General features: G+C 72.5%; 92 protein-coding genes and 5 pseudogenes (2 of these 97 running past the window's edge). 37 read left to right on the forward strand and 60 right to left on the reverse strand.

Annotation, left to right across the window (positions count from 1 at the left end):
* A protein-coding gene (locus tag HZZ00_RS22900; protein ID WP_180328207.1) for an NADP-dependent oxidoreductase crosses the window boundary here: on the forward strand, positions 1–2 show a 2-nt sliver of it. It extends 922 nt beyond the left edge of the window; only 2 of the gene's 924 nt are visible here; its start codon lies beyond the left edge, outside the window; only part of the stop codon is in view: it crosses the left edge, with 2 bases visible at positions 1–2.
* A gap of 66 nt (positions 3–68) precedes the next feature.
* Here the strand turns inward: HZZ00_RS22900 and HZZ00_RS22905 are convergent, their stop codons facing one another.
* Positions 69–2171, reverse strand: coding sequence for a cellulose binding domain-containing protein (locus HZZ00_RS22905; protein WP_180328208.1), 2103 nt, complete (start codon positions 2169–2171; stop codon positions 69–71).
* A 244-nt stretch (positions 2172–2415) separates the two neighbouring features.
* Between HZZ00_RS22905 and HZZ00_RS22910 the strand changes: the two genes are divergently transcribed.
* On the forward strand, positions 2416–2868 hold the full coding sequence (locus HZZ00_RS22910; protein WP_180328209.1) for a type II toxin-antitoxin system PemK/MazF family toxin: 453 nt from the start codon (positions 2416–2418) through the stop codon (positions 2866–2868).
* Positions 2869–3037: 169 nt separating this feature from the next.
* Here the strand turns inward: HZZ00_RS22910 and HZZ00_RS22915 are convergent, their stop codons facing one another.
* Positions 3038–3859, reverse strand: coding sequence for a TIGR02452 family protein (locus tag HZZ00_RS22915; RefSeq protein WP_180328210.1), 822 nt, complete (start codon positions 3857–3859; stop codon positions 3038–3040).
* Between the two features lie 275 nt (positions 3860–4134).
* Between HZZ00_RS22915 and egtA the strand changes: the two genes are divergently transcribed.
* From egtA to egtD, 4 genes are read left to right on the forward strand one after another with little or no spacing between them, the layout of a single operon-like run.
* Positions 4135–5469 carry an ergothioneine biosynthesis glutamate--cysteine ligase EgtA gene (gene egtA / locus HZZ00_RS22920; protein ID WP_180328211.1) on the forward strand — a complete coding sequence of 445 codons (1335 nt, stop codon included), beginning with the start codon at positions 4135–4137 and terminating at the stop codon, positions 5467–5469.
* A complete protein-coding gene (egtB, locus tag HZZ00_RS22925; RefSeq protein ID WP_180328212.1) occupies positions 5466–6803 on the forward strand; it encodes an ergothioneine biosynthesis protein EgtB in 1338 nt (445 codons plus the stop codon). Before egtA ends, egtB begins: the two co-directional genes overlap by 4 nt.
* A complete protein-coding gene (gene egtC / locus HZZ00_RS22930) occupies positions 6803–7582 on the forward strand; it encodes an ergothioneine biosynthesis protein EgtC (protein ID WP_180328213.1) in 780 nt (259 codons plus the stop codon). Before egtB ends, egtC begins: the two co-directional genes overlap by 1 nt.
* Positions 7579–8541 (forward strand): L-histidine N(alpha)-methyltransferase, encoded by a 963-nt coding sequence (gene egtD, locus HZZ00_RS22935; RefSeq protein WP_180328214.1) that lies wholly within the window; start codon positions 7579–7581, stop codon positions 8539–8541. Before egtC ends, egtD begins: the two co-directional genes overlap by 4 nt.
* A gap of 4 nt (positions 8542–8545) precedes the next feature.
* Here the strand turns inward: egtD and HZZ00_RS22940 are convergent, their stop codons facing one another.
* On the reverse strand, positions 8546–9802 hold the full coding sequence (locus tag HZZ00_RS22940; RefSeq protein ID WP_180328215.1) for an extracellular solute-binding protein: 1257 nt from the start codon (positions 9800–9802) through the stop codon (positions 8546–8548).
* A 215-nt stretch (positions 9803–10017) separates the two neighbouring features.
* On the opposite strand from HZZ00_RS22940, the gene HZZ00_RS22945 reads away from it, so the two are divergent.
* Positions 10018–10233, forward strand: a complete 216-nt coding sequence (locus HZZ00_RS22945; protein ID WP_070022582.1) for a dodecin — start codon at positions 10018–10020, stop codon at positions 10231–10233.
* Between the two features lie 10 nt (positions 10234–10243).
* Here the strand turns inward: HZZ00_RS22945 and HZZ00_RS22950 are convergent, their stop codons facing one another.
* Positions 10244–10735, reverse strand: a complete 492-nt coding sequence (locus HZZ00_RS22950) for a hypothetical protein (RefSeq protein WP_180328216.1) — start codon at positions 10733–10735, stop codon at positions 10244–10246.
* An 86-nt stretch (positions 10736–10821) separates the two neighbouring features.
* Between HZZ00_RS22950 and HZZ00_RS22955 the strand changes: the two genes are divergently transcribed.
* The 3 genes from HZZ00_RS22955 to HZZ00_RS22965 all read left to right on the forward strand — a co-directional run bounded on the left by HZZ00_RS22955 (position 10822) and on the right by HZZ00_RS22965 (position 14609).
* A complete protein-coding gene (locus HZZ00_RS22955; RefSeq protein WP_180328217.1) occupies positions 10822–11847 on the forward strand; it encodes an MsnO8 family LLM class oxidoreductase in 1026 nt (341 codons plus the stop codon).
* Between the two features lie 39 nt (positions 11848–11886).
* Entirely contained in the window at positions 11887–12084 is a 198-nt protein-coding gene (locus tag HZZ00_RS22960; RefSeq protein ID WP_180328218.1) for an antitoxin, read from the forward strand.
* A gap of 191 nt (positions 12085–12275) precedes the next feature.
* Positions 12276–14609: an excinuclease ABC subunit UvrA gene (locus HZZ00_RS22965; RefSeq protein WP_180328219.1), complete on the forward strand. Its 2334-nt coding sequence runs from the start codon at positions 12276–12278 to the stop codon at positions 14607–14609.
* 138 nt (positions 14610–14747) lie between these two features.
* Here HZZ00_RS22965 and HZZ00_RS22970 read toward each other — a convergent pair whose 3' ends face one another.
* From HZZ00_RS22970 to HZZ00_RS22990, 5 genes are all read right to left on the reverse strand, one after another.
* The gene (locus tag HZZ00_RS22970; protein WP_180328220.1) at positions 14748–15647 is read right to left on the reverse strand and encodes a 1-acyl-sn-glycerol-3-phosphate acyltransferase; all 900 of its coding nucleotides are present in this window, start codon (positions 15645–15647) and stop codon (positions 14748–14750) included.
* Positions 15647–16417 (reverse strand): GNAT family N-acetyltransferase, encoded by a 771-nt coding sequence (locus HZZ00_RS22975; protein ID WP_180328221.1) that lies wholly within the window; start codon positions 16415–16417, stop codon positions 15647–15649. Before HZZ00_RS22975 ends, HZZ00_RS22970 begins: the two co-directional genes overlap by 1 nt.
* A 167-nt stretch (positions 16418–16584) precedes the next feature.
* Positions 16585–17430, reverse strand: a complete 846-nt coding sequence (locus tag HZZ00_RS22980) for an alpha/beta fold hydrolase (protein ID WP_180328222.1) — start codon at positions 17428–17430, stop codon at positions 16585–16587.
* Positions 17430–18362 (reverse strand): VOC family protein, encoded by a 933-nt coding sequence (locus HZZ00_RS22985; protein WP_180328223.1) that lies wholly within the window; start codon positions 18360–18362, stop codon positions 17430–17432. The genes HZZ00_RS22980 and HZZ00_RS22985 overlap by 1 nt, the downstream gene beginning before the upstream one ends.
* 41 nt (positions 18363–18403) lie before the next feature.
* Positions 18404–19951 carry a bifunctional 3-(3-hydroxy-phenyl)propionate/3-hydroxycinnamic acid hydroxylase gene (locus HZZ00_RS22990; protein ID WP_180328224.1) on the reverse strand — a complete coding sequence of 516 codons (1548 nt, stop codon included), beginning with the start codon at positions 19949–19951 and terminating at the stop codon, positions 18404–18406.
* A gap of 193 nt (positions 19952–20144) precedes the next feature.
* Between HZZ00_RS22990 and HZZ00_RS22995 the strand changes: the two genes are divergently transcribed.
* On the forward strand, positions 20145–20795 hold the full coding sequence (locus HZZ00_RS22995) for a TetR/AcrR family transcriptional regulator (protein ID WP_257585124.1): 651 nt from the start codon (positions 20145–20147) through the stop codon (positions 20793–20795).
* A 16-nt stretch (positions 20796–20811) separates the two neighbouring features.
* On the opposite strand, the gene dmpG is transcribed toward HZZ00_RS22995, so the two are convergent.
* From dmpG to HZZ00_RS23010, 3 genes are read right to left on the reverse strand one after another with little or no spacing between them, the layout of a single operon-like run.
* Positions 20812–21837: a 4-hydroxy-2-oxovalerate aldolase gene (gene dmpG / locus HZZ00_RS23000; RefSeq protein WP_180328226.1), complete on the reverse strand. Its 1026-nt coding sequence runs from the start codon at positions 21835–21837 to the stop codon at positions 20812–20814.
* The gene (locus tag HZZ00_RS23005) at positions 21837–22781 is read right to left on the reverse strand and encodes an acetaldehyde dehydrogenase (acetylating) (protein ID WP_180328227.1); all 945 of its coding nucleotides are present in this window, start codon (positions 22779–22781) and stop codon (positions 21837–21839) included. Before HZZ00_RS23005 ends, dmpG begins: the two co-directional genes overlap by 1 nt.
* Positions 22778–23599 carry a 2-keto-4-pentenoate hydratase gene (locus HZZ00_RS23010; protein WP_257585127.1) on the reverse strand — a complete coding sequence of 274 codons (822 nt, stop codon included), beginning with the start codon at positions 23597–23599 and terminating at the stop codon, positions 22778–22780. The genes HZZ00_RS23005 and HZZ00_RS23010 overlap by 4 nt, the downstream gene beginning before the upstream one ends.
* Positions 23600–23669: 70 nt before the next feature.
* Here HZZ00_RS23010 and HZZ00_RS23015 point away from each other — a divergent pair, with 70 nt between their 5' ends.
* A complete protein-coding gene (locus tag HZZ00_RS23015) occupies positions 23670–24431 on the forward strand; it encodes an IclR family transcriptional regulator (RefSeq protein ID WP_180328229.1) in 762 nt (253 codons plus the stop codon).
* 131 nt (positions 24432–24562) lie between these two features.
* On the opposite strand, the gene HZZ00_RS23020 is transcribed toward HZZ00_RS23015, so the two are convergent.
* From HZZ00_RS23020 to HZZ00_RS23030, 3 genes are read right to left on the reverse strand one after another with little or no spacing between them, the layout of a single operon-like run.
* Positions 24563–25312 carry a succinate dehydrogenase/fumarate reductase iron-sulfur subunit gene (locus HZZ00_RS23020; protein ID WP_180328230.1) on the reverse strand — a complete coding sequence of 250 codons (750 nt, stop codon included), beginning with the start codon at positions 25310–25312 and terminating at the stop codon, positions 24563–24565.
* Entirely contained in the window at positions 25309–27258 is a 1950-nt protein-coding gene (locus HZZ00_RS23025) for a fumarate reductase/succinate dehydrogenase flavoprotein subunit (protein WP_180328231.1), read from the reverse strand. The genes HZZ00_RS23020 and HZZ00_RS23025 overlap by 4 nt, the downstream gene beginning before the upstream one ends.
* Before the next feature lies 1 nt (position 27259).
* Positions 27260–27931 carry a succinate dehydrogenase gene (locus HZZ00_RS23030; RefSeq protein WP_070022598.1) on the reverse strand — a complete coding sequence of 224 codons (672 nt, stop codon included), beginning with the start codon at positions 27929–27931 and terminating at the stop codon, positions 27260–27262.
* Between the two features lie 120 nt (positions 27932–28051).
* Between HZZ00_RS23030 and HZZ00_RS23035 the strand changes: the two genes are divergently transcribed.
* On the forward strand, positions 28052–28936 hold the full coding sequence (locus tag HZZ00_RS23035; RefSeq protein WP_180328232.1) for a LysR family transcriptional regulator: 885 nt from the start codon (positions 28052–28054) through the stop codon (positions 28934–28936).
* Positions 28937–29029: 93 nt separating this feature from the next.
* On the opposite strand, the gene HZZ00_RS23040 is transcribed toward HZZ00_RS23035, so the two are convergent.
* From HZZ00_RS23040 to HZZ00_RS23050, 3 genes are all read right to left on the reverse strand, one after another.
* Positions 29030–31171, reverse strand: a complete 2142-nt coding sequence (locus HZZ00_RS23040) for a bifunctional diguanylate cyclase/phosphodiesterase (protein WP_180328233.1) — start codon at positions 31169–31171, stop codon at positions 29030–29032.
* The gene (locus tag HZZ00_RS23045) at positions 31168–31980 is read right to left on the reverse strand and encodes an SAM-dependent methyltransferase (protein WP_180328234.1); all 813 of its coding nucleotides are present in this window, start codon (positions 31978–31980) and stop codon (positions 31168–31170) included. Before HZZ00_RS23045 ends, HZZ00_RS23040 begins: the two co-directional genes overlap by 4 nt.
* A 326-nt stretch (positions 31981–32306) precedes the next feature.
* The gene (locus HZZ00_RS23050; RefSeq protein ID WP_180328235.1) at positions 32307–32933 is read right to left on the reverse strand and encodes a hypothetical protein; all 627 of its coding nucleotides are present in this window, start codon (positions 32931–32933) and stop codon (positions 32307–32309) included.
* A gap of 91 nt (positions 32934–33024) precedes the next feature.
* Between HZZ00_RS23050 and HZZ00_RS38730 the strand changes: the two genes are divergently transcribed.
* The gene (locus tag HZZ00_RS38730) at positions 33025–33153 is read left to right on the forward strand and encodes a hypothetical protein (protein WP_257585990.1); all 129 of its coding nucleotides are present in this window, start codon (positions 33025–33027) and stop codon (positions 33151–33153) included.
* 32 nt (positions 33154–33185) lie between these two features.
* Positions 33186–33950 (forward strand): DUF4239 domain-containing protein, encoded by a 765-nt coding sequence (locus tag HZZ00_RS23055; protein ID WP_180328236.1) that lies wholly within the window; start codon positions 33186–33188, stop codon positions 33948–33950.
* Positions 33951–34025: 75 nt separating this feature from the next.
* Here the strand turns inward: HZZ00_RS23055 and HZZ00_RS23060 are convergent, their stop codons facing one another.
* Positions 34026–35072 (reverse strand): hypothetical protein, encoded by a 1047-nt coding sequence (locus HZZ00_RS23060; RefSeq protein WP_180333669.1) that lies wholly within the window; start codon positions 35070–35072, stop codon positions 34026–34028.
* Positions 35073–35360: 288 nt separating this feature from the next.
* On the opposite strand from HZZ00_RS23060, the gene HZZ00_RS23070 reads away from it, so the two are divergent.
* Complete coding sequence (locus tag HZZ00_RS23070) at positions 35361–36095, forward strand: class F sortase (RefSeq protein WP_180328237.1); 735 nt, start codon at positions 35361–35363, stop codon at positions 36093–36095.
* A 62-nt stretch (positions 36096–36157) separates the two neighbouring features.
* Here HZZ00_RS23070 and HZZ00_RS23075 read toward each other — a convergent pair whose 3' ends face one another.
* On the reverse strand, positions 36158–36997 hold the full coding sequence (locus HZZ00_RS23075) for a polysaccharide deacetylase family protein (RefSeq protein WP_180328238.1): 840 nt from the start codon (positions 36995–36997) through the stop codon (positions 36158–36160).
* 410 nt (positions 36998–37407) lie between these two features.
* Positions 37408–40701: a bifunctional lysylphosphatidylglycerol synthetase/lysine--tRNA ligase LysX gene (gene lysX, locus HZZ00_RS23080; RefSeq protein ID WP_180328239.1), complete on the reverse strand. Its 3294-nt coding sequence runs from the start codon at positions 40699–40701 to the stop codon at positions 37408–37410.
* Positions 40702–40852: 151 nt separating this feature from the next.
* Here lysX and HZZ00_RS23085 point away from each other — a divergent pair, with 151 nt between their 5' ends.
* Positions 40853–41323, forward strand: coding sequence for a universal stress protein (locus HZZ00_RS23085; protein WP_180328240.1), 471 nt, complete (start codon positions 40853–40855; stop codon positions 41321–41323).
* Here HZZ00_RS23085 and HZZ00_RS23090 read toward each other — a convergent pair.
* Positions 41259–42527 (reverse strand): MFS transporter, encoded by a 1269-nt coding sequence (locus HZZ00_RS23090; RefSeq protein WP_180328241.1) that lies wholly within the window; start codon positions 42525–42527, stop codon positions 41259–41261. The two genes, HZZ00_RS23085 and HZZ00_RS23090, sit on opposite strands and share 65 nt — an antisense overlap.
* Before the next feature lie 121 nt (positions 42528–42648).
* Between HZZ00_RS23090 and HZZ00_RS23095 the strand changes: the two genes are divergently transcribed.
* Both HZZ00_RS23095 and HZZ00_RS23100 read left to right on the forward strand, forming a co-directional pair.
* Complete coding sequence (locus HZZ00_RS23095; RefSeq protein ID WP_180328242.1) at positions 42649–43596, forward strand: LysR family transcriptional regulator; 948 nt, start codon at positions 42649–42651, stop codon at positions 43594–43596.
* Positions 43597–43647: 51 nt separating this feature from the next.
* On the forward strand, positions 43648–45069 hold the full coding sequence (locus tag HZZ00_RS23100) for an amino acid permease (RefSeq protein WP_180328243.1): 1422 nt from the start codon (positions 43648–43650) through the stop codon (positions 45067–45069).
* Here the strand turns inward: HZZ00_RS23100 and HZZ00_RS23105 are convergent, their stop codons facing one another.
* The gene (locus tag HZZ00_RS23105) at positions 45070–46221 is read right to left on the reverse strand and encodes a CapA family protein (protein ID WP_180328244.1); all 1152 of its coding nucleotides are present in this window, start codon (positions 46219–46221) and stop codon (positions 45070–45072) included. It abuts the gene before it with no gap.
* Positions 46222–46655: 434 nt separating this feature from the next.
* On the opposite strand from HZZ00_RS23105, the gene HZZ00_RS23110 reads away from it, so the two are divergent.
* Positions 46656–47174: a hypothetical protein gene (locus HZZ00_RS23110; RefSeq protein ID WP_180328245.1), complete on the forward strand. Its 519-nt coding sequence runs from the start codon at positions 46656–46658 to the stop codon at positions 47172–47174.
* A 15-nt stretch (positions 47175–47189) separates the two neighbouring features.
* Here the strand turns inward: HZZ00_RS23110 and HZZ00_RS23115 are convergent, their stop codons facing one another.
* The 3 genes from HZZ00_RS23115 to HZZ00_RS23125 all read right to left on the reverse strand — a co-directional run bounded on the left by HZZ00_RS23115 (position 47190) and on the right by HZZ00_RS23125 (position 52161).
* Positions 47190–48053: an Fpg/Nei family DNA glycosylase gene (locus tag HZZ00_RS23115; RefSeq protein WP_180328246.1), complete on the reverse strand. Its 864-nt coding sequence runs from the start codon at positions 48051–48053 to the stop codon at positions 47190–47192.
* 40 nt (positions 48054–48093) lie between these two features.
* Positions 48094–50181 (reverse strand): SpoIIE family protein phosphatase, encoded by a 2088-nt coding sequence (locus HZZ00_RS23120; protein WP_180328247.1) that lies wholly within the window; start codon positions 50179–50181, stop codon positions 48094–48096.
* 66 nt (positions 50182–50247) lie between these two features.
* Positions 50248–52161 (reverse strand): DUF6777 domain-containing protein, encoded by a 1914-nt coding sequence (locus HZZ00_RS23125; RefSeq protein ID WP_180328248.1) that lies wholly within the window; start codon positions 52159–52161, stop codon positions 50248–50250.
* A gap of 101 nt (positions 52162–52262) precedes the next feature.
* Here HZZ00_RS23125 and HZZ00_RS23130 point away from each other — a divergent pair, with 101 nt between their 5' ends.
* A complete protein-coding gene (locus tag HZZ00_RS23130) occupies positions 52263–53684 on the forward strand; it encodes a lipase maturation factor family protein (protein WP_180328249.1) in 1422 nt (473 codons plus the stop codon).
* Here the strand turns inward: HZZ00_RS23130 and HZZ00_RS23135 are convergent, their stop codons facing one another.
* Positions 53685–56708, reverse strand: coding sequence for a glycoside hydrolase family 38 C-terminal domain-containing protein (locus tag HZZ00_RS23135; protein ID WP_180328250.1), 3024 nt, complete (start codon positions 56706–56708; stop codon positions 53685–53687). It lies immediately after the preceding gene.
* Between the two features lie 167 nt (positions 56709–56875).
* On the opposite strand from HZZ00_RS23135, the gene HZZ00_RS23140 reads away from it, so the two are divergent.
* Entirely contained in the window at positions 56876–58222 is a 1347-nt protein-coding gene (locus tag HZZ00_RS23140; RefSeq protein ID WP_180328251.1) for an amidase, read from the forward strand.
* A gap of 48 nt (positions 58223–58270) precedes the next feature.
* Here HZZ00_RS23140 and HZZ00_RS23145 read toward each other — a convergent pair whose 3' ends face one another.
* Complete coding sequence (locus HZZ00_RS23145; RefSeq protein ID WP_180328252.1) at positions 58271–58756, reverse strand: GNAT family N-acetyltransferase; 486 nt, start codon at positions 58754–58756, stop codon at positions 58271–58273.
* Positions 58757–58806: 50 nt separating this feature from the next.
* Positions 58807–58977 carry a hypothetical protein gene (locus HZZ00_RS23150; protein ID WP_107409229.1) on the reverse strand — a complete coding sequence of 57 codons (171 nt, stop codon included), beginning with the start codon at positions 58975–58977 and terminating at the stop codon, positions 58807–58809.
* A gap of 447 nt (positions 58978–59424) precedes the next feature.
* Here HZZ00_RS23150 and HZZ00_RS23155 point away from each other — a divergent pair, with 447 nt between their 5' ends.
* Positions 59425–59844, forward strand: a complete 420-nt coding sequence (locus tag HZZ00_RS23155; protein WP_180328253.1) for a hypothetical protein — start codon at positions 59425–59427, stop codon at positions 59842–59844.
* 4 nt (positions 59845–59848) lie between these two features.
* On the opposite strand, the gene HZZ00_RS23160 is transcribed toward HZZ00_RS23155, so the two are convergent.
* Positions 59849–61357, reverse strand: coding sequence for an SDR family NAD(P)-dependent oxidoreductase (locus HZZ00_RS23160; protein ID WP_180328254.1), 1509 nt, complete (start codon positions 61355–61357; stop codon positions 59849–59851).
* A 128-nt stretch (positions 61358–61485) separates the two neighbouring features.
* Positions 61486–62370 carry a helix-turn-helix transcriptional regulator gene (locus HZZ00_RS23165; RefSeq protein WP_180328255.1) on the reverse strand — a complete coding sequence of 295 codons (885 nt, stop codon included), beginning with the start codon at positions 62368–62370 and terminating at the stop codon, positions 61486–61488.
* A 177-nt stretch (positions 62371–62547) separates the two neighbouring features.
* On the opposite strand from HZZ00_RS23165, the gene HZZ00_RS23170 reads away from it, so the two are divergent.
* Positions 62548–63564, forward strand: coding sequence for a zinc-dependent alcohol dehydrogenase family protein (locus HZZ00_RS23170; protein ID WP_180328256.1), 1017 nt, complete (start codon positions 62548–62550; stop codon positions 63562–63564).
* Positions 63565–63679: 115 nt separating this feature from the next.
* Positions 63680–64090: a cupin domain-containing protein gene (locus HZZ00_RS23175; RefSeq protein WP_070026132.1), complete on the forward strand. Its 411-nt coding sequence runs from the start codon at positions 63680–63682 to the stop codon at positions 64088–64090.
* Positions 64091–64142: 52 nt separating this feature from the next.
* Here HZZ00_RS23175 and HZZ00_RS23180 read toward each other — a convergent pair whose 3' ends face one another.
* From HZZ00_RS23180 to HZZ00_RS23190, 3 genes are all read right to left on the reverse strand, one after another.
* Positions 64143–65477 carry a wax ester/triacylglycerol synthase family O-acyltransferase gene (locus HZZ00_RS23180; protein ID WP_180328257.1) on the reverse strand — a complete coding sequence of 445 codons (1335 nt, stop codon included), beginning with the start codon at positions 65475–65477 and terminating at the stop codon, positions 64143–64145.
* Between the two features lie 145 nt (positions 65478–65622).
* The gene (locus HZZ00_RS23185; protein WP_180328258.1) at positions 65623–67944 is read right to left on the reverse strand and encodes a GH92 family glycosyl hydrolase; all 2322 of its coding nucleotides are present in this window, start codon (positions 67942–67944) and stop codon (positions 65623–65625) included.
* A 203-nt stretch (positions 67945–68147) separates the two neighbouring features.
* On the reverse strand, positions 68148–68879 hold the full coding sequence (locus HZZ00_RS23190; RefSeq protein ID WP_180328259.1) for a (2Fe-2S)-binding protein: 732 nt from the start codon (positions 68877–68879) through the stop codon (positions 68148–68150).
* A 239-nt stretch (positions 68880–69118) separates the two neighbouring features.
* Between HZZ00_RS23190 and HZZ00_RS23195 the strand changes: the two genes are divergently transcribed.
* A complete protein-coding gene (locus tag HZZ00_RS23195) occupies positions 69119–70243 on the forward strand; it encodes a DMT family transporter (protein ID WP_180328260.1) in 1125 nt (374 codons plus the stop codon).
* Here HZZ00_RS23195 and HZZ00_RS23200 read toward each other — a convergent pair.
* Positions 70233–71306, reverse strand: a complete 1074-nt coding sequence (locus HZZ00_RS23200; RefSeq protein ID WP_180328261.1) for a M23 family metallopeptidase — start codon at positions 71304–71306, stop codon at positions 70233–70235. The genes HZZ00_RS23195 and HZZ00_RS23200 overlap by 11 nt on opposite strands.
* A gap of 271 nt (positions 71307–71577) precedes the next feature.
* Between HZZ00_RS23200 and gndA the strand changes: the two genes are divergently transcribed.
* Entirely contained in the window at positions 71578–73017 is a 1440-nt protein-coding gene (gene gndA / locus HZZ00_RS23205) for an NADP-dependent phosphogluconate dehydrogenase (protein WP_180328262.1), read from the forward strand.
* Positions 73018–73723: 706 nt separating this feature from the next.
* On the opposite strand, the gene panD is transcribed toward gndA, so the two are convergent.
* The 6 genes and pseudogenes from panD to HZZ00_RS23230 all read right to left on the reverse strand — a co-directional run bounded on the left by panD (position 73724) and on the right by HZZ00_RS23230 (position 79164).
* Positions 73724–74164: an aspartate 1-decarboxylase gene (gene panD, locus HZZ00_RS23210; protein WP_180328263.1), complete on the reverse strand. Its 441-nt coding sequence runs from the start codon at positions 74162–74164 to the stop codon at positions 73724–73726.
* Between the two features lie 122 nt (positions 74165–74286).
* Positions 74287–74460, reverse strand: a pseudogene (locus HZZ00_RS38735) (amidohydrolase); the annotation flags it as partial.
* Positions 74461–74573: 113 nt separating this feature from the next.
* Positions 74574–75935 (reverse strand): GH1 family beta-glucosidase, encoded by a 1362-nt coding sequence (locus HZZ00_RS23215; protein ID WP_180328264.1) that lies wholly within the window; start codon positions 75933–75935, stop codon positions 74574–74576.
* A gap of 31 nt (positions 75936–75966) precedes the next feature.
* Positions 75967–76848, reverse strand: coding sequence for a carbohydrate ABC transporter permease (locus tag HZZ00_RS23220; RefSeq protein ID WP_180328265.1), 882 nt, complete (start codon positions 76846–76848; stop codon positions 75967–75969).
* A complete protein-coding gene (locus HZZ00_RS23225; protein ID WP_180328266.1) occupies positions 76841–77833 on the reverse strand; it encodes a carbohydrate ABC transporter permease in 993 nt (330 codons plus the stop codon). The genes HZZ00_RS23220 and HZZ00_RS23225 overlap by 8 nt, the downstream gene beginning before the upstream one ends.
* A gap of 14 nt (positions 77834–77847) precedes the next feature.
* On the reverse strand, positions 77848–79164 hold the full coding sequence (locus tag HZZ00_RS23230) for a sugar ABC transporter substrate-binding protein (protein ID WP_180328267.1): 1317 nt from the start codon (positions 79162–79164) through the stop codon (positions 77848–77850).
* 187 nt (positions 79165–79351) lie between these two features.
* Here HZZ00_RS23230 and HZZ00_RS23235 point away from each other — a divergent pair, with 187 nt between their 5' ends.
* Positions 79352–80725: an ROK family transcriptional regulator gene (locus tag HZZ00_RS23235; protein ID WP_180328268.1), complete on the forward strand. Its 1374-nt coding sequence runs from the start codon at positions 79352–79354 to the stop codon at positions 80723–80725.
* Between the two features lie 8 nt (positions 80726–80733).
* Here the strand turns inward: HZZ00_RS23235 and HZZ00_RS23240 are convergent, their stop codons facing one another.
* The 5 genes and pseudogenes from HZZ00_RS23240 to HZZ00_RS23260 form a co-directional block, all read right to left on the reverse strand.
* Positions 80734–81774: a LacI family DNA-binding transcriptional regulator gene (locus HZZ00_RS23240; protein WP_180328269.1), complete on the reverse strand. Its 1041-nt coding sequence runs from the start codon at positions 81772–81774 to the stop codon at positions 80734–80736.
* 97 nt (positions 81775–81871) lie between these two features.
* Positions 81872–84331, reverse strand: coding sequence for a glycoside hydrolase family 3 C-terminal domain-containing protein (locus tag HZZ00_RS23245; protein ID WP_257585139.1), 2460 nt, complete (start codon positions 84329–84331; stop codon positions 81872–81874).
* A 26-nt stretch (positions 84332–84357) separates the two neighbouring features.
* Positions 84358–86109: a discoidin domain-containing protein gene (locus HZZ00_RS23250; RefSeq protein ID WP_180328270.1), complete on the reverse strand. Its 1752-nt coding sequence runs from the start codon at positions 86107–86109 to the stop codon at positions 84358–84360.
* 103 nt (positions 86110–86212) lie between these two features.
* Complete coding sequence (locus HZZ00_RS23255) at positions 86213–87307, reverse strand: DUF1996 domain-containing protein (protein WP_180328271.1); 1095 nt, start codon at positions 87305–87307, stop codon at positions 86213–86215.
* Positions 87308–88028: 721 nt separating this feature from the next.
* Positions 88029–88169: pseudogene (locus HZZ00_RS23260) on the reverse strand (transposase family protein); the annotation flags it as partial.
* An 88-nt stretch (positions 88170–88257) separates the two neighbouring features.
* Between HZZ00_RS23260 and HZZ00_RS23265 the strand changes: the two are divergent.
* The gene (locus tag HZZ00_RS23265; RefSeq protein ID WP_180327578.1) at positions 88258–88395 is read left to right on the forward strand and encodes a hypothetical protein; all 138 of its coding nucleotides are present in this window, start codon (positions 88258–88260) and stop codon (positions 88393–88395) included.
* Positions 88396–88405: 10 nt separating this feature from the next.
* On the opposite strand, the pseudogene HZZ00_RS38740 reads toward HZZ00_RS23265, so the two are convergent.
* From HZZ00_RS38740 to HZZ00_RS39255, 4 genes and pseudogenes are all read right to left on the reverse strand, one after another.
* Positions 88406–88841 (reverse strand): annotated as a pseudogene (locus HZZ00_RS38740) (4Fe-4S dicluster domain-containing protein); the annotation flags it as partial.
* Positions 88842–89044: 203 nt separating this feature from the next.
* Entirely contained in the window at positions 89045–90199 is a 1155-nt protein-coding gene (locus tag HZZ00_RS23275; protein WP_180328272.1) for an enolase C-terminal domain-like protein, read from the reverse strand.
* A complete protein-coding gene (locus HZZ00_RS23280) occupies positions 90196–91995 on the reverse strand; it encodes a thiamine pyrophosphate-requiring protein (protein WP_180328273.1) in 1800 nt (599 codons plus the stop codon). The genes HZZ00_RS23275 and HZZ00_RS23280 overlap by 4 nt, the downstream gene beginning before the upstream one ends.
* Positions 91996–92413: 418 nt before the next feature.
* A pseudogene (locus HZZ00_RS39255) lies at positions 92414–93193 on the reverse strand (sigma-70 family RNA polymerase sigma factor); the annotation flags it as partial.
* A 130-nt stretch (positions 93194–93323) separates the two neighbouring features.
* On the opposite strand from HZZ00_RS39255, the gene HZZ00_RS23290 reads away from it, so the two are divergent.
* Positions 93324–93725, forward strand: a complete 402-nt coding sequence (locus tag HZZ00_RS23290; protein WP_180328274.1) for a hypothetical protein — start codon at positions 93324–93326, stop codon at positions 93723–93725.
* A gap of 59 nt (positions 93726–93784) precedes the next feature.
* Positions 93785–95566: a glycoside hydrolase family 15 protein gene (locus HZZ00_RS23295; RefSeq protein ID WP_180328275.1), complete on the forward strand. Its 1782-nt coding sequence runs from the start codon at positions 93785–93787 to the stop codon at positions 95564–95566.
* Between the two features lie 45 nt (positions 95567–95611).
* Here HZZ00_RS23295 and HZZ00_RS23300 read toward each other — a convergent pair whose 3' ends face one another.
* From HZZ00_RS23300 to HZZ00_RS23310, 3 genes are all read right to left on the reverse strand, one after another.
* On the reverse strand, positions 95612–97414 hold the full coding sequence (locus HZZ00_RS23300) for a thiamine pyrophosphate-requiring protein (protein WP_180328276.1): 1803 nt from the start codon (positions 97412–97414) through the stop codon (positions 95612–95614).
* Positions 97415–97519: 105 nt separating this feature from the next.
* Entirely contained in the window at positions 97520–98800 is a 1281-nt protein-coding gene (locus tag HZZ00_RS23305) for a type II toxin-antitoxin system HipA family toxin (protein WP_257585142.1), read from the reverse strand.
* A 34-nt stretch (positions 98801–98834) separates the two neighbouring features.
* Positions 98835–100583, reverse strand: a complete 1749-nt coding sequence (locus tag HZZ00_RS23310) for a DUF262 domain-containing protein (protein ID WP_180328278.1) — start codon at positions 100581–100583, stop codon at positions 98835–98837.
* Positions 100584–100942: 359 nt separating this feature from the next.
* Here HZZ00_RS23310 and HZZ00_RS23315 point away from each other — a divergent pair, with 359 nt between their 5' ends.
* On the forward strand, positions 100943–101206 hold the full coding sequence (locus HZZ00_RS23315; RefSeq protein WP_180328279.1) for a GlsB/YeaQ/YmgE family stress response membrane protein: 264 nt from the start codon (positions 100943–100945) through the stop codon (positions 101204–101206).
* Positions 101207–101369: 163 nt separating this feature from the next.
* Positions 101370–101465: pseudogene (locus tag HZZ00_RS23320) on the forward strand.
* A gap of 60 nt (positions 101466–101525) precedes the next feature.
* Here HZZ00_RS23320 and HZZ00_RS23325 read toward each other — a convergent pair.
* Entirely contained in the window at positions 101526–102380 is an 855-nt protein-coding gene (locus tag HZZ00_RS23325; RefSeq protein ID WP_257585143.1) for a LysR family transcriptional regulator, read from the reverse strand.
* A gap of 227 nt (positions 102381–102607) precedes the next feature.
* The gene (locus HZZ00_RS23330) at positions 102608–103069 is read right to left on the reverse strand and encodes an SsgA family sporulation/cell division regulator (protein WP_180328280.1); all 462 of its coding nucleotides are present in this window, start codon (positions 103067–103069) and stop codon (positions 102608–102610) included.
* A gap of 455 nt (positions 103070–103524) precedes the next feature.
* On the opposite strand from HZZ00_RS23330, the gene HZZ00_RS23335 reads away from it, so the two are divergent.
* The 3 genes from HZZ00_RS23335 to HZZ00_RS23345 all read left to right on the forward strand — a co-directional run bounded on the left by HZZ00_RS23335 (position 103525) and on the right by HZZ00_RS23345 (position 106629).
* Complete coding sequence (locus HZZ00_RS23335) at positions 103525–104691, forward strand: MFS transporter (protein WP_374028562.1); 1167 nt, start codon at positions 103525–103527, stop codon at positions 104689–104691.
* 113 nt (positions 104692–104804) lie between these two features.
* Positions 104805–105728: an LLM class F420-dependent oxidoreductase gene (locus HZZ00_RS23340; RefSeq protein ID WP_180328282.1), complete on the forward strand. Its 924-nt coding sequence runs from the start codon at positions 104805–104807 to the stop codon at positions 105726–105728.
* Positions 105729–105807: 79 nt separating this feature from the next.
* Positions 105808–106629, forward strand: a complete 822-nt coding sequence (locus HZZ00_RS23345; protein ID WP_180328283.1) for a DUF1684 domain-containing protein — start codon at positions 105808–105810, stop codon at positions 106627–106629.
* Positions 106630–106711: 82 nt separating this feature from the next.
* Here HZZ00_RS23345 and HZZ00_RS23350 read toward each other — a convergent pair whose 3' ends face one another.
* The 5 genes from HZZ00_RS23350 to HZZ00_RS23370 form a co-directional block, all read right to left on the reverse strand.
* Positions 106712–108394, reverse strand: a complete 1683-nt coding sequence (locus HZZ00_RS23350) for an ABC transporter family substrate-binding protein (RefSeq protein ID WP_180328284.1) — start codon at positions 108392–108394, stop codon at positions 106712–106714.
* Positions 108395–108482: 88 nt separating this feature from the next.
* Complete coding sequence (locus tag HZZ00_RS23355; protein WP_180328285.1) at positions 108483–110567, reverse strand: ABC transporter ATP-binding protein; 2085 nt, start codon at positions 110565–110567, stop codon at positions 108483–108485.
* On the reverse strand, positions 110564–111514 hold the full coding sequence (locus tag HZZ00_RS23360) for an ABC transporter permease (RefSeq protein ID WP_257585146.1): 951 nt from the start codon (positions 111512–111514) through the stop codon (positions 110564–110566). Before HZZ00_RS23360 ends, HZZ00_RS23355 begins: the two co-directional genes overlap by 4 nt.
* Position 111515: 1 nt before the next feature.
* Positions 111516–112499, reverse strand: a complete 984-nt coding sequence (locus tag HZZ00_RS23365) for an ABC transporter permease (RefSeq protein ID WP_180328286.1) — start codon at positions 112497–112499, stop codon at positions 111516–111518.
* A gap of 308 nt (positions 112500–112807) precedes the next feature.
* Positions 112808–114274, reverse strand: coding sequence for a PHB depolymerase family esterase (locus HZZ00_RS23370; protein WP_180328287.1), 1467 nt, complete (start codon positions 114272–114274; stop codon positions 112808–112810).
* Positions 114275–114706: 432 nt separating this feature from the next.
* Here HZZ00_RS23370 and HZZ00_RS23375 point away from each other — a divergent pair, with 432 nt between their 5' ends.
* A protein-coding gene (locus tag HZZ00_RS23375; protein WP_180328288.1) for a 3-hydroxybutyrate dehydrogenase crosses the window boundary here: on the forward strand, positions 114707–115343 show its 5' portion. The gene runs 191 nt beyond the window's last position; only the first 637 of its 828 coding nucleotides appear in the window; its start codon is at positions 114707–114709; its stop codon lies beyond the right edge, outside the window.

A 115343-nucleotide genomic window follows, 5' to 3' on the forward strand; every position in this document is an offset into this window, starting at 1 on the left:
GAGCCCGGAGGGCTCCGCGACCGCGAGTCCCGCCCTGGGTGGGGTCGCCCCCACCCAGGGCTCCGTGCTCAGGAGATCGTCCGGCAGACCGTTCCGTTGAGGGTGAAGGCCGTCGGAGCGGGGTTGGCGCCGTCGTTGGCGCCCACGAAGCCGAACTCCGCGGAGTTGCCGCCGTTCGGCGCGAGCCGGGCGTTGTTCTCGGTGCTGGTCACGTGGACGTGCTGCCCGTCGCTCGTGACGTCGGCGTTCCACCACGAGGAGACGGACTGGCCGGCCGATGGCCAGTCGAAGGTCAGCGTCCAGCCGTCGATGTCGGCCGGGCCGACGTTGCTCACCACCACGTCGGAGACGAAGCCGTTGCCCCAGCCGGAGGTCACCTGGTACGAGACGGTGCAGGTGCTGTCGTCCGGCGTACCGGTGGTGAAGGTCAGCGGTACGGAGGGCCGGGAGAGGTGTCCCGCCTTGTCCCGGGCCAGCACGTTGACCGTGTGCCGGGAGCCGGCCGGCAGATTGCGGATCGTGGCGGAGGTGCCGGTGGACGAACCGAGCAGCTGGAGGCCGGTGCCGAGCTGCTCGTAGACCTCGTAGCGGTCCACCGCTCCGTCGGCGGCCGGCCAGCTCAGGGTGACGCTGCTCGCGCCGACCGAGGTGGTCTGCGGTGTGCCGGGAGCGCCGACGGTGGCGGCGGAGGAGCCGGTGCCGCTCTTCGGATGCGTCGTCAGCACCGTGACGGAGGAGGGCGCCAGGGTGACCGAGTCGGCGGTGGCGGTGCCGGTCACGTCGACCAGGTCGTCGTCACCGGGCGCCCAGCGCTGCACCCGCGGGGCGGCGGAGCCGGCGGTGAAGCCCAGGTAGCGCAGGTCCACGGTGTGCTCGGTGGTGGTGCTCTGGTTCAGCAGCAGCACGCTCAGGTCGCCGTCGGCCCGGAGCACCGCGTGCGAGGAGACCTCGGGACCGGACGTGCCGGAGGCCACCATGGTGTCGCCGGGGTCGCTGAGGGCGCCGAGCGTCTTGATGCCGTAGTACGGCGCGAACGGGGTGTTGACCGCCGGCTCGCAGACGCCGCCGGTGCAACTGCCGTTGGACAGCATGCCCATGTCGCCGTAGTCGGTCTCACCGCCCACGGTGGTGATGCCGCCCGCGCCGTTGTGGGTGTCCCACCAGTCCACGGTGAAGACGCCGTTCTCCATCGCCGTGATCATGGCCTCCGCGGCGAAGAGGCCGTTGGGCCTGCTGGTGAAGGCGCCGCCGCCGGAGTTGGAGTTCACCTCGGTCATCGCGATACCGATCCGCGCGGAGTCGGCGCCCGCGTAGTGGTTCACCAGGTTGCGCACCTCGCGCAGTTCGCCGGGCAACTGCCGCACGGCGGCCAGCGACTGCGTGCCGGTGCTGGTGTTGGGGTACCAGTGCACGCTCACGAAGTCGATGTCGTGGGCGACCGCGGCGAGCACGGTGTGGTTCCAGTCGCCGGTGTCCCCGGTGGCCACCGAACCGTCGGGCCAGTTGCCGGGCATGGTGAGCACCGCGCCGATCTTGACGGTCGGGTCGACCGCCTTCATGGCCTTGGCGTAGGCCTCGACCTCCCGGGCGTACTGGTCAGGGGTCTTGTCGGCGTGGGTGTCGTTCTCCCAGCCGCTGCCGTAGACGCCGTTGCCGTAGATCTCGTTGCCGATCTCCCAGTACTTGGCGCCGTAGCCCTTGGTGACGTTGGCGTACCGGACCCAGTCCGCGGCCTCCTTGGCCGTCCCGGAACCGTAGTTGGCGATCAGGATCGGCTGGGCGCCGGTGGCCTTGACGGTGCCCATGAAGGCGTCGAAGTCGGTGCCCGGGGCGACGTAACCGCCGGGCGCGGTGTTGTCGACCCAGTGGTAGATGTCGGCGTAGGAGCCGCCCGGGTAGCGCAGCGCGCCGATCCCCGCGGCCCGGTAGAGGGAGGCCACCTCCGGGTCGTTCATGTTCGCGTCCCAGATGGCGGTGTTGGCGCCGAGCGCGGTCGGGCTGACGGTGCCCAGGCCCGCGCTCGCGTTGACCGTGACCGTGGTGTCGGCCGGGTCGGCCGCGGCGGCGGGCGTGGCGAGCGGCAGCACCGCGGCCGCCACGGCCAGGGCCGCCGAGGCCGCGACGGCGAGCGGGCGACGCGGCCCGTCCGGTCGTCTCCTGCGGAACAGCATGGGGGTGTTCCTCCCGGGTGAGCGCCGGCCCGGGGCCACGCCGCGGAGCCGGACGGTGAACGGGGAACGTGCGGCGTGCAGCGACCGCGCCGACCGTCGGCGAGGCGACGGCGGGCGGGGCTTGGGAGCGCTCCCATGATGGGAGCGTGTCCCAGCCATGTCAATCGCCCGGACCACCCCGACCGTCGAAGCGAGCCAACCAGGGGCCGCGACAGGGAATTTGACGGCGGGCTAGGGTGCCCCCGTGAGCACGTACACCCACACCGATGAGAACGTCCCCGGCCGTCACGGCCCGCACGCCACCGCCGAGGCCGACCCGCGCGAGGTCGGCCGGGTGCGGACCGAGTACTCCCCTGCCTGCGACGGCGATCCGGACCCCGGCGAGATCGTCTGGACCTGGGTGCCGTTCGAGGAGAACGACGGGCGCGGCAAGGACCGCCCGGTGCTGGTCGTCGCCCGGGAGGCGGCGGGCACCCTGCTGGCCGTCCAGCTCTCCAGCAAGCGGCACGACCGCGACCGGGAGTGGGTGGCGATCGGCAGCGGGCCGTGGGACCGCTCGGGGCGCGACTCCTGGGTGGACGTGGACCGGGTGCTGCGGCTGCACGAGGACGGGATGCGCAGGGAGGCGTGCGCCCTGGACCGGATGCGGTTCAACCTCGTCCGGCAACGGCTGCACGAGCGGTACGGCTGGACCTGAACACGGCGCCGGCCCTCGGCGCTCAGCCGCCCGCGCGCGAGGCACCAGGCCGAGGCGGCGCCCGGCCGCCCTCCTGCGGAACGCGGGTTCGACGCCCGGGCCCGGCACCCGGCGCTCAGCCGCCCGCGCGCAGACATCCGCACGAAGGCCGAGGCCCGGTACCCCGGGCTCAGCCGCCGGCGCGCGGGAAGGCCCGTGCGAAGGCCTCCCGCACCGTTGCCCCCGGTGTCCGGTCGAGCACGCCGAAGACCACGTGCTCGAAGGTCCCCGCGAACCGGCCCCCGGGACCGAGCAGCGCACGGAAGGCTTCCGCGACCTGGGCCGGATCGTTCTGGAAGACGCCGCAGCCCCAGGCGCCGAGGACCAGGCGCCGGTAGCCGTGGGCGGCGGCGGTCTCCAGGACCCGTTCGGCCCGCGTGGCGAGGGCGGCCGGGATCTCGGCGGCGCGCTCGGGGCTCCGGCGCCGCAGCACACCCGCGTTGGGAGCGGCGGCGGTCAGGAAGCCCACGAGGTGGGGCTCGGCCAGCAGCCGCCCCCGGTCGTCGCGGAAGACGGGCACCGCCGGGGTGTGGATCACCCGGTCGGAGTAGAGCGGGTCACGGTCCGCGCGGTGGTGCTCGTAGAACTCCCGGGCCTCCAGCAGGCAGGTGTACAGCGCGGAGGCGCGGCACAGGGCCTCCTCCTGGGCCTGGGCGCCGTTGAGGTAGCCGCCGCCGGGGTTCCGCGCGGAGGCGAAGTTCAGTACGGCCACCGGGGCACCGGCCAGTCTGCGGGCCGCCTCCGTGCTGCTCTCGCCGGTGACCTCGACGAACAGTGCGGTGCCGGGCGCGGGCGGCACCGGGACCGGCCCGGGGCCGTACATCCGGGTGCCGGCCCTGGCGGCCTCGACGGCCGCCGCGAGCGGCACCTCCCGGCCGTCCGGGGCCCGGTAGCGACCCGCCGCCACGATCTCCTGCGTCTGCGCGGCGATCCCGCGCAGGCGCGCGCTCATGGCGCCACCCCCGTGGGCGCCATGACCGCGGCCCGCGCGGTCTCCCCCGTCGTGCTCATGCGGTCATCCTGGGTGATGCTGGTATGCGGTGCAACGGAGTTTCCCGCTCACGAAGCCCGCCGTGACCACGGGCGGTCACGGAGGCGAACGGTCGAAGAACGCCCGGAACGGCGGTCTTGTGCGAACCGGCACAAGGGTCTTGGGTGGGACGAGTGCCGGCCCGGCTCATCGAACACCGGACCGGCGGCATGGTGGAATCTCAGGAGGATCCCGACATGTCCGATGCGATCACCGACGGTGGTGACTGTACGGAGGACCGTACCGCCGTCACCGAGGCCGAGGTGGACGCCCTGGTCCAGGGCATCTGCTTCAAGACCGGACCGCCCCGCACCCTCGGTGTGGAGCTGGAATGGCTCGTCCACGAGCGGGGTGCGCCACAGCGCCCCGTGACACCCGAACGGCTTGCCGCGGCCTACGCCGCGCTGCGGGCCGTGCCCCTCGGTTCGGCGCTCACCGTGGAGCCCGGCGGTCAGCTGGAGCTGAGCTCGCCGCCCGCCGCCTCCCTGATGGAGTGCGTCCGGACCGTCCGCGCCGACCTGGCCGCCGTGCGCACCGTCCTCGCCGGGGACGGGCTCGACCTCGTCGGCATCGGCCACGACCCCTTCCGTCTGCCGCGCCGGTTCCTGCGCGAGCCGCGCTACGACGCGATGGAGGCGTGCCTGGACCGCACCGGCCCGGCCGGCCGCCACATGATGCGCGCCTCCGCCTCCGTCCAGGTCTGCGTCGACGCGGGCCACGAGGAGCCGGGCCCGCTGGGGCACGGGCGGCGCTGGTGGCTGGCGCACCAGCTGGGCGCGGTCCTGGTGGCCGCGTTCGCCAACTCCCCGCTGGTCGGCGGGCTGCCGACGGGCTGGCTGTCCACCCGGCAGCTGATGTGGATGGAGATCGGCGCGGGCCGCGCGGGAGCGCCCCCGCTGCACGAGGAGCCGCGGGCCGCGTGGGCCCGGCACGTGCTGGACTCCCCGGTGATGTGCGTGCGCCGGGACAGCGGACCGTGGGAGGTGCCCGAGCGGCTGACCTTCCGCGAGTGGACGCGCTCGCGACGGCCCCGGCCGCCCACCCGGGCGGATCTGGACTACCACCTCACCACCCTCTTCCCGCCGGTCAGGCCGCGCGGTCATCTGGAGCTGCGGATGATCGACGCACAGCCCGGCGAGGACGGCTGGATCGTGCCGCTCGCGGTGACGGCGGCGCTCTTCGACGACCCGATGGCCGCCGAGACCGCCTACCGGAGCGTGAAGACGCTGGCGGAGCGGGCCCGTAACCTGCCCGCACCGCACAACCCGCTGTGGACCGACGCTGCCCGGCGGGGGCTCGCCGACCCGGAGCTGCGCGAGGTGGCCGCCGTGTGTTTCGCGGCGGCGCTGGACGCCCTGCCCCGGCTCGGCGCCACCGCCGAGGTGACGGACGCCGTCGCCGGGTACCTGGAGCGCCATGTGGCCCGGGGCCGCTGCCCGGCCGACGACCTGCTGGACGCGCTGCCCGGCACGCGCATCTCCCCGGCCGGGGGCGGCCGAACCGCCCGCGGCAGGAAGGACATCCCGACATGACCGCCCCCGAGACCGACACCACGACAGCTCAGTGGGACACCGAGGCCCTGCGCGAGCGCGCGCTGGCCTCGCTGACCACGGCCCGGGACCGCACCACCTTGCTCACCACGTGCGTCGACGAACCCGAACTGACCGCGCAGCACTCGCCGTTGATGTCCCCGCTGGTGTGGGACCTCGCGCACATCGGCAACCAGGAGGAGCTGTGGCTGCTGCGGAACGTCGGCGGCCGGGAGGCGATGCGCCCGGAGATCGACAGCCTCTACGACGCCTTCGAGCATCCGCGTGCCAAGCGGCCCTCGCTGCCGCTGCTGCCGCCCGCGGAGGCCCGGCGCTACGCGGCCGAGGTCCGCGGCCGGGCGCTGGACCTGCTGGCGGGCGCCGACTTCCACGGCAACCGGCTGACCGAGGCCGGGTTCGCCTTCGGAATGATCGCGCAGCACGAACAGCAGCACGACGAGACGATGCTGATCACCCATCAGCTGCGCACCGGTCCGGCGGTGCTCACCGCGCCGGACCCGGAACCGGGCCCGCCGTTCACCGGTCCGGCCGAGGTCCTGATACCCGGCGGCCCGTTCACCATGGGCACTTCAGGCGAGCCGTGGGCACTGGACAACGAACGCCCGGCGCACGTCCGGGAGGTGGCGCCCTTCCGGATCGACACCACGCCGGTGACGAACCGCGCGTACCAGGCGTTCATCGAGGACGGCGGCTACGACACCGAGCGCTGGTGGGCCCCGGAGGGCTGGGCGCACATCCGGCGGCACGGCATCACCGCCCCGCTGTTCTGGCGGCGCGACGGCGACCGCTGGCTGCGCCGCCGCTTCGGCACCACCGAGGCGGTACCGCCGGACGAACCGGTGCTGCACGTGTGCTGGTACGAGGCCGACGCCTACGCCCGCTGGGCCGGGCGCCGGCTGCCCACCGAGGCGGAGTGGGAGAAGGCCGCCCGGCACGACCCGGCCACCGGCCGCTCCCGGCGCTACCCCTGGGGCGACGCCGACCCGGCACCGCACCACGCCAACCTGGGTCAGCGGCACCTGGGGCCCGCCCCGGCCGGCAGCTACCCGGCGGGTGAGTCGCCGCACGGCGTACGGCAGTTGATCGGTGACGTGTGGGAGTGGACGGCGAGCGACTTCCTGCCGTACCCGGGGTTCCGGGCGTTCCCGTACAAGGAGTACTCGGAGGTGTTCTTCGGTCCCGAGTACAAGGTGCTGCGCGGAGGTTCGTTCGCCGTGGACCCGGTGGCCTGCCGGGGGACGTTCCGCAACTGGGACTACCCGATCCGGCGGCAGATCTTCTCCGGCTTCCGCACCGCCCGCTCGGAGGCCGTCTGATGTGCCGTCACCTCGCTTACGTGGGCCCCGAGTCGTCCCTGGAAGACCTGCTGGTGACGCCCGCGCACAGCCTGCTGCGGCAGTCGTGGGCGCCGCGCCGGCAGCGGTACGGCACCGTCAACGCCGACGGGTTCGGGGTCGGCTGGTACGCCCCCGGGGACCCCGCGCCCGCCCGCTACCGGCGGGCCGGGCCGATCTGGGCCGACCTGTCCTTCGCCGACCTGGCCCGGGTGGTGCGCTCGACCGCGGTGCTCGCCGCCGTCCGGGACGCCACCCTGGCGGGCGCGGACGCGGAGGCCGCGGCGGCGCCGTTCGCCTCCGGGCGCTGGCTGTTCAGCCACAACGGGGCGGTACCGGGCTGGCCCGACGCGGCGGCGCCACTGGTGCCCACGCTGCCGCCGGTCGACCTGCTGTCGCTGCCGGCGCGCACCGACTCGGCGTTCGTGTGGGCCCTGGTGCGGCACCGGCTGCGCGCCGGGGACGACCCGGAACGGGCCCTGTGCGGGGCGGTCCGCGAGGTCGCTCGGGCCGCCCCGGCCTCCCGGCTGAACCTGCTGCTGACGGACGGCACCACCATCGCCGCCACCGCCTGGGGCGACAGCCTCTGGTACCGCACGGAGCCCGGCCGGGGCACGGTCGTCGCTTCCGAGCCGTACGACGACGACCCGCTGTGGCGGGAGGTCCCCGACCGCACCGTGCTCACCGCGGACAGCACCGGCGTGCTGCTCGCCCCGGCGGACGATCCGGCCGCCGTACCATCGAAGGAGCCCTGCACGTGAGCCCCCTGCATGTCACCCGCACCCTCCCCGAGGACGCCACGGACGCGGCGCTGCGCGCCGATGTACGCCGTGGTCTGACCGCCGAACCGAAGTGGCTGCCGCCGAAGTGGTTCTACGACGCCCGGGGCAGCGAACTCTTCGACGAGATCACGGGGTTGCCCGAGTACTACCCCACCCGGGCCGAGCGGGAGATCCTGGCCGCCCGGTCAGGGGAGATCGCCGCCGCCAGCGGCGCCCGGACCCTGGTCGAGCTGGGCTCGGGCTCCTCGGAGAAGACGCGCCATCTGCTCGGCGCGCTCACCTCGCTCGCGGCGTACGTCCCGGTCGACGTCAGCGAGAGCGCCCTCGTCCAGGCCGGCGAGGCGATCATCGCCGAGCACCCGGGCCTCGACGTGCACGCGCTGATCGCCGACTTCACCGCCCCGCTCGACCTGCCCCGCACGCCGGGGCCCCGGCTGGTGGCGTTCCTCGGCGGCACGATCGGCAATCTGCTGCCCGCCGAACGCGCCGCCTTCCTCGCCTCGGTGCGGGCCCTGCTCGCCCCCGGCGACGGGCTGCTGCTCGGCACCGACCTGGTCAAGGACGAGCGGGTCCTCGTCCGGGCGTACGACGACTCGGCCGGCGTGACGGCCGCGTTCGACAAGAACGTGCTGAACGTCGTCAACCGCGAACTCGGCGCCGACTTCGACCCGGACGCCTTCGACCACGTGGCGCTGTGGGACGCTCGCAGCGAGTGGATCGAGATGCGGCTGCGCTCGCGTACCGCGCAGACCGTGAAGGTGCCCGCGCTGGACCTCGCCGTGGAGTTCGCCGCGGGCGAGGAGCTGCGCACCGAGGTGTCGGCCAAGTTCCGCAAGGAAGGCGTGGTCCGGGAACTCGCGGATGCCGGGATGGAGTTGACGCACTGGTGGACCGACGGCCAGGAGCGGTTCGCGCTGTCGCTGAGCGTGGTCCGGTGAGGGCTCACAGATCCGGGGTGAGTTCCTCGGTGATCTTCCGTGAGGCACGGCGGGCCTCCGTCGCCGGATCGGCCCCGTTCAGCACCCGGCTCATGTACTGCTTGATCGGGTTGTCGGCCTCGACGTCCGCCCACTGAGGGGTGTTGGGGGTCGCCCGGCCGTGCGCCGCGCCGACGGCCATGGCGGCGACCCCCTCCTCGCCCGAGACGGCCCCGGCCAGTGTGGTCTTGTTGGGCACGTAGTTCATGGTGCGGGCGAGTTCGGTGTCCCACTTGGCGCCGGTCAGCGCCCCGACCACGGCGGTCGCGGCGAACTGGTCCTTGGTGTGCTGCGGGACGACGAGGTCGGAGCCGCCGGTGAACACGGCGCCGGGCCGGGCGGCGGTCGGGCCGGGCACCGGGAAGAATCCCAGCTTGCCCTTCAGACCGGGGTTCTGCTCCAGGATCGCCTGGGCGAGCCCGGGTACGGCGATGATCTGCGCGACCTTGCCACCGGCGAACGCGCCGGCCTGGGGCGGGTGTTCCTCGTCGGCGTCCTTCGGTCCGTCGCCGAGCGACTGGAGCCGGCGGTAGAAGTCCATGCCGCGCAGCGCCTCCGGAGTGTCCAGGGCACCCTTCCACTGGTAGTCGTCGACCTTCCGGGCGAGGTCGCCGCCCTCGTCCCAGATGAAGCCGGAGAGCGTGTACCAGTCCTGACCGGCCAGGTAGATGCCCTGGGTGTCGCCGGAGTTCAGCTTCTCGGTGTCGGCGAGCCATTCCTCCCGGGTGCGCGGCGGGCGGGCGATGCCGGCCTGCTCGAACAGGTCCTTGCGGTAGATGACCACCCGGTTGGCCGCGTACCAGGGGATGCCGTACTGCTGGTTGCCCTCCTTGCCGGGCTCGGCCAGGCCCGGCAGCCACTTGTCCTTGCCCCAGTCGCGCATCGACTCCAGGGTCAGGTCGGCGAGCCGGCCCCCGTCGGCGTACAGCGGCACCTGGGTGTTGCCGACCTCGATGACGTCGGGGGCGTCGCCGGAGGTGTCCGCGAGCGCCTTGCGGACCTTCGCCACGATGCCGGTCCAGTCCTGGGTGCGGACGTCCAGGCGCAGGTCCTTGTGGGTGCTTTCGAAGTCCGCGGTGAAGCGCTTGATGAAGTCCGCCGAGGCGCTGCCCTTCATCAGCCACACGGTCACGGTCTCGCGCGGTTGCGTGCCGGGAAGCGTCCCGCAGGCGCTCACGAGCGTACCGGTGACACAGACGAGGGGGAGCAGACGACGTCTCACGAGGGGTCCTGTTCTGTCTGGCATGGCGCGTTGCACAGGGGTGGGGGCCCGACGTGGGGGGACGAGCGGGAACGCTCGTGCGGGTGTGGGTGGATTTTGGTATGGACCAATGCGGAGGTCAAGGGCTACCGATGGTTACGAAGGCGACGCCGTGCGGAGCGGGCCGGGATGCGGCACGGTGGAGTACGGCGTGTCCACCGGCCCAAGGAGCCCCCATGACGAACCACACCTACCGGGTCACCGAGATCGTCGGCACCTCGCACGAGGGCGTCGACCAGGCCATCCGCAACGGCATCGACCGCGCCGGACAGACCCTGCGCAACCTCGACTGGTTCGAGGTGACACAGGTCCGCGGCCAGCTGGAGAACGGGCGGATCGAGCACTACCAGGTGGGCCTGAAGGTGGGCTTCCGCATCGAGGACGGCGACTGAACCCCGCCCGTCAGGTACGCCCCTCCTGCTCCTGGGCCTCCCGCAGCGCCTGGGACTGTTCGGCCCAACGGGCCCGCACCACGGGGAATCCGGCGCGCTCGGCGTCGTCGCACACCAGCTCGTCGTCGTCCACGAGGAAGCGCACCGCACGGCCCCGGCCGAGCCGGCGCAGCGTGGCCAGCTTGGTGAACCGGGCGGGCCTGCGGTCGGCGTCGCCCCGCATGTGCAGGTCCCCCTCGGGCAGTCCGTGCGCGGCGAGCCAGTCCAGGGTGTCCTGGCGGTACCGCTCCGGGCGGCCGGTGAGATAGACGATCTCGCAGTCCCGGGCGCTGCGCACGGCCAGGGCGACGCCCTCGGCGAGCGGCGGGTCCGCGGGCGCGGCCGCGAAGAACCCGTCCCAGTCCTTGGGCCGGGTTCGCAGGAAGTGCTGCCGGTGGGCGGTGTCCGCCAGGGTGTTGTCGAGGTCGAACACGGCGATCGGCCGGGCGCTGCTTTCGGTCACGGCACGACCCTAGCCAGCGACGGCGGCGCGCGGGCCGGGAACCGGCCGACCGGGAATCCGCGGACCGTCAGGACGTTGAACCGTTCGTGAGCAGTTCAGTGATCGCCCGTACCCGGTTCTCCGTCCTCGACCGTTCCCGCACCCGCCGGGGCCGGCCGCCCGCCGAGGCGCTGCGGGACACCGTGGCGCTGGCGCGGGAGGCGGAGGCACTCGGCTACCACCGGTTCTGGGTCTCCGAGCACCACGGGGTGCCCGGTGTCGCCGGCTCCGCGCCCACCGTGCTGGCCGCCGCCGTGGCCGCAGCCACCGCGACCATCCGGGTCGGCACCGGCGGGGTGATGCTGCCCAACCACCGGCCGCTGGTGGTCGCCGAGCAGTTCGGGGTGCTGGAGTCGCTGTTCCCCGGCCGGATCGACATGGGCCTGGGGCGCTCGGTGGGCTTCACGGACGGTGTGCGCCGGGCGCTCGGCCGGGACAAGGGCGACGCGGAGGACTTCGCGGGCCAGCTCGCCGAGCTGCTCGACTGGTTCACCGGGTCCTCGCCGACCGGGGTGCACGCCCGTCCCGCGGAGGGCCTGACGGTGCCGCCCTTCGTGCTGGCCGTCGGCGAGGGCGCGGCGATCGCGGCCGCCGCGGGGCTGCCCCTGGTCATCGGGGACCTGCGCGACCGGACGAAGCTGCTGCGCGGCGTCGAGCGGTACCGCGCCGCGTTCCGCCCCTCGCGCTGGGCGGCCGAGCCGTACGTGGTGATCTCCGGGACGGTCGCGGTCGCCGGCACCCGGGAGGCGGCACGGCGGCTGCTGCTCCCGGAGGCCTGGTCGATGGCGTACGCCCGCACCCACGGCACCTTCCCGCCGCTCGCCCCGGCCGCGGAGATCGAGTCCCGGGTGATGACCGCGCGGGAGCGGGAGGTGTACGAGTCCCAGCTGGCCGGGCAGCTCGCGGGCACCGCGGACGAGGTGGCCCACGAGCTGGAGACGGTGGTGAAGGAGACCGGCGCCGCGGAGGTCCTGGTCACCACCAGCGGCCACGATCGTGCGGCGCTGCTGGACTCCTACCGGCGGCTGGCCGCGCTGTTCGCCCCGAGATGCGAGGCGGGCCCGGTCCGGTGACCCTGAGAGGGCAAGTCCCAAGCGACGAGGAGGACTGCCATGTCCTTCATGGACAAGATCAAGAGCATGCTCAAGGGCCATGAGGGCATGGCCGACAAGGGCATCGACAAGGGCGGCGACTACGTCGACCAGCGCACCGGGAACAAGTACCAGAAGCAGGTCGACACCGCCCAGGACAGGGCGCGGGACGAGTTCGGCACCCGGCCGCAGGATCCGGGCAACCCTCCGCAGACCTAGGGCCTCCCGTCTGGATCATGCCGGGCTCGCGGGGTCTGGCACGCACATCTGCGGCGTTGTCGTCGGTCGCCAACGCTCCGCGTTGACTCCCTCCTCCGCCTTGCATCTGCACGCACCAGACCCCGCTCCCTGATCCGGCCTGATCCAAACGCAAGACCCTAGCGGACGGGGGCGGATAGGGTGTGTTTTCCATGCACCAAAGCCCCCATGATCCCTACGTCCGCGTCCGCGGCGCCCGCGAGCACAACCTCAAGGGCGTCGACGTGGACGTCCCGCGCGACGTACTGGCCGTGTTCACCGGTGTGTCCGGCTCGGGGAAGTCGTCCCTGGCGTTCGGCACGATCTACGCCGAGGCCCAGCGCCGCTACTTCGAGTCGGTCGCACCCTACGCGCGCCGGCTGATCCACCAGGTCGGAGCGCCCAAGGTCGGTGAGATCACCGGGCTGCCGCCCGCGGTCTCGCTCCAGCAGCGGCGCGCGGCGCCCACCTCGCGTTCCTCGGTGGGCACGGTCACCAATCTCTCCAACTCCCTGCGCATGCTGTTCTCGCGCGCGGGGGAGTACCCGCCGGGCGCCGAGCGGCTGGACTCCGACGCGTTCTCGCCGAACACGGCGGCCGGCGCCTGTCCGCGCTGCCACGGTCTGGGCCAGGTGCACGACACCAGCGAGGAGCTGCTGGTGCCCGATCCGTCGCTGTCGGTGCGCGAGGGCGCCATCGCGGCCTGGCCGGGCGCCTGGCAGGGCAAGAACCTGCGGGACATCCTGGACGCGCTCGGCCACGACGTGGACCGCCCCTGGCGCGAGCTGCCCGCCGAGCAGCGGCGGTGGATCCTGTTCACCGACGAGCAGCCGGTCGTCACGGTGCATCCGGTGCGGGACGCGGACCGCATCCAACGTCCGTACCAGGGCACGTACATGAGCGCCCGCCGGTATGTGCTCAAGACGTTCTCCGACACCAAGTCGCCGACCCTGCGCAAGAAGGCGGAGCGCTTCCTGGTGAGCGCGCCCTGCCCGGACTGCGGGGGCAGCCGGCTGCGGCCCGAGGCGCTCGCGGTGACCTTCGGCGGGCGCACCATCGCCGAGCTGGCGTCGCTGCCGCTGACCGACCTGGCCGGACTGCTCGACGGCGGTTCGGAGACGGCCCGGGTGCTCACCGGCGATCTGAAGTCCCGGATCGCCCCGGTGGTGGAACTCGGCCTCGGCTACCTCAGCCTGGATCGTGCCACCCCGACCCTCTCGGCGGGCGAGCTGCAACGGCTGCGGCTGGCCACGCAGTTGCGTTCCGGGCTGTTCGGCGTGGTCTACGTGCTGGACGAGCCGTCCGCGGGGCTGCACCCGGCGGACACCGAGGCGCTGCTGACCGTGCTGGAGCGGCTGAAGGCGGCGGGCAACTCGGTGTTCGTGGTGGAGCACCATCTGGAGGTGGTGCGCGGCGCCGACTGGCTGGTGGACGTCGGCCCGGGCGCGGGCGAGCACGGCGGGCGCGTGCTGTACAGCGGACCGCCGGCCGAGCTGGCGTCGGTCGAGGAGTCGGCGACGGCCGCGTTCCTCTTCGACGAGGCGCCCGGCCCGGCGCGTGAAGTCCGCGAGCCGCGCGGCTGGTGGAAGGTCGGCCCGGTCAGCCGGCACAACCTGCGCGAGGTGACGGCCGAGTTCCCGCTGGGCGCGTTCACCGCCGTCACCGGGGTCTCCGGCTCCGGGAAGTCCACGCTGATCGGCGAGCTGACGGGGGAACCGGAGGGCGTGGACCGGCTGGTGCGGGTCGACCAGAAGCCGATCGGCCGCACCCCGCGCTCCAATCTCGCCACGTACACCGGTCTGTTCGACGTCGTGCGGAAGGTGTTCGCGGCGACCGACTCGGCGCGCGAACACGGGTACGGCGTCGGGCGGTTCTCCTTCAATGTCGCCGGGGGACGGTGCGAGACCTGTCAGGGCGAGGGGTTCGTCAGCGTGGAGCTGCTGTTCCTGCCGAGCACGTACGCGCCCTGCCCGGACTGCGGCGGCGCCCGCTACAACCCCGAGACGCTGCGGGTGGCGTACCGGGGGCGGAACATCGCCGAGGTGCTGGACCTCACGGTGGAGGCGGCGGCGGAGTTCTTCGCGGACGTCCCGGCCGCCGCGCGCAGCCTGGGCACGCTGCTCGACGTGGGCCTCGGCTACCTCCGGCTCGGCCAGCCCGCGACCGAGCTGTCCGGTGGCGAGGCCCAACGGATCAAGCTGGCCGGCGAGTTGCAGCGCGGACGGCGCGGGCACACCCTCTATCTGCTGGACGAGCCGACCACCGGACTGCACCCGGCCGACGTCGAGGTGCTGATGGACCGGCTGCACGGACTGGTGGACGCCGGGCACACGGTCGTCGTGGTCGAGCACGACATGACGGTGGTCGCGGGCGCCGACTGGGTGATCGACCTGGGGCCGGGCGGCGGCGACCAGGGCGGCCGGATCGTCGCCGCGGGCCCGCCGCAGCGGGTGGCCCGTGCGCGGGACAGCGCGACGGCGCCGTACCTGGCGCGGGTCCTGCCGTAGTCCGCGACCGCCGCCCGGCCGCGCCGCCGCGACGACGGCGCCGCGCCCGGATCGTCGCGTCCCGCGCGGGCAAGGCGACGGCACCGCATCCGGCCCGGCCCGCGCCCAAAAGCGGTACCGGACGCGACCGGGCGTCGGTCATCCCGCCCGGGTCATCCCCCGCCGGTCGCCCGCCCGGCCGGCCGTGAGGGGGTGTGCGAGGGTGCGGTGGCCGGCGACCAGGGCGGCGTGGGTCCACAGCGGGGCCGGGGCGATCGGCTGGGCCGCCGTGGCCAGGGCGCGGCGGTCGGCGTGGGTGCCGGGCGCGATCGCGGGGTGCACCTCGACCTCGGCCACCAGTCCCCTGGTCCGGGCCACCCGCCACAGGGAGGCGAGCAGGGTGTCCTCGCCGACGAAGGCGGCCGGGGTGCCGGTGCCGCCGTCCGCGAGCCGGTAGCGCAGGCCGACCGGCTGCACGGGGACGCCCGCGTCCAACGCGGCCTGGAACACGGCCCGGTGGAAGCGGCCGTGGGCGCGTCCGCACCAGGTGCTCCCCTCCGGGAAGGCGGCCACGGCCGAGCCCGTGCGCAGGGCGTCGGCGATCACGGAGACCGTGGCGGGCAGGGCGCGCAGCCGGTCCCGTTCGATGAACAGGGTGCCGGCCCGCGCGGCCAGCGGGCCCGCCACCGGCCACCGTCGGATCTCGGTCTTGCCGAGCATCCTGGCCGGTCGTACGGCGGTGAGCAGCGGGATGTCCAGCCAGGAGACGTGGTTGGCGACGAGCAGCAGCCCGCCGCCCGGCGCGGCGGCGCCGGTGATCCGCGTCCGCACCCCGATGGCCCGTACGACGGCCCGGCACCACCGTCTGACCCACTCGTCGGGGATCCGCGCCCGCGAGCGGGACGCCCCCCGGCCGAGCGGGGCCAGGACGATCGCGGTGAGCACCAGGGCCGCGACGGCGGCCAGCCGCAGCACGGCGCGGGGTACGGCCACGGCGGCGGGCGCCGGTTCCACGCAGGCGGCGGGGGTGCAGGGCGCGCTGGGCAGCCAGCCGCTCATCAGGACGGCACGAGGGAGAGGAAGTGCCGCAGATAGCGCGGGTTGACCCGGCGCATCGGCAGCAGCACGTACAGGTCGGCGACCCCGAAGTCCGGGTCGTGGGCGGGTTCCCCGCACACCCAGGCGCCGAGGCGCAGATAGCCGCGCAGCAGGGCGGGGAGTTCGCCGCGCGCGGCGGGCGCCCCGGCCTTCGGCGTCCAGGGCAGCAGCGGCCGTACCCGGTACTCCTCGGGCGCGAGGTGTCCCGCGCGCACCCGGTCCCAGGCGGCGCCGGCGAGGGTGCCGCCGTCGGTGAGCGGGATCGAGCAGCAGCCGGCCAGCCACTCGTGGCCCCGGTCGGTCATGTAGCGGGCGATGCCGGCCCAGATCAGGCCGATGACCGCGCCGTCGCGGTGGTCGGGGTGCACGCAGGAGCGGCCGACCTCGACCAGTCCGGGCCGTATCGCGTCGAGCGCGCCGAGCTCGAACTCGCCCTCGGAGTACAGCCGTCCGGCGATCGCGGCGCGCTCGGGCGGCAGCAGCCGGTAGGTGCCGACGACCTGTCCGGTGCCGGTGTCGCGGACCAGCAGGTGGTCGCAGTGGGCGTCGAAGGCGTCGATGTCGAGGCCCGGCTCGGGGCTGGTGAGGAGGGCGCCCAGCTCCCCGGCGAAGACGTCGTGCCGCAGCCGTTGCGCGGCCCGCACGTCGTCCTCGTCGCGGGCGAGGGCGACGGTGTAGCGGGCGGGGACCGCGGGCTGCGGCGGACGGTCGAGGGTGGAAACGCCGGTCATGGCACTCTCCTGGTCACGGGGCCTATTCGGCGACGGCGACGGGCCGTGGCGTACGGCCCGCCGCTCCTGTTCTTCCGACGCCGGCTGGCCGGCGCGTGACAGGTGACCGGAGAGAGGATGTGCGGTTGCTGAACGGTGGGGGTGTCACAACCCCCGTTGACCGCGGGTCAGTTGTTCGCGACGAAGTCTACGACCAACCGGTTGAACTCGTCGGCGTGCTCGATCATGGCCCAGTGGCCGCAGTGGTTGAGCACGACCAGCCGGCTGTTCGGGATGTTCGCCAGCAGGAACAGCGAGTTCTCGTAGGAGACGACGCGGTCGTCCCGGCCGTGGATGAGCAGGGTCGGCACCTGGATGGCCGGCAGCAGCTCGGGCTTGACCCACTTCGGCAGCGGCGCGCCCTTCGGCAGGCCGTCCACGTAGTTGCGCAGGTGCTCGGGCCGGGCGAGCGCGGCGTCGGAGCGGGCCTTGCACAGCTCGGGGGTGGCGAAGCGGGCCTTGTCGTAGACCATGATCTCGACGAGGCGGCGCATGTTCTCGGGGCTCGCGTCCCGGTAGGCCTCGATCAGCACCTTGAGTCCCTCGGAGGGGCCGTCGCCGGCGCCGAAGAGGGTGGGCATCCGGCCTACCGGCGGGCCCATGGTCACCAGGTGCGAGATGCGGTCGGGGTGCTCGGTGGCGAGCCGCAGCGAGGTCTGGCCGCCCATCGAGTTGCCGACGAACGCGGCCTTGTCGATGCCGAGCGCGTCCAGGAACTGGATCGCCGCCGTGACGTGGTCGAGCTGGTCGACGGTGGCCGCCGACGACTCGCCCCACCCGGGCATGTCGACGGCGTACACGTGGAAGTGCTCGGCCAGCGCCTCGATGTTGCCGGCGAAGTTGCTCCAGCCGGTCGCGCCCGGCCCGCTGCCGTGCAGCAGCACGAGGGGGTGGCCGGAGCCGGCCTCGTAGTAGCGCAGCGTCCAGTCGGGGGTCTCGACGGTGCGGGCGATGGCGTTCGGGTCCAGGGTCATCAGTGGGCCTCTCCGTGCGGTGCGGGTGCGGCGGCGAGCAGGTCGGCGACGACACCCGGCGGGCGGTGGCCCCAGCTGTGCAGCTTGTCGAGCGTCCTCACCTCCCAGGTCTCGTCATCGATGATCAGCCCGCCCCAGCCGTACTCGACGCTGAAGCCCGAGGGGGTGAAGACGTAGAAGCTGAACATCTGGTCGTTGGGGTGCATGCCGAGGGTCATCTCGAACGGCTGCTTGGCGTCCATGCACCGGTCGTAGGCGAGGCCGACGTCGCGGATGTCGTCGACCTCGACCATGAAGTGGTGGGTCTTCTTCGGCGAGGGCATGTCGCCGAAGGCCACGGTGTGGTGGCGGCCGTTGCAGTGCAGGAAGATCAGGTCGGCGACGACGCCCGGGGCCAGTTCCTCGACGATGATGTCGCTGATCTTGAAGCCGAGCAGGTCGATGTAGAAGCCGAGGTAGGTCTCTCGGGAGACGCCATGGGCGAGCAGGACCTGGTGTCCGGCGCCGCCGGCGCCGGTGACGAAGCCGCCGAGCAGCTTCGCGGACTCGAACGGGGTGGCGGCGTCGGCGAGACCGGTGACCAGTTCGACGCGGTTGCCCATCGGATCGGTGGTGACGAAGATCCGCTCGACCTTGCGGGCGGCGGCCAGGGCCTCGCCGCCCTCGGCGACCTCGGTCCCGGCGGCGCGCAGCCGGGCGACGAGCGCGTCGAGCGCGGCCGCGTCCGAGACCTCGTAGCCGGTGGCCACGAGGTCGTCGGCGGGCCCCTCGGTGACGACCCAGCGGTGGGCCTTCTCGTCGGTGCGCAGCGTGAATCCGTCGTCGGTCTTCTCGCCGTACTGCATGCCGAGCAGTTCGACGCCGAAGTGCTCCCAGTCGGTGAGGCTGCCGACCTCGTAGACGACGTATCCGAGTTCCTTGACTCCGGACATGTCCGTTCTCCTTCTTTCGGGCTCTCGGGCTCTCGGGCCCGTCAGAGCGTGGGGACGGCGAGGCCGCTGACGTCGGCCGCGGCCACGAACCGGTCGGGGCGCACGGCCACGGCGCGGGCGCCGTAGCGGCGCAGCCACGGCAGCAGCGCCTCGTCGAGGTCGACCAGTTCCGCAGATCCCTGCGTGTACGTCGTCTTGGGCCGGACGGCGAGGTAGCGGGCGCCGAGCGCGTCCCAGCCGGCCTTCTCCTCGGGCGTCAGCAGGGTCGCGGGGTCGATGTCGTCGCCGAGCAGGACGAAGCCGTCGCCGAGCAGGTCGTCGAGCCGGGCCATCCGGCCGGCGGTGTCGCCCATGATGGGCTGCGGCATCATCCGGCCGACGACGGAGGCGTCGCCCAGCGGGCCCCGCAGCCAGCCGCCCTCCAGCACCGGCGGGGCGATCAGCGGCGGCTCGTAGGGGGTGACCGTGTTCTCGGGCACCGCGTTCATCGCCGCCTGCTCCTCCTCGGAGGCCTCCCGCTTGATGACCCGTCCGAGGCCGACCGCGAGCGCGGTGTAGAAGGCGGCGTTCGGGCGCCGCTCGGCCTCGTAGGTGTCCAGCCAGGTCTCCGGCAGCTCGCCCTTGACGACGCGGGCGAGTTTCCAGCCCAGGTTGTGGGCGTCGCGCATCCCGGTCTGCATCCCGGCCCCGGCCCACGGCGGCATCAGGTGGGCCGCGTCGCCGGCCAGGAACACCCGGCCCTTGCGCCAGGTGTCGGCCATGCGCACGTGGTGCCGGTAGAAGGCGTGCTGGTGGATCTCGACGTCGTCCTCGGTCACCCCGAGCGCCTTGAGCAGCGGCCACACCTCGGCGCTGGTCGGGTAGTCCTCGGGGGTCTCGTCGGGCTTGAGGGGGATCTCCCAGCGGTGGTTGCCCGCGGACAGGGCGATGTCGACGACCGGGCGCTCGGCGTCGGACCAGAAGGTCAAAAAGTCGCGGTCGGGCCACCAGCGCTTGACCCGGCAGTCGATGACCACCCAGGTGACGTGGCTGGTGTCGCCGTCGAGCCGGCAGCCGATGCGGCCGCGGGTGGCGCTGGAACCGCCGTCGGCGCCGATCGCGTACCGGGTGCGCACGGTGCGCGTCTCACCGGTCCCGGTGTCCGTGGTGGTGAGGGTGACCCCGTCGGCGTCCTGGTCGATGCCGGTGACCTCGGCGCCGTAGCGGACGGTGACGAGGTCGCCCGCCTCCTCGGCCGCCGCGCGCAGCTCGGCCTCCATGGTGGGCTGGTAGATGTTGTAGAAGCGCGGCGTGCGCCCGAGCGTGGACGGCGGGTGCTCGATCCGCATGATCTCGTCGCCGCCGTAGGTCATCCAGCGCAGGGCCCGCTGCGGATCGATCTTCTTCTCGATGCGCTCGTCGACGCCGAGGTCCTGGAAGATCCGCATCGTCCAGTCGTTGACGGTGACGGCACGGGCACGGGGATAGAGGTCCTTGTCCCGTTCCAGGGCGATGGCACTGACGCCGTGGCGGGCGAGGGTGAGGGCGGCGATCACACCGGTCGGGCCGTACCCGACGATCGCGACATCCGCGTCGTGGCTCTGGGGCATGCGCAGACTCCGTTGTCCTGTCCGCACGTCCCGCGTGCGGAAGTTTTGGACCGATCGGTCGGTCCATTTGTCGGGAGATTAACAACCTGTGACGGCGATATGTCAAGGGTTGTCAGGTGATCAACTCATAGATGCAGAAGGCCTGATCACGGCGCGGATCATGGTCCGCGCGGCGCGGCCTACACTTCGGCGGGTGGAAACGCCCGCGCCGAAAGCGCACACCAGCAACCGCCGGGGCCGGCGATCACGGCAGGAGATCCTGGACGCGGCCGCACGGGTCATGTCCGTGCGCGGGTACGCCGGCACGTCGATGTCGACGCTCGTCAAGGAGACGGGCCTGCCGAAGAGCGCCTTCTACCACCACTTCGAGTCCAAGGCAGGACTGCTGTCGGCGGTGATGGCACAGGGCGCGCAGGGCTTCTTCGACGCCATGCGCGACGCGCACCGCGATCCGCCGCGGGGCGGCACACCGCGCGAGCGGATGCGCTGGTACCTGCTGCGGACCGGCGAGGTCATCGAGAACCGCGAGGAGTTCCTGCGGCTCCTGCTGGTCCTGGTGATGAGCCACGAGGCCGCCGAGGCGCCGGAGGCGCTGCGGACCGTGCGGACCGTCCGCGACGAGGGCCGCACCTACATGCGGCACATGATCCGTTCCGCCTTCGCGGGCGAGGGCGAGGCGGCCGCCGACGCGGTCGGTGACGCCCTGGCCCCCTTCGGCATGGCGGGCTTCGACGGCGCCTTCGTCTCCTTCCAGTCGGCGGACGGCATTCCGATCGCGCGGTTCATGACGGAACTCGCCGACGGCCTGGTCTCGCTCGGCGAGGCCCTCCTGCCCCCGCGCTGAGCCGCCGCGGCTCCACTCAGGCCGCCTGCGCCGCGCGTTCGGCGACCAGCGTGAGCGCCACGTCGACGATCATGTCCTCCTGGCCGCCCACGAGACGGCGCCGGCCGCACTCCACGAGGATGTCGCGCACATCGAGGCCGTAGCGCCCGGCGGCGGCCTCCGCGTGCCGCAGGAACGACGAGTAGACACCCGCGTAGCCCAGGGTGAGCGTCTCGCGGTCGACGCGCACCGGGCGGTCCTGGAGCGGCCGGACGATGTCGTCGGCGGCGTCCTGGAGCCGGAACAGATCGCAACCGTGCTCGAAGTCCGAGATGTTCGCGACCGCGATGAACGCCTCCAGCGGGCAGTTGCCCGCGCCCGCGCCGTGCCCGGCGAGCGACGCGTCGACGCGGCGCACCCCGTTCTCCACGGCGACGACCGAGTTGGCGACCGCCAGCGAGAGGTTCTCGTGGGCGTGGATCCCGATCTCGGTGCCGGCGTCCAGCACGTCGCGGTAGGCCCGGACCCGGGCGGTCACGTCGTTCATGGTGAGCCGGCCGCCGGAGTCGGTGACGTAGACGCAATGCGCACCGTAGGACTCCATCAGCTTGGCCTGCCGGGCCAGTTCCTCCGGCGGGGCCATGTGGGACAGCATCAGGAAGCCGGACACGTCCATGCCCAGTTCCCGCGCGGCGGCGATGTGCTGGGCCGAGATGTCGGCCTCGGTGCAGTGCGTGGCGACGCGGACCGAGCGGACGCCCAGTTCGTGGGCGCGCCGCAGCTCGTGGATGGTGCCGACGCCGGGCAGCAGCAGGGTGGTGAGGCGGGCGCGCTCCAGCACGGAGGCCGCCGCCTCGATCCACTCCCAGTCCGTGTGGGAGCCGGGGCCGTAGTTGACCGAGCCGCCCGCGAGGCCGTCGCCGTGCGCGACCTCGATGGCGTCGACGCCGGCCCGGTCGAGCGCGGCGACGATGCGTTTGACGTCCTCGGGGGTGATCCGGTGCCGTACGGCGTGCATGCCGTCGCGCAGGGTCACGTCCTGGACGAAGACCGGGGTGCCCATCAGCGGCCCGCCTTCCGTGCTGCGATGCGCTCCGCGACCCGGAGGCCGGCGGAGGTCATGATGTCGAGGTTGCCGGCGTAGGCCGGGAGGTAGTGCGCGGCGCCCTCGACCTCGAGGAAGACCGACACCTGGTGGGTGGGCAGGGTGCCGCCGTCGGCCAGGAGCGTGCCCACCGGCTGGTCGGCGGGCAGCTCGGCGATCTGCACCTGCTGCTTCAGCCGGTAGCCCGGGACGTACGCGGCGACGTCCGCGACCATCTTCTCCACCGACCGGCGGATCTCGTCCTGGGTCGCCGCATCCGGCGCCGTCACCAGGCAGAAGACCGTGTCCCGCATCATCAGCGGCGGCTCGGCGGGGTTCAGGACGATGATCGCCTTGCCGCGGCGGGCACCGCCGACCCGCTCGATGGCGGCCGAGGTGGTCTCGGTGAACTCGTCGATGTTGGCCCGGGTGCCCGGACCGGCGGACCTCGACGCGATGGAGGCGACGATCTCGGCGTACGCCACCGGCACCACACGGCCGACCGCGGCGACGACCGGGATGGTGGCCTGGCCGCCGCAGGTGACCATGTTGACGTCGGGCGCGTCCAGGTGCTCTTCGAGGTTAACGGCGGGGACGACGTAGGGGCCGATGGCGGCCGGCGTCAGGTCGATCAGCCGCTTGCCGAGGGGCAGCAGCTTGGCGGCGTTCGCCTCGTGGGCCTTGGCGGAGGTGGCGTCGAAGACGATCTCGATCTCGTCGAAGCCCGGCAGCGCGATCAGCCCGTCGACGCCCTCGTGGGTGACCGGCACGCCGAGCCGGGCGGCACGGGCCAGTCCGTCCGAGGCCGGGTCGATGCCCGCCAGCGCCCCCATCTCAAGGTGCCGCGCCCCGCGCAGCACCTTGATCATCAGGTCGGTGCCGATGTTGCCCGAGCCGATGACCGCGACCTTCGTCCTGCTCATGCTGCTCCCTCGCCGAAGCGGACCGTCACGGCGCCGAGGCCGGACAGGGTGGCGGTGACGGTGTCACCGGCGGCGACCGGGCGCATCGGGCCGAGGGCGCCGGAGAGGACGACCTGGCCGGCCCGCAGCGGCTCGCCGAGTTCGCGGGCGGTGCGGGCGAGCCAGACGACCGCCTCGACCGGGTCGCCGAGGCAGTCCGCGCCGGACCCGGTGGAGACCTCCTCGCCGTTGACGGTCATCGTCATGGCGACGGCCACCGGGTCGAACTGGTCGAGTCCGAGGCGCTGTTCGCCGAGCACGTACGCCCCCGCGGAGGCGTTGTCGGCGACGGTGTCGCCGAAGCCGATGTCCCACCCGGCGATCCGGCTGCCGCAGATCTCCAGCGCGGGCACGCCGTACGCGATGGCCGTGGCGACCTGCTCGCGGGTGAGCGGGCCGTCGGCCAGGTCGGCGCCCAGCACGAAAGCGATCTCCGCCTCGGCCCTCGGCTGGAGGACCTCGTCGAACGGGATGGTGTCGCCGTCGGCGTACGCCATGTCGTCGAACAGGAACCCGAAGTCGGGCCGGTCGACGCCGAGCTGCCGCTGCACGGCCTCGGAGGTGAGACCGATCTTGCGGCCGACGACCGTCGCCCCGGCGGCGAGCCGCCGCTCGGTGAGCCGGTCCTGCACGGCGTACGCGGCGGCCAGGTCGTCCCGGCCGATCAGGTCGCGCACCGGCGCGCACGGCACGCCGGAGGCGAGGGCCTCGGCGATGCGCTCGGCCGCGGCCGCGATGTCGGAGGGGCTCGCGGGGGCGAGCCGATTGCTTTCGTTCACGTCTTCACTGTGCGGTCGGGCGAAGCCCCCGAACCAGCACTTCGTCTCGCTCAGCGATACGCTGGCGGACATGACCGAGACGGCCGACCTGAACACCGTGCTGGGCAAGGCGGTGACGATCCTGCGCGCCTTCCGGGCCGACGACCAGGCCGTTGGCCTCGCGGAACTGGTGCAGCGCACCGGCCTGCACAAGGCGACGGTGCACCGGCTCTCCGGTGAGCTGGTCGCCAACCGGCTGCTGGAGCGGACCGACGGCGGGTACCGGCTCAGCGGCGGCCTCTTCGAACTCGGCATGCTCGCGTCGCTTGAGCGCAGCCTCCTGGAGGTGGCGATGCCCTTCCTCCAGGACCTCTACGAGCGCACCCACGAGACCGTGCACCTCGGACTGCGCGAGGGCCATGACGTCGTGTACGTCGCCAAGATCGGCGGACACCGCCAGGCCAGGGTGCCCTCGCGCACCGGCGGGCGGATGCCGCTGCACTGCACCGCGATCGGCAAGGCGCTGCTCGCGCACGCGGACGCGGACCTGCGGCGCGCGGTGCTCACCGGGCCGCTGGAGCGCCGTACCCCGCACACCGTGGTGGCGCCGGGCATCCTGCGCCGTCAGTTGCAGCGGGTGACGGAGACGGGGGTGGCGTTCGAGCGGGAGGAGTCCGCCGTGGGGCTGGTGTGCGTGGCCGCGCCCGTCCTCGGCCGCCGGGACGAGCCGCTGGCCGCGATCAGCGTGGCCGGGCCGGGCAGCCGGTTCCGCCCCGAGGCCCAGGCGACGGCGGTGCGCGCGGCGGCCGCGGCGCTGGGCAGCACCCTGATCCGGCGCGACTTCCTGCGCTGAAGCCCCGCCGGGCATGCCGTGCGGGGCGCCGCGGCCATGCGAGACGGGGCCGGGGAGCACCGTCCCGGCCCCGCCCGTCCGCACGAAGCGCGAACGTCTGTGAGGTACTGCCGACCGCTTCCGCGGCGTGGCTAGCGCTTCCCGGCCTTGCGGGTCGCCCGCAGCCACTCCTTGTTCATGCTGGTGATGGACATCAGCGGGATGCCCTTGGGGCAGGCGGTCGCGCACTCCCCCGTCAGCGTGCAGCCGCCGAAGCCCTCCGCGTCCATCTGCGCCACCATGTCGAGCACCCGCGTCTCCCGCTCGGGCGCACCCTGCGGCAGCACGTTGAGGTGGTTGATCTTCGCGGAGGTGAACAGCATCGCCGCGCCATTGGGGCAGGCGGCCACACACGCCCCGCAGCCGATGCACTCGGCGTGCTCGAAGGCGAAGTCGGCGTCCGCCTTGGGCACCGGTGTGGCGTGGGCCTCCGGCGCGGAACCGGTGGGCGCGGTGATGTAGCCGCCGGCCTGGATGATCCGGTCGAAGGCGGAGCGGTCCACCACGAGGTCCTTGATCACCGGGAACGCGGCGGCCCGCCACGGCTCGATGTCGATGGTGTCGCCGTCCTTGAAGGACCGCATGTGCAGCTGGCAGGTGGTGGTCCGCTCGGGGCCGTGGGCGTCGCCGTTGATCACGAGGGAGCAGGCGCCGCAGATGCCCTCGCGGCAGTCGTGGTCGAAGGCGACCGGGTCCTCGCCGGAGAGGATGAGCTGTTCGTTGAGGACGTCCAGCATCTCCAGGAAGGACATGTCGGGCGAGATGCCGTCCACCTCGTAGGTGGACATGGTGCCGTCGGCGTCGGCGTTCTTCTGCCGCCAGACGCGCAGGGTGAGCTTCATGCGTAGCTCCGCTGAGTGGGGTGGACGTACTCGAAGACCAGGTCTTCCTTGTGCAGGACGGGAGCGGAGCCCGTACCGGCGAACTCCCAGGCGGCCGCGTACGCGAACTCCTCGTCCTTGCGGGCGGCTTCGCCGTCCGGGGTCTGGGACTCCTCGCGGAAGTGGCCGCCGCAGGACTCGGCGCGGTGCAGCGCGTCGAGGCACATCAGCTCGGCGAGTTCGAGGTAGTCGACGATGCGGTTGGCCTTCTCCAGCGACTGGTTGAACTCCTCACCGGTGCCGGGGACCTTGATCCGCCGCCAGAACTCCTCGCGGATCTGCGGGATCCGCTCCAGGGCCTTGCGCAGCCCCTCCTCGGTGCGGGCCATGCCGCAGAACTCCCACATGAGTTCGCCGAGTTCGCGGTGGAAGGAGTCGGGGGTGCGGTCGCCGTCGACGGCGAGCAGCAGGTTCAGCCGGTCCTCGGTCTCCGCCAGCACCTCCTGCACCGCCGGGTGTTCGGTGGTGACCGGGTCCTGATGGGGATTGCGCGCCAGGTAGTCGTTGATGGTGGCCGGCAGCACGAAGTAGCCGTCGGCCAGGCCCTGCATCAGCGCGGAGGCACCGAGCCGGTTGGCGCCGTGGTCGGAGAAGTTGGCCTCGCCGACCGCGAACAGGCCCGGGATGGTGGTCTGGAGGTCGTAGTCGACCCAGAGTCCCCCCATCGTGTAGTGCACGGCCGGGTAGATCCGCATCGGCACCTCGTACGGATCCTCGTCGGTGATCCGCTGGTACATGTCGAAGAGATTGCCGTACTTGGCCTCCACGGCCTTGCGGCCCATGCGCTGGATCGCGTCGGCGAAGTCCAGGTAGACGCCCTGGCCGCCGGGGCCCACGCCCCTGCCCTCGTCGCAGACGTTCTTCGCGGCGCGGGAGGCGATGTCACGCGGTACCAGGTTGCCGAAGGAGGGGTAGATGCGCTCCAGGTAGTAGTCGCGCTCCTCCTCGGGGATCTGGTTCGGCGGGCGGTTGTCGCCCTTGGCCTTGGGCACCCAGATCCGGCCGTCGTTGCGCAGCGACTCGCTCATCAGGGTGAGCTTGGACTGGTGGTCGCCGGTGCGCGGGATGCACGTCGGGTGGATCTGCGTGAAGCAGGGGTTGGCGAAGTAGGCACCGCGCCGGTGCGCCCGCCAGATCGCGGTCGCGTTGGAGTTCATGGCGTTGGTCGACAGGTAGAAGACGTTGCCGTAGCCGCCGGAGGCGAGGACGACCGCGTCCGCGAAGTAGGTGTCGATCCGGCCCGTGATCAGGTCCCGGGCCACGATGCCGCGGGCCCGTCCGTCCACGACGATCAGGTCCAGCATCTCGGTGCGCGGGTGCAGCTCCACGTTTCCCGCGGCGATCTGCCTGGACAGCGCCTGGTAGGCGCCGAGCAGCAGTTGCTGGCCCGTCTGGCCGCGGGCGTAGAAGGTGCGGGAGACCTGGACGCCGCCGAAGGAGCGGGTGTCGAGCAGGCCGCCGTACTCGCGGGCGAAGGGCACGCCCTGCGCCACGCACTGGTCGATGATCTCGACGGAGATCTGCGCGAGGCGGGCGACGTTGGACTCGCGGGCGCGGAAGTCGCCGCCCTTGACGGTGTCGTAGAACAGCCGGTGGATCGAGTCGCCGTCGTTGCGGTAGTTCTTCGCCGCGTTGATGCCGCCCTGCGCCGCGATGGAGTGGGCGCGGCGCGGAGAGTCCTGGTAGCAGAACTGGACGACGTGGTAGCCCTGTTCGGCCAGGGTGGCGCCGGCGGACCCGCCGGCGAGGCCGGTGCCGACCACGATGACGGTGTGCTTGCGCCGGTTGGCGGGGTTGACCAGCTTGGCCTGGAAGCGGCGGGTGTCCCAGCGCTCGTGGATCGGGCCGTCCGGGGCCTTGGTGTCGGCGATCGGTTCGCCGGTCCGGTAGTTCACGTAGTCGGTCATGTCAGCTCACCACTCCGGTCATCACGCCCACGGGCACGGCGATGAAGCCGACCGTGAGCAGCAGCGCGAGAACGTTGGCGACGGTCTTCAGGGCGCGGTCGCGGGCGCGGCTGCCGACGCCGAGGGTCTGCGCGGCGCTCCAGAAGCCGTGCCGGACGTGCAGGCCGAGCGCGAGCATCGCGACGATGTAGATCACGTTGCCGTACCAGGTGGAGAAGGTGTCCACGACGTTCTGGTACGGGTGGCCCGGCTGGAAGCCGCCGGAGTGCACGGTGCCGGTGGTCAGGTCGAGGATGTGCCACACGATGAACAGGCCGAGGATGATCCCGCCCCAGCGCATGGTGCGGGTGGCGTAGCTCGCCCGGGGCCTCGGGTGCACGTACTTGCTGGGCCGCGCCTTGATGTCGCGGCGGCTGAGCTGGTACGCGGAGGTGGCGTGGGCGACCACGGCGACGACGAGGACGACCCGGATGATCCAGAGCGTCCACTCGTAGTGCATGAAGGGTTCGCCGATGGTGCGCAGCCAGTGGGCGTAGTGGTTGAACTCGCCCGCCCCGAAGTAGATCTTCAGGTTTCCGATCATGTGCACCACCAGGTAGAGCAGCATGATCAGACCGCTGACGGCCATCACCGTCTTCTTGCCGACGGAGGAGTCCCACATCGTGCGCGCCATGGACGGCCGTCGGTCCGTCCGCGTTGCCAGAGCCATGGGACAGCACGCTAGGGCCGAAGGTCCCGATCGGTCCAAGACATGGTGCAGCTTGTTTCCATAGGACGGGGCTATCGTTGCAGTATGCAGCTCCAGCAGCTCCAGTATTTCGTGGCCGTCGCCGAGGCCCGGCACTTCACCCGGGCCGCCGAGCTGGTGCACGTGGCCCAGCCGTCGCTCTCCCAGCAGATCAAGGCCCTGGAGCGGGAACTGGGGGCGGATCTGTTCCTGCGCGCACGGGGCAACATCACGCTCACCGACGCGGGTGAGGCGCTGCTGCCGCTGGCCCGGCGGATCCTCGCGGACGCGGACACCGCCCGGCAGGAGGTGCAGGAACTGGTGCAGCTGCGGCGCGGGCGGGTGCGGCTCGGGGCGACACCGAGCCTGTGCACGGGCCTGCTCCCGGATGTGCTGCGCGCCTTCCACGACCGCTACCCGGGCATCCGGCTGCTGATCGAGGAGGGCGGCTCGCACGACCTGGTGCGCGAGCTGGCCCGGGGCGCGCTCGACCTGGCGCTGATCGTGCTGCCGCTGCCGCCGTCCTCGCCCGCGCTGACCACCCTGGAGTTGCTGCGCGAGGACCTGGTGGTGGTCTCCTCGCCGGAGGCGCCGGCGCCCGGACACGGCGGGCGGGTGGTGCGCATCGCCGATCTGGCGAGCGAGCGCCTGGTGATGTTCCGGCACGGCTACGACCTGCGGGAGCTGACCGTGGCGGCCTGCCGCGCCGAGGGCTTCGAGCCGGACTTCGCGGTGGAGGGCGGCGAGATGGACGCGGTGCTGGGGTTCGTCCGGGCGGGGCTCGGAGTGGCGGTCGTACCGCGGATGGTCGCGACCCGGGCCGGCCTGAGCCTGCGGGTCACCCCGCTGGCCCGCCCCGGCCTGCACCGGACCATCGCCCTGGCCCACCGCACGGACGTCGCCCCGCCGCGGGCGGCGAGGGAGCTTCAGCGGATGCTCAGGCAACGGTGAGGGCGCTCGGGCCCCGCGCCGGTGGGACCAGCCCGGTGCGAGCCACCGCCGCGCGAGCCGGCCCGGAACTCCTTGCCCGGCGCCCGCGCTCCCTCACCCCGTGGCGTCCGCCAGGGCCAGGTCGTGCAGCCGTTCCGGCGGGCCCGGGCGGGCGTAGTACCAGCCCTGGGCGGTGTCGCAGCCCAGCACCCGCAGCTGTTCGGCCTGGGCCCCGGTCTCCACTCCCTCCACGGTGACCGCGAGGTCCAGGCTGTGGGCGAGGGTGACGATCCCCTCGACGATCTTCAGGTCCACGGGGTCGGCGGGGAACTGCTGCATGCCCTGGGTGAAGGAGCGGTCCAGTTTGAGGACGCTCACCGGGAGACGGCGCAGGTTGGCCAGGTTCGAGTAGCCGGTGCCGAAGTCGTCCAGGGCGATGTCCACGCCCATCTCGGCGAGCCTGCGCAGGGGCTTGAGCAGGTCGTCGTCGGCGCCGATGAGCGCGGACTCGGTGACCTCCAGGCACAGGGCGTCGGGGGTGACGCCGGCGCGTTCGAGGATGTCCACCGTGTCCTGGACCAGCCCCGGGTGGCTGAGCTGGCACGGGGAGAGGTTGACGTTGATCCGCAGCGGCCCGGCGTCCTGGCCGCCGTGCCGCTCCCGCCAGGCGCGGGCCTGCCGGATCGACTCCTCCAGGACCCAGCGGCCGAGCGGCACGATCAGCCCGGTGTGCTCGGCGAGCGGAATGAACCGGTCCGGACCGAGCACCCCGTGCTGCGGGTGCAGCCAGCGCACCAGCGCCTCGGCCCCGCGCACGCTGCCGTCACCGAGGTGCACCAGCGGCTGGTACTCGATGAAGAACTCGCCGCGCTCCAGGGCGGCGGGCAGGGCCGTGGTCAGACCGTGCCGGGTGATGGCGCGGGCGTCGGCCTCCGGGTCGGCCAGCTCCGAGCGGTTGCCGCCCGCCGACTTGGCCCGGTACATGGTGATGTCCGCGCTGCGCAGCACCTCGGCGGCCGTGCGCTCGCCCGCCGGGCCCTCCACGATGCCCAGGCTGCCGCGCACCAGCAGGTCCCGGCCGTCGATGCTGATCGGGGTGACCAGCGCGTTCATGATGCGCTCGGCCAGTTCGTCCACCGTGCGTTCGGTGCCGGGGCCGGTGGTCAGCGCCACGAACTCGTCGCCGCCGAGCCGCGCGACCATCTCCCCGGGCGCGGTCGCGCAGGACTGCAACCGGTCGGCGACCTCCACCAGCAGCCGGTCGCCGGCCGCGTGCCCGAGGCTGTCGTTGATGGTCTTGAAGCCGTCCAGGTCGAGGTAGCACAGACCGAAACGCTGGTCCGGGCCGGCCGCGAGGGCCTTCTCCAGCCGCTCGAAGAAGAGCGTGCGGTTGGGCAGGCCGGTGAGTGCGTCGTGCGTGGCCTCGTAGCGCAGCCGCAGGTTGAGCAGCCGGCGCTCGGTGGTGTCCTCCATGAGCGCGAGCTGGTACTGGGGCCTGCCGTCGGCGTCGCGCAGCAGGGAGACCGTCAGATTGGTCCACAGCACCGTGCCGTCGGGCCGGTTGAAGGCCTTCTCCAGGTGGTAGTGCTCGCGTTCGCCGCGGACCAGTTCCTCGTAGAGCCGCCAGGTCTGCGGGGCGTCGTCGGGGTGCGTCCAGTCCTGCACCCGGCGGCCGCGCAGCGACTGCTGGGTGAGTCCGAACATGCGCAGCAGCGCCTCGTTGACCTGGAGGATGTGGCCGTCGAGGTCGGCGATGCCGATCCCTATGGCGGCGCCCTCGAAGACCGCGCGGAACCGGGCCTCGCTGGCGTGCAGCGCCTGTGCCACCACGCCCTGGGCGCGCAACGCGGCCTGGGCGATGGACTCTTGCTCGGCGAGGGTGCGTCGGCGCAGCGCGTGCGCGTAACCGGCGGCCATCGCGTGCTGCAACCGCGAGGAACGCATGCGCAGTTCGTCCTGGGGGCCGTCGCCGCCGCAGTAGAGGACCAGATAGGCGTCCACGCAGTCGAGGGTGCGCGAAAGTGCCTCGGGGTCGGTGCAGTGCGCCTCGACCAGGGCGGCGCCGACCGTCCTGGCGGCCTCCGCGTCGAAGCTGCGGGCGCGCAGCAGCTCGCTCAACCGGTGTGCGAGCGGCAGGAGTTGTCCCTCGAACTCGGCGCGGGTGAGCGAGGTGGAGGTGACGGGGTACAGCGCCCGGCTCCAGATCGTCGTCAGCCGGCGCAGTCTGTCCTCCGGCCCGTCCGGCTCCGCGCTCACGCCGTACGCCCCACGCCGGCGTATCCGGAGAAGGCGAACGGGTCCTCGTCCTCCGGCGCCGATTCCGGGCGCCACAGCGGCAGCGTCACCAGTCCGGGTTCCACCATGTCGTACCCCTCGAAGAACCGCGCGATCTCGTCGCGCGAGCGCATGATCAGCGGGTTGCGAATGTCCTTGTATACGTCCACCGCGCCCTCGGCCCGCTCCGCGGACACGGGGATTCCCTCGTACGAGGCATGGGTGAGGATCAGCATGCTGCCGGGCGCGAGCGCCTCGCGCAGCTCGGCCACCGCACCGTAGGGGTCGTCCGCGTCTTCCACGAAGTGCAGTATGGCAACGAGGAGGAGGGCCACTGGCCGGTTCAGGTCGATCAGCCGCCGCACCTCGGGGCTGTCGAGGATCTCCTGCGGCTTGCGCAGGTCGGCGGCGGCCACCCCCGCGTCGTCGTTGCCCGCGAGCACGGCCTCGCTGTGCGCGACGGCCACCGGGTCGTGGTCGACGTAGACGACCCGGGCACCGGGGACGGCGGACTGGGCGATCTCGTGGACGTTGCCGTACGTCGGGATGCCGGAGCCGATGTCGAGGAACTGGGTGATGCCCTCCTGGGCGGCGAACCGCACGGCCCGGCGCAGGAAAGCCCGGTTGGCCTGCATGGTCTTCGGCAGCCCGGGCATGAACTCCATGGCCCTGCGGGCGGCCTCCCGGTCGACCTCGAAGTTGTGCGAACCGCCCAGGTAGTAGTCGTAGATGCGCGAGACGCTCGGCACCGAGATGTCGATGCTGCGTGGGGCCCAGGCGGGACGCTCCATTATCTCTCCAAGGCGGGACGAAGGCGTAGGCGATCCGGTGTTCGAGCTGAGGCTACTGATCGCCCGCCAAAGGAGCGACCCGAACCGGAAATTGACCATCCGTTCCCGGTCACTGCCTGCGGCAAGTGCCTGGGCGACCCCGCTGAGTGATGTTCCAGCCAAGGCTCCGGTCACCCCTCGTCCACCGCACACCATCGGGACGGGTGACGCCCTCCGACACCTTCCGCTTGACGCGCCGGCGCCGGCCGCGTACGAACGAACGCTCGTCTCGGGGATGCGGATTCGGCCATATCGGACTGATCCGATCGTCAAACCACTGATCGTGTTTATCCCCCCTTCGGGCTAATACCGCCGCACTCCCGGGTACGGCCGCTCCACGGCCCCCATGATCTTGGCGTGCATGGACTGAACGTGACCCGACGCGCGCCCGCCTCAAGGGCGTTGGCCCTGCTGGCGCTGACCTGCGCCCTGACGGGCTGCCCGGTCGGCAGCGCGTCGGCCGATGTCTGCGCGTACACCTCCACGGGCCCGGGCGGCACGGTGGCGGTGGCCACCGCGGGCGACGTCTCCGCGTCCTTCGCGGACGGCACCGCCACGGTCTCCGCGGGCGGCACCTCGGTGACCTCGGCGAACGGCGCTCCGGCGGTCCCCGCGAGCGGCGGTCCGGCGATGCCGGCGGGTGGCGCCTCGGTGGCGTCGGCGGGCGGTGGAGCGGCGGTCTTCGCGGGCGGCGGCCACCCCTGGCCGCCGCCGTGGCACCACCATCCCTGGCCGCCGCCCTGGCACTGCCCACCGCCGCCCCCGCCGCCGTGCCCGCCGACGCCGACTCCCACACCCACCCCGACTCCGACACCCACCCCCACTCCGCCGAAGCCGAAGCCGACCCCGACACCCACGCCCCGGCCCACGCCGAAGCCCCGGCCGTCCGCCCCGGCACCCCGGCCGACGCCCACGCCCACTCCCCCGCCCGCCCCCGCGGCGCCCAGGCCCGCACCGGCCCCGAAGCCGTCGCCGACCCCCACCCCGCGCCCGGCGGTGACCCCGGTGAGCTACCCGGCGTACCACCCACATCCGGCCACCCGGCCCGCGGCGGGTCACACCCGGCCCGTCACCTACGTCCTGCTCATCGCCCTGCCCGCGATCGTCGCCGTCGCGGCCCTCCGCCCGCGCTGACCTGCCGGGCCGCTCACCTCTGGAGGTATCCCTTGTCGGATTGGCTTGTTCTCGTCCTCGGGATGCTGGGGGCCTGTGCCGTGGTGGTCGCCGTGACGCTCGTACGGCACAAGCGGGCACCCCAGGACGAGGACCCCAACGAAACGCCGGACGTCATCGAGTACATGACCATGTGGATCGGGGTCGTCTACGCGATCGTCCTGGGCCTGGCCATCGCGGGCGTGTGGGAGGCCCGTAGCTCCGCCCAGGACTACGCGCAGTCCGAGGCGCAGGCCCTGCACGAGATCTCGGAGCGGGTCCGCGTCTATCCCCCGGACGTGCGTGACCACATCCGGGCCGATGTCAACACCTATGTCAGCTATGTCGTCCACACCGAGTGGTCGACGATGATCCGCCACGAGCGCGTCACCGACCGCGGTGCCACGCTGCTGCAGAAGGTCCGTCAGGACGTCACCGACTACCGGCCCGCGAACGACTTCGAGGCGCAGGCCTACCAGCCGCTGCTGGACCAGATGACCGCCGCCGACCAGGCGCGCAACGAGCGTGCCGACTCCACCGGGGCGACCATGCCGGCCGTGGTGTGGTGGGGTCTGCTCACCGGGGCGGTGATCACCGTCGGCATGGTGTTCGCGCTCCAGATCCGGCGCACCAGGAGGGAGTTGGTGCTGGCCGGGCTGTTCTCCGCGACCATCGCCTTCATGCTCTTCCTCATCTGGGACCTCGACGCCCCCTACAGCCGGGGCATCGCCGTGACCGCCGAACCGTTCCTGAACCTGTTCCCCGGCATCAAGGGCTGACCGGGCCGACGGGGAGGAACCCGGACCGGCGGCCCGCGCACGGTGGCCACCGGTCCGGGAGTTCTCGGGAGTGCGTCAGGCGCGCCGCTCACCCCTGCGGCGCAGCCAGTAGACGCCACCGCCGATCACGGCCGCGCCGACCAGGGCGCCGCCGATGGCCATGTCGGCGGTCGTCGCACCGCTGGTCCGGCTGCCGCCGAGGCCGCCGTTGACGCCGCCGATCACGGTGAAGGCCCGAGGACGGGTCTGGGTGTGGCGCTCGCAGCGGACGGTGATGTCGTACCGGCCGGGGCGGGCGTCGCGGTTGACGTAGACGACACCCCGTGAGGTGTCGTCGCGGAACGGTGTCAGCGGGGCGGTGCGGAAGGCCCGGGAGGCCATCTGACCGCCCCGGCAGCCGTGCACGGTGACGGTGAGCCGGCCACCGGCGGCGACCACACCGGGCGTGACGACGATGTCGCGCAGGCCGTCGTCGCCGCCGGGACGGTTGCCGAAGTCGCCGCCGAGGCCGTTGTCGCCGGGACCGCCGAACTCGTCGCCCCGCCCGTTCCCGCGACCCCGCTCGCCGTTGCCGAACTCGTCGCCCCTGCCGTTGCTGCTGATCCGGCCGTTGCCGCTGATGGTGCCGTTGAAGTGACCCTCGAAGCGGCCGTTGCCGCTGAAGCCGCCGTTGCCGTTGAAGTTGCCGTTGCCTCCGCCGGGGAAGTTGCCGCCCCCGCCGCCACCGCCGAAGTTCCCGTTGCCGTTCCCGAAGTTGCCCCCGCCGCCACCGCCCCCACCACCTCCACCGAAGCCCCCGCCGCCACCGCCCCCGCCACCTCCACCGATGCCGCCGCCCCCGCCGCCGACGCCTCCGCCGCCCCCGCCGGTGCCCCCGCCGCCTCCGCCACCACCTCCGCCTCCGAAGTTCCCGCCCCCGCCCACGATGCCGCCGCCTCCGCCCACGACGTTCCCGTTCCCGAAGTTGCCGACGCCGGTGCCCGGGCCGACGATGGTCCCCGTGCCCGTGCCTCCCGTGGTGCCGCCCCCGTTGCCCATGCCGTCCGCGACGGCCACGGGGGCGGCGAGCCCGAGCACGGCGGCAGCGGTGCACGCGGCCGCCAGGGCGCGTTGGTTTCGCATGTGATCCTCCGCGGAAGGCACCCCGGGGCCCGTCCCCGGTCGATCGGCGAGAAAGCGCCTCCCGCATAGACCCTCGGGCGCGCGGAACACGCCCGCATGTCGAGAATGGTCCGTCCTGGTGATCCGACACACCGCACGACAAGCTGACAATCGGATATAGCCGCAGGTCACGGACCGTCAGAAAATTCCTGGGAACGGCAACTCGGATGGCGCACCACGAGGCACAGGTGCCACCCGTTCGCCACTCGGCCCGTCGCGGGCCGCGTGTGCGGCACTTAGCTTTTTCCCATGCGCATCGCACGGGACCAGCGACGGTCGGAGAGGGAATGGCACGGACCCGCGCCCCGGCCGTCCCCGCCCGCCCGGTACGCCGAGGAGGAAGAGGAGGAGGAACGCCGTCGGCGGCGCGCCCCCTGGGGCGTGATGGCGCTGCTGCTGCTTTCCGGTCTGGCGCTCCTGCGCAACGGTTCGGGCGAGTTCGACGTCGGTCCGCCGCAGCCCGCCTCCGCGGCGGCCCCGGACACCCGCGCCCCGGGGACCCCGGCGCCCACCGGTCTCGTTCCGCTGGGGTTCTCCGCAGTCGATCGGGTGCGGATCCCGGCGATCGACGTGGACGCGCCGGTCACCCCCGTCGGCCTGGACGCGAGCGGCGCGGTGAGCGCACCGCCGCCCGACGACCCGGACCTCGCGGGCTGGTTCACCGGCGCGGTCTCCCCCGGCGAGAAGGGCACCGCGGTCGTCGTCGGCCACGTCGACAACAAGCAGGGCCCCGCCGTCTTCTACGGCCTGGGCGCCCTGCGCAAGGGGAACCGCGTCGACGTCCTGCGCAAGGACGGACGGACCGCGGTGTTCGAGGTCTACGGCGTCGAGGTCTTCTCCAAGAGCAACTTCCCCGGCGACCGGGTGTACGGCTCGAAGGGCGCCCCGGAACTGCGCGTCATCACCTGCGGCGGCGACTTCTCCAAGCAGGGCGGCTACGAGGGCAACGTCGTCGTCTTCGCCCGCCTGGTCGCGGTCACCTGAACCACCGCGGCCCGGCGGGCGCCGGCTCCTCTGCCGATCCCGTTGCGCACGCCGGAAGTTGGTCACAGGCGTCTGTGCGGCACCGTGAGGTGGTACCCCTGGTCGAGCAGATAGGGCAGCCACTCCTGGATGGCCTCGACGGTCTGCGAGCGGTCGCCCCCGGCGTCGTGCGAGAGGATGACCACGCCGGGCGCGGCGCCGCCCTCCACCCGCTCGATGATGGTGTCGGTGCCGGGCGTGTCCCAGTCGGTGGTGTCGACGGTCCAGGCCATCGGTTCCATGCCCATCTCGGCGCCGAGTTGGAACGCGGCCCGGTTCCAGGCGCCGTAGGGGGCGCGGAACCACTGCGGGCGCTCGCCGTAGGCGTCCTCGATGATGTCGCTGGTGCGCGCCATCTCCGACTCGATCTCCGCGCGGTCGAGGGTGGTCAGCAGCGGATGGGTCCAGGTGTGGTTGCCGACGACATGGCCCTCCTCGGCCATCCGGGCCACCAGATGCTTGTTGTCCTCGACGCACTCGCCGCACACGAAGAACATCGCCCGCACGTCGTGCTTGGCGAGGATGTCCAGGATGTGCGGGGTGTAGTCGGGGTTGGGGCCGTCGTCGAAGGTCAGCATCATCTGCCGGCCGCGTGCGGAGATCTCGAAGATGGGCTCCGTGCGCACCTTCAGCCTGCGCGGCGCGGAGCGCGGCGGGCCGTCACCGGTCAGCGGCTGGAGGCGGAAGGCCGAGGACTTCAGGGGTGCCTGACGGGCCTGGGGGCCGGGGACGGGCGCGGGGGCGGCGGTCCGGACGGCCTCCTCGTCGCCCGCCACGACGAGTCCCGCGGTGCCGGCCGCGCCGAGGGCGGCGGCGGAGGCGAGGAGCAAGCGGCGGCGTGTGAACAGCTGATCCTTCTGCATGACTCATCAGTCGCCCCCACGGCGGTCACCGCACCGCAACGGCACGGTGTGCGGGCGGTATTCCACCCGGTCGGACCAGCACCGGTACCACGGTGGCACCCGTCGGGGGCCTTCGGCCGTCCCTCATCCGGCTGGGACTACGGCAACCGGCAGTGAGGCGAACGGAGTTGGCGCCCGCGGTGATCACGCGCCGGGGGCCGACCGGGCCGACCCCGAACGGCCGGGCCGCCGAGCGCGTGCTGCGGGGTCGTCGCCGCTCGGCGTGTCGCTGTTCCGGCATCATCACGGCCGTGCCCGGGAGCGGTCCGCGCCGCCGTGACCGGCACGGCCGCGTACCGGTGCGTCCCGGCGCACGGCGTCCATGACCGTTTCCGGCCGGGTCTGGCGCTGCCGGGCCCGGCCCCGGGGACTCAGCGGCGGCGCACCAGCGGGAACGGCAGGGTCTCCCGGATCGTCAGGCCGGTGAGGCACATGACGAGCCGGTCGACACCGAGACCGAGGCCGCCGGTCGGAGGCATCGCGTAGTCGAGCGCCTGAAGGAAGTCCTCGTCCAGTTCCATGGCCTCGGCATCCCCGCCGGCCGCCCGCAGCGACTGCTCGGTGAGCCGTCGACGCTGCTCCACGGGATCGGTCAACTCCGAGTACGCCGTGGCGAGTTCGACACCGAAGGCGACGAGGTCCCAGCGTTCGGCGAGCCGGGGGTCGGTGCGGTGCTGCCGGGTGAGCGGGGAGACGGCGACGGGGAAGTCCTTGTAGAAGGTGGGCAGTCGGGTGTGCTCCTCGACCAGCCGCTCGTACATCTCCAGGACGACGTCCGCGGGTTGATCGTCGGCGGTGTACGGCACCCCGGTACGGTCGCACAGCCGGTGCAGCCGCAGCAGCTCGGTGCCGGGGCCTATCTCCTCGCCGAGGACCTCGGAGAGGGCGCCGTACACGGTCTTCACCGGCCACCGGCCGGACAGGTCGTGCTCCTCGCCGTCCCTGCGGGCCACCGGGGCGCCGAAGGCGGCGGTCGCCGCGCCCTGCACCAGCTCGCGGACGAGATCGAGCATCACGTCGTAGTCGGCGTACGCCTGGTAGGCCTCCAGCATCGTGAACTCGGGGTTGTGCTTGGGCGAGACGCCCTCGTTGCGGAAGGTGCGGCCCAGTTCGAAGACCTTCTCCAGACCGCCGACGCACAGCCGCTTGAGGTACAGCTCGGGAGCGATGCGCAGATACAGGTCGAGGTCGTAGGCGTTGCTGTGGGTGGTGAAGGGCCGGGCGTTGGCTCCGCCGTGGATCTGCTGCAGCACCGGGGTCTCCACCTCGGTGAAGCCACGCTCCAGCAGGCCCTGGCGCAGGGCGCCCACGGCGGCGGAGCGGGCGCGCAGCACGGCACGGGCGTCGGGCCTGGTGATCAGGTCGAGGTGGCGCCGGCGGACCCTGGCCTCGGGGTCGGTCAGGCCCCGGTGTTTGCCGGGCAGGGGGCGCAGGCACTTGCCGGTGAGCTGCCAGGAGGTGGCGAAGACGGTGGGTTCGCCCCGGTCGCTCAGGCCGCTGTGCCCGGTGACGCTGATGTGGTCGCCGATGTCGGTGTCGGCGGTGAAACGGTCGAGGGCGGCGCCGGACCGGTCGCGGGTGAGGGCGATCTGGTGATCGCCGGACCAGTCGCGCAGCACGGCGAAGACGATGCCGCCGAAGTCGCGGACCAGCATGACGCGGCCGGCGACGGTGACCTGCGGGCCGGGTTCGCCGGGGCGGCCGGGCGGGACGTCGGCGAGGGCGTGGGTGGGGGCGCGGACGCCGACGGGGTAGGGGTCGGTGCCGGCCTTGCGCAACCGGTCCAGTGTGCGGCGCCGGACGCGGAGCTGGTCGGGCAGGCCCGCGCCCGGGGCGGCGGGCCCGGCCGCTCCCGGCCTCTCGGTGCCGGACGCCGCGGCGGGCCGGGGGCGTTGGGGAGCGGAGGATGGCCCGGTGCCGCGGTGCCCCCTTCCCCACAGGGTGCGCAGCGACGGTACGGGGACGAAGCCCTCGGCGATCCCGGAGGCCAGGCCGATGCGGGCGAGGGAGGCGGTCTCGCCGTAGCAGATGAACCGCGGGTACCACTCGGGGCGGTACTTGGCGTTGGAGCGGTACAGCGCCTCCAGCTGCCACCAGCGGGAGAAGAAGAGCAGCAGCCGGCGCCAGAGCCGCAGGACGGGCCCGGCGCCGATGCGGGCGCCCTCCTCGAACACGGAGCGGAAGACGGCGAAGTTCAGCGAGATCCGGCGGATGCCCGCCTTGGGCGCGGCGGCGCAGAGTTCGCTGACCATGAACTCCATCACGCCGTTGGGTGCGGTGCGGTCGCGGCGCATCACGTCCAGGGAGACGCCGTCCGTTCCCCAGGGCACGAAGGAGAGCAGGGCGAGCAGCCGGCCGTCCTCGCCGCACGCCTCCACCAGCAGACAGTCGCCGTCGGCGGGGTCGCCGAGCCGGTCCAGGGCCATGGAGAAGCCGCGCTCGGTCTCGGTGTCGCGCCAGGCGTCGGCCTTGTCGACGATCTCCTCCATCTCCCGTTCGCCGAGCTGGGCGTGGCGGCGGATGCGGCAGGTGGCGCCGGTGCGGCGGACCCGGTGCACGGCCTGCCGGGTGACGCGCATGTCCCGGCCGCCGAGGTCGAAGCCGGCCACGTGCACGATCGCCTCGTCGCCGAGCTGGAGGGCGCCGAGTCCGGCGCGGGCGAAGGCGCGGGCGCCGTCCTCGGAGGCGCCCATCACGGCGGGTGCCCAGGCGTAGCGGCGGGCCAGGTCCAGCCAGGCGGCGATGGCGTGCGGCCAGGCCTCCGGGTCGCCGACCGGGTCGCCGCTGGCGAGGCACACACCGGCCTCGACGCGGTACGTGACGGCGGCCTTGCCGCTGGGCGAGAAGACGACGGCCTTGTCGCGGCGGGTGGCGAAGTAGCCGAGGGAGTCGCGTTCGCCGTACGCCGTGAGCAGGGCGCGGATGCGGGCCTCCTCGTCGCCGTGCAGGGCGGCCTCCAGGCGCTGGGAGCGGAACAGCGTGGCGGCGGCGTTGAGCAGCGCGAGCGCGCCGAGCAGGCCGAGCACGAAGGTGACCTCGCGGGGCGGGCGCCCGGCGAAGGAGCTGCTGGGGACCAGGCCGCCGCAGACCCGGTCGGCGGCCCACGCCAGGTGCTGGCCGGCCGGCAGGGTGCCCGGGAACAGCAGGACGAGCCCCCAGCCGAGCAGGATGGCCACCGCGAGCCCGCCGAGCAGCACGGCGAGGGCCCGCCACACCGCGCCGCGCCGGGAGGCGGCGTAGAACTCGCCCCTGGCCGCGATCAGCAGGAGCAGCAGCAGACCGCACAGGACGAGGGAGGGCAGCGACTGGGCGTACAGGCCGAGGGCGACGCCGAGGGCGTCGGCGAGCACGACCAGGCCGAGATAGACGACGACCAGCCACCAGGCGACCTTCTTGCGGGCGGCGGTGGCGCCGGCCAGCAGGAACAGGAAGACGGCGTAGGCGAGGTTGGCGCTGATCGGCACCAGCAGCAGGTCGATGCCCCGGACGAGCGGGCGCAGCAGCAGCCGCAGCGGTTCGATCAGCGCGATCGCCGCGCACAGCACGCCGAGCCCGGCGAACAGGCCGGCGAAGGCCTTCGGTACCCGGCCGAGGCGTCCCCCGCCGGGCGAGCGCGTCGGCGCCGCACCGGTCCTGCGCGCGGCCGGCTCCGCGGTGGCGGTCATGCCTCCGACTGTAGGAAGGGGGCGGGGGACGCGCGCGCTGGGCGGGCCGGTGCGTGCGGTGGGTGCCTTCGGGGGCGGTGGCCGCGGTGGGGTGGCGAAGGCGCGCCGCACCGCGAGAGGGGGGAAGTAAAGGTTCCGATAATCTCAAGATGTGACGGAGCAGCACGAGCAGCATGCGCACCAGTTCGAGCGGGGCACCGACGGCCCGAAGGTCGTCCTCGTCGGGGTGGACGGTTCCGACTCGTCCATGCGCGCCGCGGCGTACGCCGGCGGTCTCGCCCGGCGCCAGCACGCGCTGCTGGCCGTGGTGTACGTGCAGCCGGTGCTGGCGGCCGGGGCGGCCCTCGGTGCCCCGGTGCTGGAGACCGCCAACGAGATCGCCGAGGACCTGGTGACGCAGATCCGGGAGGCGGCCGAGCGGGTCCGGGGGATATTCGAGTTGCGCTGGGAGTTCCACACCTACCGCGGCGACCCCTACACCGGCCTGGTGGCGGCGGCCGAGGAGCTGAAGGCGGACGCGGTGGTGGTGGGCGCCTCCGAGCAGGCCGGGCACCGGATCATCGGGTCGGTGGCGGTGCGGCTGGTGAAGGCGGGACGCTGGCCGGTGACGGTCGTTCCGTGACCGCCGCCACGCGGCGTCCCGGCACCAGCGGCCACAGCAGCAGCGGGGTGGCGAGCATCAGCACCCCGGCCAGGCCCAGCGCGGTGCGCGCCCCGACGACGGCGGCCACCAGCCCCCACAGCGCGGTGATCGCGGCGGTGCAGGCCTTGCCGGTGACGGACCAGGCGGCCAGCATGCGGGCCACCCGGTCGTTCGGGGTCAGCTCCAGGCGCTCGGTGACGACGAGCGGGTTGAAGATGCCGCAGCACAGGATCAGCCCGGCCTCCACGACCATCACCACGAGCAGTCCGGCCGTGCCGGACCCGACGAACGCGAGCCCGATCGGCCAGCAGGCGCGCAGCACACCGGAGGCGAGCAGCACCCGGCGCCTGCCGTAGCGGGTGGCCAGCGGGCGGGCCACCCGCGAGCCGAGCAGTCCGCCGAGGCAGGGCACGGCGAAGGCGAGCCCGTACTGCCAGGGGGCGAAGCCGAGATGGCCCAGCATGAGCACCGACAGGACCGGCGAACCGGCCATGATCAGGGCGTTGCCCAGGAGCACGTTGAAGAACAGCGGGCGCAGGGCGCGGCTGCTGAGCAGGTGCCGCCAGCCGTCGAGGAGTTCACCGGCGCGGGGCGCGGCGGTGCGCTCGGGGACGGTCTCGCCGCGGCCGATGGCGCGGATGCCGAGGGCGGACAGCAGATAGCTGACGGCGTCCGCGGCCACGGTGGTCACCGGCCCCAGGAGGCCGGCGAGGGCGCCGCCGAGCGGGGGACCGAGCACGCTGGCGGTCCAGGTGGTGGACTCGAACCGGCCGGCCGCGGTGAGCAGGCCGTCGGACGGCACCAGCGCCTTGAGGTGGGCGCCGGAGGCGGCGGTGAAGGTGATGTCGGCCGCCGCGACGATCACGGAGACCACCAGGAGCTGCCCGAAGCCGAGCACGCCGAAGGCGTAGGCGGCGGGCAGGGTGAGCAGCGCGGCCCCGCGCACCAGGTCGGCCGTGATCATCACGGGCCGCTTGCGCCGGAACTCGATCCAGGGGCCGAGCGGTACGGCGGCCACCGCGCCGACGGCCACCCCGGCCGAGGCGAGCAGCGACACCTGGGCGGAACCCGCGTGCAGCACGAGAACCGCGATCAGCGCGAACGCGTCGAACGCGAGCCAGGTGCCGAAGGTACTGACCGAATACGCCGCCCACAGCCAGCCGAACTGCCGACCCAGCCTCATCCACAACCTCCCGTTGACCCGGCATATGAAAACCAGCAGGTGGCCTGCGGTTCAAACAACCGGCACGACGACGACCACAACCGTTGGTTGTACATCAGCACTCGGTGGCTACGATGGCCGGGTGGACCTCAAGGCCGTGCGCACCTTCGTCACCGTGGTGGACAGCGGACAGTTCCAGGAGGCGTCCGCCGTCCTCGGCATCACCCAGCAGGCCGTCTCCAAGCGGATCGCGGCGCTGGAGAAGGAGCTCGGGGTGCGGCTGTTCCGCCGGACCGCGCGCGGGGCGGAGCCGACCATCGACGGGCAGGCGTTCCTGCCGCACGCCCGTGAGCTGCTGCTGGCCGAGGAGCGGGCCGCCGCCTCGGTGCGGCCGGGCCGGCGGGCGCTGCGCGTGGACGTGGTCGGGGCCCGGCTCGGCCCGGCGGGCCTGCTGCGCGACTTCCACCGGACGCACCCGGAGACGGCCCTGGACGTGGTGACCCTGTTCGACGCGGACACGGCCGTCGCCGCCGTGCGCGCGGGCACCATCGACGCGACGTTCCGCGCCGTCGGTCCCCGGCTGCCCGAGGGCCTGCGGGCCGCGCGGGTCTACGACGAGGCCGTGCAGCTGCTGACCGGTCCCGCGCATCCCCTCGCCGGGGCCCGCTCGGTGCGGCCGGCAGAGCTGGCCGGGCACCGGATCTGGATGCCGGGCCTGGTGGCCGGCACCGAGTGGGCCGCCTACTACGAGGCGCTGGCCGCCGAGTTCGGGCTGACCATCGACTCGGTGGGCCCCGACTTCGGCTCGGAGGCGCTGCTCGACACGGTCGCGGACTCCGCCTCGCTCGCCACCCTCGTCGCCGAGGGCATCCGGCTGGTCTGGCCCGCCGGGCACGATCTGCGGCGGATCCCGCTCACCGATCCGACGCCGGTCTACCCGCACTCCCTGGTGTGGAGCGCGGCCAACGCGCACCCGGGCCTGGCCGTGCTGCGCGCCCATCTCGCCGCCCGGCCCGCGAACCGCCCGCCCTCGCGCCCGTGGACCCCCGCCTGGGCCGTGCGTGGCTCCTTCCCTGCGGCGCGACCCTGAGCCATCATGAACCCGCGTCAGCCGTTTGCCGTCGGCGAAGAGGTGAGGCGCATGGCCAAGCTCCGCGCGGGTGAGGGGATTCTCCGCCGCAAACCCATCGAGCACATCGAGGAGACCGAGGCCGGTCAGGGGCCCCGGCTGGAACGGTCGCTCGGGCTGTGGCAGCTCACGGCGATCGGCGTCGGCGGCATCATCGGTGCCGGTATCTTCACGCTCGCCGGCACGGTGGCCAACGGCACGGCCGGTCCCGCGGTGCTGGTGTCCTTCCTGATCGCGGGCGCGGCGAGCGCGTGCGCGGCGCTGTCCTACGCCGAATTCGCGGGGCTGATCCCGAAGGCGGGCTCGGCCTACACCTACGGCTACGCGGTGCTCGGCGAGTTCGCGGGCTGGTTCATCGGCTGGGACCTGCTGCTCGAGTACACGGCGATCGTGGCGGTCGTCGCGATCGGCATCTCGGGCTACTTCGGCTTCCTCGTCGAACAGATGGGGGCGAAGCTGCCGCACTGGATGATGGGCGCGCCCGGCACCGGCTCCGGGCACCGGGTGGACCTGTTCGCGGTGGTGCTCTGCCTGCTGATCGCCTGGCTGCTCAACCTCGGCATCCGCAGCGCGGCCCGCTTCGAGACGCTGGTGGTCGCGGTGAAGGTGCTGGTGGTGCTGCTGGTGATCGGGGTGGGCTTCTTCCACATCGACACGGCGAACTACCACCCGTTCTTCCCCTACGGCGTCGGCGGCGCCTTCACGGGCGCGGCGACGGTGTTCTTCGCGGTGTTCGGGTACGACGCCATGTCGACGGCGGCCGAGGAGTCCAAGGACGCGCAGCGGCACATGCCGAAGGCGATCATCTACTCGCTGGTGATCGCGATGGTGCTGTACGTGGCGGCCTGCCTGGTGCTGACGGGCATGCAGAACTACCGGCACATCGACAAGGAGAGCGGGTTCTCCACGGCGTTCAAGTCGGTGGGCCTGAACGGGCTCGCGAACGTGATCGCGGTGGGTGCCATCATCGGCATCCTCACGGTGATGTTCACCTTCATGCTGGGGGTGACCCGGGTGTGGTTCTCCATGTCCCGCGACGGTCTGCTGCCCAAGTGGTTCGCCAAGACGCACCCGACGCGGCACGTGCCGACCCGGGTGACCTGGATCGTCGGGGCGGCCTCGGCGCTGATCGCCGGGTTCCTGCCGATCGGCGAGGCGGCCGAGCTGACCAACATCGGCATCCTGCTGGCGTTCGTGGTGGTCTGCACGGCGGTGATCGTGCTGCGCTACCGGCGCCCCGACCTGCCCCGCACCTTCCGCACCCCGGCGGTGCCGTTCGTGCCCGCGCTGGGCGTGCTCTTCTCGCTCTGGCTGATCACGTTCCTCCAGTGGCAGACGTGGGTGCGGTTCGCGGTGTGGTTCCTGATCGGCTGCGCGGTCTACTTCGGCTACTCGTACAAGCGTTCCGCGCTGGCCGAGCGGCGGCCCGAGTGATCACTCCCCCATCACCAGGCCGTCCTTGGCGGCGCCCCGGCTGAGCACCACCTCCCGGATCCGGTCGCGCACCCCGGCGAGGTCGGCGCCGCCTTCGACGGCCCGGCCGACGTCGATCACGCGGCCGGCGTCGAGGTCGTACAGCTGGGGGACGAACTCGGCCCGCGTGACCTGCCAGCGGCCGCCCGGCCGGGCGGGTGGGGCGAAGGTGAAGCGGGCAAGGGTGGACTCGTCGGCGCGCGGGTCGCGGGCGCCGTGGGCGTCGTCCGGCTGCCCGGAGATCTGGTCGCCCAGGCCGTAGACCACCCAGGTGCCGTTGACCTTCTCGTACGGCTGCGGGACATGGGTGTGGCTGCCGAGGATCAGGTCGATGTCGGGGCGGCCGCCGTCCGCGGAGGCGGTGAGCCGGCGGGCGAGGTCGGTCTGCGCCGCGGTCGGGGCGTCGTCGCGGTCGGTGCCCCAGTGCAGGGAGAGGACGACCACGTCGGCGCCGGCCCGGCGGGCGGCGCGGGCGTCGGCGGTGATCCGGCCGACGTCGATCGGCCGGAGCGCCCAGGGCTGCCCGTCGGGCAGCGGCCGCTCGGTGTCGAACGTGTACGACAACTGCGCGACCTTGGCCGATCCGGCCCGGTGGAGCGACACATAGCGGGCCTCGTCCGCGCTGCGGGCGGTGCCCGCGTGGTCCAGGCCCGCCTCGTCCAGGGCGCCCAGGGTGCGCCGGACGCCCTCGGCACCGTCGTCCAGGGCGTGCTCGGAGGCGGTGGCGCAGCCGTCGTAACCGGTCTGGGCGAGGTCCCGGGCGAGCTGCGGCGGGGACAGCGGGGCGGCGTCGCCGTAGCCGTTCTCCAGGTGACACAGTGCCAGGTCGGCGCCGCTGACCAGGGGTTCCACGTCGGCGAGCATGGGCCGGAAGTCGTAACCGCCGGAGCCCGCGCCGGCGGATGCCTCGGCGTCGTAGGAGGCGCGGTCCAGGACGGCGGCGTCCGTCAGGACGTCGCCGGTGGCGACCAGGGTGAAGCCGCGGGCGGCGGCGGGCGGCCCGGGCGCGCCCTCGCGGGCGGCGGAATCATGGCGGACGTGGTCGGCACAGGCCGCCGCGGTCGCGAGGACGGCGGTCAGGGCCAGCGCCACCTGGTGTCTGCGTCCGATCATCAGCTCACACCTCGGGATCTACGTCAGTACGTCAGTACGTCAGCACGTCGATATGTCAGTGCGCATGTCGTATTTACCGACATTGCCGTGACGGGCCCGTGGGGAGGAAGCCGACTCTCCGTCCGAACGGTACGGGTCCTCTCATTGACCCATCCGGTGGGACTGTGAAGACACTCACGCCGCACCACCGTGACGTCCTCGCCCTCGTGTGCTCCCCGGGGGCGGTGGGACGCGAGCGGCGCGCACGCGCGGCGCCGCACCCGGTACCGTGAGGCACCGGACGTGCGGCGAAACCGGGTGCCGGGTCAAGCCTCGGCAAAGCGCCTTGCTGTGGCCCCCCTTGGGGCAATGGGCTGTCCCCATCCGCGTTCCGGGCGGGGTACGTCCCCGGGGACCGGGCGACGCGCACGCACCGGAGGAAGGGCAGGAAGGGAATGCCGCACAGAGGACACGAGAACAGCGACGGCGCGGACGGCACCGGCGGCGGTGAACTGGACGTCCCCATGGCGTGGCTGTACGCCGAGTACATCGCCGACGAACTGCTGCGCACCGGCGATCTGATGCCGCCGACGTCCTTCGAGTTCCGGGCCGGCCGGGACGCGCTCGCGCTGACCGTCTTCCTGTCCGACACCGACGGGGAACTCTCCGGCATCCGGGTCGTCTCCCAGCTGGACAACTGGCTGTCGTTGACGGCCTGCGACCATCCGTGGCCGCAGTGGGTGCGCGCCCGGATGGCCGAGCTGACCGAGCGGGCGGCCGGGGCACCCTCGGCCGATCTGGCGCTCGCCCAGGACGCCTGGCGCTGGCTGGAGGAGACCGAACTGCTGGCGCCCGACCTGGACGCGGTGCCGGGCGGCGGCGCCCCGGCCGGCGAGGACGGCGGGCCCCAGGTGTGGACGCCCGCCTGGCAGCTGGGCCTGCCGCTCGGGCACCTGGCGATCCACCTCTTCTGACTACGGCGGGCGCCCCTACTTCAGCAGCCGGGAGAGTCTGCGGTCGGCGAGCGGCTTGCCGCCCGTCTGGCAGGTGGGGCAGTACTGGAGCGAGGAGTCGCTGAAGGAGACCTCGCGGATGGTGTCACCGCACACCGGGCAGGGCTCGCCGGTGCGGCCGTGCACCCGAAGGCCGCTCTTCTTCTCGGACTTCAGCCGACCGGCGGCCACGCCCCGGGAGCGCTCGACCGCCTCGGCGAGGGTGCCGCGCAACGCCTCGTAGAGCCGGCGGGTCTCCTGCGGGGTGAGGGAGGCGGCGAGCTTGAACGGGGACATCTTCGCCGCGTGCAGGATCTCGTCGCTGTAGGCGTTGCCGATCCCGGCGATCAGGGACTGGTCCCGCAGGGCGCCCTTGAGCTGTCGTCGCTCCGCCTTCAGCAGGGCGGCGAGGCGGTCCTCCCCGAAGTCCGCGGCGAGCGGGTCCGGGCCGAGGCGGGCGATGCCCGGCACCTGCGCCGGATCGCGCACCAGGTACACCGCGAGGCGCTTCTGTGTGCCGGCCTCGGTGAGGTCGAAGCCCTCGCCGGTCTCCAGCGCCACGCGCAGCGCGAGCGGGCCCTTGCCCGGCTTGGGCGGCCCGTCCGGCAGCCGGTCCTTCCACTGCAACCAGCCCGCGCGGGCCAGGTGGACCACCAGGTGCAGCCCGCTGTCGGCCGCCAGGTCGAGGAACTTGCCGTGCCGGCGCACCTCGGTGATCAGGGCGCCCTGAAGGGCGGTGACGGGCGGGTCGTACGTCTTCAGCACACTGACGGCGACCGGCAGCACCCGCGCCACCCGGTGGCCGACCAGGTGCTCGGAGAGGAAGTCCGTCAGCGCTTCGACCTCGGGCAGTTCCGGCATACGTCCAGAGTGCCACCCGGCACCGACAACGCCTCCCGGCTCACCCGTCCGGCCCGCTGCGGTCCGCGCCCGCCCGGAACTCGCACCACACCGCCTTGCCGCGGCCGCGCGCCTCCACGCCCCAGGCGTCCGCGAGCCGGTCCACGAGCAGCAGGCCGCGCCCCGAGACGCCGTCCTCTCCTGCGTCCCGGCGCCGGGGCAGGGCGCTGGAGGAGTCCTCCACCTCGATCCGCAGCCTGCGTTCACCCCCGACGGGGGACCGCAGGGTGACGATCGCGGGGCCCTCGGTGTGCACCAGGACGTTGGTGATCAGCTCGTCCGCGGCCAGCTCCACCTCGTCGGCGCGCTCTTCGTCGCCCCAGTCGCGGACCGCGGCCCGGATCATGTGCCGGGCCTGCGTGAGCGCCTCCGGATCACCGGGGGCCACACGCTGCTGGAGCCGGCCGCGGGGCCGCGCCTCCTCCGGGACCCGGCGGTGCAGCAGGAGCAGGGCCACGTCGTCGTCGCCACCGCGCTTCTCGGCCAGCCGGATCAGCAGGTCGGCGAGGTCGGACACCTCCTCCGGCCCGGTGCGCACCCGCTCCGCCAGGTTCCGGATGCCGTCGTCCAGGTCTCGGCCCGGCTGCTCGACCAGTCCGTCGGTGCACAGCAGCAGGGTGGCGCCCGGGTCGAGTTCGAGGGTGGCGACGGGATAGTCGAGCCCGCCGAACTCGGCGGACAGCCCGAGCGGCAGCCCGCCCTCGACCGGTATGCGCCGGCAGCCGTCCGCGTCGCGCACCAGCGGGTCGATGTGCCCGGCGCGGACCACCTGGACCACCCCGGTCGCCAGGTCCGCGTCGGCGTACAGACAGGTGGCGAAGCGACCGGTGTCCAGCTCGCGCAGGAACGCGGAGGCGCGGGCCATCACGGTGGCCGGGGCGTGCCCTTCCGCGGCGTAGGCGCGCAGCACGATCCGCAGCTGGCCCATCACGGCCGCGGCGTGGGTGTCGTGGCCCTGGACGTCGCCGATGACCGCGCCGACCCGGCCGCCGGGCAGCGGGATCACGTCGTACCAGTCGCCGCCGATGTCCCGGCCCAGGGCGGCCGCCCGGTAGCGCACGGCGACGTCGGCGCCCGGCACGTGCGGGATGGTGCGCGGCAGCATGGCCTGCTGGAGGCCCTGGGCGAGGTCCTTCTGCTGCTCGTAGAGCATGGCCCGTTGCAGGCTCTGCGCGATGCTGCTGCCGAGGGCCACGAGAACGGCGCGCTCCTCCTCGGAGAAGCCGCGCCGGAGGCTGTAGAGCAGGCCCATCGCGCCGATCGGGCGGCCCTGGGCGATCAGCGGCAGATAGGCGGCCGAGGCGATCCGCAGATGGGTGATCTGCGACCACAGCAGGGGGTACTGCTCCGCGAACTCCTCCGGGCTCTCGACGAACCGGGGGCTCAGCGTCCGCACCACCTCGCTCATGGGGTACGGCTCGTCGATGCGGTTGACCTGGCTGGCGGGCACGAAGCTGCCGGCCGGCGCCTCGGCGACGAGCCGGATCCGCCCGGCCTCCACCAGGCCCATCACGAAGCTGGCCGCGCCCAGCCGGTGGATGCCGTGGGTGTCCTTGAGGACCTCGATGACGTCCTGCACGGTGCGGGCGTGGGCGAGGGCGGCGGAGACGACCTGGACGATGCTGGTCTGCTGGCGGAAGGCCTCGTCCTGGGCGGCGCGCAGACTGCGGGCCTCGCCCTCGGCCAGCTCCCCGGTGGCGTCGCGGACGATGCCGACGACGCGGAGGGGACGGCCGGACTCGTCCCGGCGGATGTAGCCCTGGGTGTGGGTCCAGCGGGGGGTGCCGTCGCGGCGGCGGATGCGGAAGTAGGCCCCGTAGTTCTCGGCGCCCTCCTCGACGGCCCGGGCCACCAGCGCGTCCAGCCGGGCCGCCTCGGACTGCGGCACCCGCGCGGTCAGGGACTCGGGGCGCCCGTCGAACTCCTCGGGGAGCAGGTCGAACACCTGGTGCGCCCGGGCGTCCATGTGGAACACGCCCTTGTCCAGGTCCCAGTCGAAGGTGCCCATGTGGTCGAGCGCCGGGATCGGGTCCGGGTGGGCGGGCCAGTCCTCCGGGAGTGACAGGGCACTCGCTGCCCGATCAGCCATGGGGCCACCTTGCCAGGATTCGCCGGATTCTTCGACCCGGTCCCGGCGGCCCGGCCGGTACGCCGTTCACCTGCCGGGCGGGTCGGCCGGGGCACCGGGGGCCGCGTCCGGGGCGGTGCCGGTCCCTGGGGTGTCCTCGGGGGTCTGCGCGGCGCCGTCGCTCGGGCCGGACATGCCGGTGCCGCCGGGCGGGGCGATCTCGTCGAGGTCCCGCGGGACGTTCAGGGCACCGGTCCGGGGCGGGTCGTAGAGGGAGAGGCCCGGAGGGTGGGCGAAGGGGTCGAGAAGGGGCTGGGTGGGGGTGGGCGCCGGGGCCGAGGGGGGTCGCGGGTCGGCGGAAGAGGGCGTGGAGGGGGAGGCGGGCATGGAGGGGGAGGGCGCGGAGGAGAACGCCTCGGAGGGGGCGGTCGACGGTGCCGGCGGGAGGGCCCTGGCAGGTGGCGGCGGGGTGCGGTGCGCCGACGAGGCGCTCGGGGCGGCGGTGGGCGTGGCAGCGCCGGTCGGCGTGGGGGCACTGCCGGTCGACGGCGTGGCGGTCGGCGTCGGGGCGCCGGTCGGGTCGGGCGCGGGAACGGCCCGGTCGACGGCCGTGGGGGTGCCGCGGGGACCGGGGTCGCGGGGTCCGGGGTCGCGGGGTCCGGGGTCGCGGGGTCCCCGCTCCCCCGCCGACGCGGCGCCCCGGCCGTCGGCGGCGGGAGTGGCGGTGCCGTGGCCCTCGGCGACACCGGGCGTCGCGGCGGAGTTCGCGGCACCACGGTCCTCGGCGGCACGGTCCCGGGCACCGGAGTCCCCGCCATGACGGTCCACGGCATCGACTCCCCGGACACGGCGGTCCCCGGCCTCGCGGGCCCCGCCCCGACGGTCCACCGCGTCGGCCTCCCCGCCGCCGCGGGGAGGCCGAGCGACCCGGTCCCCGTCACGGCGGTCCTCGGCGGCGCGCTGCCCCGTACGCGCCCCCCGGTCCCCGTCCCGCACTCCCGTGTGGTCGGGTTCGTCCGTACGGGTGCCCGTCGCGGGCGCGCGGTCCGCAGCCTCGCGCCCCGCGCCGGTCACCGCGCCCCCGACCTGCCCCGCTGCGGTACCGGGCCGGCTCTGCCGGGCCCGGGGTGTGCCGGTGTCCGGCCTGCTGGGATGGGGGAAGCCGGTGAGCCCGGGATCGGGGGGCGCGGTGTTGGCCAGGATCGGCGGTGCCACGAGCTGGTCGTGGGCGACGTCGAGACCGAGCCGGCGTTCGATCCAGCTGTTCGTACGGGCGTCGAGCAGCGTCAGGCTGCCGACCGCCTGGGGCGCCGGGGTCACCACGATCACCTGGTTGGGCCGGTAGCCGGACCAGGCGGTGCCACGGGCGCCCACGCCGCCGCGCGCCTCCTCGGGTGGTCGCAGCGGATTGCCGCAGGCGCACCGCACCCGGGGCAGGCCCCGGTCGTCGACCAGGACGGCGGTGCCGGCCTGGAGCACGGCCTGGTATCCGGCCGCCTGTCCGTCGCGGTAGCCGTGGTTGGTGACGCGGGTGTCGGCGCGCAGCAGCACCGGGGTCAGGGCGCGCAGGTAACCGGGCAGGGCGGAGCGGGAGACGCCGGCCGCCCGGGCGAAGGCCTCGCCCCGCGCCGGGTCCGCGGTCAGCCGGCCGATCTGCCGTTCGACGTCGCAGACGGTGACGCGGACGCTGCCGCTGTAGAGGCCGGGGGTGCCGCCGGACAGGGCGTGTGCCGCCGCCAGCGGGGCGACGGCGAGTCCGGCGGGCGGGGCGCTGACGTCGGCCGTGCGGCCGGTGTCGGCCGCCCGGGGGACGCCGCTGCCGGTGGGGCCGGTCGCCGTGGACTCGGTGAAGGGGTTGGGCCCCTGTTCCATGGCGGGCTGGAGGAAGACCTCCTCGCCCAGTTGGGCCTCTTTGACGGCGGCGCCCGCACACCCGGTGAGGAGCAGCGCCACCGACAGCAGCACGCAGGCCATGGCCAAGGATCCGGTGGGTATGCGCACCGTGCACTCCGCATCACTGTGGGTGAATTACCCCTATTGTTTGCATTGCATCCTTTTGGCTGGCAACTCGAGGGGATCGGCGCGAGGGAGACGAGGCGGCCGTGGACTGGTTCACCGCACCCGACTACTGGCTGAGCCGACTGGTTCTGCAGAGGGCCCTGGCCGCCGTGTACCTCGTGGCGTTCCTGACGGCCGCCCTCCAGTTCCGGGCGCTGCTGGGCGAGCGGGGCATGCTGCCGGTCCCCCGTTACGTGGCGCGGATTCCCTTCCGGCGGGCGCCGAGCCTGTTCCAGCTGCACTACTCCGACCGGTTCTTCGCGGCCGTGGCGTGGGCGGGCTGCGCGGTGTCGGCGGCGCTGCTCGCGGGGGCGGACTCGCTGCTGCCGCTGTGGGCGGGCATCGTGCTGTGGCTGGTGCCGTGGGCGCTGTACCTGTCGATCGTGAACGTGGGGCAGACCTGGTACGCGTTCGGCTGGGAGTCGCTGCTGCTCGAAACCGGCTTCCTGGCCGCGTTCCTCGGCAACGACGAGGTGGCGCCGCCGGTGGTGGTGCTGTTCCTGCTGCGCTGGATCCTGTTCCGGGTCGAGTTCGGCGCCGGACTGATCAAGCTGCGCGGCGACGCGTGCTGGCGCAAGCTGACCTGCCTGTACTACCACCACGAGACACAGCCGATGCCGGGACCGCTGAGCTGGTTCTTCCACCATCTGCCCAAGCCGTTGCACCGGGTGGAGGTGGCCGCCAACCACGTCACCCAACTCGTGGTGCCCTTCCTCCTGTTCACCCCCCAGCCGATCGCCTCGGCCGCCGCCGCGCTGATGATCGTCACCCAGCTGTGGCTGGTCCTGTCGGGCAACTTCTCCTGGCTGAACTGGATCACCATCGTGCTCGCGGTGTCCGCGCTGCGGCTCCCGGCGACGGCGCCCCCGGTGCCCGCGGCGCCCCTGTGGTACGAGGTCGTGGTGCTCGCGCTCGCCGCGCTGCTGCTGTTCCTCAGCTACCGCCCGGTGGTGAACATGGTCTCCCGGCGCCAGGTGATGAACCGCTCCTTCGACCCGCTCCACCTGGTCAACACCTACGGCGCGTTCGGCAGCGTCAGCCGGGTGCGCTACGAGGTGGTGGTCGAGGGCACGCTGGACGAGGTGGCGCGGGCGGACTCGGACTGGCGGGAGTACGAGTTCAAGGGCAAGCCGGGCCGGCTGCGGCACTGGCCGCGCCAGTTCGCCCCGTACCATCTGCGCCTGGACTGGCTGATGTGGTTCGCGGCGCTGTCGCCGGCGTACGCCGGCGACTGGTTCGGCGGCCTGGTGGAGCGGCTCCTTGAGAACGACCGGGCGACGCTGCGACTGCTGCGCCGCTCCCCCTTCCCGCCCGGTACCCCGCCCCGCTTCGTCCGCGCCCGGCTCTTCCGCTACCGCTACACCACCTGGCGGGAGTTGCGGGAGACGGGCGCGTGCTGGGAGCGGACGTACGTGCGCGAGTACCTGCCGCCGACCCGGCTGGCCGGGGCGGAGCGAGGGTCTTGATCACACGCCGACGCGCCTGCGCAGCCGCAGGGTCATCAGCTCGAAGGGGCGCAGCCGTACGGTGATCCGCTCGCCCTCGCGGTCCGGTCGCGGCACGTCGGCGAGCGGGCGTTCCAGCAGGTCGGTGACGGTGAGGGCGGTGAACGCGAAGCCCGTCTCCAAGGTGGCCCGGGCGCGTGCGCCGTGGGCCTCGTGGAAGCGGACCACCACGTCGCCGCTGCCGTCGTCGGCGAGCTTGACCGCCGTGATCACGACCGCGTCCGAGTCCACCGACACGAGTGGCGCGACCTCCCGGGCGCCGGTCGTGCGCCGCTCGGGCAGGTTGATCCGCCAGCCCTCGCGTACCGCGTCGCCGATGTCCGCGCCCGGCACGAGAACGTGGCGGAAGCGGTGGACGCCCTGGTCGGTCTCGGGGTCGGGGAAGCGGGGGGCGCGCAGCAGGGAGACGCGGACCGTCGTGGTGGTGCCGCGGTCGCCGTCGGTGCGCACGGTGCGGGTCACGTCGTGGCCGTACGTCGAGTCGTTGACGATCGCCACGCCCCAGCCGGGCTCCTCCAGGTGGACGAAGCGGTGGTTGCACGCCTCGAACTTGGCCGCCTCCCAGGAGGTGTTGGTGTGGGTGGGCCGGAAGACGTGCCCGAACTGGGTCTCGGACGCGTACCGTTCGGCGTGCACGTCCAGCGGGAAGGCCAGCTTGAGGAACTTCTCCGTCTCGTGCCAGTCGACCTCGGTGTCCACGACCAGCCGCCGTTCCCCCGGCGGCAGCGACAGCACCTGGGTGACGCGGGAGGAACCGAAGGAGCGGACGATCCGCACCGACGCGCCGTCCTCGCCGGGCGTGACCGACTCGGCGTCGGTGAGGTCGGTGACGGTGTTGCGGTAGAACTCGTCCACGTCCCAGGCGTCCCACATGTTCGGGAAATCCGGGTGGAGTTGGAGGAGGTTCGCCACCTCGCCGGGGGCGACGGCCTCGCGGTCGGCGGCGAGGTCGCGGGCGGAGACGACGAGGCCGCGGGCGTCGGTCTCGACGCGGAGCAGCCCGTTGCCGAGGACGTACCCGCCCTCCGCCCCGGGCGACAGCGTCGTGCCCGCCACCGGGTACCGCGGTGCGCCCGCGCCCCCAGCCGGCACCCCGGCGCGTTCGTGCGGCGCGGAGTTGAAGACCAGTTCCCGGTCCCCCTCCCCCGCCAGCGCCCGCTGGGCGGCCTCGATGATCCCGTTCAGTTCCCCGGCGACGCGCCGGTAGGCCGCCCGTGCCTCGCGGTGCACCCAGGCGATGGACGAGCCGGGCAGGATGTCGTGGAACTGGTGCAGCAGCACCGTCTTCCACAGCCGGTCCAACTCCTCGTACGGATAGGGGAAACCGGTGCGCACGGCCGCCGTCGCCGCCCACAGCTCCGCCTCGCGCAGCAGGTGTTCGCTGCGCCGGTTGCCCTGCTTGGTCTGGGCCTGGCTGGTGAGGGTGGCCCGGTGCAGCTCCAGGTACAACTCGCCGACCCAGACGGGCGGCTCGGGGTACTCGGCCTCGGCCTTCTCGAAGAAGGCCCGCGGGCTCTCCCAAACGACGGTGGGCGAGCCCTCCAGGTCACGCAACCGGGCGGCCTTGGCCACCATCTCGCGGGTGGTACCGCCGCCCCCGTCGCCCCAGCCGGTAGGCGCCAGCGAGTGCCGGGCGCGCCCCTTCTCCCTGAAATTGCGTGCGGCGTGCGCGAGTTCGGCTCCCCGCATGGAGCAGTTGTAGGTGTCGACCGGCGGGAAGTGCGTGAAGATCCGGGTGCCGTCGATGCCCTCCCAACGGAAGGTGTGGTGCGGAAACGCGTTCGTCCTCGACCAGGAGATCTTCTGCGTCAGCAGCCACTTGGCGCCGGCCGCCCGGATGATCTGCGGCAGGCCCGCGGCGAAGCCGAAGGTGTCGGGCAGCCACACCTCCTCGTTCTCGATGCCGAACTCGTCGAGGAAGAACCGCTTTCCGTGCACGAACTGGCGGGCCATCGCCTCCGAGCCCGGCATGTTGGTGTCCGACTCCACCCACATCCCCCCGGCCGGCACGAACCGTCCCCTGGCCACAGCCTCGCGCACCCGCGCCCACACCTCGGGCCGGTGCTCCCTGATCCACGCCCACTGCTGCGCCTGGGACATGGCGAACACGAACTCGGGCTCGTCCTCGATCAGTGCCGTCATGTTGGACGCCGTCCGGGCCACCTTGCGCACCGTCTCGCGCAGCGGCCACAGCCACGCCGAGTCGATATGGGCGTGCCCGACGGCGCTGATCCGGTGCGCGGAGGGCACGGCGGGGGAGGCGAGGACACCGGTCAGCCGCTCGCGGGCGCCGGGCGCCGTGCCGTTGACGTCCTGGAGGTCGAGGGCGTCCAGGGCGCGCTCGACGGCGCGCAGGATGTCGTACCGGCGCGCGGAGTCGGCGGGCAGCTCGGCCATCAGCTCGCCGAGCACCTCCAGGTCGATCACCAGCTGCCACACGGTCTCGTCGAAGACCGCGAGATCCATACGGGTCAGGATGTACTGAGGCTCGCCGCCCGCGGTCTCCCTCTCGCCCAGGGGAGTGGGACCGAAGCCGACGAGTACCGGGTTGGAGGCGGCCTCGATGTGCAGCCGCACCTCCTCGCCGCCGACGACGGGCGCGCCGACGCGCACCCACTGGTTGCGCGGGTTGAGGCCCTTCACCGGAGTGCCGTCGGGCCGGTACACCAGGCCCTCGCACTGGAAGCCGGGCAGGCGCTCGTCGAAGCCGAGGTCGAGCAGCGCCTCCACGGTCCGCCCGGCCCACTCCATCGGCACGGTCCCGGTCACGCGGAACCAGCTGGTGCCCCACGGAGCACCCCACCGGGCGCCCACCTCGATCGGCTCCGGCTCGGCGGCCAGCCCCTCGGCGACCGGCACGGGCTCGCCGGGCGCGTGCCACACCGCGACCTGGAGCGGGACGGACTCGGGGTACACGGCTGGGCGGACGCGCTCGTCCAGGACGCGGCGGAGGCGGTCCTCCACCAGAGTGCGGTCGTCATGCATGCGGGATGCTCCCTGCTGGGTTCCGGGCGGCACGGGTCGGACTCGCTGAGGAACGCATTCCCTCGCGAGGGCCGCCGGACCCTCGACGTACCGGCTTCGACGGGGCACAGTTCTCCCTGCGTCCTGTCGCGTACCGGCGAGTAGCCGAAGACTGAACGAGGAGTGCCGTGGGGAACTGGGCCGGGCGGAGCGCCGCCGAGATCGCCGCCGCCGTGCGGGAGAAGCGGGTGACGCCCCGGGAGGTGGTGGCGGAGCACCTGGCGCGGATCGAGCGGCACGACGGGCGGATCGGGGCGTTCCGTACGGTGCGCGGGACGGCGGCGCTCGCCGAGGCGGACGAGGTGGCTTCCCGCGCCGACCTTGCCGGACTGCCGCTCGCGGGCGTGCCGGTCGCGGTGAAGGACAACGTGGCGGTGCGCGGCGAGTCCCACCGCGCCGGCTCGGCAGCGACCCCGGACGTCCCGGCGGACGAGGACCATGTCACGGTGGCCCGGCTGCGGGCGGCGGGCGCGGTGGTCGTGGGCCTGACCAACGTCCCCGAGCTGTGCGTCTTCGGTACGACGGAGGGCGTGTTCGGCACCTCGCGCAACCCCTGGGACACCACGCGCAGCGCGGGCGGCTCCTCCGGGGGCAGCGCCGCCGCCGTGGCCGCCGGGTTCGTGCCGATCGCGCTCGGCAACGACGGCATGGGGTCGCTGCGCATCCCGGCGGCGAACTGCGGGCTGGTGACGCTGAAGCCGGGGCTCGGGGTGGTGCCCGCGGGGATCGGCAACGGTGACTGGTTCGGCATGTCGGAGAACGGCCCGCTGGCCACCACGGTCGAGGACCTGCGGCTGATGCTGGGCGTGCTCGCGGGCACGGAGTTCCCCGCCGCGGCGCAGCCGGCGCGGCGGACGATCGCCGTGTCCCTGCGCAACCCGCTGCGCGGCCCGGGACCGAGCCGCCCCTACGCGGACGCGGTGCGACAGGCGGCCGGGGCGCTGGCGCGGGCCGGCCACCGAGTGCGCCGCGCGGAGCCGCCGTACCCCGCGACGATGGGCCTGACCGCGCTGCGGCACTGGACGGCGGGCACGGCGGTGGACGCGGAGGGCCTGGACCCGGCCCGGCTCGCCCGGCGCACCCGGGCGCACGCGGCGGTGGGGAGGCGCTTCGTCCGCGCGGTGCGCACGGGCGCCGAACGCGAGCGCCTGCGCGCCCGGCTGCTGCCCTTCCTCACCGCACACGACGTGCTGCTCACCCCGGCCCTGGCCCGCCGCTCCCCCGCCGCCGGCCCTTGGCACGAACGGGGCTGGCTGCGCAACGTCGTCGCGAACAGCGCCTACTCCCCGTTCACCCCGCCCTGGAACCTCACCGGCTGGCCGGCCATGTCCGTCCCGCTCTCCGCCCTCCCCTCGGGCGCCCCCTGCGCCGTCCAGCTCGTGGGCCGCCCCGGCACGGAGGCCGCCTTGCTGGAGCTGGCGCGGGAACTGGAGTCGTCGCTGCCGTGGCGGCGCACGGCGCCGCTGGGCGACTGAGCGGACCCGCCCCCCGTTCGACCGGGCGCCGGTGGAGGCGGTCGAGGCTCAGACGAGCGACTTGTGCATGACGTGCAGGCCGACCAGGCCGTGCCGGGGGTGGTCGAAGGCCTGCGGGATCGTGCCGACGACGGTGAAGCCGAGGGAGGTCCACAGGGAGACCGCGGGGTTGGTCTCGACGACCGCGTTGAACACCATGGCCCGGTAGCCGTGGGCGCGGGCCTCGTCGAGGACGTGGACCGCGAGGGCGCGGCCGATGCCCCGGCCGGTGTGGTCGGGGTCGACCATGAAGCCGGCGTTGGCGACACGGGCGGCCGGGCCGCCGTAGTTCGCGGTGAGGTAGGCGGAGCCGGTCACGGTCCCCGCCAGGTCCTCGGCGACGTAGACCCGTTTGGCCGGGCTCATCCACAGGGCCCGGGCCGCCGGCTCCTCGGTGCCGGGGTCCCAGGCGTAGGTCTCGGCGGCGGCCACGATCCGGTGCCAGAAGGGCCAGATCCGCGGCCAGTCCTCGGGCACGGCGTCTCTGATCTGCATGGGCGTGAGTCTCGCACGTCACGCCCGTGCGCTGCGGCGATCGGGACGGGTCAGTCCACGCTGGGCAGGATATGCGGCTCGGCGAGGTCGTCCTCGTAGCCCGCGAGGCGGATGGGGGCGGACCGGGCCCACACGTCGAGGCTGCCGAGTTCTCCGGGCCGCCGGCCCGGGCGCTCCGCTTCTTCGGGGCGCTGCTCGCGATTCGTCTTCTCCGGTGTCACCGCGCACTCCTTGTGTGTCGGGTCCCCTCGGGGGCGTACCGGACCGCTGTGTTCCGGTGCTCACCGCCCGCTCGGGTCTGGATGAAAGGCCAGTTCGGGCGCGGTGGCGCCGGGTACCTCTGGTCGGAGCAGGCCGATGCGCTCCGGCTCGCCCCCCAGGACGGACGTGGGTGTGGGTGGGACCCTTTTTGCTGCCCGTCCACTCCAGATTAACCAAATGAGCGGGCCTCCGCTCGATAGGGAGTGCAAACAAGGGGTAACTATCGAGCCGCGATGCGTGACGAATACCCCTCAATATGCAGCTATTCATAACAAATCGCCTCGCCGAATCAGGGTCGTACTTCACCCGTTCGGCCCAGTCGGCGTCGTTCAAGTGTCGTTGGCCCGGCCGCAAGCTCACCATGGTCTGCTGGCGCCCGAACGGCTGTCTCGCGGAAGGACTGACGCATGGAGCTGCGCAGCGTCGAGGAGCTGATGGACCTGCTGTACGCGGGCCGGTGCCAGCACGCGCTGCGGACCGCCGCGCTGCTGCGCCGCAGCCGCCCCGCCGACAAGGAACTCCAAGTCGCGGGGCTGGTCCAGGGAATCGGCCCGGTCCTGTCCCCGGGCGACGAGGCAGGCCGGGCCCGCAGCGCCGCGGCGGCGGTGCGGCCGCTGCTCGGGGAGCGGGTGTTCCGGCTGGTGCGCGGGGACGGCGCCCTCGCCGACGACGTCCAGCGGCTGCGCCAGGCCGCCGAGGAGGGCCGCACCGGGGGCTTCGACGCGGGGGTGCTGGAGGACTGGCGCACGGTGCTGGAGCTGGTCGCGGCCCGCAACCGCCGCCTCGACCCCGTGGAGGGACCGCCCGGAGCCCCCGGGGCTCAGTGACCCGTCACCACTTGCCGGGCGCGTAGTCCTTCAGGAAGACGCCGTACACGTCCTCGCCCTCCTCGCCGCGCACGATCGGGTCGTAGACGCGGGCCGCGCCGTCGACCAGGTCGAGGGGCGCGTGGAAGCCGGCCTCGGCCAGGCGCAGCTTGTCGTAGTGCGGGCGCTCGTCGGTGATCCAGCCGGTGTCGACGGACGTCATCAGGATGCCGTCGGTGTCGAACATCTCCTGCGCGCTGGTCCGCGTGACCATGTTCATGGCCGCCTTCGCGGCATTGGTGTTCGGGTGCCCCGCGCCCTTGTAGCCGCGGCTGAACACCCCCTCCATCGCGGAGACGTTGACGACGTACGACCGTCCCCGCGCCGCCTTCCGGGCGGCCTCGGCCATGGCCGGGCGCAGCTTGCTGATCAGGATGAAGGGCGCCGTGTAGTTGCACAGCTGCGTCTCCAGCAGCTCCACCGGGGAGATCTGCTCGATGCTCTGCACCCAGGTGTTGGTGTCCACGACGTCCGGCACCAGGCCGCCCGCGTCGATGGCCGTGCCGTCCAGGTGCCGGGCGACGCTGGCGTTGCCCGCGACGAGCGCCAGGTCGGCGACCTGCTGCGCCTCCAGGCCACTGGTGCCGACGGGCAGCGCGGCGATGCCGTCCACGGCTCCCGAGTTGAAGGCGCCGATGACGTGGTGCGCGGGGAGTTCCCCGGCGGGCAGCGGGGCGCTCTCGCCGTCGACCAGGGCTGCGTACGCCGAGGGCAGGCGGCGCACGGTCTGCGTCGCGTTGTTGATCAGGATGTCGAGCGGGCCCGCCCCGGCGACCTGCTCGGCCAGGGCGACCGCCTGTGCCGGGTCGCGCAGGTCGATGCCGACGACCTCCAGGCGGTGCAGCCAGTCCGCGGAGTCCTCCATCGCCTTGAACCGGCGGATGGCGTCCTTGGGGAACCGGGTGGTGATCGTCGTGTGCGCGCCGTCGCGCAGCAGCCGCAGCGCGATGTACATGCCGATCTTGGCCCGGCCGCCGGTGAGCAGGGCGCGCTTGCCGGTGAGGTCGGCGCGGGCGTCCCGCTTCGCCCGGTTCAGGTCGGCGCACTTCGGACAGAGCTGGTGGTAGAAGTAGTCGACCTCGACGTAGCGGGTCTTGCAGGTGTAGCAGGAGCGCGGGCGCTGGAGTATCCCCGCGATGCGGCCGGGCTCGACCTTCGAGGAGGGCAGGATGCCCTCGGTCTCGTCGTCGATGCGCTCGGCGGAGCCGGTGGCCGTGGCCTCGGTGACGGCCCGGTCGTGGGCGGTCTTGGCGGCCCGCCGCTCCTGCCGGCGGCGCTGCTTGACCGTGCGGTAGATGTGCGAGGTGGCCCGGCGCACGAGGATCGCGTCGGGGTGGTCCACGTCGAGCCGGTCCAGTTCCTCCAGCACGCCGAGGCAGACGGCCAGGCGCTCCGGGTCGATGCCCGGGCCGTGGACGACCTCGTCCGTGGCCATGGAGTCCGTGGCCATGGAGCCGTCTTCTGTCACCGTCATCGCGCTGCCGTTTCCCTGATCCGCGCAGCGCTCCGACTCGCGCCCGCATTCGAACGACGAAATTTTACGGAGCGCCGGGCCCGGAACCAAAACCGGTGCGGATCACGCACGGATTTCGCCCCGCGCGCTCAGCCGGCGGGGGACGGTTCGGCGGCGGCTTCCCGGGTGGCGGCCCAGGAGGCGAGCAGGCGCAGGCCCTCCTCGGAGGGCGAGCCGGGTTCGGCGGTGTAGACGGTGAGGGTGAGGCCGGGCTCGGCGGCCATCTCAAGGCCCTCGTAGGCGAGGGTGAGGTCGCCGACCGCCGGGTGGTGGAAGCGTTTGGTCCCGGTGCCGTGGTGGCGGACGTCGTGGGCGCCCCAGCGGGTGCGGAACTCGTCACTGCGGGTGGAGAGTTCCCCGACGAGGTCGTGCAGCTCCCGGTCGTGCGGATCGCGGCCCGCCTCGGTACGCAGGATGGCGACGGCGATGTCGGCGGCGAGGTCCCAGTCGGGGTAGAAGCGGCGCGACGCGGGATCGAGAAAGTTGAAGCGGGCCAGGTTCGTCCGGTTGCCGGGCGTGGCGTACACGTCGTCGTAGAAGGCGCGGGCGAGCTGGTTGGCGGCGAGGATGTCCATCCGGCCGTTGCGCACGAAGGCGGGCCCGGCGGTGATCGCGTCCAGCGTCCACCGCAGGCTGCGGTGCGGTGTCCACTGCCGGGCGGCGCGGCGCCGGGGGCGGGTGAGGGCGTCGGAGCCGTCGGCGGCCCGGGCCAGGTTCAGCAGGTGGGCCCGCTCGGCGTCGTCGAGCCGCAGGGCGCGGGCGACGGCTTCGAGGACGGCCGGGGAGACACCGGCGAGGCTGCCCCGCTCCAGCTTGGCGTAGTACTCGACGCTCATGTCCGCGAGCGCCGCGACCTCGCTGCGGCGCAGGCCGGGCACGCGCCGCCGGCTGCCCGAGGGCAGTCCCGCCTGCTCCGGGGTGATCTTCGCCCGCCGCGAGGTGAGGAACTCGCGGACCTCTTCACGGTTGTCCACCTCTCGACCGTACGTCCCGCGCGCGCCCGAAGGGATGTACTGCCGGTACGCCCCTCGGCGGTGACTCGCTGCGGGCGCCGGGAGCCGGTTACCTGGAAGACGTGGCGCCGTACCGGTCCGGGACGCGGCCGGTACGCGCCCCGGCACATGGCCCCAGCACGCAAAGGAACCCCCCTCATGCGCGGAGCAGTGATCCATGCCCCCGGCGACATCCGGTTCGAGACCCTGGACGACCCGCGGATCCTCCACCCGACCGACGCGGTCATCCGTACGGCCGCCACCTGTGTGTGCGGCTCGGACCTGTGGCCCTACCGGGGCCTGGAACCGATCGGCGACCCGCATCCGATGGGCCACGAGTACGTCGGCTTCGTGGAGGAGGTCGGATCCGAGGTCACGTCGGTGAAGCCGGGCCAGTTCGTCGTCGGCTCGTTCGCCACCTCGGACAACACCTGCGCCAACTGCCTGAACGGCTTCCAGTCCAACTGCCTGCACCGCGAGTTCCTGAGCACCTGCCAGGCCGACGTCGTCCGCATCCCGCAGGCGCAGGGCACCCTGGTCGCCGTCGACGAGGTACCCGACGAGGCGTTCTGGCCCGGTCTGCTGGCGGTCTCCGACGTCATGGGCACCGGCTGGTGGGCCGCCGACGCCGCCGAGGTCGTCCCGGGCTCCACGGCCGTGGTGGTCGGGGACGGCGCGGTCGGCTTGTGCGCGGTCATCGCGGCCAGGGAGCGGGGCGCGGAGCGGATCATCGCGATGAGCCGGCACGAGCCCCGGCAGCGGCTCGCCCGGGAGTTCGGCGCCACCGACATCGTCACCGAGCGCGGCGACGAGGGTGTCGCCCGGATCAAGGAGCTGACCGGCGGCATCGGCGCGGACAGCGTGCTGGAGTGCGTGGGCACGGCGCAGGCCATGCGGCAGGCGCTCCGGTCGGCCCGGCCGGGCGGCACCGTCGGCTTCGTCGGTGTCCCCCACGAGGTCGCCGTCGACGGCCAGGAGCTGTTCTTCTCCCACGTCGGCCTGCGCGGCGGCCCGGCCCCGGTGCGCCGCTACCTGCCCGACCTCATCGAGCGCGTCCTGACCGGCCGGATCGAGCCGGGCAAGGTCTTCGACCTGGCCCTGCCCCTGGACCAGGTCGCCGAGGGCTACCGGGCCATGGACGAACGCCGCGCCGTCAAGGCCCTGCTCAGGCCCTGACCCGCCGACGGGCTCGCCCCCTCTCTGCCCCCCTCTCTGCCCCCCTCTCTGCCCCCTTCTCCCCCTCCTCGCACGGCCCCCGTGGACACGCCCCGACCCCGCCAAGGACACCTTCATGCAGCACGTCACCGACACCGTCACCGTCAAGGCCCCGGCCGAACGCTTCACCGGCGACGTCTACCTCGACCCGGTCGAGACGCCCGCCGAACCGGCCCGCCTCGCCTCCGCCCTGGTCCGCTTCACCCCCGGCGCCCGCACCAACTGGCACTCCCACCTCAACGGCCAGACCCTCTACGTCACCGAGGGCGTGGGACTGGTCGGTACGCGCGACGGCAAGGTCGTACGCGTCCGCGCCGGTCAGGTCGTCAGGTGCCCGGCCGGTGAGGAGCACTGGCACGGAGCCACCGGCACCACGCTCATGGCCCACGTCGCCATGGTCGTCGGAGCCGACGGCACGGACGGCACCACCTGGCTGGAACCGGTCACCGACGAGCAGTACTCCGCCGCCGGGGACGGCGAGGGCTGACCCGGCGTACGAGCCCCGGGGTCCGGCCCGAAGGCCGGGGCCCGGGGCTCCGTCAGCGGTCGCACACCGCCAGCAGCGCCGCCACCTCGGCCGTCACCGCGTGCGCGAACCGGTCGAGGTCCGGCACGGCCTCCGCGTCGGCGACCAGCCCGTAGTGCACACGCCCGCGGTACGTGGAGACGGCGACCGCCAGCGACTGGCCGGGCGCGAGCGGGGCCAGCGGGTAGACCTCGGTCAGCTCCTGCCCGCCCAGCCGCAGCCCCACCCCGGGCAGCGGCACGCTCGTCACCAGGATGTCGAACCACAGCCGCGCGGCCTGTCCGACCAGCGGACCGCCGAGCCGGTGGCCGAGGGCGGGCACGTGGTCGGCGAGCAGCGCGACGGCGCCGGCCCCCCGGTCGGGGCCCGCGTCCTTGTTGCGGACCATCGCGGTGCGCACTGCGGCGAGCCGGCCGAGCGGGTCGGGCTCGTCCACGGGAAGCCGTATCAGATAGCCGGAGAGCCGGTTGCCGGGTGGCTGCGCGGTGCGCGGGCGGCGCCGGGAGACCGGGATCAGGGCACGCGGCGCGACGCCCGCGCAGTCGTCGCCGCGTTCGTCGAGCCAGCGGCGCAGCGCACCGGCGACGACCGCGATCAGAACGTCGTTGACGGTGCCGCCGGCCGTTTTGCGCACCCGGTGCACCTCGTCGATGTCGAGGACGACCCCGGCGGTACGGCGGGTGCCGCTGGCCGGTGCGGCGAGCGCGGAGGCGGGGCGCATGCGCAGGGTGGACAGGGCGAGGGAGGCGCCGATGTCCACGGCCCGGCCCATGTCCGACAGGGCGCCCCGGACCAGGCCCGGGAGCATGCCGGGCAGTCTGCGCACGTCCGGCAGCGGTCCGCGCGGCGCGGGCTCGGCCGTGCGGGGTGCCCGTTCGGGCACGTCCATGGGGTCGAGGATGCCCGCGGCGAGCCGCAGCGCGCGCAGCCCGTCGGCGAGGGCGTGGTGGAACTTGAAGAGCACGGCGAAGGAGACCCCGTCCTCGCCGGGCAGCACGTGTGCCTCCCAGGGTGGCCGGCCGCGCTCCAGCGGACGCTCCATCAGCCGTCCGGCGGCCGCGTGGAAGTCGGCGGCCGGGGCGTGCAGCCGTACGTGGTCGAGCGGGTCGAAGTCCGGGGCGGGTTCGCGGGTGGCGCCGCCGAAGGAGAGCGGCTGCCACACGTCCCGGATGCGCAGCCGGAGCCCGGGGACGGCGGCGGCACGGGTGGCGAGCAGGTCGGCGGCGTGGGCGCCCGCGGTCGGCGAGTGCGCGGCGAAGACACCGAGGGCACCCAGGTGCATCGGGTGCCGGTCGGACTCGATGTTCCAGAAGGCGAGGTCGAGGGGGGCGAGCAGATCGGAAGTCACGGGCGTGCTCCGCGCGTCGACGAAGGAGGGGACAGCAGTCAATCCCCGACAACCGATTACGGTCAAGTACGATCAAGCTACGCACAGTTAACAACAGATAAAGTCCCGCCCCCCGGAAGGAGGCGGGACCGGGGAGACGCTGAGGTCACTTCAGCACCGGTGGTGCCGCCTCGGGTGACGTACCCCACTCCGACGGGCGCGGGCCGACCGTGAACGCCAGCGAGCGCAGGGAACGCAGCGCACGCGTCGTCAGATACGTCCGCCCGTGCGCCGCGCCGTCGGCGCGCACGCCCTGGACGTAGCGGTCGGCCGCCGAGGTGCCGGGCGCGGTCACGGTGAGCGCGCCGCTCGGCCAGTACCGGCGGTCCAGCGCGAGGTCGACGCGGTCGAAGACCGGCGTGGACAGGCCCCAGGTGTCGTACCCGGGCTGGATCGGGAACAGGCCGATGGAGGACAGCACGTTCCAGGCGGACATGGTGCCGAGGTCGTCGTTGCCGGTCATGCCGGTGGGCCCGTCGGTGAACAGGGTCAGGGCCGCGTGCACGACGTCGGTGGTCTTCCAGGGCTGGCCGGTGGCGAGGTAGGTGTAGGGCGCGATGAGGTCGGGCTCGTTCATCGGGTTGTAGACGGTGGCGTTGTAGTAGGCGTACGCGTCGCCGTGCACCCAGACCTCGCGGGCCGTCTTCTCCGGGTCGGCGAGCAGCCGGTCGTAGGCGAAGAAGGCGTCGAGCCGGTCGTTGGCCGCGCGCTCGCCGCCGATCAGGCCGACCATGCCGGGCAGGTCCTGCGGGACCAGCCACTGGTACTGCCAGGCGGTGCCCTCGTGGAAGCCGGTGCCGAGCGCCGGGTCGGGTGATCCGGTGAAGGCGCCGGAGGCGTCACGGGCGCGGAAGAAGCCGGTGCCGGGGTCGAAGATGGTGCGGTAGTTGCGGGACCGGGCCGCGTAGCGGGCCGCGTCCGCGTGATGACCGAGGCCGCGGGCCATCTGGGCGAGCATGGCGTCGGCGAGGGCGTACTCCAGGGTGACGGAGGCGCCGTGGTGGTAGTCCGAGTCGCCCATCTTGGCCAGCGGCCGGTCCTTGACGAACGGGGCGAAACCGTGCGCGATGTACTCGGCGTTGGCCTCCCGGCCGATGCCCGGGTTGGCGGCGGGCGGCACCCCGTCCGCGTTCTTGCGCAGCGCGCGATAGGCCCGTTCCTCGAACCCCTTCAGCAGGCCCATCTGGTAGGCGGTGGTCAGGAACGGGGTGACCGGGTCGCCGCTCATCACGTTCGTCTCGACCGGGCCGTAGCCCCACTTGGGCAGCCAGCCGCCGTCCTCGTCGACCGCGACCACCGAGCGCGCCATGTCCCGTGCCTCGCGCGGCGCGAGCAGCGCGAGCAGCTGGGCCTGGGTGCGGTAGGTGTCCCACAGCGACCAGTTCTGGTAGTACGTGAACCCGTTCGCCCTGTGGACGCGCCGGTCCCAGCCGAAGTAGCGGCCGTCGGTGTCGCCGCCGACGTTGGGCGCGAGGTACGAGCGGTACAGCGAGGAGTAGAACGTACGGCGCAGCGCCCTGCCACCGCCGTGGACGCGTACGGCGCCGAGCCGCGCCTCCCACTGCGCGCGGGCCCGTTCCCGCACGGTGTCGAAGGACCGGCCGCCCTCGGCCCGCAGATTGCGCTCCGCGCCCGTGGCATCGACGTAGGACAGCGCGGTGGTCGCCTCGACCGTCCGGTTCCTGGTGGTGTCGAATCGGACGTAGGCGCCGCCGTGTCCGGTGCGCGAGCCGGCGGTGACGGTGGCGCCGTCCCAGGTGCCGTACGCGGTGAAGGGCCGGCTGAAGCGGGTGACGGTGTGGACCGTGTAGGGGCCGGTGTCCCGGCAGAAGCCGTGGCCGGTGATCTCGGTGCGTACGGTGCGGTCGTCGAGGATCTCGACCTTGGCGGCGCTCGTCTTGTGCAGCGCCTGGGCCGCGTTCAGCAGGACGTTGGCCTTGCCGGTCGCGGGGAAGGTGTAGCGCTGCACCCCGGTGCGGGCGGTGGCGGTCAGCTCGGCGCGGATGCCGGAGGCGAGGCCGACCCGGTAGTAGCCGGGGCTCGCCGTCTCGTCGTCGTGCGAGAACGCGGCGGCGTACTTGGCGTCGTCGGTCCGGGTGACGTCCCCGGTGGTGGGCAGCACGGGCAGGTCGCCGCCGATGCGGCAGCCGACGCCCGAGAGGTGGACCAGCGAGAAGCCGCGGATACGGCCCTGTGTGTAGTCGTAGCCGGTCATGTGACCGGTGTCCGGCGAGAGCTGCACCATGCCGAAGGGCACGGCGGCGCCGGGGAAGGTGTTGCCCTCGTTCTGGCTCCCGATGAAGGGGTTCACCAGGTCGGTGAGGCGGCCGTCGGTCCGCTCGGCGGCTCCCGCGGCGGGGGCGGCGATCAGCGCGGACACCGCCATCGCCCAGGCCAGGCACAGCCGTGTGCGCCGGGTCCCTCTCATGTCGGATGACCTCCGGAGGTTCGACATCGTTGCCTGCATCGTGGCGGGCGAACGGCGCGAATCCGGGCATTGCGCGGGGGAAGAGGGGAACGCGTCGTTTCCAAAGGTCTTTTGACGGGCCGTGAGCGAGCGTGGTCGCGCGGCGCCGCCGCCCCCAGGGGGCGTTCGGCGGGTGGCGAGCGGGGGTCGGTATCTCCTTGTCCCTAGGGGGTGTTCGGGGGCCGCGTGAAGCAGCAGTCGCCGCAGACGCCGCCGCCGGGGACGCGGTAGTACAGGCAGCAGCTGCGGCGGCGGAAGGCGGTGGCGGTGCGGGTGCCGGTGGGACGCAGCAGGGGATGGTCGAAGAGTTCGGCGGTGAGCGCGCGGGTGCGGGTCAGCACGTCGGTACGGCCCTGGGCGCGGGCCCAGCGCTCCAGTTCCCGGGCGGCCCCGGCGAGCGCGGAGCCCGCGTTGCCCCGCAGCAGGCCGGCCGCGACGCCGTAACGGTCCCTCAGCGCCTTCTCCAGTGGCTCCAGATGCCCGTGCAGCACGGCGTCGGCGAGCGCGGCGGCGTCCCCGGGCCCCTCCTCGCGGACCTCGGTGAGCCACAGGTCGTCCGGTGCGGCGGCGGCGGTGTCCCAACGCAGCAGACCCGGGCGCAGACCGGGCAGCCGGCCGTACAGCGCGGCACAGCCGAGTGCCACCGACCAGAGGCGCGCCGCCAGCCCCTGCTGGCCGATCGAGGCGGCGACCCGCGCCTCGGCGGTGCGCAGCCGCTCCCCGACGGCCCGGACGCGGACCGCGAGCGGGTCCGACCCGGGCAGGTCCGGTGCGTACGCCTCCTCCAGGGTCGGCAGTCGCTCGGGGTCGCTGTTCCCCCTGGTGCGGGGGGTCGTACGCAGGGCGAAGAATCCGCCCAGCGGGCGGAGCGCGGCGAGTTCGGGGTCGAGGTCCACGACAGACACTCGTACCAGGCCCGTTCGCGGCCCGGTCGCGCGGGCTCCCCCTGGGTGAACCCACCCAGGGGATGATCACCGCGCCCTCGTACTCCATCGGCAGTAGGACGCAGTGCGTGCTCAGGGACGACGACAGGGAGAACCCGGGCGGGCAGAGTGTGGACCATGGAAGCCGACCGTACGCAGCGCCGGGCACAGGACCCCCGCCGCACGCAGCCACCGACGAGCGGGAGCGGCCGATGAGCGCCCTCGCGCTGTCCGTGCTGCTGTCGCTCGTGTCCGCCCTCGGCTACGCGGGCGGCGCGATCGTGCAGGAACGGGTCGCGGTCACCTCCTCCGGCAGCACCTACCTGCCGCTGCGCCAGCCCGGTTGGTGGGGCGCGCTGGGGCTCAACGGCCTCGGCGGGCTGCTGCACGTCGTGGCGCTGGCCTTCGGCCCCCTGAGCATCGTCCAGCCGCTCGGCGCGCTGACCATCGTCTTCGCCCTGCCGCTGGCCACCCTCTGCGTGGGCCGCCGGGCCGGCGCGACCGCCTGGCGCGGCGCCGTGATGACCACGGTCGGGCTCGCCGGCCTGCTCTCGCTGGTCGGCTCCTCCGACGACCACGCCCTGGACGCCACCCAGCGGATGGCGGCCGGGGCGGTCACCGGCGGCGCCGTGGTGGCGCTGATGTGCGCGGGCCGGGCCACCCACCGGCACCCGGCGGTGCGCAGCGTGCTGCTCGCCACGGCGTCCGGCACGGCGTTCGGCATGTCCTCGGTGTTCACCAAGTCGGTCGCCGTCGGCTGGGACGACGGGTTCGGCCCCGGTGCCGTGTTCCTGCTGGTGCTGATCGGCGTGTTCTCCGTCGCCGGTGTACTGCTGTCCCAGGCCTCCTACGACGGCGGCGGCCTGGCCGCCCCGCTGGCCACCCTGACCGTCGTCAACCCGGTGCTGGCCGCCGTGGTCGGCATCCTCATGTTCGGCGAGACCTTCCGGCACGGCACCACCGGCACCCTGCTCGCGCTGGGCTGCGGGGTGCTGGCCGCGGGCGGGCTGATCATGTTGACGACGGAGCGGATGGAACGGACCCCGACGCCGCCCGAGGAGCCGGTCGCGGAGCGGGCGCCGCGCGCGGTGCCGCGCCAGCGGGCCGACGGGCAGGACCTGCGGACCGCCGAACAGGACATGGTGGGCGCGCGCGAGCCCGCCCGGGGTGCCCGGCCGCTCACGGAGCCCGCGCTGCGTGAGCTGCTCGTCCCGGCGGCGCCCGACCTCGCGGTGCCGGACGCGGGTGAGGCACTGCCGCCCGGGGACCGTGCCCTGCCGCTGTCGCACCCGTCGCGGTCGGTGCCCGGCAGGCGGCGGTCGCGGGTCAGATCCTGACGCCGTGGTCCCGGAGGTAGGCGAGCGGATCGACGTCCGTGCCGAAGCCGGGTCCGGTGCGCACCTCGAAGTGCAGGTGCGGTCCGGTGACGTTGCCGGTGGCGCCCGAGCGGCCGACGCGCTGTCCCGCGGTGACGTGCTGCCCGACCCGTACGGCGATGGCCGACAGATGGCCGTACTGGGTGTAGTGCCCGTCGGCGTGCCGGATCACCACCTGGTACCCGTAGGGGCCGCCCCAGCCGGCCGCCACCACCCGCCCGGCCGCGGCCGCGTGCACGGCGGTGCCGGTCGGCACCAGGAAGTCGACGCCGGTGTGGTAGCCCTTCGACCAGTGCGACCCCGCGGCGCGGTACCCGGTGCCGATGGAGGCGTGCACCGGGGCGACGAGCGCGTGGGTCCGCGCGGGGGTCTGCGACCGGGCCTTCGGGTGGGCCTTCGAGTCGGCCTTCGGCCGGGCGGAAGGTGAAGTCTCCTTCTTCGAGCGGGGCTTGGCGGTCTTCTCGGGCGCCGCGCGGTGTTCCTCCGGTGCCGTGGCGGGTGACTCGGGCGCCTTGGTGCGCCTCTGTGCTGCCTTGGCGAGCGCGTTCGCGGGCCGCAGGGTGAGCCGCTGGCCCGGCAGGATCAGGTCGGGGTCGGCCCCGATGGTGGCGCGGTTCCCGGCATACAGCGGACGCCAGCCGCCCGGCACGTGCCGGTCCTCGGCGATGCCGGAGAGGGTGTCGCCGCGCACCACCGTGTACATCTCGGTGCGGCCCGCGCGGGACTGCGGGGTGTGCTGCGGCCGTACGTCGTGCGCCGAGGCGTCCAGCGCCCTCCCGGCGACGGCGCCGTGCTCGTCCCCGGCCGGCGAGGCGTGCGGCGCGTCCAGGCCACCGTGGGCGGCCGCACCGGCGACGGCGTCCGCCCCGGCGGTGGTCGGCGTTCCGGCGGCGGTCTGCGTTCCGGCGGCTGTCCCGGCGGCGATCAGCGGGAGGGCGAGGCCCGCGCCGCCCGCCGTCACCGTGAGCGAGGCGCGGTTGATCCTGTTCGGCTGGTTCCGGCGGTGCCGGCCGGGTATGGCCATGTCCGCAGTCCCTTCGGCATGCGTCAGGAGGGGCAAAAGTATGCGCATGAAACACGCCGTGACAAGACACCGAACCGGCCGTATCCCAGTGCCAAGTGGCCGATGCCGTAAGGGTGTTGGCCGGATCACCGGCTGACCGGCGGGGACGGTCGGCGCACCCGGGGCACGGGGGCGGCGGGCCTGATGTGCGCGGGCCCGGGGGGCACGTCAGGATGGGCGGGGACCCCCACCGGCACGGCCGCGGGCACGCGGCGAACAGGGAGCAGGCGGTATGAGCACTTCAGCGCAGATCGGCGTCACCGGCCTCGCGGTCATGGGCCGCAACCTCGCCCGCAACTTCGCGCGCAACGGCTACACGGTCGCGGTGCACAACCGCACGGTGGCGCGGACGCGGGAACTGGTGGAGCGGTTCGGGGACGAGGGGGACTTCGTCGCCGCCGAGACCGCCGAGGAGTTCGTGGCGGCGCTGGAACGCCCGCGCCGACTGGTGATCATGGTCAAGGCCGGTGATCCCACGGACGCGGTGATCAAGGAGTTCGCGCCGCTCCTGGAACCCGGTGACATGATCATCGACGGGGGCAACGCGCACTTCGCGGACACCCGGCGCCGGGAGCGGGAGCTGCGCGAACGGGGCATCCACTTCGTCGGCACCGGCATCTCCGGCGGCGAGGAGGGCGCGCTGCACGGCCCGAGCATCATGCCCGGCGGTTCGAAGGAGTCGTACGAGTCCCTGGGCCCGATGCTGGAGAAGATCGCGGCGAAGGCAGAGGACGGCGCGCCCTGTGTGACGCACGTCGGTCCGGATGGCGCCGGGCACTTCGTGAAGATGGTGCACAACGGCATCGAGTACGCCGACATGCAGCTGATCGGCGAGGCGTACCAGTTGCTGCGGGACGTGGCGGGGTACTCCCCCGCACAGATCGCGGACATCTTCCGTACGTGGAACACCGGCCGGCTGGACTCGTACCTGATCGAGATCACCGCCGAGGTCCTGTCCCACGTGGACGCGGCGACCGGCAAGCCGTTCGTGGACGTGGTGACGGACCAGGCGGAGCAGAAGGGCACCGGCCGCTGGACCGTACAGATCGCGCTCGACCTCGGTGTCCCGGTCTCGGGCATCGCGGAGGCCGTCTTCGCCCGCTCCCTGTCCGGCCACGCCGCCCTGCGGGAGGCCTCCCGGCATCTGGCCGGCCCCAGGCCGAGCGCGCTGGGCGAGCAGGAGGCGGCGGCCTTCGCCGACCGGGTGGAGCAGGCGCTGTACGCCTCCAAGATCGTCTCGTACACCCAGGGCTTCCACGAGATCGCGGCGGGCGGCGAGGAGTACGGCTGGGACATCGACCAGGGTGCCGTGTCCGCCATCTGGCGGGCCGGCTGCATCATCCGCGCGGCGTTCCTCGACCGCATCCGCGCGGCCTACGACGGCCGCCCCGACCTGCCGAGCCTGCTCTCCGACGAGACGTTCGCCCGGGAGATCGCGGCGGCCCAGGACGACTGGCGCGAGGTGCTGGCCACGGCCGTGCGGCAGGGGGTGCCGACGCCCGGGTTCGCCGCGGCCCTCTCCTACTACGACGGCCTGCGCGCCCCTCGGTTGCCCGCCGCCCTCACACAGGGCCAGCGGGACTTCTTCGGGGCGCACACGTACCGGCGGGTGGACCGGGAGGGCACGTTCCACACGCTGTGGGGCGGGGACCGGAGCGAGGTCCAGGCGTAAACGGGCGATCTCCGTGCCCTTGAGGGGGCCGGGCGCCCCCGCCCCCTCACGGGGTGCCCTTGAGGGGGCCGAACGCCTGGTGCTCCGCACCCTGTTGGGGTGCCCCCTGAGGGTGGTGGAGCGCCTGGGTTCCCCGTGTCCTCAGGGATGCGTCAGGTGAGGGGCGGGCCCGGCTCGGGGCTCGGTACGGGCTCCGGTCCGGGCGGGATCGGGGACGGTGAGGGTTCGGGCGGGGTTGGTGGCGTGGGCTGCGGGCCCGGACCGGGCGGCGGTACCGGCGGCTGGGGGCCCGGGCCGGGGGGCGGCGGTGTGGGCTGGGGTCCCGGGCCAGGGGGCGGTGGCGTCGGCTGGGGTCCCGGACCAGGCGCGGGTGGCGTGGGCTGTGGGCCGGGGCCCGGCTCCGGGGGCGGGACCGGGGTGGGGTACGGATCCGGGGCCGGACCCGGCTCAGGGGTCGGGGTCGGCGGGGCGGGGTCGGGGTGCGGGGTTGTCATCAGGTCCTCCGCGCAGTCGCTGCTGTCACTGGACGTCGCCTCTGGACTACTCCCCCGCCTACCCGATCAACGCCCGGCCACTCACCCGAGCGCGCGAGCCCTGCGGCCCGCCGCCGTCCGGTAACAGTCACAGCTCGGTCCCCCGGGCCCGGCCCGACCGGCCCCGGAAACCGACACGGACCCGGCCACCCGGGGGCCTGCACCGACCTGACTCAGGCGGAGACGGCCCCGGTCTCCTGGGCCACCGACTGCGGGGCGCGCAGCTGATCGGAGCCGGGCACCGGCTCGGACGGGTCGGCGCCGAGCGCCACGATCCGGTTGTCGCCGTCGACGTGCACGACCCGGGGCTTGAACTCCCGCGCCTCGGCATCGGTGACCTGCGCATAGCTGATGATGATCACCAGATCACCGGGGTGTACGAGATGGGCGGCCGCCCCGTTGATCCCGATGACACCCGAGCCACGCTTACCCTCGATGACGTAGGTCTCCAACCGGGCGCCGTTGGTGATGTCGACGATGTGCACCAGCTCGCCGGGCAGCAGATCCGCCGCGTCGAGCAACTCCGCGTCGATGGTCACCGATCCCACGTAGTGCAGGTCGGCCTGGGTGACGGTGGCGCGGTGGATCTTGGACTTGAACATTGCACGCAACACGGGGCACTCCCACTACTAGGCTCCCTGCCTGCGTTTTTGCAGGTCAAGGGCTACTTCGACACCCTACAACGAGTCGCATGTCCGGACAGCTCTCCCCAGGTTTTCCAGAACTCATGCTGACCGTCGGGCAGGGGCAGTGAGGCGAAGTGACCGAACTGCCGAGGGTGCTCGGCACGGACCCGGGCCCCGAACTCGCTGACCTCGCGGGTGAGGACGCGAGCCTCCTCGTCGTCCCCGAAGTGCACGCCCGGGGAGGAGACCGACAGGTGGGACCTCTCGATCCCCGAGCGCTCCATGTCGGACTCCCGGCCCCGGTTCCACTGGGCCCTCGGGGACGCCGGGGCCGCGATCGAAGCCGGCCGAGGGCTCCACAGGGCCCGGTTCACCACGGTACGGACAGACCGCCTGTTCAGGCGGTGGGGGCTCCCTGCCGGTGGGCGCGGAGGATCTCCGCGTACCGCCGTCCGCTCGTCTTGACGGTGCGCCGCTGGGTTTCGTAGTCGACGTGGACGAGGCCGAAGCGTTTGTCGTAGCCGTAGGCCCACTCGAAGTTGTCGAGCAGGGACCAGGCGTAGTAGCCGGCGAGCGGGGCGCCCTTGCGCACGGCGCGGGCGCAGGCCGCCAGGTGCTGCTCCAGGTAGCGGGTGCGGCCGGGGTCGTCGACGCTGCCGTCGGGGCGCACGGTGTCGGGGAAGGCGGAGCCGTTCTCGGTGACGTACAGGCGTCGGATGCCGTAGTCCTCGGTGAGCCGCATCAGCAGGCTCTCCAGGCCGTCGGCGTCGATGTGCCAGTCCATGCCGGTGCGCGGGACGTCGGGCAGGCGGAGCTCGCGGGCGTACGGGACCGGCCCCTCCGGGTCGTCGGTGACGGTGACCGGGAAGTAGTAGTTGAGCCCGTGCCAGTCCAGTGGTGTCGAGATCGTCTCCAGGTCGCCCACGCGCTCGGGGAGTTCCACCCCGTACAGCTCGCGCATGTCGGCAGGGAAGCCGCGGCCGTAGACCGGGTCCAGCCACCAGCGGTTGGTGTGGCCGTCCATCCGCGCGGCCGCCGCGATGTCCTCCTCTCCGGTGGAGGCGGCGGCCACGGTGGAGTGGTTGGTGACCAGACCGACCTGTGCTTCCGGGAGGGCCGCCCGGATCGCCTGGGTGGCCAGGCCGTGGGCGAGGAGCAGGTGGTAGGAGGCACGTACGGCCGCCGAAAGGTCGGTGAGGCCGGGAGCCATCCGGCCCTCCAGGTGACCGATCCAGGCCGAGCACAGCGGTTCGTTCAGCGTGGCCCAGTGAGTGACCCGGTCGCCCAGGCGCTCGGCGACGACCGCGGCGTAGCGGGCCAGGTGCTCGGCGGTGGCGCGTTCCGTCCAGCCGCCCCGGTCCTGGAGGGCCTGTGGGAGATCCCAGTGGTACACGGTCACATTGGGGGTGATGCCCACCTCCAGCAGGCTGTCGACCAAGCGGTCGTAGAAGTCGAGGCCCTTGGCGTTGACCGGACCGTCGCCGCCCGGCACCACTCGGGGCCATGCGATGGACAACCGGTAGGCGTTCGCGCCCAGTTCCTTCATCAGGGACACGTCTTCGGGCCAGCGGTGGTAATGGTCGCAAGCGGTGTCGCCGTGGTCGTTGTTGTCGATCTTCCCAGGGGTGTGCGAGAAGGTGTCCCAGATGGACGGCGAGCGGCCGTCCTCGGTGACGGCGCCCTCGATCTGGTAGGCGGAGGTGGCGGTGCCCCAGAGGAAATCACGGGGGAAGGCGGCAAGATCTATCGAGTCGGACACGGGGAACCTTTCGAAGCAGGCAGGAAGGGGGCTACTTGACCGCGCCCGCGGTGAGTCCGGTGACGAGGTAGCGCTGCAGGAGGAGGAAGCCGGCGACCACGGGGACGCTGACGACGAGGGAGGCGGCCATGATCTGGTTCCAGTACACGTCGTTGAGCGTGGAGTAGCCCTGCAGACCCACGGCGAGGGTGCGGGTGTCGTCGTTGGTCATGACGGAGGCGAAGAGCACCTCGCCCCATGCGGTCATGAAGGCGTAGACGGCGACGGCGACGATGCCGGGGACGGCGGCGGGCACCACGACGCGGAACAGTGCACGCAGCGGCCCGCAGCCGTCGACCATGGCGGCTTCGTCCAGGTCGCGGGGCACCGAGTCGAAGTAGCCGATCAGCATCCAGATGGAGAACGGCAGGGTGAAGGTGAGATAGGTCAGGATGAGGCCGCCACGCGAGCCGAACAGAGCGATGCCGGTGGCGTTGCCGATGTTGACGTAGAGCAGGAACAACGGCAGGAGGAAAAGGATGCCGGGGAACATCTGCGTGGACAGCACGGTGACCGTGAAGGCGCGTTTGCCGCGGAAGGAGTAGCGGCTGACCGCGTAGGCCGCGAACACGGCGATCACCACCGAGCCGGCCGTGGCCGCCCCGGCCACGATCAGCGAGTTCACGAAGTACTTCGCGAGCGGGATCGTCGACCAGATGTCGATGTACGGGCGGAACGTCAGCCCGCTGGGCAGCCAGCGGAACTTTCCGGAGACGTCCTGCAGCGGCTTGAGCGAGCTGGAGACCATCACGTACACCGGCACCAGGACGAAGCCGGTGAGCAGGGTGAGGAAGATCCGTTTCGACCAGTGGAAGGAACGCGGCGGGGCCATCGGCGAGCGGGCCTGCCGGGGTGTCCGGACGGTGTCAGACATCGGCCGTCTTCCTTCCTCGGGAGGTCAGCAGCAGGTACACGCCCGTGACCAGGAGCAGGAAGAGCAGCAGCAGGACGGACATGGCCGAGCCGGTGCCGAAGTTCCAGGTGACGAACGACGACTGGTAGATGTGGATCGAGATGAGGTCCGCGGCCTGGGGCGCCGACTTGCCGAACAGCACGTACGGCGTGTTGAAGTCGTTGAACGTCCACAGGAACAGCACCAGGACCAGGACCTGGTTGACCGGTCGCAGCGACGGCAGGGTGATACGGCGGATCTGCTGCCACATCCCGGCGCCGTCGAGGGCGGCGGCCTCGTACAGCTCCTTGGGAATGTTCTGCAGCCCGGCCATGACGACGAGGAAGGCGAACGGCCAGCCCTTCCACACCGAGACGGTGAGCAGGGCGTAGAAGCTGTTGTCGCCGATGAGCCAGAAGGAGGGTTTGCCGGTGAGGTGGAGCTGGTCGTGCAGGACGTGGTTCACCAGGCCGTTGTCGTGCTGGAACATGAACGCCCAGGTGATGACGGCGGCGTAGACGGGCAGGGCGTAGGGGATGAGGAAGATCGTGCGCAGCAGTCCGCGTCCGCGGAAGGTGTCCTGCATGTAGACCGCGGCGGCGGTGCCGATCGCCCAGCACAGGCCGACCGACAGGAGGGTGAAGCCGACGGTGACGAGGAAGGAGTGGAGCAGGGCGGACCCGACGGGGCCGTTGAGGTCCACCGACAGTTTGTAGTTGTCGATGCCGGACCAGGGGGCGGTGCCCCAGTCACGGATGTAGAACTGGGTGAGTTCCTTGAAGCTCATCGCGATGCCGATGACCATCGGCACCAGGTGGACGAGGAGTTCGAGGAGCAGCGCGGGCAGCAGGAGCAGGTAGGGCAGTGCGATGCGTTTGATCCGCCCGGCGCGGCGCGGACCGCGCGCCGCACCGGTGTGGCTCTTGCGCACCGACCGTGTGCCCGTCTCAGGGACCGTGGTCGTCATGGGAGTGTCCGTGCTCACTTCGCCGGCATCTGCTGCTGAGCCTTCTGCAGCTTCGCCTTCACCGAGTCGGTGGTCACCGCACGGCCGTTCGCGGCGTCGGCGAACAGCTCCTTGACCGCGGTGCCGACGGCCGTCTCGAACTGCGATTCGTCGGCGACCTGCGGCAGGGCCTGGGCGCTGGTGGCGAGGGTCTGGCGGAGTACCGCGGTGCCCTGAGAGTTGAACGCCGGGTCCGACTGGGCCGACTTGACCGGCGGGATCGACCCGTACGCCGTGTTGAGGATCTTCTGCTCCTCGTCGCTGGTCATGAACTTCACGAACTTCTCGGCACCGTCGAGGTTGTGCGTGTTCCTGAACACGGCCATGTTGATGCCGGCCACCATCGAGTTGACCTGGGTACCGGTGCCCGGGGCGCCGGACTGGACGGGTGCGGGGGCGACGGCCCAGTCGGAGTCCTTCATACCCAGCGACTTGAAGGTGGCGGAGGCGGTCTGCCACAGGACCATCGCCGTCTTGCCCTTGGCGAAGTCGCTCAGGGACTGGTTCTGGGAGTACTCGGCGTTGCTCGGCGGTATGACCTTGTCCTTGGACATGAGATCGACGAACTGCTTCACCGCGGCGACCGCGCCGGCGTTGGCGAAGTCGGGCTTTCCGTCCGCGGTGAAGAAGTCGGCCCCGTGCTGCTTGGCGAGGACGAAGACCTGGTGGATGTTCTCGGACAGGTTGGAGCCCTCGGTCCCGAGGGCCTGCTTGCCCGTCGCCTGGATCTTCTTGCCGTCGGCGGTCAACTCGGCCCAGGTGGCCGGGGGTTTCGTGATGCCCGCGTCGGCGAAGATCTTCTTGTTGTAGTAGAGGGCATAGGCCATCGAGTACAGCGGTACCGCCGCCGGGTCCTTGCCCTGGGCGCCGGTGGAGCCGAGGGCGGAGTCGACGAAACGGTCCTTGCCCCCGATCTTGGTGAAGTTCGCCGCGTCCCAGGGCAGCAGCGCGCCGGTGGCCTGGAGGGATGCGCTCCAGGTGTTGCCGATGTTGAGCACGTCGGGACCCTGGCCGGAGGTGGTCGCGGTCAGAATCCGGTTCAGCAGGTCCGCCCAGGGCACGACCTCCAGCTTGACCTTGATGCCCGTCTGCTTCTGGAACTTGTCGAGTTCGGGCTGGAGGACCTGCTTGTCCACGGTGATGCTGGCGCCCTGGTTGGAGGCCCAGTACGTGAGTGTCTTGGGCGAGTCGTTGGACCCGCCGCCCGTCGACGACCCGCCTCCGCAGGCCGAGGCCGCGAGGACGAGAGACAGGGTGACGGCGCCTACGGCCGCGGCTCGGGTGCTGTGCATGGCTCCTGATGTCCCTTTCCGGGAGTCGAGAGATGCGGGGGAACCTCCGGACTCGACGGCTGGCCCGTTCGGCCTCCGAAGCCCCTCATGGCTTAACTTAGGCCGTGAGTTAATACTTATGACAAGGATGCGTCAAGGGATCCGGCGCGGTACCTCGCCCGACACCGCCGGTGAAGAAGGAGGCCATGTGTCAACGCGCAGCGGTCGCACGGTTCGTGACCTGCGGCGGGAGAACCGGTCGGCCGTTTTGCAACGGTTGTATTTCGACGGACCGATGAGCCGTTACTCGCTCGGCCCGGCGACCGGTCTGAGCTCCGGAGGGGTCAGCAATGTGGTGGCCGAGCTGATCGCGGACGGTCTGGTCGAGGAGGCCGGCAGCGTCGACAACCAGCGCGGTCGTCCGCGCATCCTGGTGCGCATCGTGCCCGGCGGCGGCCACCTGATCGGCGTGGACGTCGGCGAGACCCGGGTGCGGGTGGAGCTGTTCGACCTCTCCCTGACCGAACTCGCCCACACAGACCTGTCGTTGGCGCGCGGAAAGGGGCGGGCATACGATGTCGGTGTCGTCGTCGGACGCATCCACGACGGGATAACCGAGGTGTTGGAGACGTCCGGTGTCGACGCCGGGGGCCTGCTCGGCATCGGCATCGGAGTGCCCGGCATCGTCGACGCCACCACCGAAGGCGGCGCGGTGGTGCACGGCCAGACCATCGGCTGGGACGCCGTACCGCTGGAGCGCCTGCTGCGCGACACCGGCCGGCTGCCGCAGCAGGTGCCCTACTTCATCGACAACGGCGCCAAGACGCTGGGCCAGGCCGAGATGTGGTTCGGCGCCGGGCGCGGTGCCCGATCCGCCGTGGTGGTGCTCTTCGGCTCCGGCGTGGGGGCGTGCGTGGTCACCGACGACGTGGCGCAGGGCCGGGCCGTCGAATGGGGTCATCTCACGGTCCAGGTGCGGGGACGGCGCTGCCGCTGCGGCGCGCTCGGGTGTCTGGAGGCCTACGCGGGCGCCGAGGCCCTCCTCGCCCGCTGGTGGGAGGCGGGCGGCCCACCGTCGGCCGGTGCCGACGAGGAGACGGCGCTCACGGACATGCTCGCGGCGGCCTATCCGGACGGTACGGCACCACCCGACCAAGTGGCCGCGGCTGTACTGGCCGAGACCGCCGAGTACCTGGGCGCGGGCCTGTCCGACCTGATCAACCTCTTTCAGCCCGAACGGATCCTCGTCGGGGGCTGGGCCGGACTGCAGCTGGGCCCGCGGTTCCTCGATTCGGTGCGCACGCACGCCTTCGCCCACGCCCTGCGCCATCCCGCCTCACGCGTCAGCATCGAGCTCGGCCGGCTCGGACCGGACGCGGTGACCGTGGGGGCCGCCACCCTGCCGCTCGCCGACTTCTTCGCCAACGGCGGCCGCCGCCCGCCCACGTCGGCGGAACCGGCCCCGCAACCGCCGTGGGGTCCGGGCATGGACGGACGGCTGGCGCGGGAGGCGCTCCCGCGGGACAGGCAGGACCGGCCCGGACGTTGTCCATCGGGCCGCAGCGGACGGTCAGCGATGTAGAGGTCCGGTTACGCGGTTTCGCGCACGATCAGTTCCGGATCGAAGACGACGCAGGTCGGTTCGACGCGCTCCCCTCTGATGTGTTCGTCGAGGATACGGGCCATCTCTGCGGCCATCTGCTCGACAGGCTGCCGGATCGTGGTCAGTGGGGGGCGGCAGGACAGGGCGATGCCGGAGTCGTCGAAACCAATGACCGCGACGTCGTCGGGCACCCGCCTGCCTCGCTCGCGGAGCAGCTGGCATACGCCTTGGGCCATGAGGTCGTTGGCCGCGAAAACGCCGTCCACCTCCGGGTATTCGTCGAGCAGCCGCCCCATGGCCGCGATGCCGCTGTCGAGGGTGAAGCCGCCTTCGGCGACGGGCACATACGGATGGCCGTTACGGGCCATGAGGTCGCGGAAACCGGCGAGCCGCTCCTGGCTCGCGGTCACGGCGAGCGGTCCGGCCACGCTGGCCGGCCTGCGGCAGCCGCGAGCCAGCAGATGCTCCGCCGCGAGCCGTCCGCCGTCACGGTGGTCCAGGTCCACATAGCTCAGCGCGACCGGACGGGCCGGCCTGGCGAACAGCACGGCCGGCAGGTTCGCTCCGGCCAGCAGCGCCGGCAGCGGGTCGTCGGCGTGCGTGGAGACGACGAGCGCGCCGTCTGCCCGGCCCTGCCGCAGGTAGGTCAGCACCTCGTGCCGGTCCTCGGCCGACTCGGCGAACATCAGCACCGGATAAATGGAGCGCGGGCGCAGGAATCCGACGACTCCCGAGACCACCCGTCCGAAGAAGGGGTCGGCGAAGACCCTGGCGGCGAAGGCCTCCTGGGTGTCCTGTGGCGGGTCACCGGCTCCGGACACCACGAGCGCGATGGTCTCGGCGCGCCGGGTCACCAGCGCGCGGGCGGCCCGGTTGGGTGCGTAGCCGGTCCGTTCGATGGCCCGGCGCACCAGTTGCTGGATCGTCGGGTCCACGTTGCGGATGCCGTTGACGACGCGGGAGACGGTCGCCCGGGACACGCCTGCCTCCCGGGCGACGTCTTCCAGCGTCGGGGCCTGTCTGCTCATGTCGGCACCCTAACGGGAGGCCGACGACACCGTATAGAGCGCTCTCCCTCCTCCGGCCGGCACGCTGCCCTGGATGCCGGGTCACGGTATGCGCCACTCAATCACGGGGTCGCACGTCCACCTCCAGCCCCAGGGGCAGGTCTCCCGCCGAGCGGCCCGCGAGCACCCGGCACGGCCCAGGCTCGGTACGCCAGCGGCCTGCCCGCTCGTCCCAGTGGCGCAGGAGCCTGGCAGGCACGGACACCTCCGCCGTCACCGTCTCTCCCGGGCCGGCCTGGACCGCCGCGTACCCCGCGAGCCACCGCTCGGGATACTCCAGGGCGGCGCCGGGCCGGGCCAGATAGACCTGGGCGACCTCTCGGCCGGCGCGCGCGCCGGTGTTGCGCAGCCGGAGGCGCACGGTGAACGGCTCGCCCGCCCGGACAGTGGACGGCCCGGTCAGTTCCTCGTAGGCCCAGGTCGTGTAGCCCAGCCCGTGTCCGAACCAGTAGGCCGGCGGCCGCCGTGCCCGCAGCCACCCGCGGTAGCCGACGTGCAGGCCCTCGGCGTAGTCGAGGTGCCCGTCCAGAGGCCGGGTGCCGGTGACGGGGGCGTCGTCGAGGACGGCCGGCCAGGTCGTGGGGAGCCGCCCGCCGGGCTCGGTCCGGCCGAACAGCACGTCGGCCAGGGCTTCTCCGCCTTCCTGGCCGGGGAACCAGGCCAGCAGCAGCGCACCGGCCTCGTTCCGCCAGGGCATCTCGACGGGACCGCCGCTGTTGACGATCACGACCGTGCGCGGATTGGCGGCGATCACCGCGCGGACCAGGGCGTCCTGCGCGCCATCCAGTGCGATCCGCAACCGGTCGCGGCCCTCGCACTCGTCGTGCTCGGTGGTACCGACGACGACGATCGCCGCGTCCGCCTCGCGTGCGGCCCGGGCGGCCGCTTCGAGCGCCGCCGTCTCCTCCGGGGCGGGCGGCCCCGCGCTGACGACCAAGGCCCTTCCCGTGCCCGGTGCGAGGTGACGGCGGACCACGAGGAGCGGGGCGGTACCCGCGCTCAGGTGGGCGGTGGTGCTGTGGACCGGAGGGGTGACGTGGATCAGGGCGGGGTCGTCGGAGTCCCTGGCGAAGTCGCCCTCCAGGACTTCCCCGCCGTCGAGCCGCAAGCTGATCCGTCCGAATCCGGCGACCCCCAGGGTCCAGGCGCCTGTCTGCCGCGGGTGCAGGCGGGCGCTGATCTCCACCGTGTGCGCTCCGGGCGGCAGGGGTGGTTCCAACTGCCGTCCGGTGCAGCGGCGTTCCGCGTACAGTTCCTCCCCGTCGGCGTCGAGGACGCGCAGCCGTACGCCCGGTGCCCCCGATGCCGGATCGGTGCACAGGCTCGTGTCCAGCGGGGTGCTCGGTCCGCTGGGGGCGGGGCCCGGCACGTGCACCACCTTCGCTCGGCCCCGCAGGCGGGCCCGGACACCCTCCAGGACGCTGGTCTCGGCCTGGGGGAACACTCCCGCACTCCCGCCGCCCTGCGTGCGGGTGCGGGCGGCGTGCGCTCCGATGACCGCCACCGTGTTCAGGCCGTCGGCGTCCAGCGGCAGGACATCGTGGTTGGTGAGCAAGACGGTACCGGCGGCGGCTGCGCGCCGTACCAGTGCCCGCGCCGCGTCCGAGGGCAGGCCCGGGCGCGGCGCGGGCAGGGGCCGGCCCAGCGCGCCGAGCCAGTCGGCCTGCTTCAGCAGACGCCGCACCTTGTCGTCCACGACGTGCTGCGCGAGGTGTCCCTCCTCCACCGCGCGCACCAGCGCCTGACCCCACGGACCGTCGGGTCCGGGCATCACAAGGTCCAGCGCGGCACGCGCGGTGTCCAGGGTGGTGCGTGCCGCTCCCCAGTCGGAGACGACGACGCCGTCGAAACCCCACTCGGTCCGCAGCGGATCGGACAGCAGGGGGCTGGCGGTCATGGTGGAGCCGTCGACCGCGTTGTAGCCGGCCATGACGAACCGGACGCCGGCCGCCACGGCCGCTTCGAACGGAGCGAGGTACACCTCGCGCAGCGCCCGCTCGCCGACCCGCACGTCAACGGCCAGCCGGTCGGTCTCGGAGTCGTTGGCCACGTAGTGCTTGGCCGTGGCCGCCACGCCGTGCGCCTGGATACCGCGCACCAGCGCCGCCCCGATCCTGCCGGTCAGCTCGGGATCCTCCGAGAAGCACTCGAAGTGTCGGCCGCCGAGCGGGCTGCGGTGCAGGTTGAGGTTGGGCGCGAGGACCACGTGCACGCCCTTGCGCCGTGCCTCCAGGGCGAGGAGAGAGCCGAGTCGCTCGACGAGCGGCTCGTCCCAGGTGGCGGCGAGCGCGGTCGCCGAGGGCAGCAGAACGGCGGTGCTCCGCTCGTCCCACGACGGCCCGCGCACGCCGGCCGGTCCGTCCGACATCACCCACGGCCGCAGCTCGATGGCCCGCTCCCCCACCGTGCGCCAGGTGTCGGCGCCGGTGAGCAGCCTGACCTTCGCCTCCAGCGTGAGCTTGCCGATCAGCCGGTCGAGCTCGTCCGCGTCGTGCATCCCCGCCCCCTCGTCGTCCATCCCCGCCCCCGGATCGTGCCGTGCCTTCAGTTGTAGATGCCGAACTCGTACAGCGAGTAGCCGTAACCGGTGCCGCGTGCCGTGCCGTTGACGCGGACGTAACGGCCGGTTGCGCTGACGTCGAAGTCGTCGACGCCGCCGTTTCCGTCGGTCACCGTGTGCACGGTCTGCCAGTTCTGGCCGTCGTCGGAGGTCTGGATGGTGTAGGCCTTGGCGTAGGAGGCCTCCCACACCAGTTGCACATGTTTGAACGAGGTCCGCGCGCCCAGGTCGACCTGGAGCCACTGCGGGTCGCTCCAGTCGCCGGCCCAGCGGGTGCCGAGGTTGCCGTCCACCGCGTTCGCCGCGGTGCACGGGCAGTCGCCGTAGCTGCCCTGGAAGGACGAGGCCGTGGCAGGCTTGCCGAGCGCGATGTTCGTACCGTTCACCGCGGGCGGCACCACCTTGATCGAGCGGGTCTCCACACCGACGTTGCCGTGGCCGTCGCTCGCCTTGACGTAGACCTTCCAGACACCGGGCCGGTCGGGTGCGGTGACCTTCAGCCGGCCGCCGCCCAGGTTGGTGGAGGGCAGGCTGGTGAGCTGCTTGCTGCCGTCGATGTAGTTGCTGTTGTCCAGGACCTCGTAGCCGATGGGATCGCCGTCGGGATCGGAGGCCCGCACGTCCAGGGTCAGGTCGCGGCCGGCCTGCACATCGCCGGCGCCGCCCTCGACGCTCAGATCGGAGATGACGGGCGGGGTGTCGTCGTGCGAGGTGTCCCCTCCGTAGGCGCGCTTGACCGCGTAGTACGACAGCCTGCGCTGGCCGGCGGGCAGCAGGTTGAACCAGATGCCGCCGAAGTCGTACTCCGTGCCGTAGTGGAACATCGTCGCGCCCAGGGCCACCCCCTTGTGCCCGGTGATGCAGCCCCAGGCCCTGGTGTAGCCCGCGGCCTTGGCCTGGTCCGTGGGCTCCTGGGGCACGCCGTTGGCGTCGTCGGGCACCTCCCACTCTCCTGCGGGGCCGGTCTCGGTGACGATGTACGGCTTGGTGTAGCCGCCCTGCTCCCAGGCGGATCTGACGTCGCAGACGGCGTTGTAGGAGTTGACGGCGTACAGGTCGAGGTCGGGCGCGTTCTTCTTGAAGTACGGCCAGGCGCCGACCCAGGCGTCGGTCGAGGTCACCGGATGGTTCGGGTCGATACTGTGGATCTTCTTGGTGATGTCGTTGACCAGGGTGGTGTAGGCGTTGCGTTGTCTTTCCAGCTCGTCGCCGCTGTAACAGTTCTGCAGACCGAGCACCGACTCGTTGCCGACATCCCACATGAGGACACCCGGGTTGTCCTTGTAGGTCTGCACCCACTTCGGGAACTCGTCGAGCACCTGGTTCTTGTACGTCGTGTCGGTGACGTAGTTGACGCATCCGCCGGCCCCGGGGCCGCCGCCGGGCTGGAGCCAGAAACCGGCGATGACCTTGATGCCGTGGGCGGCGGCGGAGTCGAAGAGCGGCTTGCTGGAGGCGTCGGTGCCCCAGGTGCGGATGGTGTTGACGCCCATGGACTGCAGGTCGGGCAGGTACTTGTCCGCGTCGGAGACGGCCGGGCCCCAGGTCAGGCCCTTGATCTGGTACGGCTGTCCATCCACGGTCAGCTGCCAGTTGCCCTGCGTGCCGGTCACTCTGACGACGCTTCCGGCGGCGTGTGCCGCGGTCGCGGGCAGGGCGGCGAGAGCGGTGACGGTCAGGACGCCGGCGGTCAGGGGAGCCAGGAGTCCGCGTGTGCGGGTGCGGTATCGGGACATGGTGTCCTCTTCTGGTGTGGGGTGGGGAGGTGGGCGGCCCGGCCGCGGCGGGGCAGGTGAGCGACCGGGCCGCCCGGATCCGGAGACGGGTGGAGCGCCGCGTTCAGGGCAGCTTGTAGTCGGCGCCGAGCGCCGCGCCCGCCTCGGGGTGGGTCTGGTCGTAGCCGCGTGCGTCGCACTGCAGGCCGCCGACGATGCAGTGGTCCACCAGTGCCTTGAGCGTGGCGTCGTCCCAGGCGCTGAAGAAGTCGTAGTGGAAGGAGTAGCTCGGTCCGCTCGCCAGTCTCAGCTGGGAGAGGTCCCCGTTGACCGGGAAGGCCATCTTGAACTCGATCATGGGTACCGCCACCGGATGGTCGGCGGGGCAGACGTTGTCGTTGGTGCCGGCTTTGACCACCGGGTAGGCCATGTGGCTCTTGTGGTCGGGGGTGTCGAGGTACTTGCCGTCCCAGCAGCTCGGCGCCTGGAAGCGGATGTTGAGCTGGACGTCGGCCCGGTCGGGGCAGTCGGTCGGGAAGTCGACGTTGAAGTAGCTGTCGCCGCACTCCCAGCCCTCGACGAAGCCGGGGTGGTGGCGGAACTCGTCGGCGCTCTGCATCGGGCTGCCCACGACGAACCTCAGCCCTTTGGGGAAGGGCCGGACGCTGGTGTAGTCGGTGACGCCGGACTTGTAGTAGATCGTCTGAGGGCCGACGGGAAGCACCTTCTGGTCGCCGTCGAACAGGGTGGGCATCCAGTAACCCGACTTGTCCCCGGGCGCCTTGCAGGTGGTGGTTCCCGCGTCCAGGGAGGCGGTGGTGCTGTCCGCGTTCGTCGAGGTGTTGCCCATGAAGGTGTGGTCATGGGACTTGCCCGGCTGCTGCGGGTAGACGATCGGGTCGTCCGGAGCGGTGTGCGACACCGAGCAGTTGGCCTGGAACTCGTGGAAGTAGCGGTGCGGCGGATCCTGCGTGGAAGGGGTCACGCCGGTGACCGGTGGGCTCGCCGGAATGTAACCGTCGCCGTCCGGGTCCTCCGGCGACGATGCGGTCGACACCGCCATGGTGTGCCCCTCGTGGACGGCCATGGAAGTCGCAGCGGCTTCCGTGCCGTGTGTGGCTGCGCCGGCGCTCGCGGCGACGCCACCCAGGCCGACAGAGGTCAACAGCAGTGCGCCTGCGATCAGTCCGCCTGAGAGGATCTTCGATCTCCGTGGCATGGAGACCTCCTGAAGATGGGGGAAGGGGAGGTCGTGCGGTGATGAAGTCGGGAGAGCGCTCTCCCATGCCCCGGAGTGTCGACGCGGTCACGCCTGAGTGTCAAGAGGGTCGGTGGGCCCGGGAGGGGTCCCCTTCAGCCTGGTGATCTCACAGCAACGACCCGGCACGAGAGGCGTGTTGAGCGTCGACCCCCGGTGTGCGGCCGGAACCAGGTAGAGCTGACGACACATGAACGGGAACCCCGCGGAGTTCCGTCCGCGGCCTGGTCGTTGAGTCAACCTGGATGAGGCGTTCCCGGCGAGAGAGCGCTCCCCCTCCCCACTTACGTTCATCTCTTGAACCTGGAGGGCCTCCCCCATGCCCCCTGCATCCTCCGAGCTCCGATCCACGCGCCGCCCCTTGCTCGGCGCAGTCGCCGCAGCCGCGGGGCCGGCCCCGTGCCTGCCGAGCCTGGTGACGCCGGCTTCCGGCGTCGGTCGCGGTCGGGTCGGGCCGGCAATCGCGTAGGACCGGGTCGGGGCGGGTGGCCGCGTGCGGGTAGGTGATCATGGTGCGTTGCGGGACGGCCTGGATGGGCGAGGCCCCGTAGGACTGGGCGTGGGCGGCGGTGGCCTGCTCGGTGCCAGCCCGAGCTTCAAGGGCGTGTGTGCGACGTAGAGCCGCCGTCCGCGATCACCGTCGTCCTGCCGACGGCGGCGACGACTGCTCGGCGATGGTGTGGGCAAGCGACGGTCCGAGGTGGTCGATGATGCGGTCGGCGGCCGATTTCGACACCCCGAACAGCGGTGCCGGCTGCCGCGGGGTGAGGTTCGTGCGTCAGTATGCGGCGAGCAGCAGCACTCGGTCGTCCAGCGGCAGGCTCCGGTCTCCGGAGGCTGCATCGTTTCGCGGGTCGGTGCGGTGCCGGGGAGCCGGCCGAGGGTACCCGGAGGTGCAGCGGAGGAAGGCGATGGCAGTGAACGTCGAATACGGAAAGATCCTTTACCTGGCGGCCGGGGTGGAAGACCTCTTCCCGTGGTTCGCGGTGATGTTCGGGATTCTGGCCGTGACCCTCGTGGCCATGCTGCTGAAGACCAGGCACCACTGATCCACGGCAGCATGCCCGCCACGAGCTTGACGACCTGGGCGAGGCCCGGTGTGTGGGTGGCGAGGTTGACGGCGCCGGGGACGTGGGAGGCGATCCTGGCCGCCTGGTCGGTGAAGCCGAAGGCGTAGGCGTAGCGGCGACTAGGGGAATTCGAACTTGTAGGTGGGCATGTCCATGTTGACGGGGCAGTCGTTGGTGCAGCCCTTGCAGGCCAGGCACAGGTCGAGGGCGTCGTACACCTCCTCGGACTGCCAGCCGCCGGTGATCACTTCGCCGTTCAGCATCTCGAACAGCAGACGGGCCCGGCCGCGGGTGGTGTGCTTCTCCTCGCGGGTGACCTGGTAGCTGGGGCACATCGTCGTCTCGGCCCGCGGGACGCGGCACTTGCCGATGCCGACGCAGCGAAGGGTGGCGTGGGCCAAGTCGCCGCCGTCCTGTTCGCAGGCGAGGCTTACAGGCCCAACGAGGCGGCGTCGAAGCGCACTTCGCCCTCGACGCCCTTGCGCAGGGCCGCTCCAGCTTGCCGACGTCGAGTGTCCGACGGGCCCGGGGCGCTCCGGGGATCCGCGGGTGGGTCTTGGCCGGGATCCCACGGGTCGCCCGGTGGGGTGGCTTCGCCATAGGTGTCAACTTTCCCTCGCCGGCCCGGTCAGGTGGGCTGACGTCCGTAGACGCGGTACCGCTCGGCGTCGGGCCACTTGACCTCCAGGCCGAGGCCGGGCCGCGAGGTGTCCGGGCGCAGGGCACCGCCGTCGGGCGACAGCGTGCCGTCGAACAGCAGGTCCTCGCACCGCACGTGGTCGTGGAAGTACTCCAGGTGCCGCAGCCGGCGCACGGCGCAGAAGGCGTGGGCCGAGACGGCGGGGGCGCAGTGGGCGGACAGGTCCAGGTGGTGGGCGGCCGCGAGGCCGGCCGTCTCCAGTACGCCGGTGATGCCTCCGCACCGGGTGACGTCGGCCTGGAGGCAGTCCACGGCCGGGCCTTCGACGAGGTTGACGAAGTCCTGCGTGGTGTAGGCGTACTCCCCGGCCGCGATCTCCAGCAGGTCCGGGCCCCGCTCGCAGAGCAGGCGCAGTCCCTCCAGGTCCGCGGAGCTGACCGGCTCCTCGAACCACCGCACGTCCCACTCCTCGTGGAACCTGCGCGCCCAGTACGACGCCTGCTTGCGGCCCAGCGCCCCGTTGGCGTCGGTGAGGATCTCCGGGTCGTCTCCGATGGCCTTGCGGACCGCCGCCAGGCGTTGCGGATCGTCTTCGGGGTGCCGGGAGGTCTTCAGCTTCACGCGCGGGATGCCCTGTTCCACCCATCCTGTGAGCTGGCCGGCGAGGCGGTCCAGGGGGTAGTTCGTGAAGCCGCCGCTGCCGTACACCGGGACCCGGTCGTGGTACGCCGGGAGCAACCGGACCAGCGGCAGGCCGAGGAGCCTGGCCTTGAGGTCCCACAGCGCCACGTCCACCGCGGAGAGGGCCATCGCGCCGACGCCGGGGCGGCCGGCGTTGCGGATCCGCCGCCCCATCAGCTGCCACAGGGCCGGGGGCGCCGTGGCGGGCTGTCCGTTGATCACCTGCGTGAGTACGGAGTCGACGAACGAGGCGACCGAGACGTCCCCGTAGGTGTAACCGAGGCCCGTTCGGCCGCCGGCGTGCACCCGGACCAGGACCATGGTGGTGGAGTCCCATTCCAGGGTGCCGTCCTGCTCCTTGCCGTCCGGGCCGTCGGTCGGCACCTCGAACGCGTGCACGTCCACCGCGTCGATGCGGCATTCCAGCCGCTCCCGCCCGGCACCGGTCTCCGCGCCGCTCACGAATGCCGTCCCGGCAGGTGCCCGGCGACCTCGGTGTGCTTCTGGCGTACGCCCTTGGCGGCGATGCCCGCCCGCTCCGGGTCGCGAACGGCCGCCTTGGCGGCCTTCTTGCCCTGAGCGAGCATGATGTGCGGCGGGACGGGCGCGATCTCCTGGTCGACCTTGAACTCCAGCACCACCGGTACGTCCGAGGCCAGTGCCTCGTCCCACGCCTTGCCGACCTTCTTCGGCTTGTCGCAGTAGATGCCCTTCAGGCCGAGCATCTCGGCGTACTTGGCGTACGGCACGTCGGGGATGTACTGCGAGCCCGGGAACTTCGGATCGCCGGCCATGGCACGCTGCTCCCAGGTGACCTGGTTGAGGTCCTGGTTGTTGAAGACGCAGAAGACGAACGGCGCCGGACCGGAGAGCCGGTCCAGATACCGCTTGACCGTGATCATCTCGGCCATGCCGTTCATCTGGAACGCCCCGTCGCCGACGAACGCGATCACCGGCCGGTCCGGGTAGGCGAAGCGCGCGGCGATCGCGTACGGCGTCCCGGGGCCCATCGTCGCGAGCGTCCCGGACAGCGACGCCCGCACGCCCTGGCGCAGTTTCAGATGCCGCGCCCACCAGTTGGTGCCCGAGCCCGAGTCCGCCGTCAGGATGCACCCGTCGGGCAGGCGCGGCGACAGCTCGGCGGCGACCGACTGCGGATTGACGGTCCCGCCGAAGTGCCGGCCGGCCCGCTTGTCGCAGATCGCGTTCCACTCCCGGACGTCCTTCTCGATCCGCTCGCGCCAGGTACGGTCCTCCTTGCGGCGCAGCAGCGGGATCAGCGCCTTGAGGGTCTCCCTGGAGTCGCCGACGAGATGGGCCTCCATGGGATAGCGGATGCCGATCATCCGGCCGTCGATGTCGATCTCGACACCGCGCGCCTGCCCCTCGTCCGGCAACCACTCCGCGTACGGGAAGCTCGTGCCGACCATGAGCAGGGTGTCGCAGTTCCGGATCATGTCGTCGCTGGCCTTGCTGCCGAGCAGGCCGATCGGACCGGTCACGAACGGCAGGTCGTCCGGCAGCACCTCACGGCCCAGCAGCGCCTTGGCCACCCCGGCACCCAGCAACTCCGCCGTCTCGACCAGCTCGCTCTCCGCGTGCGCCGCGCCCTGGCCGACGATCATGGCGACCTTCGTCCCGGCGTTGAGGACGTCCGCCGCCCTGCGCAGTTCGTCCGGGTCGGGCAGCAGGCGCGGGCGGCTCCAGCCGACGCTGGAGAACACCGACCCGTGCGTCCTCGGCGGCGACGGCTGGGCGTCCTCCTCCTGCACATCGCTCGGGATGATGACCGTCGCCACGGACCGCATGGTGAGGGCGGTCTTGAAGGCCCGGTCGACGACGTGCCGGGCCTGCCCCGGGTGGGTGATCATCTGGCAGAAGTCGGAGACGTCCGCGAAGAGCTGCGCGAGCGGGATCTCCTGCTGGTAGTGCGCCCCGAGGGAGAGCCGTTTCTGCTGACCGACGACGGCGACCACCGGCTGGTGGTCCAGCTTCGCGTCGTACAGCCCGTTGAGCAGGTGCACGGCGCCGGGCCCCGAGGTCGCCGCGCAGCAGCCCACCTCGCCGGTGAACTTGGCGTGCGCGCAGGCCATGAAGGCGGCCATCTCCTCGTGCCGCGTCTGGATGAACTCCGGTTCCCCTTTCGCCCGGTCGAAGGCACCGAGCAGCCCGTTGATCCCGTCGCCGGGATAGCCGTACACCCGCTTGATCCCCCATTCCCGCAAGCGTTGCAGTACGTAGTCGGCCACCAGCGTCATGACGTGCTCCCTCGGATGCGCACCTGTGCCGTCCGCACGAGGTGACCTGTGGCGGCGTCGCGTAAACGACCGGCGGTCGGGCTCCCCTGTCCGGCCGACGACGCGCCGGCCCGAGTGGCTCCGCCGGGCTCGGACCGCGCGCGCCTGCCCGGCCGGGGTGGTCCGGCTCCCACCGCCGCCCGGGACCCGTTGCCCGGGACCGGCAGGCCGCGCCCCGCCGCCCCCGGCCATGGGCGTCCTCGCGGGCGGGCCGCGTGCGGTGGAGACGGCCGTGGCCGCCACGGGCCGGTGCCGGAGCCCGTCCGGCACCCTCCGCCGCGGGCTCCGGTCCGGCAGGGCGCGCGGGGTCGAGATGCCCGAGCATGTCGCGCAGCCGGGCCAGGCACCGGGCGAGCAGCCGGGACACATGCATCTGCGAGATGCCCACCTCGGCCGCGATCTGCTGCTGTGTCCGGTCGTGGAAGAAGCGCAGCACCAGGATGCGTCGCTCCCGCTCCGGGAACCGCCGCAACGCCTCGACGAGTCCCACTCGCTCGGCGACGGCCTCGATCCGGGCGTCCCGGTCGCCGAACACCTCGCCGTACGCGGGCAGCTCCCCCTCCGGCCCCTCCGACGGCGCGTCGAGCGAGCGGGGCCGCGCCGCGTCCTCGGAGCGGATGGCCTCGGCCGCCCTGTCCTCGGACAGACCGCAGGCCGCGGCGATCTCCCCGAGCGTGGGCGGGCGGCCACCCCCCGCCTGTTCCAGCTCCCGCCGTGCGCGCCGCACCCGCTGCCTCGCCTCCTGCACGGCCCGGGGCAGTCGCACGAGTCCGGTCCGGTCCCTGAAGTGGCGTTTCAGCTCCCCGGTGATCGTCGGCACCGCGTACGACAGGAAGGCGTGTCCGTGGTCGGGGTCGTAGCCGTCGATGGCCTTGACCAGACCCTCGCAGGCCACCTGGAAGAGGTCGTCCTGCTCCTCGAAGCCGGTGTTGCGGTACTTGGCGGCGATCCGGTGGGCGACGGGGATCAGGGTGCGGATGGCCCGCTCCCGGGCCGCGTCCCGCTCGCGCCCCGGAGGGCACCGGCCGATCCGCCCGACGATCTCGTCGATCCGCGAGGACGTGAGCGCGCCGTCGGTCTCGGGCTGCCCCGGCGGGCGGAGGGTGGTCGGGGCGATCATGTGTGCCTCTGCGCTGGCGGGCTTGCTGGGGTGCAGCATGGGTATCCCGATTCCTCGGGTTCACGCGAAGTCCACCCGCTCGGCGCGGATTTGGGGTGAACCCCCGGGTGGAACGGGTAGTCCGGGTTTGGCGGGTACCGCCGTACCGTCCGGCCGGAAGGAGTCCGCCGTGGAACTCGTCGCGCACTCGCCCCGCGCCCGGAAGCCGGCGACGGCCGCCACGACCGCGGTCCGCGTCGCCTGGGGCGCCGTCCTCACCGTGTGTCCGGCCGCCGTGCTGCGGCGCTGCCCGCGCGCACCGGCGAGTACGGCCGCGGACACCGTGGTCCGGCTGCTGGGGGCCCGCCATGTGGTGCAGGGCCTCGCCACGGCCGCGGGAGTCGTCCCGGCCGCGTGGACCGTCGTGCCCGATGGCCTGCACGCGGCCACGATGGCCGGGCTGGCGCTGGGCAGCGAGCGCTGGCGCACGGCGGCCTGCGTGGACCTCGCGGTCGCCTCCGCCTTCGCGGCGGCCGGGCTGCGCGCCACCCGGACGGCCCCGGCCGCCGGCCGCCCTCAGCACCAGCGCTGACGCCGCCCTTCGACGCGCGCTTCGTTTCCCGACGGGGCAGCGGGGAAACCCCCCGTGCCATGAACGAGCGAGTCGGCGAACAGGCGGAGGTCGGGAACGGGGTCTGCCCGCCCTGGGTGCTGCGGGAGTACGGGGTGCTCGCCGACGGCGAACGCGGCGCCGTCGTGGACCCCGAGGGACGGATCGTCTGGCTGTGCGCTCCCCGCTGGCACAGTGACGCCGTCTTCTCCGCCCTGATCGGGGGCCCCGGGTACTTTGGCGTCGAGCCGGCGGACCGCTGGCACGTGTGGGGTGGCTACTACGAGGACGGCACGCTGATCCGGGTCAGCCGGTGGGTGAGTTCCGGCGCGGTGATCGAGTGCCGCGACGCGCTGGCGATGCCGAGTTCGGTGGACCGGCTCGTGCTGCTGCGCAGGATGCGCGTCGAACACGGTGCGGCACGGCTGCGGCTGACCCTCGATCCACGGCCCGGCTTCGGCGCGGGCCGGGTGCGCGAGCCGCGGACGGCGGACGGCGTGTGGACCGCGGACGCCGGCGGTCTGCGGCTGCGGCTCGCCGGCGCCCAGGACGCCCGGTGGCACCCGGAGGCCGGGCTGTGCGGGGAGTTCCGGCTGCGCAAGGGCGAGCACCACGACCTCGTCCTGGAACTGTCGGAGCACGAGAGCACCGAGCGCCTGGAGCCGGACCGGCTGTGGGAGGCGACGCAGGACGCCTGGCGGCGGGCGGTGCCGGACTGCTCCGGGCTGGCCGCACCGCGCGACGCCCGGCATGCCTACGCCGTCCTGCGCGGCCTGACCAGTTCCTCCGGGGGCATGGTCGCCGCCGCCACCACCTCGCTGCCGGAGCGCGCCGACTCCGGCCGCAACTACGACTACCGTTTCGCCTGGATCCGCGACCAGAGCTACGCGGGTCTCGCGGTCGCCGCCCACGGCCCGCACGAGCTGCTCGACTCGGCGGTGCGCTTCACCACCGAACGCATCCTGGCCGACGGCGAGGGCCTGCGCCCCGCGTACGACGTCGGCGGCGGACGGGTCCCGCGGGAGCGCGGGCTGCCCTTCCCCGGCTACCCCGGGGGCCAGGACCGGATCGGGAACCACGCGGCCGAGCAGTTCCAGCTCGACGCGTTCGGGGAGGCGCTCCAGCTGTTCGCCGCCGCGGCGCACCACGACCGGCTCACCCCCGACGGGGAGCGGGCGGCCGCCGTCGCGGTCGAGGCGGTGGAGCGCAACTGGAAACAGCCCGACGCGGGGCTGTGGGAACTGGACGAACGGTGGTGGACCCAGTCCCGGCTGAGCGTGGTCTGCGGTCTGCGCCGGATCGCCGCGGTGCTTCCGGGGCCGCTCGGGCGGCGCGGCGCCGACCTCGCCGAGACCGTGTTCGCCGAGACCCGGCGCCGCTGCCTGCGCGCCGACGGCCGCTGGCGCCGGGCCGCCGACGACGACGGTCCGGAGGCCGCGCTGCTGACGCCACTCGCCCGGGGCTGCCCGTCCGCCGACGACCCGAGCAGCGCGGTCACCCGCCGCTTCGTCGAGGACGAGCTGGCCGAGGACGGCTATCTGTACCGCTTCCGTCGCCCCGGTGTCCCGCTGGGCGAGGCCGAGGGGGCGTTCCTGCTCTGCGGGTTCACCATGGCGCTGGCCACCGACCGCCTCGGCGACCGGACCGGCGCGCTGCGCTGGTTCGAACGGACCCGGGCGGCGTGCGGGCCGTCCGGGCTGTTCGCGGAGGAGTACGACGTGCGTCAGCGCCAGCTGCGCGGCAATCTGCCCCAGGCGTTCGTGCACGCCCTCCTGCTGGAGTGCGCCGTGCGGCTCAACGACGCGTCGACGCTGCCCCGGTGATCCGCCGGGGCAGCCGGGCCGTGACCTGCCGCCGCCGCGGGCCGCTCACTTCTCCCCGCGGCCGGGAAGGTGCTCGGCGTACTCGGTGAGCTTCTGGCGTACGCCCTTGGCGGTGATACCGGCCCGCTCCGGGTCGTGCAGCGCCGCCTTGGCCGCCTTCTCGCCCTGGGCCTTCATGATGTGCGGCGGGATCGGCGCGATCTCGTTGTCGACCTTGAACTCCAGCACCACCGGCCTGTCGCACGCCAGCGCCTCGTCCCAGGCCGCGCCGACCCGGTCCGGGTCGTCGCAGACGATGCCCTTCAGGCCCAGCAACCGCGCATAGGCCGCGTAGGGGACGTCGGGGATGTACTGCGAGCCCGGGAACTTCGGATCGCCGGCCATGGCACGCTGCTCCCAGGTGACCTGGTTGAGGTCCTGGTTGTTGAAGACGCAGAAGACGAACGGCGCCGGACCGGAGAGCCGGTCCAGATACCGCTTGACCGTGATCATCTCGGCCATGCCGTTCATCTGGAACGCCCCGTCGCCGACGAACGCGATCACCGGCCGGTCCGGGTAGGCGAAGCGCGCGGCGATCGCGTACGGCGTCCCGGGGCCCATGGTCGCGAGCGTCCCGGACAGCGACGCCCGCATGCCCTGGCGGAGCTTGAGGTGCCGCGCCCACCAGTTGGTGCCCGAGCCCGAGTCCGCCGTCAGGATGCACCCGTCGGGCAGGCGCGGCGACAGCTCGGCGGCCACGGCCTGCGGGTTGATCGTGCCCCCGAAGTGCCGGCCGGCCCAGCGGTCGCACAGGTCGTTCCACTCCCGGACGTCCTTCTCGATCCGCTCGCGCCAGGTACGGTCCTCCTTGCGGCGCAGCAGCGGGATCAGCGCCTTGAGGGTCTCCCTGGAGTCGCCGACGAGATGGGCCTCCATGGGATAGCGGATGCCGATCATCCGGCCGTCGATGTCGATCTCGACACCGCGCGCCTGCCCTTCCTCCGGCAGCCACTCCGCGTACGGGAAGCTCGTGCCGACCATGAGCAGGGTGTCGCAGTTCCGGATCATGTCGTCGCTGGCCTTGCTGCCGAGCAGGCCGATCGGACCGGTCACGAACGGCAGGTCGTCCGGCAGCACCTCACGGCCCAGCAGCGCCTTGGCCACCCCGGCACCCAGCAACTCCGCGACCTCGACGACCTCCTGCTGGGCCTTGGCCGCGCCCTGCCCCACGAGCATCGCCACCCTGGAACCCTCGTTGAGGACGTCGGCGGCCTTGCGCAGTTCGTCGGGATCGGGGAGTACACGGGGCCGGCTCCAGCCGACGCTGGAGAACACCGACCCGTGCGTCTTCGGCGGCGACGGCTGGGCGTCCTCCTCCTGCACATCGCTCGGGATGATGACCGTCGCCACGGACCGCATGGTGAGGGCGGTCTTGAAGGCCCGGTCGACGACGTGCCGGGCCTGCCCCGGGTGGGTGATCATCTGGCAGAACTCGGAGACGTCCGCGAAGAGGCGCTCCAGATCCACTTCCTGCTGGTAGTGGGTGCCGAGGGAGAGCCGTTTCTGCTGGCCGACGACGGCGACCACCGGCTGGTGGTCCAGCTTCGCGTCGTACAGCCCGTTGAGCAGGTGCACGGCGCCGGGCCCCGAGGTCGCCGTGCAGCAGCCCACCTCGCCGGTGAACTTCGCGTGCGCGCAGGCCATGAACGCGGCCATCTCCTCGTGCCGCGTCTGGATGAACTCCGGTTCCCCTTTCGCCCGGTCGAAGGCACCGAGCAGCCCGTTGATGCCGTCTCCGGGATAGCCGTACACCCGTCGGACGCCCCATTCGGCGAGGCGTTGCAGAACGTAGTCGGCGACTTGGATCATGGGGGCTCCTGAGCCGGGTCTGCGGTAGGTCGGCCCCGGGAGTTGCCCCGGCGCCCGCGCGGTAAACCAACCCATGGCTCCGACGGCCTCGCCGGCGCCGCCCTGTCAGGACGTGGGCGTGCCCCTCTTGAGCCGGGCGGCGGACTCCTGGATCCACGTGGTCACGGAGCGCCGGATGTCCGGGACCTCGCTCAGCAGCTGCTCGTGCGCCGGCCATTCCTCCCGTACGCGCTCCGCCGTACGCACGGCGATCTCCGCCAGTTCCGCACCCGTGGTCCCGAACCGGTGGTCGAGGCGGCGTTCGAGGCGTGCGAAGGAGGCCGCGCTCACCGCTTCGAACCGCTTGCTGCCGCCCAGCTTGAGGCCGAGGTCCTCGACCTCGTCGGAGGGGGTGTAGGGGACGGTGGACACCAGGTCGTAGACGGGTGACAGGCTCGGGGTGATCTGGTCGCGGTAGATGAGTGACCAGTTCTTCAGATGCGCGTCCCCGTTGCCGACGACGACGGAGAAGGCGATCCGCCGAACCGCCTCACGCAAGGCTTCCATGTCATGGCCGCGGTAGGCGAAGGAGGCGACCGTCTCGAAGGACGAGTTGTACTTGTCGATGGGGTAGACGTCCTTCACCTGGGCGAAGTCCTCGATATGGATGCGCGCACGGCCCGGCTGGGGCGAGCGGTCGAACCGACGTACGGCATATGCCCATTCCTCCCGGTTGGGCCACATGCGGTCGGGGATGCCGTCCAACTCGTCCCGGTGCACCAGCCGGACGTCGGGCACATCGACGCCCACCTGCTTGGCCAGCGACATCATCGCGAACTCGTTGCGCGGTACGTGCGGATGGCGGTAGTCGGGGAACTTGACCAGCCAGTCCCCCAGTTCCCCGCCCACCGGCACCGTCAGGCGGTCGCCCCGGGCCAGCAGGGAGAACTTCAGCGCCACACCCGCCAGGGAGAACCGCCAGGGGGATTCGCCTCCGGCGGCATGCGCGGAGCCGCCGGCCTTGCGCGCGATGCCGGCCTCGTTCCATTCCCAGCCGTCGTCGGGGCCGTCCGCGGGAAGCACCTGCACCGCCCCCGGCAGGTCGTGCCCGACCTGCGCGAGCAGTTCCATCTCGCGGTCCAGGGAGACCCCCCGGTCCTGGGCGATCCACTCGCGCAGAGGGCCCTCCGGAAGGAGGTTGGAGAACCAGCGGGGCAACCGCAGGGCGGCGGCGTACGCCCCGGTCAAGTCCTCCTCGAAGCGCAGGCCCAGTACCGGTCTGGAGGGGTTCTCCACATAGGACTGGTTGAGTACGAAGCGCGTGTGGTCCCCCCGCTGACAGAGCGTGCCCACCCGTACGCCGTGGAGCAGCACGGCGTGGAAAACCTCCGGCAGACGACCGGCCATGACCATCCCTTTCGATGACGTGAACGCCGTACTGCTAACGAAGACGGTCGTCGGAGAAGTCGATCTCCGGTTCGTTCTCCTCTTCGTCCTCGTCGTCGAAGTCCAGTCCGTCGAGGGACGGCGTGTCCTCGTAGTGCCATTCGGTCATCCGGGCGAGGAAGTCGTCGAGATGGGCACGAACGCGCGACTGGCGCGCTTCGAGGAAACCGGTCCGGTCCCCGCGCACCAACGCGTCCAGGGCCTCGTCGTCGATGAGGTGCGAGTCGATGATCTCTCGCCAGGTGGTCTCGTCGAGGTCGATACGGGGCTCCACCAGCATACGGAAGACCTCGGAGGGCAGGTCCTCGCCGAACGGCAGGAAGATCCGGTTGGCCGCCCACAGCCGCTTGTCCTTCTCGCCCGGCTCGTTGAGGCGGGGGAAGACGTACGGGGTGGCGCCGACCGGTGTCTGCTCGTCACCAAGGACGCTGGACAGGCTCTGGACATCCGCGGGAACGCCCGTGGCGAGGGATCGGGGACGCAAGGCCCACCATGCGCTGAGCACGATCTTCGTGGTGGCCTCGTTCGTGCGGAAGCGGTCCGGGTTGGGACGGGCGTACACGGCGCCCCTCATCGTTTCCAGGAGCGCCTGCAGGGATCCCTCTTCGTCGCCGGGCCTGATCTTGTTGCTCAGAATGCGGCTGAACTGGGTGAAGCTACCCCTGAAGACCGACGGACCCGCGATCGACAGACGCCAGAACAGGCGCCTCAGCAACCTCAGGCTGTTGGGTGTCGGCTCCGGGAAGTGCGCGAAGAACCGCGTGAGGACGACGAGCTGGGCCCGGTAGGGAAGCAGCGCGATGTGCGGCACCCCTGCCGTCTCGATCAGGAACATGACGGCGCGGACCAGCGCCTCCTCCGCCTCCCGGTAGGCCGTCTGCTCGTCCTCCACGAACTCGAGCTGCGAGCGGCGGGAACCCGTACTGAACTCTGTCCGGATGTCCCGCATCGGGTCGGGGCCCCGCCGTGCCAGGAACGCCGCCAGGATGGTGTTGACGTCGATGGTTCCGAACAGCGTACGGGCGGCCACGTTGTCCGCGATGCGGGAGAAGTTCAGCCGGCCTTCGAAGCCCTCCTCGGTGCCGGAGTTCAGGGCCGTGAAGATCTCCGCCCGGTTCAGCCGCCGACCGTAGTTGTTCATCCGGTCGAAGATGTCCGTCAGGACGCGCAGGTCGTCCTGACGGACCAGGTAGGCGGGGACCTTGTACTGGCGGAGCTTGGTGGAGACCTCCTCCGCCTTGTCGTAGTAGTCCTCCACGTCCGGCCCCTGCGTCCGGAACCAGCTCAGCAGCCGGCGGCCGTCGAAGAGCGTGGGAACGTCGATGTGGTGGGGCTCCAGGCCGTACCGGGGGGCCTCGATGAACACGTCCTCGGCCAGGTCGTAGACCACGTTGAACGGCTCGTGCTTGTTGCCGTCGGGGTGCAGAGCGTTGGCGAGGCTCGTCAGGCGCTGCTGGCCGTCGACCACCCACAGCACCTCGTCGTGCGCCGGTGCCTCGATGACCAGCTGCCCCAGCTTGACCTTGTCCGCGGGCGACTTCCGCACCCACAGCAGCAGGTTGCCCACGGGATAGCCGCGCACGATGCTGTCGAAGAGTCGCAGCACGTCCTTGGCCTGCCAGCGGAAGCCACGCTGGAAGTGCGGCACCCTGATCCGGCCCTGCCAGGCCCACGGCAGGAGCTCACCGAGTTCATAGGTGGTCGCGGTGGGCTGTGTCGTGAGGCCAGGGGCGGTCTCGGACATTTCCTGCTCCTGTCGGATCCTGGTCGGGTGAGGCTGATGATCGTACGGCGGCCCCGGTCGGAAGATGGTCCTTTTCGGACGGAAGAGGGTACCGTCGCCGGAGTCGATGGCCCGTCCCTTCTGCCCCGAGCCTTCTTCGTACGCGGTGTCAGTGCACTCCGACGCACCGGCCCCTGCCTGCGTTCTTGCAGGTCAAGGGCCATTTTTACACTCTACAGCGGGTCGCGTGCCCGCTGGTGGGTCAGGTCCCGCGACAACGGCACGATGCCGGTCCTGCATATGCCGCCCCAAGAGGGATATCCGCATCTACGTGGGAGCCCCGCACCGGGGGTGACACAGCGGAACGGAAGGAAGACCTCGTGGGCATCATCGCCTGGATCCTGATCGGCCTCATCGCGGGCGCCATCGCCAAGGCACTCACCCCCGGCAAGGACCCGGGCGGTTGCCTGGTGACGATGGTGATCGGCATCGTGGGCGGGCTGCTCGGCGGCTGGCTGGGGAAGGTGATCTTCGGGGTGCACTCGATCAACGGCTTCTTCAGTCTCTCGACGTGGATCGCCGCGATCGTGGGTTCCGTGATCGTGCTGCTGATCTACCGCCTCGTGACCGGACGATCGCGCTGACCGCGGACACGGAAGAGGGCGGCTCTCACGGGAGCCGCCCTCTTCGTGTGCGCGGCGGGCGTGCGCGGCGAGCCCCGTCAGCTCGCCGTCAGCCTCGGGTCAGCGGCCCACGGCACAGTGGTCGCCGTGAACGGAACGGGCCACTGGGCCCGGCCGGGAGCAGGGAGAGGTGCCCGGAGCGGTTCAACGGGGACCGGCGAGCATGGCTCGGAGGTCGGGTCCGCGAGGACCCACGCAGGTTCGAATCCTGCCCTCTCCGCAGACGTACGGCGCGCATCGCCCACACGACGGCGGCGGTCCCCGCCGGTCGCGGGTCGCGTCACCCGATGTGCTTCAGCAGCGCGGCGACCGCCGGGGGCGCCTCACCCGGGGGCCGGACCACCATGATCTTCCAGTTCGGGGCGTGCCGCTGGAACGGGTGCTGGCGCAGGTCGCCGAACCGGTCCGCGATCGATCGGGGCATGATGCACACGCCCAGGTCGTTGCGGACCAGCTCGGCCGCGGCGACGATGTCGTTGACCTCGAACGTCGTGCTGCGTTCGACGCCGGCGGCGCGGAAGGCCCGGTCGACCGCGTAGCGGATGGCCCAGCCCGGCGAGAAGTCGACCAGGGGCAACTGGGCGATGTCGGCGAGGTCGACCTCATGTGCCGGAGTCGTACCCGGGAGTTCCCGGTGTTCCGACGCCACGAGCACCATGTCCTCACGGGACAGCAGGCGCGTGGTCAGTCCGCGTTGCTGTTGCCGGTCGAGGGCCACGACCGCCAGGTCCACGGTGCCGTCCCGCAGTGCCTGGCGGATGTCGGCGACCGCGGCCTGCCGCAGCTGCACCACCACGCCCGGATGCTCGGTGCGCAGCGCCGCCAGGGCATGGTGCAGCCCCGCCCATACGCCTTGCATGGTGCCGACCGTGACCCGCCCGCGCAGCTGTCCCTTGACGGCGTCGACCGCTTCCCGGGTCAGTTCGGCGGCGCGGAGGGTGGCCCGGGCGGCGGGGACGAAGGCCTCGCCCGCGGGGGTCAGGGCGACGCGGTGGGTGGTGCGGTCGAAGAGGGGGGTGCCCAACTCGCGTTCCAGGGACCGGACCGTCCCGGACACCGCGGACTGGACCACGTGCAGGCGCCGTGCCGCCGCCGTGAAACCGCCCGTGTCGGCCACCGCGACGATGACTTCCATCTGTCGCAGATCCATCATCAGCTCCCGCTCGCCGTCGCCTCGCCCGGTGCGAAGACGGCCGTCACCGCTGCATCGTATGCGGGCACGGGCAAGGGATCACGTGGGGACCAAGGTGGTCGTCGACCGCTTCGAGGCCCGGGGAACCGGGGGTGCGGGCCGCTCGGCGCACCGGCGGGCGAGACGGCCGGGGCGGGCCGGTCGATCGCCCGGTACCGCGGGCGGGACGCTCAGCGGCCGTCGAGCAGTCTGCCGACGAGGACGTCCCAGTCGATCCACTGGTTCTCCTCGCCGGGCGGAACCGCCACCCAGGTGCGCACCAGCCATTCGCGCAGCGGCTGACTGGGAACGTCCAGCAGGACCGAGCCGGTGCGGTCCCGCAGGAAGAGCCGCGCGTCCGGCCTGTCGTTGCAGCGGCACGGCGGCCAGATGCGCACGTCGCCCTCTCCGGACGCCCTGTGCAGCCCCGACTGGAGGAGGTCGCGGGCGAAGGACCAGCGGGCGCTGCCGGAACCGTCGGGCCTGGGCAGGTCCAGGAGCATGGTGAACGGCTCCAGCCGGTCGTAGGAGAGCCGCACGGTGACCGGCACCGTCCGGCTCCGGCCCATCACCATGTGGGCGGTGACGCTCAGGGCGATCGCACCACTCGGTTCCCGTACGCCCTCCTCCGGCAGCGGGTGCTGGTTCACCATGGCTCTACCTTGATCTCTTTCGGCGATGTACGCGTCGAGGCGATCGGACTCACGGGGGTCGGCGACGGCCGCCCGGCCCGGCCGGAAGCGCATTTTCTCCTCATTACCGTAGGGCCCGCCCGCCCGGGGACTTGCCGGGAAACGCACGGGGGATTGCCCGGGGAAGCACTCTGGCCGCTGCGCCCGCCCGGCGGCGGCCCGCCGGAATTACGCTTCGTCCGGTCTCATCTGCGATCAAGATGACTGACTTCACGAACCATCGCGCCGGGAGCGGAAGAGCAGAGCCCGGCCAGACGCTTACGCCTGCGTGTCGGCAGCGAAGGAGCTGCCGGCTCACCGCAGGACTCCGTTCCGAACCCGACTTCCCGGTTCGCCCGTCAGAGAAGGTGCACATGTCTTCCGCGTCAACCGATGCCCACAGCCGCCGGCCCGCGACCGCCGAAGCCCCGCACGGCGTGCCGGGCTGGCTGGTCGCCCTTCTGGCGGTCGCCTCCGGCATGACGGTCGCCAACCTCTACTACGCCCAGCCCCTGCTGTCCACGCTGAGCGACGTGTTCCACACCGGAACGGCCGCGGCCGGCACCTTGATCACGCTCACCCAGGTCGGCTACGTGATCGGCATGCTCTTCCTCGTCCCGCTCGGCGACCGGCTGGAGAAGCGCAACCTGATCGCAGTGATGCTGGCGGTCACCACCCTCTCCCTGCTGGCGGCGGGTCTGGCCGTCAACTTCCCCATGCTGCTGATCGCGTCGCTGGTCAGCGGCGCCACCTCGGTCGTCGCGCAGATACTGGTGCCCTTCGCCGCGAGTCTCGCGCCCGACCACGCCCGGGGCCGCATCGTCGGCCGGGTGATGAGCGGCCTGCTCACCGGCATCCTGCTCTCCCGCACGCTGAGCAGTCTGGTCTCCGACCTCGCGGGCTGGCGCGTCGTCTTCCTCGGGTCCGCCGTCCTGATGGCGGTGCTCGGCGTCGCCCTGCGCACGGCCCTGCCGCGGCACGCGCCCACCACCACCCTCCCGTACCACGAGGTGCTGCGCTCCACCTTCCGGATGGTGCGCACGCACCCGGCGCTGGTGCGCCGCGGTCTCTACCAGGCGGCCATGTTCGGCGCGTTCAGCGCGTTCTGGACCACCGTCTCCTTCGTCCTGACCGGCCCCCGCTTCCACTACTCGTCGATCGGCGTGGGTCTCTTCGCGCTCGTCGGCGCGGCCGGCGCGGCCGTCGCGCCGTTCGCCGGGCACTGGGCCGACCGGGGGCTCGTCCGCCCGGTGACCGGCATCGCCTTCGTGGTGGCCGCCCTGGCGTTCGCGCTCGCCGGGTTCGGCGGGCAAAGCGTCATCCTGCTCGCCCTGGCCGCGATCCTCGTCGACATGGCCGTCCAGACCAGCCTCATCCTCGGCCAGCACACCGTGTACCAGCTGGACCCCGCCGCCCGCGCCCGTCTCAACAGCGCCTTCATCGCCATGTTCTTCGCCGGCGGCGCCGCCGGTTCCCAGGCCGGCTCCGCCGTCTACCACGCCGGGGGCTGGACCGCCCTGACCGTCCTCGGCGCCGCCCTCGCGCTCGCGGCGCTCCTCTACTGGAGCACCGAGCGACGGGGCGGTTCGGCAGCGACCCGGTGACGCCGTCACCCTGAGTGCCGTACGGGCGAGGCGGGCGCCCGTACACACGACTGACAAGAAGCTGTCACACACGATCCGGAATGCCGCCCCGAAGGGCGCCCGTTCTGACTGTCATGACTGTTGGAGTAGCACTCGACGCGTCCCAGGCGCAGAACCAGGTCGACGCCACCGTGCAGCTGGCCCAGGAGGCCGCGGCCGCCGGTCTGCGGTCGGCCTGGTTCGGCCAGACCTTCGGCGCGGACTCGCCCCAGCTCGCCGCGCTCGTCGGACGCGCGGTACCCGGACTGCACGTGGGCACCTCCGCGATCCCCGTCTTCGGCCGGCACCCGCTGCTGGTCTCCAGCCAGGCCCAGACCGCCCAGGCCGCGACGCACGGCCGCTACCACCTCGGGCTGGCTCTGGGCACCAAGCTGCTGACGGAGACCGGCTTCGGCCTCCCCTTCGAGCGCCCCATCGCCCGCCTCCGCGAGTTCCTCGTCGCGCTCAGGCAGTTGACCGAGACCGGAACGGCCGACTTCCACGGTGAGCTGCTCACCGCCGCCACCCCGGTGCCGGCGCGTGTACCGGGCGCCGAGGGCGGGGTCCCCCTGCTGGTCGCCGCCATGGGGCCGCAGGCACTGCGGGTCAGCGGCGAGCTGGCGGACGGAATCCTGCCGTACCTGGCGGGCCCGCGTGCCCTGGCGGAACACATCGTCCCCGCCCTGACCGCGGCGGCGCAGGCCGCCGGCCGTCCCGCGCCCCGGATCGTGGCCCTGGTGCCCGGCGTGGTCACGGACGACGTGGACGCGGTGCGGGCGAAGGCCACCGAGACCCTCGCGTTCTACGAACAGATCCCGTCCTACGCACGGGTCATCGAACTCTCCGGTGGCCGCCGCGCCGCCGACCTCGCCGTGATCGGCGACGAGAAGGCCGTCGAGGCCGAGGTGCGGCGCTACCGCGACGCCGGGGCCACCGAGGTCGTGTTCACCGGGACCGAGATCGCCGGAGACGCGGACCGCCGCCGCACCTGGGCGCTCCTCGGCGAACTGGCCGGATGAGCCGGCCCGTCGGCACCGGCCCGGCCGGATGCCCCGTCCCCCCGTGCGAGGCCGGGCCTCGCGTGACGAAGGAGAACCGATGACCACCGAGGCCACCGCGACGGACCTCCGGGAGTTCACCGAGAACTGGCTGGAGTGGTACCGCGCCCAGGAAGCCAGGATCGCCGACCCGCACGGGTTCCTGGCCATCACCGACCTGCACTGGCTCGACGGGACACCGCGGCGCTTCCCCGACGCGCCCGGCGCGTGGCACACCGGTCCCGACGGGGTGGTGGTGCGCCTCGACGAGGGGGAGGAAATCGTCGTCGGCGGAACGCCGGTAAGGGGTGAACACCGCTTCGGCGTGCTCGCCGAGCGCGGCGGCGTCGACGCGGTCTGGGGGGACGCGGTCATCGAGGTCGCCAGGCGGGGCGGCCATGACATCGTGCGCCCCCGGCACCCGGACGCGCCGCTGCGTACGGCCTTCACGGGGACGCCCGCCTACGCCCCCGACCCGCGCTGGGCCGTGACGGGCCGCTACGTCCCCTTCGACGAGCCGCGGCCGACCACCGTGGGCGCGGCCGTCGAGGGCCTGGAACACGTCTATGACGCCCCGGGCAGGATCGAGTTCGACCTGCTCGGGCAACGGCTCTCCCTGACCGCGTTCCCCGGTCACGCCGGCCGGCTGATGGTGCTGTTCACCGACGCGACCTCCGGGGTCACCACCTACGCCGCCAACCGGGTCCTGACCGTCGGGCCACCCGCCGCCGACGGCACGGTCGTCCTGGACTTCAACCGCGCCGCGAACCTGCCGTGCGCCTACACGGACCTGGCCACCTGCCCGCTGCCGCCGGCCGAGAACCGGCTGCCGGTGGCGATCGAGGCGGGTCTGCGCATCCCCCGCGAGCGCGGCGGGTCCTGAGCGGGTTCGCCGCGAAAGGCGCTCCCCGGAGCGGGCCGGGCGGGGGGACGGCGGCCGGCCGCCGTCCCCCCGCCCGGGGCGGTCACTTCTCCCAGCCGACCGTCTCCGGGAGCGGGTTGTAGAAGATGGTCGCGCCGACGTTGGCCAGGCCCTTCTTCACCCCGTAGGTCGAGGGGCCGCTGAACAGCGGGAGGAAGGCGTACTCCCGCAGCGCCTTCCGTTCGACCTCGTTGGCCGCCGCGGCCTGCTTGCCGAGGTCGGCGATCTCGCCGGTGGCGCGGATCTCCCGGTCCAGCGCGGGCGAGCCCGCGCCCGTGATGTTGGAGTCGCGGTCGGAGCAGTAGAAGTCGCACAGGTAGCGGGCGCCGAACGGGTCCATCGAGCGGTTGCCCGACAGGAACAGGTCGAACTTGCGGTCGCTGAGGATCTTGGAGAAGTCCGCCTCGTCGGCCTTTCTGATGTCGAGGCGGATGCCCACCGGCTTCAGCATCGCCGCGAGGGCGCCGGCGGTCGCCTTGTCCAGCGGGTCGTCGCCGAGGAGCGTGTAGCCGACTTCGAGCTTCTTGCCGTTCTTGACGCGTACGCCGTCGCTCCCGGGCTTCCAGCCCGCCGCGTCCAGTTCCTTCCCGGCCTCCTGCGGCGCGTACTTCAGCACGGCGGAGACGTTGTCCTGGTAGCCCTTCTGGAAGCTGTAGAGGATGGCGGAACCGGGCAGCGGCTCCTTGTAGTCCAGGCCCTGGAAGCGGATCTTCGCGATCTGCGTGCGGTCGACGCTCTCCTCGATGGCCTTGCGCACGGCCTTGTCGGCGATGACGGAGGACTTGGTGTTGAAGTAGAGCGAGTACTCGAAGGGGCTTCCGCCGCTGCGGATCTCCGTGCCCTGAAGTCCCTTGATCTGCTTCAGGCTCTCGGCGTCGGTCGCGGAGACGTAGTCGATCTGCCCGTTCTTGAAGGCGTTGATCGCGGCGGTCGATTCCAGGTTGACGTAGACCCGCTTGTCGAGCTTGCCCTTGCGGCCCCACCACTTCGGGTTGCGGACGAACGTGATGTCGCCGGAGTGGGTGTCCCACTTGCCGACGGTGTACGGCCCCGCGCCCCACTCGGGGTGGGCCTTCTTGACGTAGGCGTCGTTGAAGTTCGCGACCGTCGCGGCCTTGGGGTGCAGGAAGGTGGTGAAAAGGCTCGACCAGGAGGGGTTCACTCCGTGGAAGGTGATCACGGCCTGCTTGGCGTTCTCGCCCTTCGTCACCGAGGTGATCTGGTCGTAGCCGTCCGTCGAGGAGGCGGCGTACGCCTTGTCGGAACCGTTGTTGGCCTTCCAGGTGGCCCTGATCGCGGTCCAGTCGATGGGTGTGCCGTCGTTGAAGACGGCCTTGGGGTTGATGGTCAGCGTGACTCGCTGGTTGCCGCCCACCACGGCGACCTTGACGTCGCTGAAGTAGTCCGGGTTGTACTGCACGTCGCCGGTCGGCGAGTAGGTGATCGCGTCGGCGTTGTACCAGGCCCAGACGCGGGCCGCGGTCAGCGTGGAGTTGACGTTGAACGGGTTGCCCTGGTCGTCGAAGGTGCCGACCGTGGTGTAGGTGCCCCCGTCCTTGATCCGGTCGTACGGCGTGGGGTTGTAGTCGGCGGCGGACGGCGCGGCCGCGGGGGCGTTCTTCGCGTCCGACCGCGCGGAGTCCTTCCCCGAGGAGGACTGGCACGCGGTGGCGGCGACGGAGACGGCGGCGATCAGGGCGACGGGCAGGGCCAGTCTCGTGCGCATGGCGGGGGCTTCCTTAGAGGTCGGTGAGGGACAACGTCGCCGGGCCGGGGTCCGGGGCCCGTGGCGGGCGTACCGGCGGCCGGGGCGGTCAGACGCCGTGGCAGGCGTACTGGTGGCCGGGGTGTCCGGCCGCGGGGGTCGGCACGGGTGGCTGGGTGCGGCAGCGGTGCCGCAGTTCGTCGTCGGCGGCGCGGTACAGCGGGCAGCGGTCGGCGAAGACACAACCGGCGGGCAGCCGCGTGGCGTTCGGCTGTTCCCCCTCCAGCACGACGCGTTCACGGGTGCGTTCGCGCTCCGGGTCGGGTATCGGGATCGCCGACAGCAGTGCACGGGTGTAGGGGTGCCTGGGGTCGGAGAAGATCGCCTCGGTGTCCCCGGTCTCGACGATGTGCCCCAGGTACATCACCGCGATGCGGTCGGAGATGTACCGGATCACGGCCAGGTCGTGGGCCACCACGAGGTAGGCGAGCCCGAGTTCCCGCTTGAGCCGGGCCAGCAGGTTGATCACCCCGGCCTGCACCGACACGTCCAGGGCGGAGAGCGGCTCGTCGAGCGCGAGCAGCCTGGGTTCCGTGGCCAACGCACGGGCGATCCCGACCCGTTGGCGCTGGCCGCCGGAGAGCTGGGCCGGGAAGCGGTCGCCGACCGAGTCGTCCAGCCCTACCAGGGCCAGCAGTTCGCGGACCCGGGCGCGGATCGACTCGCGGTCGCGTCCGGCCGCCCGCAGCGGTTCGGCCAGCGAGTGGAAGACGGGCATCCGGGGGTCCAGCGCCCCCAGCGGGTCCTGCATGACGATCTGGACGTCCTGCCGCAGCTGCCGGGCGCGCGGCCCGGACGCGACCGTGCCGACGTCGGTGCCGGAGATCTCGATCCGGCCGCCCTCGGGCCGGCGCAGCCGCAGGATCTCCAGCAGGGTCGTCGTCTTGCCGCTGCCGGACTCCCCCACCAGGCCGAGCGTCTCCCCGGCGCGCAGTTCGAAGCCGACCCGGTTGACGGCGTGCAGCGTACCGATCCGGCGCTTGAGGAGGGCTCCCTTGGTCACCGGGAACGTCTTCACGAGGTCCTCGACACGGAGCACCACCTCGCCGGCCCCGGCCCGCCCCGAGGGTGCCGGCGGGTCGGCGGGCGCGGCATCGCCCGTCGGGTCCAGCGATCCCTCGGCGATCTCGGCGGCGCGCAGGCAGGCCACGTCCCCGTGTCCGGTGACGTGGCGCAACTCCGGTTCGCCGGAGCGGCACGCGTCGAGGGCGACGGCGCAGCGGGGCGCGAAGGGGCACCCGTCCGGGAGGCCCACCAGGGCGGGTGGCTCCCCGCCGATCGGGACCAGGGGCCGGCGGACGCCGCTGTCCACGGTCGGCACGGCGGCCAGCAGCCGCGCGGTGTACGGCATCGTCGGGCGGCGGAAGAGTTCGACGGCGCCCGCCCGTTCCACGAACCGGCCCGCGTACATGACGGCGACGTCGTCCGCGTGGCCCGCGACGACCCCGAGGTCGTGCGTGATCAGCAGGAGGGCGGCACCGGTCTCCCGCTGCGCCAGCCGCAGCACGTCCAGGATCTGGGCCTGCACGGTGACGTCGAGCGCGGTGGTGGGCTCGTCGGCGACGAGCACGGACGGCCGGTTGGCGATGGCCATGGCGATGACCACCCGCTGGCGCATCCCGCCGGAGAACTCGTGCGGGAAGGACGCGGCCCGGCCGCGCGGGTCTGGGATGCCGACGAGGTCGAGCAGTTGCACGGCCTGCTCCCAGGCCGCCCGCTTGGTGAGGTCCTGGTGGACCCGCAGGGCGTCGGCAAGCTGTCTGCCCACGGAGAAGATCGGGGTGAGGGCGGACAGGGGGTCCTGGAAGACCATGCCGATGGAGTTGCCGCGGATCTTCGACAGCGCCCGGTCGTCGAGGCCGATGAGGTCCTCGCCGTTGAGCAGCACCCGGCCGCGCACGTCGGCGGTCGGGGGCAGCAGGCCCATGATGCCCATCGCGGTGGCCGACTTGCCCGAGCCGGACTCGCCGACGACGCAGAGGGTACGGCCGGGCAGCAGGTCGAAGCCGACGCCGCGCACCGCCTCGACGGTGCCCGCCTCGGAGGGGAAGGAGATCCGCAGGTCCCGCACGGAGAGGACGGGGTCCGTGCCGGTGGACGGGGCCCGGGCGGGCAGCGGGGTCGCGAGGGTCATCGTCGGCCTCCTGCCGAGCCGGTCACCGACGTGGGGTCGAGGGCGTCGCGCAGGCCGTCGCCGATGAAGGTCATCGACACGGTGAGCAGCACGACCAGCCCCGCGGGGAAGGCGAAGAGCCAGGGGGCGCTGGTGATGGTGCCCGCACCGTCCGCGAGCATGGTGCCGAGGGAGACGTCCGGGGTCTGGACGCCGAACCCCAGGAAGGACAAGGCGGTTTCGCTGAGCACGGTCGCGACGACGCCGAGGGTCAGGTTGACGATCAGCAGGGAGCCGAGGTTGGGGATGATGTGGCGCAGGATGATGCGCAGCGGGCCGACGCCCATGAACTCGGCCGCCCGCACGTAGTCCCGTTCGCGCAGTGAGGTCGACACCGACCAGATCACCCGGGCCGTGGACATCCAGCCGAACACGGTCAGCACGACGATCAGCACGCGCCAGTCGCCGGCCAGCCGGTGGGAGACCAGGGCGAGGATGAGGAACGAGGGGACGATCAGGAGGAAGTGGATGACGGCGAGGGTCATCCGCTCGACCCGGCCCCCGAAGTACGCGGCGCCGGAGCCGATGATCGCGGCCAGCACGATCGTCAGCACGGACACGCTCACGGCGATCACCAGGGAGCGCTGGAGCCCGTGCACGGCGCAGGCGTAGATGTCGTTGCCCCCCTGGTTGGTGCCGAACCAGTGGAGGCCGCTCGGCGGCTGGGTGAGCGCGGTGAAGTCGGCGTCGGTGTACGCGTAGGAGGTGAACCGGTTGCCGAACGCTGCGAAGAGCACCAGCAGCAGGAAGATCACCACTCCGACGACGGCGAGGCGGTTGCGCAGGAAGCGCCGCAGGTAGAGGCGGCCGAGACCGAGGTGCGCGCGCTGCGGCGGGGTGGCCGCGGCTTCGGGGGCCTGCTCCCCGGTGGGGCGGGCGGAGGGGGTGGTCGTCGCGTCGGTGGTCACGTCAGCTCACCCGCACCCTCGGGTCGAGGAAGACGGTGGCGATGTCCGCGAGGATCGCGCCGATCGCGGTGAGTGCCGCGGCGAAGGCGGCGGTCGCGACGACGCCGTGCACGTCGTTCTTGCTGATGGTCTGGACGAAGTAGCGGCCCATGCCGTTCCAGCCGAAGATCGTCTCCGTGATGACGGCTCCGGTGAAGACGGCCGGGACGCTGAACGCCACGGAAGCCGCCGTCGGGATGAGCGCGGCCCTCAGGGCGTGCCTGCGGATGGCCTGGCCCCGGGTGAGCCCGGTGGCGCGGGCGGTGCGCACGAAGTCGGCGTGGAGCGTGTCGAGCAGCAGTGAACGCTGCGTCAGGTGGTAGCCGACGTAGCCCATCAGCGTGAGCGCCAGGGTTGGCAGGACCAGGTGCCGCAGCCGGTCCCCGATCGTGGGGAGCAGCCCTTCGACGCCGGGTGAGTTCTCCCCGGCGACGTAGAAGAAGTGCAGCCCGGTGTGCTGGTTCAGCCAGATGGCGACGAAGACCACGGCAAGGGCGGCCACGGAGGCGGGGATGTTGAACACCACGATGGACACGGCCTGGGCCACCCGGTCGGCCCAGCCGTACTGCCGTGCGGCGGTGTAGACGCCGAGCGCGACACCGATCACGACGGACAGCACGGTCGCGATGACGACCAACTCGGCGCTGACCAGGGCCCGGTAGCCCACCTCTCCGTTGACGGAGACGCCGGTCGGGGACTTCCCCCAGTCGAAGCGCAGGACCACCGAGGTCAGCCAGTCCCACCAGCGGTGCACCAACGGCACCCGGGGGTCGAGGTTGTACGGCGCGAGGGCCCGGTCGATCTGCGCCTCGCTGCGGACGGGCCGCAGCTCCTTGAAGTTCGACCGCGGGTCCAGGAACCAACTCGCCAGGAAATAGGTGGCGTTCGTCGCGACGACGATCATCAGGAGCCAGCCGGCCGCCTTGCGTGTCACATAGCGCACCACGCGCGGCACCTCCTCCCCGCACACGGGACGTGCGCCTCGGGAGCACCGGGGAGACAGGTGGAATGCATGCGGGTGAAGCTTTCTGGGGGTACGGAAGGTGATATGGGGATGTACACGTCAGCCTGGTCCGCACCTCGCCGGAACACCAGGTTTTGCCCGGCGCCGCCATGAGGTCGACATGTTGCCGTAGCACACGGCCCGGAATACGGCGCAATTCGGATGATCTTGAAGGGGGCGCGGTCGCGCGCCGAGGGGCTTGGGCCCGGTGGCCGGTGGTCACCGGGCCGGCACCGTGACGGCCTCCGCCGTCAGCAGCCCGAGTCCGCGACGACGAAGTAGCCGGGGGACGTCTCCTTCAGTGTGTGGGTGACGGCGAGGGTGTAGAGGCCCATGTTGTCGTTGGAGCCGTTGGCGTAGGTGTAGCCGAGGCTCTGGTGGGCGCGTCCGGCCTGGACCTGGTGGTAGTTGTCGGTGGTGTAGCACTTGGGCGCGGCGCCCGTGGTCGTCGCCGTCACCGGCGCCGATGTCGCGCCGACGGCTCCGGAGGAGTCGACGGCGGCGACGGTGTAGGTGTGGGAGGTGCCGGCGGACAGACCGGTGTCGGTGTAGGAGGTCCCCGTCACGGAGCCGGTCTTGGTCCCGTCGCGGTAGACGGCGTAGGAGGCGGCGCCGCTGACCGGGTTCCAGGACAACGAGGCTGCCGTGTCGGTCGTGCCGGTCACGGTGAGGCCGGACGGCGCGGGCAGGGAACCGGTGCCGCCCTGGCCGCCGCTGCCGTCCAGGCCCCAGAACAGCGCGGTGTGGTAGCTGGAGCAGATGTAGTTCAGGTAGTACGACCCCGTGCTGCCGCACTGGTCGGCGCCCGAACCGGGGTTCACGGCGAGGCCGTGCGTCATGCCGGAGACCGAGAACAGGGCGACAGCGGGCTTGCCGGTGTTGTCGTCGTAGAGGCTCTCGGTGGTGCCGCCGGTCAGGCTCCGGGTGCTGGAGGCGGTCTGGCCGATGCCCCGGACGTCGGTCCACTGGTCGCGCAGTTCGGTGCCGTTGACCTGGTTGACGGTGGTGTCGGACGTCCCCTGCCAGATGGCGACCCGCGGCCACGGCCCCGAGTAACCCGGATAGGAGTCGCGGACCTTGTCGCCCCACTGCTTCGGGGTGAGGTTCTGGCTGCCGGACTGGCAGCCGGAGGCGGCGGTCAGCGTGGTGGCGCACTGCGCCGGCAGGCCGGAGTCGACGGAGCCGCCGGCGAACACGTCCGGGTAGTCGGCGAGCAGGTCCGCGGCCATGCCGCCGCCGGCGGACAGGCCGGTGACGAAGACACGGCCGCGGTCCGAGCCGTACTGCGCCACGGCGGTGTCGACCATCTGCATCACCGAGGCCGCCTCGCCCCTGCCGCGGGTGTCCTTGGTCGAGTCGAACCAGTTGAAGCAGGACAGGCTGTTGTTGGCCGAGCTGGTCTGCGGGTAGACCACGGCGAAGCCCCACTGGTCCGCGAACTTCTGCCAGCCGGAGTGCGCGTGGTAGTCGCTCGCCGACTGGGTGCAGCCGTGCAGGGCCACCACCAGCGGCGCGTGGGCGGGCAGGTCGGCCGGGGCGTACTCGTACATCGCCAGGTTGCCGGGGTTCGAGCCGAAGTTGCCGACCTGTGTGAGGGTGCCGGCGGCCGCCGCGCTCGACGCGAGGGGGCCCGCGACGGTCAGGCCCGCCGCGCAGGCGGCCAGCGCGGCGGCGAGTGCGGTGCGCCGGACGAATCCACGCCAGGTGGAGTGAAGCATGGTGCGACTCCGATGAGTGGTGGGGTGGGAGGGGAGCGCGGGCCCGGCGCGCCGCCCGGCGGTCCCACCCCGCCCGGCTCCGCCCCGCGCCCGCTGCGCCGGTCGTCGCGGCACCCGGCCGCGTGCGGCCCGCCGTCGTACCGGCTTGCTGGAAGCGGACCGTACGACCGGCCGGTCCGGCGCGACATGTGAGGGACAGCCAGGACCGCGGTGCCCGGCGTGGCTCGTCCCCCCATGGTGTCCGCGGTGGCGCTGTGCCTGCGGCGGCGGGCGCGGACCGGGGTGCCCGCGCCCGCCGGGCGCCGCGGACGGGCCATGGCCCAGGGCGCCCGCCGGCCGTCGGCACATGGTGGCGGGCCCCATCTCGTCCGTCGAAAATATGTCGGCGACCGACGTGCCTCGCGTCCTGGTTCGTCCCTACGGTTGTCGGCCATGGACAGCACCAAGAGCTCCGACGAGGGCTCGTCCCAGCATCCCGGGCCCGGTGACGCCGCCGCGTCCGCTCCGGCCCCGGCCCGGTTCCTCACCGGCCGCAAGGTTCTGGTCACCGGTGCGGCCGCCGGGATCGGCCGGGCCTGTGCCGAGGGCTTCGCCGCGGCCGGTGCCGAGGTCTACGTGGTGGACCGGGCCGCCGAGGCCGCCAAGGAGGTGGCCCGGGTGATCGGCGGCATCGCCGTCGTGGCGGACCTCTCGCAGGCCGACGCCGTGGACGCGCTGCCGGACGACGCCGACATCGTGGTCAACAACGCGGGCCTGCAGCACGTCGCCCCCGTGCACGAGTTTCCGCCCGAGCGCTTCGCGCTGATCCAACGCGTCATGGTGGAGGCGCCGTTCCGCATCCTGCGCCGCACGCTGCCCCATATGTACGCGCGGGAGTGGGGCAGGGTCGTCAACATCTCCTCCGTGCACGGGCTCCGGGCCAGCGCCTACAAGTCGGCGTACGTCGCGGCCAAGCACGCACTGGAGGGCCTGAGCAAGGTGGTCGCGCTGGAGGGCGCGGCGCACGGCGTCACCAGCAACTGCGTCAACCCCGGCTATGTCCGCACGGCGCTGGTCGAGGAGCAGGTCG

This window comes from Streptomyces sp. NEAU-sy36, from assembly GCF_013423905.1.
Lineage (GTDB): Bacteria > Actinomycetota > Actinomycetes > Streptomycetales > Streptomycetaceae > Streptomyces > Streptomyces misionensis.

Coding starts and splice junctions, on each gene's coding strand:
- HZZ00_RS23230 (WP_180328267.1), bottom strand. CDS start 79,164: ATGCACAGCACCCGAGCCGCGGCCGTAGGCGCCGTCACCCTGTCTCTC.
- HZZ00_RS23305 (WP_257585142.1), bottom strand. CDS start 98,800: ATGGCCGGTCGTCTGCCGGAGGTTTTCCACGCCGTGCTGCTCCACGGC.
- HZZ00_RS23295 (WP_180328275.1), top strand. CDS start 93,785: ATGAACGAGCGAGTCGGCGAACAGGCGGAGGTCGGGAACGGGGTCTGC.
- HZZ00_RS23340 (WP_180328282.1), top strand. CDS start 104,805: ATGACTGTTGGAGTAGCACTCGACGCGTCCCAGGCGCAGAACCAGGTC.
- HZZ00_RS23225 (WP_180328266.1), bottom strand. CDS start 77,833: ATGACGACCACGGTCCCTGAGACGGGCACACGGTCGGTGCGCAAGAGC.
- HZZ00_RS23370 (WP_180328287.1), bottom strand. CDS start 114,274: ATGCTTCACTCCACCTGGCGTGGATTCGTCCGGCGCACCGCACTCGCC.
- HZZ00_RS23030 (WP_070022598.1), bottom strand. CDS start 27,931: ATGGCGCGCACGATGTGGGACTCCTCCGTCGGCAAGAAGACGGTGATG.
- HZZ00_RS23200 (WP_180328261.1), bottom strand. CDS start 71,306: ATGGCCATACCCGGCCGGCACCGCCGGAACCAGCCGAACAGGATCAAC.
- HZZ00_RS23220 (WP_180328265.1), bottom strand. CDS start 76,848: ATGTCTGACACCGTCCGGACACCCCGGCAGGCCCGCTCGCCGATGGCC.
- HZZ00_RS23310 (WP_180328278.1), bottom strand. CDS start 100,583: ATGTCCGAGACCGCCCCTGGCCTCACGACACAGCCCACCGCGACCACC.
- HZZ00_RS23120 (WP_180328247.1), bottom strand. CDS start 50,181: ATGGCTGATCGGGCAGCGAGTGCCCTGTCACTCCCGGAGGACTGGCCC.
- egtA (WP_180328211.1), top strand. CDS start 4,135: ATGTCCGATGCGATCACCGACGGTGGTGACTGTACGGAGGACCGTACC.
- HZZ00_RS23170 (WP_180328256.1), top strand. CDS start 62,548: ATGCGCGGAGCAGTGATCCATGCCCCCGGCGACATCCGGTTCGAGACC.
- HZZ00_RS23250 (WP_180328270.1), bottom strand. CDS start 86,109: ATGTCCCGATACCGCACCCGCACACGCGGACTCCTGGCTCCCCTGACC.
- HZZ00_RS22965 (WP_180328219.1), top strand. CDS start 12,276: ATGCACCAAAGCCCCCATGATCCCTACGTCCGCGTCCGCGGCGCCCGC.
- gndA (WP_180328262.1), top strand. CDS start 71,578: ATGAGCACTTCAGCGCAGATCGGCGTCACCGGCCTCGCGGTCATGGGC.
- HZZ00_RS23005 (WP_180328227.1), bottom strand. CDS start 22,781: ATGAGCAGGACGAAGGTCGCGGTCATCGGCTCGGGCAACATCGGCACC.
- HZZ00_RS23060 (WP_180333669.1), bottom strand. CDS start 35,072: ATGCGAAACCAACGCGCCCTGGCGGCCGCGTGCACCGCTGCCGCCGTG.
- HZZ00_RS23160 (WP_180328254.1), bottom strand. CDS start 61,357: ATGACGGTGACAGAAGACGGCTCCATGGCCACGGACTCCATGGCCACG.
- HZZ00_RS22915 (WP_180328210.1), bottom strand. CDS start 3,859: ATGAGCGCGCGCCTGCGCGGGATCGCCGCGCAGACGCAGGAGATCGTG.
- HZZ00_RS22905 (WP_180328208.1), bottom strand. CDS start 2,171: ATGCTGTTCCGCAGGAGACGACCGGACGGGCCGCGTCGCCCGCTCGCC.
- HZZ00_RS23145 (WP_180328252.1), bottom strand. CDS start 58,756: ATGCAGATCAGAGACGCCGTGCCCGAGGACTGGCCGCGGATCTGGCCC.
- HZZ00_RS23245 (WP_257585139.1), bottom strand. CDS start 84,331: ATGGACGACGAGGGGGCGGGGATGCACGACGCGGACGAGCTCGACCGG.
- HZZ00_RS23355 (WP_180328285.1), bottom strand. CDS start 110,567: ATGACCCTCGCGACCCCGCTGCCCGCCCGGGCCCCGTCCACCGGCACG.
- HZZ00_RS23325 (WP_257585143.1), bottom strand. CDS start 102,380: ATGGAAGTCATCGTCGCGGTGGCCGACACGGGCGGTTTCACGGCGGCG.
- HZZ00_RS23115 (WP_180328246.1), bottom strand. CDS start 48,053: ATGCCGGAACTGCCCGAGGTCGAAGCGCTGACGGACTTCCTCTCCGAG.
- HZZ00_RS23240 (WP_180328269.1), bottom strand. CDS start 81,774: ATGAGCAGACAGGCCCCGACGCTGGAAGACGTCGCCCGGGAGGCAGGC.
- HZZ00_RS22980 (WP_180328222.1), bottom strand. CDS start 17,430: ATGACCCTGGACCCGAACGCCATCGCCCGCACCGTCGAGACCCCCGAC.
- HZZ00_RS23100 (WP_180328243.1), top strand. CDS start 43,648: ATGGCCAAGCTCCGCGCGGGTGAGGGGATTCTCCGCCGCAAACCCATC.
- HZZ00_RS23015 (WP_180328229.1), top strand. CDS start 23,670: ATGACCGAGACGGCCGACCTGAACACCGTGCTGGGCAAGGCGGTGACG.
- HZZ00_RS23185 (WP_180328258.1), bottom strand. CDS start 67,944: ATGAGAGGGACCCGGCGCACACGGCTGTGCCTGGCCTGGGCGATGGCG.
- HZZ00_RS22975 (WP_180328221.1), bottom strand. CDS start 16,417: ATGACCGGCGTTTCCACCCTCGACCGTCCGCCGCAGCCCGCGGTCCCC.
- HZZ00_RS23045 (WP_180328234.1), bottom strand. CDS start 31,980: ATGGAGCGTCCCGCCTGGGCCCCACGCAGCATCGACATCTCGGTGCCG.
- HZZ00_RS23020 (WP_180328230.1), bottom strand. CDS start 25,312: ATGAAGCTCACCCTGCGCGTCTGGCGGCAGAAGAACGCCGACGCCGAC.
- HZZ00_RS23070 (WP_180328237.1), top strand. CDS start 35,361: ATGCGCATCGCACGGGACCAGCGACGGTCGGAGAGGGAATGGCACGGA.
- HZZ00_RS22985 (WP_180328223.1), bottom strand. CDS start 18,362: ATGTCCGGAGTCAAGGAACTCGGATACGTCGTCTACGAGGTCGGCAGC.
- HZZ00_RS23105 (WP_180328244.1), bottom strand. CDS start 46,221: ATGATCGGACGCAGACACCAGGTGGCGCTGGCCCTGACCGCCGTCCTC.
- HZZ00_RS23075 (WP_180328238.1), bottom strand. CDS start 36,997: ATGCAGAAGGATCAGCTGTTCACACGCCGCCGCTTGCTCCTCGCCTCC.
- HZZ00_RS23265 (WP_180327578.1), top strand. CDS start 88,258: ATGGCAGTGAACGTCGAATACGGAAAGATCCTTTACCTGGCGGCCGGG.
- HZZ00_RS22990 (WP_180328224.1), bottom strand. CDS start 19,951: ATGCCCCAGAGCCACGACGCGGATGTCGCGATCGTCGGGTACGGCCCG.
- HZZ00_RS23090 (WP_180328241.1), bottom strand. CDS start 42,527: ATGAGGCTGGGTCGGCAGTTCGGCTGGCTGTGGGCGGCGTATTCGGTC.
- HZZ00_RS22970 (WP_180328220.1), bottom strand. CDS start 15,647: ATGAGCGGCTGGCTGCCCAGCGCGCCCTGCACCCCCGCCGCCTGCGTG.
- egtC (WP_180328213.1), top strand. CDS start 6,803: ATGTGCCGTCACCTCGCTTACGTGGGCCCCGAGTCGTCCCTGGAAGAC.
- HZZ00_RS23035 (WP_180328232.1), top strand. CDS start 28,052: ATGCAGCTCCAGCAGCTCCAGTATTTCGTGGCCGTCGCCGAGGCCCGG.
- HZZ00_RS23155 (WP_180328253.1), top strand. CDS start 59,425: ATGGAGCTGCGCAGCGTCGAGGAGCTGATGGACCTGCTGTACGCGGGC.
- HZZ00_RS23110 (WP_180328245.1), top strand. CDS start 46,656: ATGCCGCACAGAGGACACGAGAACAGCGACGGCGCGGACGGCACCGGC.
- dmpG (WP_180328226.1), bottom strand. CDS start 21,837: ATGGGCACCCCGGTCTTCGTCCAGGACGTGACCCTGCGCGACGGCATG.
- HZZ00_RS22960 (WP_180328218.1), top strand. CDS start 11,887: ATGTCCTTCATGGACAAGATCAAGAGCATGCTCAAGGGCCATGAGGGC.
- HZZ00_RS23195 (WP_180328260.1), top strand. CDS start 69,119: ATGAGCGCCCTCGCGCTGTCCGTGCTGCTGTCGCTCGTGTCCGCCCTC.
- HZZ00_RS23280 (WP_180328273.1), bottom strand. CDS start 91,995: ATGACGCTGGTGGCCGACTACGTACTGCAACGCTTGCGGGAATGGGGG.
- HZZ00_RS23135 (WP_180328250.1), bottom strand. CDS start 56,708: ATGCATGACGACCGCACTCTGGTGGAGGACCGCCTCCGCCGCGTCCTG.
- HZZ00_RS23345 (WP_180328283.1), top strand. CDS start 105,808: ATGACCACCGAGGCCACCGCGACGGACCTCCGGGAGTTCACCGAGAAC.
- egtB (WP_180328212.1), top strand. CDS start 5,466: ATGACCGCCCCCGAGACCGACACCACGACAGCTCAGTGGGACACCGAG.
- HZZ00_RS23300 (WP_180328276.1), bottom strand. CDS start 97,414: ATGATCCAAGTCGCCGACTACGTTCTGCAACGCCTCGCCGAATGGGGC.
- HZZ00_RS23025 (WP_180328231.1), bottom strand. CDS start 27,258: ATGACCGACTACGTGAACTACCGGACCGGCGAACCGATCGCCGACACC.
- HZZ00_RS23330 (WP_180328280.1), bottom strand. CDS start 103,069: ATGGTGAACCAGCACCCGCTGCCGGAGGAGGGCGTACGGGAACCGAGT.
- HZZ00_RS23255 (WP_180328271.1), bottom strand. CDS start 87,307: ATGCCACGGAGATCGAAGATCCTCTCAGGCGGACTGATCGCAGGCGCA.
- HZZ00_RS23350 (WP_180328284.1), bottom strand. CDS start 108,394: ATGCGCACGAGACTGGCCCTGCCCGTCGCCCTGATCGCCGCCGTCTCC.
- HZZ00_RS23175 (WP_070026132.1), top strand. CDS start 63,680: ATGCAGCACGTCACCGACACCGTCACCGTCAAGGCCCCGGCCGAACGC.
- HZZ00_RS22945 (WP_070022582.1), top strand. CDS start 10,018: ATGACGAACCACACCTACCGGGTCACCGAGATCGTCGGCACCTCGCAC.
- lysX (WP_180328239.1), bottom strand. CDS start 40,701: ATGACCGCCACCGCGGAGCCGGCCGCGCGCAGGACCGGTGCGGCGCCG.